This window comes from Noviherbaspirillum suwonense (assembly GCF_900182955.1).
Taxonomy (GTDB): domain Bacteria; phylum Pseudomonadota; class Gammaproteobacteria; order Burkholderiales; family Burkholderiaceae_D; genus Noviherbaspirillum_A; species Noviherbaspirillum_A suwonense.
In genome coordinates this window covers 169,729-284,046 of record NZ_FXUL01000001.1, presented here as the reverse complement: position 1 = coordinate 284,046, position 114,318 = coordinate 169,729, and the positions used below count along the sequence as shown (strand labels likewise).

The window sequence follows — 114,318 nt, the reverse complement described above, 5'->3', positions numbered from 1 at the left end:
TGATGGAAGAACTGTACAAGTTTACGTTGCTGACCCGCGATATCGCGCCGTTCCTGGTGGACCGCTACAGTGAACGCAAGGAAAGCGCAGAAGAGCTTTCAAAACGGGTGAATCAACGGTCCATCTGACAGTGCACCTAGGAATATACAAATCCGTCATGAGAGCCAACAAAATTGCGCCTGTGAAATTATAGGAAATTATAGTCCATTATAGTTTAATTATTGTTTTAGCAACTTCTTTGCAACGGTAGCGAAGAGCAAATGGCTGAGAAAATAGGTTTCAAGTAAGTCAACACGCTTTAGTGAAAGCCGGCGCTTATTAGCTGCCTATGAGCATGATTCATGCAAATCAGCAGCGCTCCCCATCATGTGGCATCCGGATTATTAACATCATGAAGGCTACAACGCAGACTTTCGGGAAGCGCCAGCCAGACCGTTAAGGCGGCAGGACATGCCTCGTATGCCTCGTCGGGTGCGAGTAGCGAGCTGTCATCGCCGAGGCTCCAACATTGAAATCCGAGCGTAGACGGCCGTACGACAAAATACATCTTGCCATGTTCGTCCTCTAGCCACCCTTTCGCCAGATAGTTGAATGCCCGCTCATCGGAAAGCTTTTCGTATTTAAAATGTACATCAAAGCGTACGGCATGGCTCAGCATGAGGTTTCGTTCATAACTGGCATTTAAAACGACTGTGCGACGCATCATTCTTTCCGAGTCCTCGAATAATCACGGGCCTCGTTTATTGTCAAAAGTGTTGCCTCAAGCACAGCTAACGTTTCTAAAATAAATTCGACGTTGCAAGTTGAATCAATCGTTAGTTTCTCTTTTAAATGACGAACATTGCTTTGCAGAACATGCTCCACAGAAGATATGCCTGACCGCATGCGAGTCCATTCATTCATAACATTACTGTATATATAAACAGTATTTGCAAGTTGGCGAGTATCAATCGTAGCTGTTATCGAATTTCCTGGTAAAAATATTCGTTCTGCATACTTGAAAACGAAGGTTCCAGTTCAATTTCGTAAACCGGAGAGTTGAACACTGGAAATTTTGTTGCAATTGCGTGGCAATTCAACTTTCATCCAGACAACATCCGTCAGGTGAGTCCGTTGACATTTCACAATATCAGAATGCCTCATACTGTATATATATACAGTATTAAAACTACCATTAATTGCCACTCATTTAACATCAGAGGCGACTAATTTACGTATTTTCGTAAATGTTCGTTCCCAAGGAGACATTCCCATGCGCGTCGAGATCCGTCCTATTTACTACTCTGGCAAGCCCCTGCCTAAGGCACAGCGCTTGAAGGAACCGGCACACCGCGGGAAGTTGTCCATTGTGGAAAACAGAATTCATGCCCATGGTCGAGTAGTGACCTGTGCCAAGCTGACCAGCGCAACGGATGGAATTGCGACGACGCTGCTACCAGAGTTGACTGACGTACATATCCTTTGGTTGGACGGCGATCAAATCCGCTTACGTGGAAATGAACAAATCGACGGCGTGGAATTTGCGCAAACTTGGGACATCAGGGTGATCTGATGCTTAGAGTTTTCATTCACGTTGGCGGCCTCCATACTGTGACCCGATACACGCAACGCGCCTGGATCGATATCGGATATGAAAAGTTGGCTCCAGTTGCCGACTACAAAACGGTGCTTTTCCAAGCTGGGTTCGGCGCGTCTATCCCTGCGCCGATCTTTCGCTACCCACGTTGGTCGGCTAGTTTGTGGGATTTGACTTCCCGTTCAATCGTTCTGGGCCTTCGCACGGACCTTGATTGTCTCGATGAAGTCGTGCCACCGATCGAACATCAAACAAAGCGATTTGCTTATGCCAAGCAAATGTGTGCGCTTATTGAGCATGCGGGTCCCAGAGCTCAGAGCCTTACTACGCTGGCGACTGTTCAAATCGATCAGGTTGGCCGTACACGCGGGCTGTACGTGGCGCGCTTTGACGAGCACACGATGGCGCGCCATGTGACTGGGCCTTTTGTTTTCCGTCCCGACTATCTGCGACCTGCAGAACTGCTTCTGCACGCCTGTCTTATACGATTGAATGGATGCGTGGAAATGCCAGCTCGGCCGGCGCTTTGCATCCCTGATCCAATTGAGAAAAACGGCCAACGATTTGTTCCAATCCATCGGTTAGTCGAGCCTGCAAGGACTGGTTTTGTAAGCTGGTTGCTTCGTCGCAATACAGCACCCGTTGAACATCCCGGCGCGCATCTTGGCATTGCGCACGAATCTCTGTACACCACCTTTTTAAACGAGGCAGTATGACTACTCAATCAGAAGGTGCGAAAAAAGAAAGCTCGACGCGCCACCCCCGGGCTCGGTCAGGTTCCGCCGCATGGCACATGTCACGCGAAGCCGTTTCAATATCAGTCCCAGACATTGTGAAGGCCACCGATAGGCAGTGCTTGGATGTTCTAGTACAGGTACGCTTCGGCTCGTGGGACACCGTTTCCTGCCCGCATTGCGGCACGGTTAGCAAGCATTATTGGCGACCACTGGAAAAACGCTGGAAATGCGCTGGTTGCGGTAGCACTTTCAGCGTCACCTCCGGAACTATATTCGCGCGACGGAAGAAGTCGTACCAGTACATCCTTTCGAGCGTTTTGATGTGGGTAAATTCTGCAGCAGGCCAGTCTGCCCTTGAGCTCAAAAGGCACATGGACACTACCTACAACACCGCGTTTACCTTACAGCACAAAATACGCGAAGCATTGGTCCGGGGCTATAACGTAGGACTGATGAACGGGGACGTTGAAATGGATGGCGCTCATCAGTCGGGCTGGCGTGCAGATGAGAAGCGGGGTAAACCGCAAGGATCGCGTCCGGTTCAATCAGATGCCGATCCATTTGCTCTGACTGAAATAATGTTGACGCAAACTGGCAAAAACGCGGCCCGAAAAAAAGCAAAAAACAGTGGACCTATCAATCCAGAATTCGGTAATCGATTTCCCAAAGATCGAAGAATCTTATTCGCAATTCGAAAACGCTCGGGGGTTCGGGGAAAGGGGGCATGTGCAACACGGGTAGCGATCGGACTAACCGAGACTTCGCCGGTGGTGAAAGCGGTTCTGAACGATTTTGTCGCAATGCCAGAAAGCTACCTGAACACGGATTCGTCACCTGCCTATACTGAGCTTGGCAAGGAATTTCGTATGCATCGGACAGTTGAGCACGCTAAAGAACTGAGTGGCCCAAACGGCGAAAATAACAACCAGGCGGAGGAGCTGAATGCCCGCTTCGACAGGGCAGAGAAAGGCATATACCTCAACATTGAGCCGAAATATATGCTGGACTATGCCGTTGAAACCTCGTTCCGTTCAGATACCCGTCGCCTGCCCAATGGTGAACAACTAAAGTTGGCGATGTGCGTAGCCTTGAACGTCGGGGAATCGGAGTTCTGGAAAGGGTTCACTCATGGGCATCATCGCAAGATTGAACTGCTACACCCGCACCCGCAGCCTGCGCATGCAAGTGGTCCAATGAAAGGACGGCATCCGATTTCCAGCGCCAACGGCCGACCTCCCCGGTAAGGCCGTATAACACATCGTGTACGCGCTCAACCTCGCCCTTCGCCAAAAGGGCCTTGATCGTGTTTCTAAGAGAATTATCCTGCCAGCGTTTCTTTTCTCGCCACGTCAGGAATGACATCTGGAAGTGTATTTGCACTCGCCATACAATTTCAGTTGTCGTGATTTCGTCTGGCCAAGCACTTTGAATAATCCGTCTTATTTCTTCCCCTAAAGCCCCGCGCTTTCCATATCGACCTTGCCATGCGTGTATTGGCTCGATCAAGCCAGGATCAAGGCGTTCATCAAACCGTTCAATTAAACGATCACAAGCCGCGAGATCGTGTTCGGCCCTCGCTAGCTTCTCTCCAATCTCCTCATGGAGTTTCTTGAAGCGTTGAGCATCACCCGCAGCGCGAGCCCGGGTTTCAGCAAGTCCTTTTAAATATGATGGTGTTTTGCGCATAACATATCATTCTATTTTTGGTCAATAGAACAATATAAAACACAAAATTCTGACGAAAACCCATTCTTGGATATCAATTTGATAACTAAAATGGGTTTTGGGTCATTTGCGTAGTAACACCCTGGCCGCGGCGGCTTATGACACGCGGCATGGATGTTTCTTTTCTGCACATTGCTTCATCCCACTAAGTGCCAGGCCAGTGCCAACATGCCGGAAACACTCGAACGTCGCGCCAGCAACGCGCCCTGGAGTTGCATGGCTGCCACACAAGCTCGCCTGGCGGGCATTCTTTACACCGACGGCCGCAAATCAAATTATTTCCTCATGTTATAAAATCCAGAACCCTCCCCATACCGGAATCGTCGCCTCCCATGCCGAACCCGCCATCCGTGCAGCCATGACCCAGGGCCGTCCGCGCGATGACGCCGGCGTTCTCATTCAGAGCCGCAATGCGCAGCTGATGCTGACCGGCGCCATGCTGCTATGGGGGCTGAACATTCCCGCCATCAGGCTTCTTGCAAGCAGGTTCGACCCGGTCATGCTGGCCGCGCTGCGCATGCTGTGCGCCTGCTGCGTGTTTGCGCTGATCGCGCTGCGCCGCAACGGGCAGCTGCCGCACATCGCCCGGGGACACTGGGGACTGGTGTTTGTCTGCAGCTTGCTGATGGTGTACGGGAACCAGATCTTTTTCACCGGCGGCATGGCGCTCACGACGGCAACCAATACCGCGCTGATTGTCGCGCTTGGGCCGCTGATATCGTCGCTGCTCGCGGCGCTGGTGTTCCGGGAACGGCTTGGCGCGGCCAGCATCATCGGCATCGCGCTGGGCCTGGTCGGGGTCGGGGTGGTGGTGTTGCAGCGGCCCGGGGCCGGGCTGGGACGGGCGGGCCTCGGCGACGCAATGATAGGGGCGTCGGTGTTCAGCTTCGCCATCGGCGGCGTGCTGGTGCAGCGCCTTGCCCGGCGGCTCGACGCGATCGCGATCAGCTGGGGCATCTACACGATGGGCACCGTGCTGCTGATCCTGCATGCGTGCGTTGCCGGCTTCGACACCCGCATCTTCGCATCCGGCGCGGGCACATGGAGCCTGCTGCTGTTTTCAGGCATTGCCGCGACCGCGATCGGCAATCTGATCTGGAACCGTTCCATCGGCTTGCTCGGCATCAGCCGGACCGCGCTTTATCTCAACTGGGTGCCGCTGTTCGCGATTGCATTCGCCGTGCTGTTTCTCGGCGAGCCGATGAGCTGGTGGCTGGTGCTGGGATTCGCCTGCGTCGTCTCCGGCACCTGGATAGGAACGATGCGGCGCAGACAGGCCGTTTGAACCTGCGTGGGCAAGCGCAAGGAGGAGCATGAGATGGACCGCAGCGTGAGCAACATACCGGCCCGCATCGACCGACTGCCGTGGTCGCGCTGGCATTGGCGAGTCGTCATGGCGCTGGGCATTGCCTGGGTGCTCGACGGGCTGGAAGTGACGTTGATCGGCTCGATCGGCGGCATCCTCGAACGCAGCGACACGCTGGCGCTCAGCGCGGCGCAGGTGGGCTGGACCGGCTCGGTCTACATCGCCGGGGCGGTGCTGGGTGCGCTGGTGTTCGGCCGGCTGACCGACAGGCTCGGCCGCAAGCGGCTGTTCATGATCACGCTGGCCGTCTACATGCTGGCGACGCTGGCGACCGCCTTTTCCACCGGCTTCGTCTTCCTGTCGATCTGCCGCTTCATCACCGGGCTGGGCATAGGCGGCGAATATGCGGCGATCAATTCCGCCATCGACGAACTGATCCCGGCGCGGGTGCGCGGCCGGGTCAACCTGCTGATCAATGGCAGTTTCTGGATAGGCGCCGCACTGGGCGCAGGCCTCAGCCTCGTCGTCCTCGACCCGCGTGTGCTGGGACCGGCGCTGGGCTGGCGCGCCTGCTTCATCGCCGGCGGCGTGATGGCGCTGGCGATCGTGCTGGTGCGGCGCCATGTGCCGGAAAGCCCGCGCTGGCTGCTGATGCACGGCAGGAAGGAGGAAGCCGAACGCATCGTCGCGCAGATCGAGGCGGAGGTCGAGCGGGAGCATGGCGCGCTGGAACCGGTGCACAGCGGCGGACATGCGCATGGCGAGGGCATGCCCGGCCTGCGCCAGGTCGCTGCCGTGCTGCTGCGGCACTACCGGATGCGCAGCGTGGTGGTGCTGTCGATGATGGTCGCGCAGGCGTTCGTCTACAACGCCATCTTCTTCACCTATGCGCTGGTGCTGACCCGTTTCTACCAGGTGCCGGACAACCGCGTCGCGCTGTACATCTTCCCGTTCGCGCTCGGCAACGTGCTGGGCCCGGTGCTGCTCGGCCCGCTGTTCGACAGCGTCGGCAGGCGGAGGATGATCTCGCTGACCTATATCCTGAGCGGGATCGGCCTGGCGCTGACCGGCTGGGCCTTCATGCAGGGCTGGCTGACGGCCTTCACGCAGGCGCTGTGCTGGAGCGTGGTGTTCTTCGTTGCCTCGGCCGCCGCGAGTTCGGCCTACCTGACCGCCAGCGAGGTATTCCCGATGCAGATGCGGGCGCTGGCCATCTCGATCTTCTATGCGATAGGCACGGGCACCGGCGGCTTCATCGCGCCGGTGCTGTTCGGCTGGCTGATTGCCAGCGGCGACCGCGCCAACGTGGCGATGGGTTATGCGGCAGGCGCTGTGCTCGCCATCCTGGCCGGGCTGCTGGTGCGCAGCCACGCGGTCGATGCCGAGCGCAGGCCGCTGGAGGAAATCGCGCCGCTGCCGCGCTGAACGGCAGCGGCCTCGTCCGACGCTTACAGCTTCTCGGTCTCCCCCGACTTCGGCTGCCACTTCATCAGCCGCTTTTCAGCGAGGCCGACCAGTCCGTCGAGCACCAGCGCAAACAGCGTCAGCACCACGATGCCGGCGAACACGGTATTGATGTCGAACGTGCCCTCGGCCTGCAGGATCAGGTAGCCGACGCCACGGGCCGAGCCCAGGTACTCGCCGACGATGGCGCCGACAAAGGCCAGGCCGACCGAGGTGTGCAGGCTGGAAAACACCCATGACGTGGCCGACGGCAGATAGACCGAGCGCAGCAGCTGGCGGGCATTGGCGCCCAGCATGCGGGCATTGGCCAGCACCACCGGGCTGACTTCCTTGACGCCCTGGTAGACGTTGAAGAAGACGATGAAGAACACCAGCGTCACTGCCAGCGCCACCTTGGACCAGATGCCCAGGCCGAACCACATTGCGAAGATGGGCGCGAGGATCACGCGCGGCATCGAGTTGGCGGCCTTGATGTAAGGGTCGAGGATGGCCGAGGCCAGCGGCGACAACGCAAGCCACAGGCCCACCACCAGCGCCAGCGCGGTGCCGATGACGAAGGCCAGCAGCGTCTCGGTCAGCGTCACCAGCAGGTGCGGATAGATCTCGGCGGGGAAGTTGATGGTGAACCAGGTGGTCTCGCCGGTGCCGACTTCAAGCGTGCCGGCGCCGACCGTGAACCATTGCCAGATCCGCACCGCGACCTTCAGCGGCTCGCCGAAGAAGAAGGCGGCCTGCGGATTGCGCGTGGCAAGATGCCATCCCAGCAGTACCACCACCAGCACCAGCGCCTGCCAGACGCGCATATTCCTGTGACTCGGTTTCAATGCTTTCCACATGCTCATGCCAGTTTCTTTTGTTGCTGGTAGCCCTTCAGCACTTCGTCGCGCAGCACGCCCCAGATCTGGCTGTGCAGTTCGACGAAGCGCGGATGCGCGCGTATCTCGGCCACGTCGCGCGGCCGTGGCAGGTCGATGATGAACTCGCCGATGGGATGGGTGGCCGGGCCGGCCGACAGCACCACGACCCGGTCGGACATTGCGATCGCCTCGTCGAGGTCATGCGTGATGAACAGCACCGCCTTCTTCTTCGCGCTCCACAGCTCCAGCACCTCGTTCTCCATCAGCTGCCGGGTCTGGATGTCGAGCGCGGAAAACGGCTCGTCCATCAGGATGATGTCCGGGTCCAGGATGAGGGTCTGCGCCAGCGCCACGCGCTTGCGCATGCCGCCCGACATCTGGTGTGGATACCGGTCGCCGAATCCCTGCAGCCCGACCCGCGCCAGCCATTCCTCGCCGAGCTGGCGTGCGGCGCCATCTTCCATGCCGCGAAACTGCAGCCCGGCAATCACATTCTGCAGCGCGCTGCGCCAGGGCATCAGCGCCTCGGACTGGAACATGTAGCCGGCGCGGCGGTTGACGCCTTCCAGCGGTTCGCCGAACACGCGCACGTTGCCGGTCGAGGGCGTCAGCAGGCCGGCGCCGACATTGAGCAGCGTCGATTTGCCGCAGCCCGTCGGCCCGACCACCGACACGAATTCGCCGGGCGCGATGGCGAGGGTGGTGTCGGCGACCGCGGTATAGCGCTGCGACCGGTCGTCCTTGGAAATGAAGGTACAGCTGATATTGTCCAGCCAAAGCGCCGGCGCGGCCTGGGCCTTACTTGAACTTTGCGTTTGCATTCTTCACCAGTTCGTTCGTGAAGGTCTTGCTGAGATCGATGGGCTTGCCGGCAAGGTCAGGCTCGAAGGCCTGCAGCGTCTTAAGCGCAGTCTGCGGGCCGGCCTCGGGGAAGCGGCCATCCGGCGACAGGGCCTCGCGCACCTTGGTGAAGGTCGCCAGGTAAAGCGCGCGGTCGCCCAGCTGGTAGCTTTCCGGCACCACCTTGATGATGTCGGACGGGCCGGCAGTCTGCAGCCATTTCAGCGCCCGCACCATCGCGTTGGTCAGCGCCTGCGAGGTGTTCGGGTTCTTTTTCAGGAACGCCTCGGTGGTGTACAGCGTCGCGGCAGGCATCGGGCCGCCGAACAGGTCGTTGGTGTCCTTCAGCGTGCGGGTGTCGGCGATGACCTTGATGTCCTTTTTCTCTTCCAGCATCGTCACCACCGGATCGAGGTTGGAGATGGCGTCGATCTGCCCGGAGCGCATCGCCGACAGCGCGCCGGCGGCGGTGCCGACACCGATGAACGAGACATCGGACGGCTTCAGCCCGCCCTTGGCCAGCACGAAGTTGGCGACGATGTTGGTCGACGAGCCGGGCGCGGTGACGCCGATCTTCTTGCCCTTCAGGTCGGCGATCGACTTGAAGTTGGGCATGGTCTTGGTCGATACGCCGAACACGATCTGCGGCGCCCTGCCCTGCAGCACGAAGGCGGTGATCATCTGGCCCTTGGACTGCATGTTGATCGTATGCTCATAGGCGCCCGACACCACGTCGGCGCTGCCGCCGACCAGCGCCTGCAACGCCTTGGCGCCGCCGGCGAAGTCGCTGATCTCGACCTGGAGGCCCTCGTCCTTGAAGTAGCCCTGCTGCTCGGCGATGGTCAGCGGCAGGTAATAGAACAGGTTCTTGCCGCCAACGGCGATCGACACCTTCTGTTTCTCAAGCGCCTGCGCCCAGGCGCTGCCGCTCATGGCCATCATGCCGAAGGTGGCAATGCCGACGAGCGCGGCGATTTTTTTCAATCCGGTTTTCATGCAGTCTCCTGAAGCACGCTGCGCTGGCCACGTCATTGCGCGGCAGGCAGGGTTTTTATGAATTGTTGAAGCGCCAAGGTTCGGCCACATGAAACCTTAACATAACTTTTTTGATGGCAAGACCCTTTGTGCAGTCGAGTTGCACGGTCATGCAGGGCGCATTGCCGGGCGCACCGGCGCTGCGTCGTCCGGCGGCGGGACCGCCTGGCAGCCGCCGCAATGCGCGCCATGCGCCCGAAGAACGGCGCATGGCTGAACGGGAACCGATCGCCCGCCTACTGCGGCAGCCCGCCGAACTTCCCGTCCATGTAGTCCCGCGCTGCCTGCTGTATCTCTTCCCGGGTGTTCATCACGAACGGCCCGTGCGACACGACCGGCTCGCCGATGGGCTGCGCATGCCCGAACAGCAGAACCGTGTCGGCATCGGCAGTGATGTCCACGCTGTCGCCAGCATCGCTCAGCTCGATCAGCCGGTGCTGCTGCGCGACGTCGCCGCCGACACGGACCGAACCGCTCACGACATACAGGAAGACATTGCGGCCTCCCACGCCGGGGAAGCTGACCGCGCCGCCGTCTCGCAGGTTCACGGTGCTCATGAAGACCCCGGTCAGCGATGCGAACGGCCCGGAGCGGCCGCCCCAGTCGCCGGCGATCAGGTTGACCGTGCCGCGCCCGTCGGGCGTGGGCAGCGCCGGTATCGCGTCCTTCTGCAGGCCGGTATAACGCGGCGCGGTCATCTTCAAACGCGACGGCAGGTTGACCCACAGCTGCAGTATCTCCAGCGGGCCGCCGCTCTCCAGGAAGGATGCGGGCGACACCTCGGCATGCACCAGGCCGCTGCCGGCGGTCATCCACTGCACGCCGCCCTCATTGATCACCGACTCGTGGCCGCCGCTGTCCCGATGCGCGAGCGAGCCTTGCAGGATGAAGGTCACCGTCTCGAAGCCGCGATGCGGATGCGGGCCGAAAGGCAGGCCGCGGTTACGCGGTCCATAGACTTGCGGGCCGTGATGGTTCAGGAACAGGAAAGGGTCGAGCTGGTCGATGCCAGGTCCCGGCAGGGGACGGCGGGTGACGAGGTCGCCGATGTCGTCGCGATAGGCGTCATGCTGCCGCCTGATGGTCTTGCTGCTCATGTGCTGTCCTTTATGCAGTGGTCTTCCATGCTGCAATGATGGGGACGAACATGCGTTCATGGAAGCCCGGATTCCGGAACACAGCATGCCGGCAGCGGCATAATCGGGGAGCCGCGATATCGAAGCGTCAGTCGGCCAGCCCGCACGAAGGCTCGCTGGCAAGCTGCTGCGCGGCCCGCTTGGCATTGCCGACGCTGACTTCCGCCGGCAGCGCCACGCCATTTTTCGCCGCCGTCAGTTCGGCCAGGATGGAAATGGCGATCTCGGCCGGCGTCTTGCTGCCGATGTAGAGGCCGACCGGGCCATGCAGCCGCGCCAGCTCGTCGTCGGTCACGTCGAACAGCTTGAGCCGCTCGCGCCGCTTCGCATTGTTGGCGCGCGAGCCGATCGCGCCGACATAGAAGGCCGGCGACTTCAGCGCTTCCATCAGCGCCAGGTCGTCCAGCTTGGGATCGTGGGTCAGCGCAACGACCGCACTGCGGGCGTCGAGCTGCATCGCGATGACCTGGTCGTCCGGCATCTCGTGAACGACCTCCACGCCGGGAACCTGCCAGCTGCCGCGGTACTCCTCGCGCGGGTCGCATACCGTCACCTGGTATTCCATGCCGATGGCGATCTGCGCGAGGAAGCCCGACAGCTGCCCGGCGCCGATGATCAGCAGCCGCCAGCGCGGGCCGTGTATGGTCGTCAGCGCCGCTTCCGACACCTGCATCGCCATGCCGGCGCCGGCCGGCCCCAGCGATACCTCGCCGCTGGCCAGGTCGAGCCGGCGCGCCACCAGCTGATGCTGCGACAGCAGGGTCAGCAGTTCGCCTATCCTGCTGCGCGCCGACAGCGGCTCGATGGCAAGCTGTATGGTTCCGCCGCATGGCAGGCCGAAGCGGTGCGCTTCATCGGCAGTGATGCCATAGGTGACGATCTCCGGATGGGTGTGGACGATGCCCTGTTCGCGGACCCGGGCAATCAGGTCGTCCTCGACGCAGCCGCCGGACACCGAGCCGATGACCTGTCCGTCTTCATTGACAGCCAGCGTCGCGCCCTCCGGCCTGGGGCTGGAACCCCAGGTGCGTATGACCGTGACCAGTTCGCACCGGCGTCCCTGGCTGATCCACTGTTCGCAGGTCTTGAGTACTTCGAGGTCTATGCTGTCCATGATCTGTCTATGCTATGCGTCAATCCGGATGACTATGCCACAGGTCGCGCCGTCGGGCATTGCGCCGGAGCCAAGCACGCTGCCGCTGCATATTATTTACAGGATGCATGCTCCTGCTTTCCTACAAGGGCATGGGGCGATGTCCGATAGTGCAAAAATTGACATTCTTGTAAGCTCCTCGCACGAATACCGTTGCAATGCGAGCCGGTTCTAGCAAGGGTCGGAGTTATTCCCACCCTTTCTCCTCGTGACCGCTCCCGCCTTAATGGAATGGCCTGTCATCCGACCGGCCTCCTGCGTCTGGCGCTTACCTGTCACTGCGTCCGCGATAAGCAACGACGCCTGGCGACGCATTGCCTTTTTGCAGCGCTGCACGTGCCAACCAGGAGATAGCATGCCGACTATATTAGTGTTTTCCCACCTACGCTGGGATTTTGTCTATCAACGGCCCCAGCATCTGCTTTCCCGCCTGGCTGAACATTACAAGATCTGTTTCTTCGAAGAGCCCAGTTTCCGCCCCGGCGAAGGCGCTCTCGAGAGCTACAGTCCTCATCCGAACATCACCGTCTGCAAGCCGCATACGCCAGTCGACATGCCGGGCTTCCATGACGACCACCTGCCCTATCTGAAGAAGATGGTGCGCGAACTGGTGCGCGACGGCGAGGAATACATCGTCTGGTTTTACACCCCGATGGCATTGCCGCTGCTGCAGGAACTGCCGGCCAGCCTGGTCGTGTACGACTGCATGGATGAACTGGCCGCGTTCAAGAACCCGCCGCGCCAGCTGCTGCAGCGGGAGAATTCCCTGCTCAAGCGCGCCGAGATCGTCTTTACCGGCGGCCCCAGCCTGTACAACGCGAAAAAAGATCGCCATCCGAATGTGCACTGCTTCCCGAGCAGCGTCGACGTGCAGCATTTCGCGCAGGCGCTGGACCGGGCCAATGCGCATCCGGCGCACCGCGATATTCCCGGTCCGCGCCTTGGCTTCTACGGCGTGATCGACGAACGTTTCGACACCGAACTGATAGGCAAGGTCGCGCAGGCGCATCCGCAATGGCAGATCGTGCTGGTGGGACCGGTGGTCAAGATCGACCCGGCGACGCTGCCGCGCCATGAAAATATCCATTACCTTGGCCAGCAATCCTATGAAGCGCTGCCGCAGCTGCTGGCAGGCTGGGATGTGTGCCTGATGCCGTTCGCGATGAACGAGTCGACGCGCTTCATCAGCCCGACCAAGTCGCTCGAATACATGGCGGCCGAACTGCCCATCGTCAGCACGCCGGTGCGCGACGTGGTGGACCTGCACAGCGACGTGGTCGCGATTGCGGACACGCCCGAAGCATTCATTGCCGCGTGCGAAGAGGCATTGCTGCTCTCGCCGGAAGAACGCGCGCAAAAAATCGGGCAGATGCGCGACAAGCTGACCCGCACCTCGTGGGATGCCACCGCGATCGCGATGCGCGACCTGATGAACGCGATGGAGCAGACCGTGCGCGAACGCGCCGCCGCCACGGCCAGCGCCGCGCCGGCAGCGGCCCGCAATGTCAACCAGCTTTACAGCCAGCAGCCTGCGCGCAGCTACAGCACGGTTGTGATCGGCGCCGGGCCGACCGGCCTGTCGGCCGCCTATCACCTGGACCAGGACACCCTGCTGCTGGAGCGCAATGCAACCGTCGGCGGATGGTGCCGCTCGATCGAAGACAAGGGCTTTACCTTCGACTATGCCGGCCACATCATGTTTTCCAACGACCCGTACGTGCTCGAGCTGTACCAGACGCTGCTCGGCGATAACCTGCACTGGCAGAACCGCGAAGCCTGGGTCTACAGCAAGGGCGTGCACACCCGCTATCCGTTCCAGGGCGCGCTCTATGGCCTGCCGCCCAAGGTCATCGCCGAATGCATCAGCGGCGCCGTTGAAGCCCGCTATGGCAGCAGCCGCCAGCCCGACACGACTTCCAGCGCGGCCAACTGCACTGTCGCCACCGGCGACGTGAAGGACCTGGAAGACTGCTGCGCGGATGGCGCTGCGCTTCCTTCCTCCACGACGGCTGCGGTCACCGCCGCTTCGTCGCCCGGCGCGGTTGCGCTGCAGGGACAGGCGCCGCGCAACTTCGAGGAATTCATCTACAAGGTGTGGGGCGCCGGTATCGCCAAGCATTTCGCGGTGCCTTACAACCGCAAGCTGTGGACCGTGCCCCTGACCGAGATGGAAACCTCGTGGCTGGGCGGACGCGTGCCCCTGCCCGACCTGAATGAAATCATCGAAGGCGCGCTCGAGCCGGTGGCCAAGCCCATGGGCCCGAACGCCCGCTTCGGCTATCCGCTGAAAGGCGGTTTCGAAGCGCTGATGAAGGGATTCCTGCCGCATATCAAGGGCGCGGTCGAGACCGGCGCCAAGGTGGTCGAACTGCTGCCGCAGGATAAGATGCTGGCGCTTGCCGACGGCCGTCGCTTCCAGTACGACCAGCTGGTCAGCACCATGCCGCTGCCGGAACTGGTAAAGCTGATCGGCGCCAACGCGCCGGCGGAAGTGCATGCGGCCGCGGCCGGCCTGCGCCATATCTCGATACGCTGCGTGAACCTGGGCATTGCCCGTGAAAACATCACGGACAAGCACTGGATCTACTATCCGGAAGACAGCATTTTCCACCGCATCTTCGTACAGGGCAACGCCAGCCCGCATTGCAATCCGCCCGGCGGCTTCGGCCTGACCTGCGAAATCTCGTACTCCGAGCACAAGCCGCTGCCGGCAGACGGCGACGCGCTGGTGGCGCGCTGCATGGCCGATCTGGTCAAGGTCGGGCTGCTGACGGCAGAGGACACGCTGCTGACGTCCAGTCTGGTCGATATGCCCTACGCGTATGTGCTGTACGACCATGCCCGCGCGAAGAATGTCGCGCTGATACGCGACTGGATGGCGCAGCATGACATCGTGCTGGCCGGCCGGTACAGCGAATGGGAGTACTACAACTCCGACCATGCCTTCCTGGCCGGGCGCAAGGCGGCCCAGGCAGTGCAGGCGCTGCGGCCGAAGAAAAGGGCACTGGGCCTGAGCGAGTGATGGCCCCATCGCTCGCGCCGCCGTCCTATGGAAAAGCGGCTTTAAGTCCGGGCCATGGTTTTGCCAGGCGCGAGCCCGGGATGGCGCCTGGCTCCGGCCTGCGGCTACCCGCGATGTTGAGGATGCACGTATGACGATGTCGAGCAATGCCCGGCGGCAGCCGGGGCCGCCCGAACTCTGGGGCGGCATTGAATGCACAGTTGCACGAGTGGGCGATGTGGTGCGCGACCAGGCCAGGGAAACCGGGCACTGGGAGCGCGAGCAGGACCTGGACCAGATCGCCGCCCTTGGCATCCGCACCCTGCGCTATCCGGTGCTGTGGGAAACCATCTCGCCCGACGCGCCCGACCGTTGCGACTGGAGCTGGCACGACCGGCGGCTGGCGAAGATGCGCGACCTCGGCATCAGCCCGATCGCCGGCCTCGTGCACCATGGCAGCGGCCCGCGCTACACCAACCTGGCCGACCTCGCTTTTCCCGAGCTGCTGGCGCAGCATGCGGCCCGCGTCGCCGAACGCTACCCCTGGATAGACAAGTACACCCCGGTCAACGAGCCGCTGACGACGGCACGCTTTTCGGGCCTGTACGGCCACTGGTACCCGCATGGCGCCGACGATGCCACGTTCCTGCGCACGCTGATCAACCAGTGCCGCGCAACCGTGCTCTCGATGCAGGCGATACGCCGGATCAACCCGGCCGCGCAACTGGTCCAGACCGAGGACATGGGCAAGGCCTTCAGTACGCCGCGGCTGCAATACCAGGCCGACCATGAGAACGAGCGGCGCTGGCTCAGCTTCGACCTGCTGTGCGGGCGCGTCGGGCCCGACCATCCGTGGCACGGCCGCTTCGTGAAGAACGGGATCGGCGCCGACGAACTGGCCTTCTTCGTCGAGCAGCCATGCCCGCCGGACATCATCGGCATCAACCATTACCTGACCAGCGAGCGCTACCTCGACGAGCGCGACGAGCTGTTCCCCGAACATCACCTGAGCGGCAACCAGCACGACCGCTATGCTGACGTCGAAGCGGTCCGGATCGACTTCGAAGGCCGGCCGACCGGACCGCTGGCGCGCCTGCGCGAGGTCTGGGAACGCTACGGGCTGCCGATGGCCGTGACGGAAGTCCACCATGGCAACACCCGCGATGAACAACTCCGATGGCTGAAGGAAGTCTGGGACGCCGCCTGCCTGCTGCGCGAGGAAGGCGTCGACCTGCGCGCCGTCACCATCTGGTCCCTGTTCGGCTGCGTCGACTGGAATACGCTGCTCACCCAGCGCAACGGCTTCTACGAGCCGGGGGTATTCGACGTCCGCTGCGACCCGCCGCGTGCGACCGCGCTGGCGATGGCGGCAGGCGCGCTGGCCCGCACCGGCGATTTCAGCCACCCGGTGCTGGACCAGGCCGGATGGTGGCACCGGCATGACCGCTATTACCAGCCGCCGCAGCGCGAGCCGCGCTCGCCGGCGCTGGTGCAGCGGCCGCGCGTGATCGCCATCACAGGCGCCACCGGCACGCTGGGACGCGCATTCGCCCGCGTCTGCACCCAGCGCGGCCTGCCGCACGTGCTGCTGTCCCGCAGCGACATGGACATCACCGACCCGCAGTCGGTCGATGCGGCGCTGGAGCGGGTGCGGCCGTGGGCCGTCATCAATGCCGCCGGCTATGTGCGCGTCGACCAGGCGGAAAAGGAGCAGGAACGCTGTTTCCTTGAAAACGCCCATGGCGCCGAGACGCTGGCCCGCGCCTGTGCCCGTTCCGGCACCCATTACGTCGCATTCTCGTCCGACCTGGTGTTCGACGGCACCCTGGGCCGTGCCTACGTCGAAAGCGACGAAGTCTGCCCGACCGGCGTCTACGGCCGCAGCAAGGCCAGCGCCGAACGGCTGGTGAAACAGGCATTCCCGGAGGCGCTGGTGGTGCGCACCAGCGCGTTCTTCGGCCCGTGGGACACTTATAATTTTGTCCACATGACCCTCAGGGCGCTGAAGGAAGGCCGGCGCGTCGAGGCGAGCGACGCGGTAATGGTCTCGCCGACCTATGTGCCCGACCTGGTGCATGCGGCGCTGGACCTGCTGATCGACCGCTCGGGCGGCGTCTGGCACCTGGCCAACCAGGGCGTCATTTCCTGGCATGAACTGGCGGCCCGCGCCGCCAGCGAAGCCGGCGTCGACAGCAGCAGGCTGGTGCGGGCCGACGGCGGCCAGGCCAGCGCCACCGCGCTGTCGTCCGAACGCGGCCTGCTCCTGCCCACCCTGGAAGGCGCGCTGCAGCGCTACATCAGGGATACGGCACGCGTGTGAGCCGGACGGTGTGATCCTGTGATCCTGTGATCCTGTGATCCTGTGACACGACTTTCCCGGCTTGCCGACGCATTCCCCGCCTGATCCCACGCCCGGCGCAAATAGTTTGCGCCGGGCGATTCTTTATTGAATCCTTTTCGACTCCCGCACTCAAACTGTTATCTAGGTAACTGGAGACAACATTGGAGCAAGACCAAGGCCCGCAACAGAATTCCACAGCACCGCAGTTCACGCTGGAACTGACCAAGCCCGACGGCCGCGCCATGACGCTGTATGGCTGCGGCGGCCCGGTGCGCGTCGACGGCCCGGTGCCCAGTCCGTTCGCCGACCCGCTGCATGCCAATCCGCACCTGCGCTGGCACCCATTGCGCGGCGAGTGGATTACCTATGCGGCCTACCGCCAGGGGCGCACCTTCCTGCCGCCCCCTGAATACAATCCACTGGCCATGTGCGTCGACCCGGCCAACCCGACCGAGCTGCCGGCCGGCGACTATGCGATCGCGGTGTTCGAGAACCGCTTCCCTTCGCTATCGGCCGAGGCTCACGACCCGCCTCCGGCGCTGGTCGAGACTGCGCCCGGCAACGGCCTCTGCGAGGTCGTCGTGTTCACCACCGATCCCAAGGCCTCGCTCGGCGCGCTGCCCCTGCCCCAGATCGAACTCCTGCTGCAGGTCTGGGGCGACCGCACGGTGCGCGCAGCCAGGCGCGGCGACCTCCAGTACGTGCTGCCGTTCGAGAACCGCGGCGCCGAGGTCGGGGTGACGCTGCACCATCCGCATGGCCAGATCTACGCGTATCCGTTCGTGCCGCCGGTGCCGGCGCGGATGCAGCAGACGCAGCAGGCCTTCTATGAGCAGCATCGAAAGTCGCTGCTGGGCGACATGGTGCAAAAGCACATGAAGGCCGGCGAGAACATGGTCTACCAGGGCCAGCATGCGGTTGCCTTCGTGCCGGCCTGCGCCCGTTATCCGTACGAGGTCTGGGTGTCGACCATCGAGCCGGTCGCCTATTTCCATGAGCTGTCCGATGCGCAGCGGGCCGACCTGGCGCGCGCGCTGAAAACCGTGCTGCTCAAGTACGACGGGCTGTGGCAGCGGCCCTTCCCCTACCTGATGGCCTGGTACCAGGCGCCGCTCGATGGCAAGCCGCATCCGGAAGCCTTCCTGCATGCCGAGTTCTCGCCGCCCTACCGGAGCCGCGACCGGCTCAAATACCTGGCCGGCACCGAGCTGGGCGCCGGCATGTTCGCGATGGACGTGCTGCCCGAGGAAAAGGCGCGCGAGCTGCAGCAGGTCCAGGTCACCCTGGATTAAAGACAAGGTTAAAGAGACAAGGCGGGAAACGATGCAAGAACGCAGTATGGAAATCGAAAAGAAACTGGGCATCATGCGCGACTGCCTGCGCAGCAGCGGCGCCTCGATGCTGCGGCTGCGCGGCACCGACTGGTTTGCCTGGGCCACCGCGGGCGGCTCCAACACCGTGCTGCTGGCGGCTGAAACCGGCGTCGCGGAAATCGCGGTGACGGCCACGCATGCGTATGTGCTGACCGACGAGATCGAGGCGCAGCGGCTGCAGGACGAGGAAGTGCCGACCGGTTACGAGTGGCAGGTCGCGCCCTGGGCCGACGCCGGCGTGCGCAGGCGCTTCACCAGCGATCTGGCCGCGGGCGGCGTCGTGCTGTCGGACCGTCCGGCAGGAGCCGAGCAGCCGCTGCCGGCGGAATTCATCCGGCAGCGCTACCGCCTGATGGACAGCGAGATCGTCCGCTACCGCGAAGTCGGCCTGCTGGCCGCGCAGGCGATGACGGAAGTGATGACAGCCGCGCGGCCCGGCTGGACCGAGTTCGAGCTGGCCGGCGCCGGCGCCGAGGCCCTGTGGGCCCGCGGCCTGCATCCGACGCTGACGCTGGTGGCCAACGAGCGCCGGCTGCCGATATACCGCCATGCGACGCCGACCAGGGAACGCCTCGGCAAGCGGGCGATGCTGGTGTTCTGCGCCCGCGGCTACGGCCTGTACGCCAACCTGACCCGCTTCGTGCATTTCGACGGCGCCGCGCCGCAGCCGGCGTCGCAGGCGCTGCTGGAAATCGAGGCCGCCGGCCTTGCCGCCTGCCGCCCCGGCGTGCCGCTGTCGGACGTCTATGCGACACTGGACCAGGCCTACCGCCAGCACGGCTTCGCCGATGGCATACGGCGCCACCACCAGGGCGGCATCTGCGGCTACCTGTCCCGCGAGATCGTGGCGACGCCTGCAACCGGCGAGCCGCTGGCGACGCGCATGGCGATCGCCTTCAATCCCAGCCTGCCCGGCATCAAGCTGGAAGACACCTTTCTGATCCGCGACGACGGGCTGGAGAACCTGACGTTCGACCCGGCCTGGCCGGCGATCACCCACGAAACGCGGCAGCGTGCGCTGCCGCTGGAACCGGAGGCAGCATGAGCGACGACACTTCCCGTTTCTTCGCCGGCGGCGGCATCCAGGTTTCCGCGCCGGGACGCGTCAACCTGCTGGGCGAACACACCGACTACAACGACGGCTTCGTGCTGCCGGTCGCCATCCCGCAGCGGACCCATGTGCAGGTGGCGCCGAGCATCGACAGCCGTTTCCACGTGTACTCCAGCAACCTCGACGAGAACGCCGAATTCGACGCCGACGGCGACCTGCCCGACGGTTACGCCCGCTATGTCGCCGGCTGTATCCGCGTGCTGCGCGACCATGGCATCGACGTGCCGCCGCTGAGCATGAAGGTGCATTCCGACGTGCCGATGGGCTCGGGCCTGTCCTCCAGCGCCGCGCTGGAAGTCGCGGTGCTGCGCGCATTGCGCCAAATGCTGCGCCTCGACCTCGATGACGTGCAGATCGCGCAATATGCGCAGGCCGCCGAGATCCGCTATGCCGGCGTGCAATGCGGCATCATGGACCAGATGGCGTCCAGCCTGGCCGACACCGGCCACATGCTGTTCCTCGATACCCGCACGCTGGAACGCCGCGTGCTGCCGATGCCGAAAGACACCGAGCTGATCGTGATCGACTCGGGCGTGGCCCGCACGCTCGCCACCAGCAAGTACAACGAACGCTTCGCCGAATGCCGCGAGGCGGCCCGCCTGCTGGGCGTGCCCATGCTGCGGGATGTCACCGACGTTGCCGCGCTGGACGTGCTGCCGGCCACACTGCAGAAACGCGCCCGCCACGTCGTCACCGAGAACGCGCGGGTGCTGGCGGCCATCGCCGACGGCGTCGACGGGGCCGCCTTCGGCAAGCTGATGAACGCGTCCCACGCCAGCCTGCGCGACGACTACGAAGTGTCGGTGCCGGCGCTCGACACCCTGTGCGACATGCTGCGCGCCGAAGCCGGCGTCTACGGCGCGCGCCTGACCGGAGCCGGCTTCGGCGGCGCCTGCGTGGCGCTGTGCGCGAAGTCGCGTGCGGCCGCCATCGCCACCGCGGTCACCCAGCGCTACAACCACGACCGCCTGCTGCAGCTGGCTGGCGTGCTGCTGCCCGCGCCCGATGCCGATGCGGACCAGCCGCAACCCTTATTCGATTGATTGAAAGGAAAGACATGGCCGACGCCTATCCGCGCCCGCAACTCGTACGCCCTGACTGGACCTCGCTTAACGGGCCGTGGAAATTCACGTTCGACAACGAGCAGCGCTTCGACATGACGACGCGCCCGGTCGAATGGACGCACCAGATCAACGTGCCCTTCCCACCCGAAGCGCCGCAGAGCGGCATCAACGACCGCGGCTTCCACCTGGCCTGCTGGTACCAGCGCGAATTCGATTGCCAGCCCGCCGGCGACCGCGTGATGCTGCACTTCGGCGCGGTGGACTACCGCGCGACGGTCTGGGTCAACGGCCACCGCGTGGCCATCCACGAAGGCGGCCACTCGCCGTTTTCCGCCGACATCACCAGCGCGCTCGACGCTTCGGGAAAGCAGACCGTGACGGTCTATGCGGAAGACGATCCGCACGACCTGGCCAAGCCGCGCGGCAAGCAGGACTGGCAGCTCGAGGCGCATTCGATCTGGTACCCGCGCACCACCGGCATCTGGCAGTCGGTCTGGATGGAACGGGTGCCGCGCACCTACATCCAGAAGCTGCAGTGGACGCCCTACTTCGAGAATTTCGAGATCGGCTGCTCGGTGTTCGTCGAAGGCGATCCCGAGGACAACCTGTCGGTGGAAGTCGAGATCACGCACGGCGAAAAAGTGCTGGCGTCCGACCTGTACAAGGTCATCGGCAATGAGGCGCATCGCAAGATCGGCCTGTCCGACCCCGGCATCGACGACTCGCGCAACGAGCTGCTGTGGTGCCCGGAGCGGCCGACGCTGCTCGACGCCAGGATCACGCTGCGGCGCGGCGACGTCGTGCTGGACGAGATCACGTCCTACACCGCGATGCGCTCGGTCGCCATCTCGCGCGACCGCTTCATGCTCAATGGCCGGCCGTACCACCTGCGGCTGGTGCTGGACCAGGGCTACTGGGAAGACAGCCTGATGACCGCGCCATCCGACGACGCCCTCCGGCGCGACGTCGAGCTGGCCAAGGAAATGGGCTTCAACGGCGTGCGCAAGCACCAGAAGATCGAGGACCCGCGCTACCTGTACTGGGCCGACCGGCTGGGCCTGATGGTATGGGAGGAAATGCCGTCGGCCTACCGCTTCACCAGCAAGGCCATCACCCGCATGGTGCGCGAATGGACCGAGGTAATCGACCGCGACTACAGCCATCCGTGCATCGTGGTCTGGGTCCCGTTCAACGAGTCATGGGGCGTGCCCAACCTGATGTCGACCCAGTCGCACCGCAACGCGGTCGAAGCGCTGTACCACCTGACCCGCACGCTCGACAGCACCCGCCCCGTCATCGGCAACGACGGCTGGGAAGCCGCTGCGACCGACATCATCGGCATCCACGACTACGACCCCAGCCCGGAAAAGATCCGCGCCCGCTATTCCGACAAGACCCAGGAACTGTTCGACCGCAGGCGTCCCGGCGGACGCATCCTGACGCTGGACGGCTACCCGCACCGCGGCCAGCCCATCATGCTGACCGAATTCGGGGGGATCGCGTGCGTTCGTCCGCAGCAGGAGGCCGGCACGACCTGGGGCTATTCCACGGCGAGCGAGTCGAGCGAATTCGCCGAGAAGTACCGCAAGCTGCTGGGGGTGGTGAACACTACCGTGATGTTCAGCGGTTTCTGCTATACCCAGTTTACGGATACCTTCCAGGAAGCCAACGGGTTGCTTTATGCGGACCGGACGCCCAAGTTTCCGATTGAGCAGATCGCTGCGGCGACCAAGGCGACACGTTATGGGTATGACGGGAATCCGGCTGAGGTAGAAGTCGGCGCCGACCAGGCGAAGGATGCGGGCAAGTCCTGATGCAGGGATAGATGGCGTTTCCGCGCGCAGCGACCGTTGTTGTCGACGTTCCGCGTAGCGACAGTTGCCGTTGCAGTTGACCTTCCGCGTAGCGACAGTTGCAGCTGCCGTTGCCGTTGCCGTTGCCGTTGCCGTTGCCGTTGCCGTTGCCGTTGCCGTTGCCGTTGCCGTTGCAGTGGGTCCCCGTTGATGACGCCACGTCGCTGGTGCCGAAATCGGATAAAGAAGCGTCCGCTGTCTGAGCGAAGCGAGTTTCGGACGCTTCCCGATTTCGGTGCCAGCGGCGTGGGCACCCCGCGCAGCGGGGCGGCATCTCCGGGGTCGCCTTTTCTTGGTTACTTCTTTTGGCGAAGCAAAAGAAGTGACCCGGCCGCCGGGACGGACTCCCGGCTAGGTCGTCCGGCAGGACACACGTATCGCTTCACCCGCCAGCCGGCGTACCGTCGCGAAGCCGCTTCTGCAGTTTGCGACGGCTGCACGTTACGAGAACGCGCCACAGCGCAAGACGCCGATGCTGCGTCTGCTGGCGGGTGAAACATTGAGGCTTCACTGCCGTGGGGAGTAGCCGGGTGTTCGGCCCGGCAGCCGACCCGCTTTTTTGCTTCGCCAAAAAAGTGGGGCAAAAAAGGCGACCCCTACGATGGCGGTCCGCTGCGCGGACTGCACGCGCCGCCAGCACCTGAAACGGGAAGCGTCCGAAACTCGCTTCGCTCAGACAGCGGACGCTTCTTTATCCGTTTCAGGCGCTGGCGACGCGTCGCCATCTAACGGGGATTCACTGCAACGGCAACGGCAAAAGCCATTTCAACGGCAACGGCAACGGCAACGGCAACGGTCGCTGCGCGGTCAACGTCAACCGCAACTGTCGCTACGCGGAACGTCAACAGCAACCGCCACGGCTACGGCCACTTCAAAGACAACAGCAACTGTCGCTGCGCGTAACGTCAACAGCAACAACATACAGCGGGCTGAACTGACGCTTTGCCAAGGCCCCTCGCAACGGTAAGCGCCTACCCCACCCCTAACTTATCCTTAAACACAGGCCACAAGTCGCCGGCCCGCTACTGGACCGCCTCCCGCGCCTGCTCGATAATCCGCTCCAGTTCATCCTGCCGCGGCTCCGCCGGCGCGACCTCCTCCGGCCCCGGATCCGCCGGATCCACCGGCACCGCCAACGGATGCTTATCCCTCCCCAACCACCCATCCATCCGCTCCAGCATCGGCGACACCACCGACCCGCCGCCGAAGCGCGCCCCCACATCCACCAGCCGCCCATTCTGCGCCTGCCGGAAAAAATCCCCCACCACGTACAGCGCGTTATGCGCCCCCTGCCCCCAATAACTGCTGCGCATCGTCACGCGGGCATCGTTGAAGCCGACCCAGGCGCCCGACACCAGGCCGGGATGCATCAGCATGAACCAGCCGTCGGTATTGTTTTGGGTGGTGCCGGTCTTGCCGGCGACATCGGCCTGTATGCCGAACTGCGACCGGATCGCAGCGCCGGTGCCCTGGGTTACTGCCGCGCGCAGGATGTCGACCAGGTCCTGCGCCACCACCGCCGGCAGCGCGCGCCGCTGCGTGCCTTCGAATTCGGCCAGCACCCGGCCGTTGCGGTCGGCGATGCGGGTGACCACGACCGGCTGCCGGTAGTCGCCGCCGTTGGCGATGGCGCTGTAGGCGGTGGCCATTTCCAGCATGGTCACCGGGCTTGTGCCCAGGGCCAGCGCCGGCACCGGGTCCAGCTTGCTCTGGTTGACGCCCATGCTGACGGCAAGGTCGACCACGCGCTTCGGACCGACTTCCTGCATCACCTGCGCAGTGATGGTGTTCTTCGAATACATCAGTCCCTGGCGCAGCGTCATGGACTGGTTGCTCGGCGGGCTGAGGTCGCTCGGCCGCCATACGGCGCCGCCGCCGAGCGGAATTTCCACTGCCTTGTCGATGAAGGTATTGTCCGGCAACATGCCCTGGACCAGCGCCGCCCCGTAGACGAAGGGCTTGAACGTCGAGCCGGGCTGGCGCTGGGCGCGGGCGACATGGTCGTACTGGTCGGTCTGGAAATCGCGGCTGCCGACCCAGGCGCGCACTTCGCCATTGGCCGGGTCCATGGCGATGAAGCCCGCCTGCAGCCGTGTCTTGTCGTCGCGCAGCTTGTTCATGAAAGCGCTGTCGGCGCGCAATTGCGCCAGCGCCGCCGCGGGCGCGGCGCCGCCGTCGACGGCCGCGCGATAGGCGCCGGACTCGCGGACGAACGCGTCGACCGTGTCGTCGCGGCTCTTCCAGAAATAGCTGAAGGGCTGGATGCGGCGGCGCATGCCGGCATAGGTCGACATCGACGACGACAGCAGCCTTGAGGACGCCATGCCCCATTCGACATCGGCGACAGCCTGCAGGCCGGCCAGTTGCCGCGCCACCGCCTGGTTGGCCGCGGCCTGCAGTCGCGAGTCCAGCGTGGTGGTGACCACCAGGCCGTCGAGGTAGATGTTGTAGTCGTTATTGTCGGCCCATTCGATCAGCCATTTCCGCACGAACTCGGCGAAGTGCGGCGCCGGGCCGGTGTCCTCGTCCTGGCGCTCGAAGTCCAGCCGTATCGGCCGCTTCTTCAGGCCGGCCAGCGCGCTGTCGGTCAGCAGCCCCGCCTTGTTCATCTGCGACAGCACGACGTTGCGGCGCTTCTGCGCGCGCTCGGGATTGCTCACCGGGTTGTAGTAGCTGGTGCCCTTCAGCATGCCGATCAGCGTGGCGCTTTCCAGCACGCTGAGTTTCGCGGCCGGCTTGTCGAAATAGGTGCGGGCCGCCATCTCGATGCCGAACGCGTTGTAGAGGAAGGGCACCGTGTTCAGGTAGGTTTCGAGGATTTCGTCCTTGGTATAGGCGCGCTCTATCTTCAGCGCGGTGATGACTTCCTTGATCTTGCGGGTCAGCGACCGGCTGCGGCCTATCTCGTCCGGATAGAGGTTGCGCGCAAGCTGCTGCGTCAGCGTCGAGCCGCCCTGCGTGTCGCCGGTCAGGGTGTGGGCGATGCTGGCCAGCGTGCGCCTGAAGTCGATGCCGCCATGCTCGTAGAAGCGCCGGTCCTCGGTGGAAATCAGCGCGTTGATGACGTTGGGGGAGATCTGCTGCAGCTTCACCCATTCCCGGTTGCTGCGCCGGAAGGTGGCGATGCGCTTGCCGTCGATGGACATCAGCACGCTGGGCTGGTCGGACTTGGCTTTGCGCAGGTCGGCCGTGCTGGGCGTGAACGGGATCAGCACGATGCTGTAGGCCGCCAGCAGCACGAAGCCGATCGCCGCGCTGGCGGCCAGCGCCTTCCCGGCCGACCTGGCCCGCGCCATGCGGCTGGCGCCGGGGGCGATCACGCCGGTGTAATAGCCGGCGATGCGACGTCCAAGCCGCCGCACCGCATCCGCCCTGCTTGCCGGTGATTGTTGCTGTTCCAAAGCTGCTCTCCTGACTGGTTTCGAGCGCCTGCCGGCAGGAAAGCGCGAAAGCGGCGATGATACCCGACTCGCCCGCCCGGTCCGCAGCATGCGGGAACCACCGCGGACGATGAGCTATCCAAGCAGCCTACCCGCTGCAAACCTACCCACACGGAGATTCCATGAAGATATTAATGGTGCTGACCTCGCACGACCGGCTTGGCGATACCGGCAAGAAAACCGGCTTCTGGCTGGAGGAGTTCGCCGCGCCCTATTATGTATTCAAGGATGCCGGCGCCGACATCACGCTTGCTTCGCCCAAGGGCGGCCAGCCGCCGCTGGACCCGAAGAGCGACGAGCCCGATGCCCAGACCGACGCTACCCGCCGCTTCAAGGGCGACGCCGATTCGCAGCGTGCGCTGGCGTCCACCGTGCCGCTGTCGGGCATACGGGCGGAAGACTATGACGCGGTGTTCTACCCGGGCGGCCATGGCCCGCTGTGGGACCTGGCGGAAGACGCCGACTCGATCCGCACGATCGAAACCATGTTCAAGGCCGGCAAGCAGGTCGCGCTGGTCTGCCATGCGCCTGGCGCGTTGCGCAACGTTAAGGGCGCCGACGGCAAGCCGCTGGTGAACGGCCGCAAGGTCACCGGCTTCACCAACACCGAGGAGGAAGCGGTGCAGCTGACCAAGGTCGTTCCCTTCCTGGTCGAGGACGCGATGAAAAGCAACGGCGGCAACTTCAGCCGCGGCCCGGACTGGCAGTCCTATGTCGTCAGCGACGACAACCTGATCACCGGCCAGAACCCGGCCTCGTCCGAGGAAGCCGCACGGATGCTTCTGGCGCGGCTCAATTCCTGAAACCCGACACAACGATCAAAGGCTGCAACATGCTGCAATCCAGAGGCTATGGCGCTACCCGCGCCGACGACCCGCTTCACCCGCTGGACTTCCAGCGGCGCGACCCCGGACCGCACGATGTCCAGATCGACATCCTCTACTGCGGGGTCTGCCATTCCGACCTGCACACGGTGCGCAATGAATGGGGCAACACGGTTTACCCGGTGGTGCCCGGCCATGAAATCATCGGCCGCGTCGCCGCGGTCGGCGACCATGTCACCCGCCACAAGCAGGGCGACATCGTCGGCGTCGGCTGCATGGTGGACTCGTGCCAGCGCTGCGACGCCTGCGGCATCGGGCTCGAGCAGTATTGCGAGAACGGCTTCGTCGGCACCTATAACGGCGAGGAAATGCATACCGGCGGCATGACCTACGGCGGTTATGCGGACAATATCGTGGTGCATGAGAAATTCGTGCTCAGGGTGCCGCCGTCGCTCGACCCGGCAGCCGCCGCGCCGCTGCTGTGCGCGGGCATCACCACCTATTCGCCGCTGCGGCACTGGAAGGTCGGGCCGGGCCAGAAGGTCGGCGTGGTCGGGCTGGGCGGACTGGGCCACATGGGCATCAAGATCGCGCATGCGATGGGCGCGCACGTGGTGCTGTTTACCACGTCGCCCGGCAAGCGCGAGGACGCGCTGCGCCTGGGCGCCGACGAAGTGGTGGTGTCGAAGAATGCCGAAGAAATGGCGGCCCATGAAAACAGCTTCGACTTCATCCTCAACACCGTCGCCGCGCCCCACAGCCTCGACGCCTTCCTGGTGCTGCTGCGGCGCGAGGGCACGATGACGCTGGTCGGCGCGCCGGCGACGCCACACCCGTCGCCGCAGGTGTTCAACCTGATCATGAAGCGCCGGCACCTGGCCGGCTCATTGATCGGCGGCATCGCGGAGACCCAGGAGATGCTGGACTTCTGCGCCGAGCACGGCATCGTCTCGGACATCGAGATGCTATCGATAGGCAACATCAACGAAGCCTATGAGCGCATGCTGAAAAGCGACGTGAAATACCGCTTCGTGATCGACATGGCGTCGCTGGGCAAGTAAGGCTGGCCCGCGGACCCGGCAGCCTTGCCGGGTCCGTACGCCGCCGCGACGGCCAGGCGTCTCCGTCCCTGGCAGGCGGCGCCCCGTGCGCCGGTCCTGCCGCCGGCCAGTCCCTGCGCCGGCCGGGCGGGCGCAGCATTCCCCTCCCCGATTGCCCGCCCTATACGTCCGCGCCCGGGCAAAACCGCTTTCGTCTCCCCTCGCCCGGCCCCGCTGTTTGCCGGGCAGCCAGTATAATGCCCGGTTCACATCCAACCAGCCATTCACCGAGCCGCAGCCGCCATGCAAGAAAAATACAATCACGCCGAGGTCGAAAATATTGCCCGCGACCACTGGCAAGCCATTGATGCCTACCGCGCCGTAGAACATGCGAAAGACCATAACGGCCAGGAAAAGCCCAAGTTCTACGCCTGTTCGATGCTGCCCTACCCATCGGGCAAGCTGCACATGGGCCATGTGCGCAACTACACCATCAATGACGTGATGTACCGCTACCTGCGGATGAACGGCTACAACGTGCTGATGCCGATGGGCTGGGATGCGTTCGGCATGCCGGCGGAAAACGCGGCGATGGCCAACAATGTGCCGCCGGCGCAATGGACTTACGCCAACATCGCGCACATGAAGCAACAGATGTCGGCCATGGGCCTGGCCATCGACTGGTCGCGCGAGATGACCGCCTGCAGTCCCGATTATTACAAATGGAACCAGTGGATGTTCCTGAAGATGCTGGAAAAAGGCATCGTCTACAAGAAGACCGGCACCGTGAACTGGGACCCGGTCGACCAGACCGTGCTGGCAAACGAGCAGGTGATCGACGGCCGCGGCTGGCGCTCCGGCGCGGTGATCGAGAAGCGCGAAATCCCGATGTACTACGCCCGCATCACCGACTATGCCGAGGAACTGCTGGAGCGGGTCGAGAACGGCCTGCCGGGCTGGCCCGAGCGCGTGCGCATCATGCAGTCGAACTGGATAGGCAAGTCCACCGGCGTGCGCTTCGCGTTCCCGTACGACCTGACCGAGGCCGGCAGCAGCACGCATCCGCTGCCGGCCGACGACGGCGGCTTCCCGCTGCAGGGCAAGCTGTGGGTGTTCACCACCCGCGCCGACACCATCAAGGGCGTCACGTTCTGTGCGATCGCGCCGGAACACCCGATGGCCACCTTCGCCGCCCGCAACAACCGGGAGCTGGCCGACTTCATCGCCGAATGCCGGCAGGGCAGCGTGATTGAAGCCGACATGGCGACGATGGAAAAGAAAGGCATGCCCACCGGGCTCTTCGTCACCCACCCGCTGACCGGCAAGCTGATCGAGGTCTGGGTCGGCAACTATGTGCTGATCACCTATGGCGACGGCGCGGTGATGGGCGTGCCGGCGCATGACGAGCGGGACTTTGCGTTCGCCAAGAAATACGTGCTGCCGATCGAGCAGGTCGTCGGCGTCGAAGGCAAGACCTTCTCCACCGAGACCTGGCACGACTGGTACGCCGACAAGGAAAACGGCCGCTGCATCAACTCCGGCAAGTACGACGGCATGAATTACCAGCAGGCGGTCGACGCGATCGCCGCCGACCTCGCCGAGCGCGGCCTGGGCGAGAAAAAAGTGACCTACCGGCTGCGCGACTGGGGCATCTCGCGCCAGCGCTACTGGGGCACGCCGATTCCCATCATCCACTGCGGCAGCTGCGGCGACGTGCCGGTTCCGGAAAAGGACCTGCCTGTCATCCTGCCGGAAGACTGCGTGCCGGACGGCAGCGGCAATCCGCTCAACAAGCATGAAGGCTTCCTCCATGTCGATTGCCCGCAATGCGGCAAGCCGGCGCGGCGCGAGACCGACACCATGGACACCTTCGTCGATTCGTCCTGGTACTTCATGCGCTACTGCTCGCCCGGCAGCAACGACGCGATGGTGGATGCACGCAACGACTACTGGATGCCGATGGACCAGTACATCGGCGGCATCGAGCATGCGGTGCTGCACCTGCTGTATGCGCGCTTCTGGACCAAGGTGATGCGCGACTTCGGACTGGTGAAATTCGACGAGCCCTTCACCAAGCTGCTGACCCAGGGCATGGTGCTCAACGAGACCTATTACCGCGAGGACGAGGCCGGCAAGAAGACCTGGTACAACCCGGCCGACGTGACGCTGACCACGGACGACCGCGGCCGCCCGGTCTCGGCCGTGCTCGCCAGCGACGGCGTCGCGGTGCAGATCGGCGGCACCGAGAAGATGTCGAAGTCGAAGAACAACGGCATCGACCCGCAGGCCCAGATCGACCAGTACGGCGCCGACACCGCGCGCCTGTTCACCATGTTCGCGTCGCCGCCGGAACAGACGCTCGAATGGTCGGGCACCGGGGTCGAGGGCGCGAACCGCTTCCTGCGGCGGGTCTGGGCGTTCGCCCATGCACAGGCGCCGCGCATCACGGCCGGCGCAGCCCTCGACGCGTCCGCGCTGACCGATGCGCACAAGACGCTGCGGCGCGAAGTCCACAAGGTGCTGCAGCAGGCCGACCACGACTATCGTCGCACCCAGTACAACACGGTGGTGTCGGCGGCGATGAAGCTGCTCAACACGCTGGAAGCCGCGCGTCTCGACGACGCGCCGGCCAGCAGCGCGGTGCTGGCCGAAGGACTGTCCATCTTCCTGCGCGTCCTGTACCCGGTGGCGCCGCACATCACCCACGTGCTGTGGCAGCAGCTGGGCTATGCGGCGGCGCTGGGCGACATCCTCGACGCGCCCTGGCCGCAGGTGGACGCGGCGGCGCTGGAGCAGGCCGAGATCGAGCTGATGATCCAGGTCAACGGCAAGCTGCGCGGCAGCATCCGCGTGCCCAAGGACGCCGACAAGGCTGCCATCGAGGCGGCGGCGCTGGCCAGCGAAGGCGTGCAGAAGTTCATCACCGGCACGCCCAAGAAGGTCATCGTGGTGCCGGGCAAGCTGGTCAACATCGTCGCCTGATCCGGGAAAGCCATGGAAAACCGCATGAAGCATTATGTCCGCCTACTTTCCGTCGCGCTGGCCGCGATGCTGGCGCTGTCGGCCTGCGGCTTCAAGCTGCGCGGCACCGGCCCGCAGCCGATCCTGCCGTTCAAGACGCTGTTCGTGAGCGTGGCCGAGACCTCGCCGCTGGGCGTGCAGCTGCGCCGCAATCTCGACGTGATGAGCAATATCGAAATCGTCAGCGACCGCAAGCTGGCCGACGCCGCCCTCGAAGTCCTGAACGAAGGCAGGGACAAGCAGGTGTTGTCGCTGAACAGCCAGGGCCGGGTACGCGAATACACGTTGCTGTACCGGGTCAACTTCCGGGTGGTGGACAAGGAAGGCCGGCAGCTGCTGGCGCCGACCGACCTGGTGATCCGCCGGATCCAGAGCTTCAACGAAAACCAGGTGCTGGCCAAGGAAGCGGAAGAAGCGACGCTGTTCCGCGAGATGCAGAGCGACCTGGTGCAGCAGGTGCTGCGCCGCGTCTCCGCCATCAAGCCGGTCCAGTAGGCGGGCATGCAGCTGCGCATCGACGCGCTGGACGCGCACCTGGCGAAGACGCTGGCGCCGCTGTACGTGATCGCCAGCGACGAGCACCTGCTGGCGCTGGAGGCGGCCGACAAGATCCGCCGGGCGGCGCGGGCGAAGGGCTACGACGAGCGCGAGGTGCTGAGCGTGGAGCGCAGCTTCAAGTGGGGCGCGCTGCTGGCCGCCAGCCAGTCGCAGTCGCTGTTCGGCGAGCGCAAGCTGATCGAGCTGCGCATACCGGGCGGCAAGCCGGGCAAGGACGGCGGCCAGGCCTTGCAGGCCTATGCGTCCAGCCTCAACCCGGACAATGTCACGCTGATCACCCTGCCCAAGCTGGACTGGGCGTCGCAGAAAGCCGCCTGGGTCGGGGCGCTGCAGCAGGCCGGCGTCTACATCGACATACCGATGGTCGAGCGCAGCCAGTTGCCGAACTGGATAGGCGTGCGCCTCGCCGCGCAGCAGCAGAGCGCCGACCGGGCGGGCATTGACTTCATCGTCGAACGGGTCGAAGGCAACCTGCTGGCGGCGCACCAGGAACTGCAGAAGCTGGCGCTGCTGCATCCGCCGGGCAAGCTCAGCTTCGAGGCGATCCACGATGCAGTGCTGAACGTGGCGCGCTATGATGTGTTCAAGCTCAACGAGGCGATGCTGGCCGGCGATGCGGCGCGCCTGGTGCGCATGCTCGAGGGCCTGAAAGGCGAAGGCGAGGCGCTGCCGCTGGTGCTGTGGGCGGTGGCGGAGGAAATCCGCACGCTGCTGAAGCTGCAGACCGGGCTGTCGCAGGGCCAGTCGCTGCCGGCGCTGCTGAAGCAGCACCGGGTCTGGGGCCCGCGCGAGAAGCTGGCCGAGGCGGCATTGCGGCGGCTGCCGATGGCGCTGCTGCGGCAGGCGCTGCAGGAAGCGGCCAGCATAGACCGGATGGTCAAGGGCCTGCGTTCGAGGAAGCATGCCGGCGACCCGTGGGACGCGCTGCTGCAGCTGGGTTTGACGCTGGCCCGGGGTCGCGCCCGCACGGCTGCATGACTGCGTGACCGCTTGCTGCCTGGCTGCGTGACCCCGGCATAATTATCAGAGGACATTATGGATATCCAGCATTACATGAATGACGTCGGCCAGCGTGCCCGCGCCGCTTCGCGCGCGATGGCCCGTGCCGACACTGCGGTGAAGAACCAGGCGCTGTCGCTGATCGCCGCCGCCATCCGGCGCGACGCCGCGCTGCTGAAGGACGCCAACCGGCGCGACCTCGAAGCGGCCCGCGCCGCCGGCCTGGCGCCGGCCATGCTGGACCGGCTGACGCTGTCGGACCAGGCGATCGCCACCATGGCCGAAGGCCTGGAGCAGATCGTCGCGCTGCCCGACCCGATCGGCGAAATCTCCAACATGAAGTTCCGCCCGACCGGCATACAGGTCGGCCAGATGCGGGTGCCGCTGGGCGTCATCGGCATCATCTACGAGGCGCGGCCCAATGTGACGGTGGACGCCGCGGGCCTGTGCATCAAGAGCGGCAATGCGACCATCCTGCGCGGCGGCTCGGAAGCGATCCACTGCAACCAGGCGCTGGCGAAGCTGGTGAAGGAAGGCATGGCCGGCGCCGGCCTGCCGGCCGACGGCGTGCAGATCGTCGAAACCACCGACCGCGCGGCCGTCGGCGCGCTGATCACGATGCCGCAGCATGTCGACGTGATCGTGCCGCGCGGCGGCAAGGGACTGATCGAGCGGCTGATGCGCGAGTCGACGGTGCCGATGATCAAGCACCTGGACGGCATCTGCCATGTGTACATCGACGACCAGGCCGACATCGAAAAGGCGCTGCCGGTGGCTTTCAATGCGAAATGCCACCGCTATGGCACCTGCAACACGATGGAGACGCTGCTGGTGGCCCGCGAGGTTGCGCCCGAGGTGCTGCTGCGCCTGGCCGAGCTGTACAAGACCAAGGAGGTCGAACTGCGGGCCGACGAGACCGCGCATGCGCTGCTGGCCGGCTACCCTTTCCTATCGCATGCGACCGAGGAAGACTGGCACACCGAATACCTGGGGCCTATCCTTGCAGTCAAGGTGGTCGACAATCTCGACCAGGCGATCGACCACATCAACACCTATTCATCGAAGCATACCGACGCCATCGTCACCGAGAACTACAGCCGCGCGCTGCGCTTCCTGCGCGAGGTCGACTCGGCGTCGGTGATGGTCAATGCGTCGACCCGCTTCGCCGACGGCTTCGAGTACGGGCTGGGCGCGGAGATCGGCATTTCCAACGACAAGCTGCATGCGCGCGGCCCGGTCGGGCTGGAAGGCCTGACCTCGCTGAAATATGTGGTGTTCGGCCACGGCGAAATCCGCCAATAACAAGTACAAATTCAACAAGGAATCGCATGCTCTGGGTCAAGTCGCTGCATATCGTCTTCGTCACTTCCTGGTTCGCCGGGCTGTTCTACCTGCCGCGCATCTTCGTCAACCTGGCGATGGTCGACCGCGCGGACACGGTCACCACCGAGCGCCTGCTGCTGATGGCCGGCAAGCTGTACCGCTTTTCCGGCATGCTGATGGTTGCCGCGCTGGTATTCGGCCTGTGGCTCTGGCTCGGTTATGGCATCGGCCGCGGCCCCGGCAATGGCTGGCTGCATGCGAAGCTGGCGCTGGTGGTGCTGCTGATCGGCTATCACCATGCGTGCGGCTCGCTGCTGCGCAAGTTCCGCAACGGCGCCAATGCCCGCAGCCACGCCTGGTATCGCTGGTTCAATGAAGTCCCCGTGATCGGCCTGCTGGCCATCGTGATCCTGGTCGTGGTCAAACCCTTCTGAATACGGAGCGCCTGATGACAAAATCCTGCACCTACTACCTGGCGCCGCAATCGCCTTACGTCTACCTCGGCCACCAGCGCTTCACCGCGATGACGCAGCAGCACGGGGTCGATATCGACATCAGGCCCTGCGATATCGGCCGGGTTTTCGGCACCTCCGGCGGCCTGCCTCTGCCCAAGCGCGCGCCGCAGCGCCAGGCGTACCGGCTGCTGGAACTGGAACGATGGAGCCGTTTCCTGGGCCTGCCGCTGAACCTGCATCCGGCCTTCTTCCCGGTCGACGGCGACCCGGCGGCGCGCCTGATCATCGCCGCCAAGCTGGCGGAGGGCAATGATGCCGCGATGCGGCTGACCGGCGCCGTCGGGCGCGCGGTCTGGGTCGAGGAACGCAACATCGCCGATGCCGGCACGCTGTCGGCCATCGCCGCGGAGACCGGCCTGGACGGCGCCGCGCTGGTCGACAGCGCCGACAGCGCGGCGGTGCGGGCCGAATATGACCGTTACACCGACGACGCGATCGCCGCCAACGTGTTCGGCGCGCCCTGGTATATCGTCGACGGCGTCGGCTACTGGGGCCAGGACAGGCTGGATTTCGTCGAACGGGCGCTGCAGCAGGCGTGACGCTGCCGCGGCGCCAGTACCAATCGAAGCAACTGTAACAACCGCAACAAGTGCATCACTACGGATAAAAGGTACCCCATGAATCACTCCTACTTCTGCCCATGCCCGCGCGGCATGGAAGCGGCGCTCGCCGACGAACTCAACGAGATCGCCGCCGACTATTCCCCCACGCTCAAGGTGCACAACCAGGTGCCCGGCGGCGTCCACTGCTCGGGCAGCATGGCGGACGCGATGCGGGTCAACCTGCATTCGCGGCTGGCGTCGCGGGTGCTGATGCGCATCGCGCATGCCGGCTACCTGAACGAGAACGATGTTTACGACCTGGCATTGGCCCAGACCTGGGAAGACTGGTTCCAGGTCGACCACACGATACGGATCGACGTCACCGCGATCAAGTCGCCGCTGAAAAGCCTGGAGTTCACCACGCTGAAGATCAAGGACGCGATCTGCGACCGCTTCCGCGACCTTTGCGGCAAGCGTCCTTCGGTGGACACCCGGACGCCCGACATGCGGGTCTTCGCCTTCATCGACGCCCGCAATGTCACGCTCTACCTGGACACCTCGGGCGAGGCGCTGTTCAAGCGCGGCTGGCGGCTCGACACCGGCGATGCGCCGCTGCGCGAGAACCTGGCGGCCGGCCTGCTGCGCGTGTCCGGCTGGAAGCCTGGCGACGTGCTGTTCGACCCGATGTGCGGCTCCGGCACCATCCTGGCCGAAGCCGCGCAGATGCTGGCCGGCATACCGCCCGGCGCGCGCCGCCGCTTCGCATTCGAGAAATTCAACGCCTTCAGCGGCGACGAATGGCGCGAAGTGAAGGGCAGCGTCAGGCCGCGCGCGCTTCCGGCGACGCCCACCATCTTCGGCAGCGACATCTCCGGCGACATGGTGGCGATGACGCGCGCCAACCTGCAGCGGGCCGGCATCCTGTTCGAGGTGCCGCTGAAGCAGATCGAGGCGCAGGAAATCAAGCCGCCGACCGAGACGCCGGGCTTCCTGGTCACCAACCCGCCCTATGGCGAGCGGATCGCGCTGCGCGGCGACAGCGCGGTGCCGGAGGACGACATGGCGATAGCGTTCTTCAGCGCCTTCGGCACCACGCTCAAGCAGCGCTTCGCCGGCTGGAAGGTCTTCCTGTTCACCGCCGACCTAGGCCTGCCCAGGCTGCTGCGGCTGAAGGAAGCCCGCAAGACGCCGTTCTTTAACGGCGCCATCGAATGCCGGCTGTTCCGCTTCGACATGGTTGCCGGCTTCAACCGGCGCGAGGAAGCCAAGCCCAAGAACTGAGGGCCCGGCATTGCGCCCGGCCTGCAACACGCCTCGGGCGAATGGTGCCGCGCGGTCAAGAGCATACGAAGCAGAAAATCCGTAGGGTGTAATGCGCTTCGCTCATTACACCCTACGAGCGACTGCAACCCGCATCGGTTGCAGGCTGCTGCGCTGTCAATGGCGTACAGCGCAGCGCGCCCCTACGGCGCATGCTCCTGCTGCGGCTGCTGCAGCGGCAGCCGCAGCACCGCGGTGCCTTCCCCCACCGCCGGATGCACCTCGAAGCCCAGGTGCCGGACCATTTCCAGCAGCGGCCGGTTGTTGATCAGCGCCTCGCCGACGATCTCCCTGGTGCCGCGGCTGCGGCAATAGTCGATGATCTTCTTCATCAGCATCACGCCCAGCCCGTGGCCCTTCATGTCGGACCGCACGATGATGGCGAACTCGGCCTTGATGTTGTCCGGGTCGGCGATGGCGCGCACCACGCCCAGCGTCTCGAATGCGCCGTCCGGTTTCCTGCGGCTGGCGATGAAGGCCATCTCGCGGTCGTAGTCGATCTGCGTGAGCCGCGCGACCTGCGACGGCTGCAGCTCGCGCATCCGTGAAAAGATGCGGAAGCGCACGTCCTCCGGGTCGAGCGCGTTGAAAAAGCGCAGGTGTTCCTCGCCGTCCTCGGGCCGTATGGGCCGAAGCAGCAGCTGTTCGCCCTCCCAGTCCACGGTTTCCTCCAGTTCCTTCGGATAGGGCCGGATCGCCAGCCGGTTGCGGCTCTCGCCCACCGTGCGCGGCGCCAGCTTCACCCGCGCGTCGAGCGCCAGCACGCCGTTGCCGTCGGCCAGCAGCGGGTTGATGTCGAGTTCGACGATCTCGGCGATGTCGGTCACCAGGTGGGACAGCTGGACCAGCGTGCGGCCGATCGCATCGACATCGGCCGGGCCTTCGTTGCGGTAGCCGCGCAGCAGCCGGTACACCCTGGTGCGCGCCATCATCGCCTTGGCCAGCGGCATGTTCAGCGGCGGCAGCTCCATCGCATGGTCGGCGGTCACCTCGACGGCGACGCCGCCCTTGCCGAATAGCAGCACCGGCCCGAATACCGGGTCGGTTGCGACGCCGACGATCAGCTCGTGCGCCTGCGGCCGCCTGGCCATCGCCTGCACGGTGAAACCGGTCAGCACCGCGTCAGGCAGCAGCGCGCGCAGCCTGCGGTGCATCGCGGTGGCCGCCGCCAGCACCGCCGGCGCATCCTCCAAATCCAGCACCACGCCGCCGACATCGGACTTGTGGCTGATCTGCGGCGACAGGATCTTCAGCGCCACCGGGAAGCCGATCGCGGCGGCGGCGGCGGCGGCATCCTCGGCGCTGATCGCGGTGTGGGTCGCCACCACCGGTATGCCGTACGCGGCCAGCAGGCGGTGCGACTCCGGCTCGGTCAGCATGCTGCGGCCGTCCGCCAGCGCCGCATTGACCAGCGCCTGGGCGGCGGCGCGGTCGGGACCGAAGTCCTCGGGCGTCGACGCCGGCACCTGCATCAGCAGGTTCTGGTTGCGCCGGTACTGCACGATCTGCATGAAGCCGCGCACCGCTTCCTCCGGCGTGTCGTAGGTCGGTATGCCCTGGCTGGAAAATACCTGGCGGGCCGCGGCCAGGCTGTCGCCGCCCAGCCAGCAGCCCAGCACGTTGCGCCCGGCCCCGGCCAGCAGCGGCGCGACGGCCTGCGCGATCTCGGCGCTGGGCACGATGGCGGTCGGCGCGTGGATGAACAGCAGGCCGTCCACCTCGGGCGCGGCCAGCAGGATTTCCGCGGCCTGCCGATAGCGCCCGGCCGGCGCGTCGCCGATGATGTCGACCGGGTTGCCATGCGACCAGTTCGCCGGCAGCACCTTGTCCAGCGCCTGCATGGTGGCGTCCGACAGCGACGCCAGCCGGCCGCCGGAGGCGATCAGCGCGTCGGTCGCCATCACCCCCGGCCCGCCGCCATTGGTCAGGATGCACAGCCGCTCGCCCACCAGCGGCCGCGAGCGGGCCAGCGTTTCGACCGCGCCGAACAGGTCTTCGGTCGAATACACCCGCAGCATGCCGGCGCGGCGTATTGCCGCGTCATACACATCGTCGGACCCGGCCAGCGCGCCGGTATGCGAGGCCGCCGCGCGCGCGCCTTCGGCCGCCCGGCCCGCCTTGATCACCAGCACCGGCTTGCTGCGGGCGGCGGCGCGGGCCGCCGACATGAATTTGCGGGCGTCGCGTATGTCTTCGATGTACAGCATGATCGCCCGGGTCGCGCCGTCGCTGGCGAGATAGTCGAGCAGGTCGCCGAAGTCGACGTCGGCGCTGTCGCCCAGCGACACGAAGCGCGAGAAGCCGATGCCGCGGCTGTTGGCCCAGTCCAGCACGCCGGTCACCAGCGCGCCGGACTGCGAGACGAAGGCCAGCTTGCCCGGCAATGCGCCGGCATGGGCGAAGCTGGCGTTGAGGCCGATGCCCGGCACGAGCAGCCCGACGCAGTTGGGTCCGAGTATGCGCAGCAGCGTAGGACGGGCGGCGTCCAGCATGCGCTGCCTGAGGCTGACCCCGTGGCTGTCGCGCAGCGCGCTCAGGCCCGCGGTCAGCACGATGGCGGCCCTGGTGCCGCGCGCGCCCAGTTCCGCGATCAAACCCGGCACCGTGTGCGGCGGCGTGCAGATGACGGCCAGGTCGGGCGTCTTCGGCAGCGCGCCGACGTCGGCATACACCGGCCTGCCGGCCAGTTCGCGGTGCTTGGGATTGACCGCGTAGATCTCTCCCTTGTAGCCGCCGGCCAGCATGTTGGCCAGCACCGTGGCCCCGACGCTGTGCGGCCGCTCCGACGCGCCGATGATGGCGACCGATGCGGGGTCGAACAGGAACTGCAGGTTGCGCGTACTCATGGGCCTCCCGGCGTGGACTGATGGCTCGATGGATTTTTGACATGTGTCAAATTCCGCAGAAACATGAAGCGTCGCGGCGCGCCGGCACTGGACTGCGCCGGCCAGTACTCCTACGCTTGAGACACTCTAGCGAAAGGATACTGCCATGTCGTATAAAACCATACTGGTGCATGTCGATCACTCGAAGCATACGCCGCAACGCATCCGCATCGCCGCTGAAATAGCGCTGCGGGAAAATGCGCACCTGACCGGCCTGGCCATGACCGGCGTGTCGCGCTACCTGCTCGACAGCATGCGGGTTCCGGATGACGGCGCGGTGCTGAAGACGCATATCGGCTACCTGAGGAAGCAGGCGGAAAAGGCCCTGGAGCAATACGAGGAAATCGTGCGGCAGATGGGCGTGCCGTCCTGGGAAAGGCGGATCGTGGACGACGAGCCGGCCGGCGGCGTCAGCCTCGAAGCACGGTACGCCGACCTGGTGGTGCTGGGCCAGACCGACACCAGCGAAGTCCTGCCGGCGATGATGGGCGATTTCCCTGAATACGTGGTCATGTATTCGGGCCGCCCGGTGCTGATCGTGCCCTATGCCGGCAACTTCACGCAGGTCGGCCGCAAGGTGATGGTGGCATGGGACGGCAGCCAGGAAGCCAGCCGCGCGCTCGACGGCGCGATGCCCTTCCTGAAGCAGGCCGACGAGGTCCGGGTCGTGGTGTTCAATGCCGGCGAGCAGGTCAACATGCACGGCGAGCAGCCCGGCGCGGACATCGCGCTTTACCTGACGCGGCACGGCGTGAAGGTGCAGGTGATGCAGGAAACCACCGAACAGGACAGCGGCAACGCGCTGCTGTCGCTGGCGGCGGACACGTTCGCCGACCTGCTGGTGATGGGCTGCTATGCGCATTCGCGCTTCCGCGAACTGCTTCTGGGCGGCGCGTCGCGCACGGTGCTGGAGTCGATGACGCTGCCCGTGCTGATGGCGCACTAGGCAGCGCAGGCGGCGGGCCATGCGGACCGCCGCCTTCTCCCTTCCCTCATTGCAGCGCCGGCCCCAGGCCCACCGGCGCGGGCGTGATGCTGACGATGACGGTGAACAGGCGTTCGAAGTCGTGCTTGAGGTCGGTCCCGGCGAGCGGGTCGATGTTGCTGGCAAAGGCGCGGTCCGCCTTCTCCCAGTCGCCGGCGGAAAGATGCTCGCGCAGCGCCGGGAAAATGACATCCTCCTCGGTGCGCATGTGACGGAAATAGAAATCGGCATAGCACTCGACCTGCCCGGCAAAGGGCGCGAATTCCGGTTCGCCGCCAAACTCGTAGCGCAACAGCAGGTGCTCCAGCCGGCGCACCATCGCCTCGCCGTTCGCATGCTGGGCTTCCAGCGCCGCCAGCGTTTCGTCATGCGCATGCGTGTGCGCGCGCAGCGGCGCGAACAGGTACAGGTCTTCCTTCGGATGGTGCAGCCGCTCCGGATATTCGCTGATATACAGCAGCATGGCGCGGAACACCCGGAGGTCGGGCTGCGCCGCCTTCTCGCCGATGGCCCGCGCCAGGTAGCGCATGCCGTGGACCACGGCCGCCAGCCGCTCATGCTCCTCGCGCACGATGCGCAGCGCCCCATGCTGGCTCGCCGGCGCCGCAGCGGCGCTTTCCTTCAGGTCTTCCATGATCGCCTCCTTCGGGTTCAGGTAATGGGTTGCCGCACGCCGGGGTTCATCAAGCGGCGGCGGGCTGCGGGTCCCGGACCGGGCCATCGGCAGCGTCATTCCGTCCGCCATTCAGAATGAGCCGGACCAGGTCGCGCGCCGGCCGGATCTCTTCGCCGAACGGCAGGGGTTCCGAGCCGCGGAAAAACAGCCCGCGCTGGACGTCGCCCTTCAACGCGTAGGCCAGGCGGGTGTCGATGCAGAACTGGCCGGCCTTCGGATTGCCGTCGCGCAGCCCGCACTGGTGCAGGCAGTCGAACGCGGCGACGCAGTCGCGCGCATGGGCCTTGCGCTGCAGCTTTTCTTCCTTCGCCAGGTAGCCGTCCAGCCAGGCCGTCCTGACCGCGCGCGCCGGCAGGCCGGCTGCGCTCATGAAGGTGACGATGTCTTCCGGCCCGGCGCCTGCCAGCACGCGTTTGAACGCCGGGTGCGCATCGCCTTCCTCGGTGACGGCGAATGGCGTGCCCAGCTGCACGGCGGATGCGCCCAGCGCAAACAGCCGGCGCGCCTGTTCATGGTCGTGGACGCCGCCGGCGACGATCAGCGGGATGCGTTCGCGCGCGATGCCCAGTTCGTCCAGCAGCGCCTGCGTGGCCTCGAGCACCGCGCCGAACGCATACTGCGGCGCATGCACCTCGTCCAGCCGCGGCGCGCCCAGGTGGCCGGCCGCGTAATGCGGGTTCTCGATGATGATCGCGTCCGGCAGGCGCTGGCGGCGCATCCATTTCTTCAGCAGCAGCGCAATGCCGCGCGCGTCCGACAGGATGGGGATCAGCGCGACGTCAGGAAAGTCGGCGGTCAGTTCCGGCAGGTCCAGCGGCAGGCCGGCGCCCACCACGATGGCTTCCGCGCCGCTCGCGCAGGACTGCCGCACATAGGCCGCATAGTCGGCCACAGCGCGCATCACGTTGACCGCCACCATGCCCCGGCCGCCGGCCAGCGCAAGCGCCGCGCGCACTTCCCGGTCCAGCGCCACCAGGTTGGCCGCATTGATCGCGGCCTTGTCGCGCGAGCGGCCGGTCTGGGCCATCAGGTCGGCATGATGGCGCCGCAGGTCGACGCTGGAAATCGTTCCCATCGCGCCGAGCGATGCGACCGCGCCGGCCAGCCGGTGCGCCGACACGCCCACGCCCATGCCGCCCTGGACGATGGGCAGCAGGGTCTTGTTTTTGATGGTGAGCGCGGGAAAGGGAGTGGAGAGCACGGTCGGTTTTCCTGGAAAAGCAGAGACGGCCGACTGTAGCGCCGGGCGGTTTTTGAAAAATTGACATGGGTCAAAATTTTCAGGGAGGGAATCGGGCAAGGAAGGCAGCGGCAGCGCATCGCCCGATCCGCCGGCCGCGGCAGGCGGCGGCGCGCCCTTCCTTGCCAGCAGCGAAAGGGACTGCATTCGCCGGCGGCCCCGGCTGCCGCCGTGCGCCGGATCATCGCGTGAACCGGGTGTTTTATGGGCAGGCCCGCATGCCTTATGCTGACGCCACTTTCAACCTGCCTGGAGCACTCAATGCGTATCGTCGAAATCCGCGAGAAAACCCTTCCCATCAGCTCGCCCATCCGCAATGCCTACATCGACTTCTCGAAAATGACGCTGTCGCTGGTGGCCGTGATCACCGACGTTATCCGGGACGGCAAGCCGGTGGTTGGCTACGGCTTCAACTCGAACGGCCGCTACGGCCAGGGCATGCTGATGCGCGAACGCTTCATCCCGCGGATCATGGAAGCCGACCCGGCCTCGCTGGTCGACGACACCGGCGCCAACCTCGATCCGCACAGGATCTGGAACTGCATGTTCACCAATGAAAAGCCGGGCGGCCACGGCGAGCGCTCGGTGGCCATGGGCACGATGGACATGGCGATCTGGGACGCGGTCGCCAAGATCGCCGAGAAGCCGCTGTACCAGCTGCTGGCCGAGCGCTACGGCGACGGCCAGGCCAAACGCGAAATCTTCGTCTACGCGGCCGGCGGCTATTACTATCCGGGCAAGGGCCTGGACAAGCTGCAGGACGAGATGCGTAGCTATATCGACCGCGGCTACAGCGTGGTCAAGATGAAGATCGGCGGCGACAGCCTGGCCGAGGACCAGCGCCGCATCGAGGGCGTGCTGTCGGTGCTGCAGGACGGCCAGCGGCTGTGCGTGGACGCCAACGGCCGCTTCGACATGGACACCGCCATCGCGTATGCGAAAGCGCTGGGCCAGTACGACCTGTTCTGGTACGAGGAAGCCGGCGATCCGCTCGACTACGAGCTGCAGTCCATCCTGCGCAGCTACTATCCGAACCCGATGGCGACCGGCGAGAACCTGTTCTCGATGCAGGATGCGCGCAACCTGATCCGCTACGGCGGCATGCGCGCCGACCGCGACTGGCTGCAGTTCGACTGCGCGCTCAGCTACGGCCTGGTCGAATACCTGCGCACGCTGGACATGCTGCGCGAGCACGGCTGGTCGCCTGCCCGCTGCATCCCGCACGGCGGCCACCAGATGTCGCTCAATATCGCGGCCGGCCTGGGCCTGGGCGGCAACGAGTCCTACCCGGACCTGTTCCAGCCCTTCGGCGGCTTCCCGGATGGCGTCGAAGTGAAGGACAGCCGCATCGTGATGCCGGAACTTGCCGGCATCGGCTTCGAAGGCAAGGCCAACCTGATCAGCGTAATGCGCGAACTGAGCGCCTGACCGCTATTCCCGGCCACCTTTTCCGCCCCGGACGCGTCATCGACGTGTCCGGGGCTTTTGCCTTGCTGGCGCAAAAACCACATTCCGCTATTTCTTCCCCATCGAATTTACTGCCGTAGAGCAATTTATGTGATGATTTAAACCTATTGCATCGGGGAAATTATCATGGATTCACGCTTCCGCTTCGGACGCAACAAGTGCCTGGCCCTGGGCGGTCTCGGTATCGTCACCGTATCCGCGCTGCTGTTGTTCAACATCCCGCCTGGCCAGTTCCAGTCTCCCTTCGATCCATCCGGCCGTCAGGCGGACAGCACGCTGAAACCGTCCGCGCCAGTCACGCGCAGGGCGGATAACGACCCGGCCTGCCGCGACCGGACCCGCATTCCCGGCGTGACATGCAGGTCGGGCAGGTCACTCAATACGGAATTCTTCGAACAATCCCGCATGCATTAACAAAGTTGCAATTCAGAATTTATTTTCGAGAATTGTCATTGCGGTATTGAGTTCAAGAAAGTTGATTCCTAGAATTAATTCCTGGTTTGCGTAATTGTTCAGGAGTGCCGCAATGTCTGCCCGCCTTGTCCGCATCGTTCACCTTTTCGCCCGGATCGCCGTAGCCGGCTGCCTCGCACTGTCCGGGCTGTCCTACACCCGGGCGCAGGAAACCACGCTGGACGCCAGGCTCAATGAACAGGTGGTCATGGTGCCCGGCGCGAACGGCAACCTGCTGGAAACGACGATATTCCGCCCGCCGGGCCAGGGTCCCTTCCCGCTCGTGGTGATGAACCACGGCAAGCAGCCCGGCGACCCCCGCCTGCAATCGCGCGACCGCTTCTATTACCTGAGCCGCGAGTTCGTTCGCCGCGGCTATGCCGTCATCGTGCCGATGCGCAGCGGCTTCGCCCGTTCCGGCGGCGACTATTCGGACTACGGCTGCAACATGGCGGGCAACGGCTACCTGCAGGCGGCCGACCTGCGCGCCGCCCTGCACTACGCGCGCTCGCAGCCCTGGGTGGATGGCAACCGCGTCATCGTCGCCGGCCAGTCCTACGGCGGCCTGGCGACGCTCGCCGCCGGCGCTGGCGACTTGCCCGGCGTGCGCGGCCTGCTGAACTTCGCCGGCGGCCTGCGCGCCGACGACGGCAGCTGCCAGTGGAAATCCGCGCTGGTCACCGCCTTCGCCGACTTCGGCCGCCACAACCGGCTGCCCAGCCTGTGGTTCTACGGCGCCAACGACAGCTATTTCAACCATGAACTGGTGAACCGGCTGCACCGGGCCTATGCCGGCGCCGGCGGCGACGCCCGCCTGGTTGCCTATGACGCGTTCAAGAACGACGCCCACGGCATGGTCGGCAGCCGCGATGGCTTCGCGATCTGGTGGCCGCATGCCGAGCGCTTCCTGAAGCAGCTCGGCATGCCGACCGCGGAAGTCGTCGCCATTGCCGAAGACCCGCCCATCCCGCGCACGGACTTCGCGGCGATCCAGGATATCGAATCGGTGCCCTTCCTGCGCGAGCGCGGACGGGAAGCCTACCGCGCCTTCCTGTCGAAGGCGACGCCGCGCGCATTCGCGGTGTCGCCCAGCGGCGCCTGGAGTTGGGCCGAGGAAGGCGAGGACCCGGTGACACGCGTGCTCAGCGCCTGCCAGGCCAACAGCCGCCAGCCATGCAGGCTGTATGCGGTCGACGATTACGTGGTGTGGAACGAGAGCCCGCAGGTGCCTGCCAACATGGCCAGCACGGGCGGCAATGCGGTCCTGGACGAGCGGCAGCCGGTTGTTTCACCCGACCTGACCGCGTCCCTGCGCGGACGCTGATCTGCCGCGCCTTAACCGGCGCGCCGCCAGGCCAGCAGCTTGTTGTTGGCGGGCAGCGGCAGGTCCGCCACCGGCGTCAGTTGCTGCGCGCGCGCCAGTGCGTCGACATCTTCCTGGTTGCGCAGGCCCATGTGCGGCGCCTGCGCCCTCAGGCTGGCGTCGAACTGCGCATTGCTGGCCGAGGTGAACTGGCCGTCGAAGTTGAAGGGTCCGTAGATGCACAGCATGCCGCCCGGCGCCAGCACCCGGCCGATACCATGAAACATGCGCTGCACTTCTGGCCACGACATGATGTGGCAGGTGTTGGCGGTATAGACCGCGTCGAACGGCCCCGGCGGCCAGTCGTCGCTGCCGGCGTCCAGCGCCAGAGGCGCTAGCACGTTGGGCAGCGCCGCCTCGTCCAGCCATGCGCGGATGCCTTCATGGTTGGCCGGCAGGTCGCTGGTCTGCCAGGTCAGGTCCGGCAGCGCGGCGCCGAAATGCACTGCATGCTGGCCGGTGCCGCTGCCGATTTCGAGCACGCTGCGGCAGTCCGCCAGCAGCGGGCGCAGGGCGGCAAGGATCGGTTCGCGGTTACGCGCGCTGGCCGGGGAAAATTGTTTTTTCATCATTTGGATGCATGCGCCGCGTGTTTGAGGTTCAGCAGTTTGTCATGGTTTGCGGTGTAGCAGATGCCCATGCTTCCTACATGAACTGGCGGCTTTTTCCTACGTCCATGAAACCGGGTAAATGATTTAATCATTTCGAGCGCGGCATCGTGATCCCGCCCCGCGCAACAGGACGCATCACTTGAGCGAGAATATCCATGAACAGCACTGACGAAGCCATCCTCACCTTTGCCGAGGCCTTTGCCCGGCTCGGCGACCGCAAGCACAGCGAACTGTATCTCGAAGCGCTGGCGACGATCGTGCGCATGGCGAAGGCCGAGGAACGGCATGCGGTCCAGCTCGGACGCATAGAGGACGACGGGATGGCGCTGCAGTCGATGCAGGCCATCCCGTCGCTGCGCATGCATTGAACATGTCCGTGGCGCCAGGCCACGGACCGTCACGGACGGGCTATATCAGGCGCCCGGACGCTTCATCTGGCACGAGCTTGGCTGCGCCGCGACATAGGTGTCGATCTTCTGGTCGGTGCGCCAGCCGTAGCCGGTGTTCTCCTGGTCGTACTTGACATCCTTGCCATTGGTTTTCACCCAGGTCGCGACAATTAGCGGCTGCTGCACCTGGTGATCGGACTTGCGCATCTCGGTCTCGCCGTTCAGGCTCTTGACCTTCATGCCTTCCATCGCGAACGCGACCTTGACCGGGTCGGCCGACTTGCTGTCCTTGATCGCCTTGGACAGCATGGACACGACCGTGTAGGTGTCCATCACGTAGAAGTCGTCATTGAACTTCTGCTTGAAGCCGTTGGCGATATCGCTGCCGACGAAGCCATCATTGTTGACGTTCCAGTAAGCGACCTGCTTGACGCGGTCGGCGCCGGCCGCGCCCATCGCGGTCGGCACGCCGGACGTCGCCGCGTAGTAGGTATAGAAGTTGGCCTTCAGGTCGGCGTCCTTGGCGGCCTTGATCAGCAGCGCCAGGTCGGCGCCCCAGTTGCCGGTCACGACCGTGTCGGCGCCCGATGCCTTGATCTTGGCGACGTAGGGCGAGAAGTCCTTCACCTGCGCGATCGGATGCAGATCGTCGCCGACGATCTGGATGTCCGGACGCTTGCGCTTCAGGTAGTCCTTGGCTGCGCGCGTGACCTGGTGGCCGAACGAGTAGTTCTGGCCGATGATGTAGACCTTCTTGATCGACTGGTCCTTGGCCATATAGCTGGTCAGGCCTTCCATCTTCATGTCCGAGTTGGCGTCGAAGCGGAAATGCCAGAAGCTGCACTTGCTGTTGGTGAGGTCGGGGTCGATCGCCGAATAGTTCAGGAACACGACTTCCTTGCCGGGGTTGCGCTCATTGTGCTTGTTGACTGCGTCGACCAGCGCCAGCGCCACTGCCGAGCCATTGCCCTGGGCGATATAGCGGTAGCCCTGGTCGATCGCGCTTTTCAACTGGGACAGCGATTCCTGCGGGCTCAGCTTGTTGTCGAAGGCGGTGAACTGCAGCGTGTTGTCGCCTGCCCATTTTTCCTTGTTGGCTTTTTCGGCGATGAACTGGAAGCTGTTCAGGATATTGCTGGAGATTGGCGACATCGGGCCGGAAAAGGCATCGATCACGGCAATCTTGACGGTTTCGGCGCTTGCGGCCTGGGGGGCGAAAGCGGCGGCGAGGGAAAGCGCGCACGCAAGCGGGCGGTACGGAAAAGCCATTGTTTCTGTCTCCTGAGGATGGTCGTCATGCGGGTGCATGCGGTTTTTTTATCAGCGCCGTGGCACGCCCGGCGCGGGTCCATCTTCCATGCCGCCTATCTGCTTGTCAAGACCGCCTGTCCAGGCTGGCCCTTGCCATGCTAGGCCGAGGCTTCGGCGGCCTCGGTAAAGAAGCGCTCGCCCAGCTCCTCGATGCCCAGCGACTGCAGCACCCCGCGCAGCCGTTCCGACGGCCGCTTGCGCGGCAGGTCGCGGTAGCTTGCGACGATCAGTTCGTTCTTCATCGAATGCTCCCATCCGACCAGTTCGGTCACGGTGACCTGGTAGCCATGGGCTTCGAGCTGCAGGCAGCGCAGCACGTTGGTCAGCTGGCTGCCGAATTCACGGGTATGGACCGGGTGCCGCCATATCTCGGTCAGCGGGTCGCGCGCCAGCGACTGCGCCTTGTTCTTCTTCAGCACCGACGCCACTTCAGCTTGGCAGCATGGCACCAGCACGATGAAGCGCGCCTGTTTTTTCAGCGCGAAGTGGATCGCGTCATCGGTCGCCGTATTGCAGGCATGGAGCGCGGTCACGACATCGACCCGCGCCGGCAGACGCGGCGACGTGATCGCGTCGGCCACCGACAGGTGTTCGAAGGCCATGCCGGGGAAGTCCAGCCGCTGCGCCAGTTCTTCCGATTTCCTGACGAGTTCCTCGCGGGTCTCGATGCCGTAGATGCGCGAACCCGGCGACTCGCTCTGGCGCGCCTTGAAAAACAGGTCGTACAGGATGAAACCCAGGTAGGACTTGCCGGCGCCATGGTCCACCAGCTGGACATCGGGCTTGTCGGCCAGCACCTGCTCCAGCAGCGGCTCGATGAACTGGACCAGGTGATAGACCTGCTTGAGCTTGCGCCGGCTGTCCTGGTTCAGCTTGCCGTCGCGGGTCAGGATATGCAATTCCTTCAACAGCTCGACCGACTGCCCCGGCCTGAGCTCGTCTGCCAGCGGGTTGGGCGCGGGCTGCCTGCCTTCGGCCGCCCTGTCGTGGACCGGCTTGCCTTCGACTGCTTTTTTCGCTTGCTTCTTCACTCTTGCATGTTCCAGTGTTCCGGTCCGCCTTCGCCATGGTGCTCTTCGAACTGCAGCAGCAGGTCCTCGCGCACATGGTCGGGCAGGTTCGGATATTTGTCGGCATTGGCGATGGCCTGGTACTCGCGGCTTGCGTCGCGCAGGTCCGCGGGAACCGGGTAATCGTCGAGGTAGTCTTCCAGCCAGGCGTCGCCCAGCTCGTTCTTCAGCTGCTCGCGCTGCTCGTCCGACAGCGACGCCAGGTCGCCGTCGCCGGTATTGATGTGCTGCATCAGCGCGTCCAGCGCTTCCGCGGTGGACGGCGGTTCAAACAGGTGCTTGTGGCTGCTCATGTGCAGTGCGCTCCTTAGTATCTGTGAAGACGATGGTAGACGATCCTGTCACGGCGCAGCGCGGGGCGCCGGGCCGGCTTGATTCCGCACAAGCGGATGGGCCGGCGGCGTCCCGCGGCTGTCGCCGTGGGACGCCGCCGGCGCGGGCGATCAAGAATTTTCGAACTTGATGCCCTGCTTCTGGACCACGGCCTTGGCCTTTTCCAGTTCATGCTTGATCTCGGCCGCATGCTGGGCCGGGGTGTTCGCGGCGGACTCCGAACCGCTCTGCTTGAGCTTGTCGCGCACGTCGGGCAGGCTCAGCACCTTGGCGGCCGCGGCATTGAGCCGGTTGACGATCGCCTCGGGCGTCTTGGCCGGCGCCACCAGGCCATACCACGCCGGGTCGTTCACCTGCGGCAGTCCGAGTTCGGCGAAGGTCGGCACATTCGGCAGGCCCTCGACCCGCTTCGGCGCCGCAACGGCGATCGCGCGGATCTTGCCGGTCTGGATATGGCCCATCGACGAAGGCAGGTTATCGAACATCATTTCGACCTGGCCGCCGAGCAGGTCGATCAGCGCCGGGCCGGAGCCGCGATAGGGCATGTGGGTGATGAAGGTGCCGGTCGACACCTTGAACTGCTCGCCCATCATGTGCAGCACGCTGCAGACGCCCGACGATGCGTAATTGAACTTGCCCGGATTCTTCTTGACGAGGTCGAGCAGCTGCTTGAAATCCTGCGCCGGAAACTTTTGCGCGGCGGTCAGCACGTTAGGCGTGCGCGCCAGATTGGTGATCGGCGTGAAGCTGGCGATCGGGTCGTACGGCAGCTGCGGATTGCAGGCGGCATTGACCGCGTGCGTCGAGATCGTGGAGATGCCCAGCGTATAGCCGTCCGGCGCGGCGCGGGCCACCGCATTGGCGCCCAGTGCGCCGCCGGCGCCGGCGCGGTTCTCGACGACGACGGTCTGTCCGAGCTCCTTGCCCATCTTGTCCGCCACCACGCGGGCGACGAGGTCGGTGGTGCCGCCGGGCGCGAACGGGACGATCAGGGTGATCGGCTTGCTCGGGTAGGTGTCGGCGTAGGCGGAGGCTGAAAAAGCGAGCGTGCAGGCAAGCAGTGTGGTCTTTAGCTTCATGGCGGTTTCTTCGGGTTGAATGAAAGTGGCCCCGATTTTACTGTAAAGACATCCGCCATCAATCCGGCGGCGGCGTCGCCGCTTTCGCCTGCGCAAGCCTGGGCCGGGCCGGCGCCAGGGTTCGACGCGCGCAAACGACGGCGATGCGGCGGCGCGGCGGCCGCATGAATTTCTTGACAAGCGCCATGTTGATGAGACATCTTGTGTATAAGAACTACGGTGCCGGCCTCAGGCAGGCCGCGAGCGCACGCGGTTCATATAAATAATTATAGAGCCTGACCCGGCAAGCAAACGCCGAAGGCCGATGGAGACAAGCATGTACAGACGTACCCACGCACCAGCCGGACCGGCTGCGGTGCAGCGCCGTGCGCGGCAGCACGGCCTGGCAGCCCGGGCCTCACCCATACCCGCCCTTCCCTTCGATTTCGACCCCAGCCCCGGGCATCAAGCTCCGGGTGCGGCCGCTGCATTCTTCATCCGCTAGCGCAGAGCCGCAGCACCGCCAGTCAGACCATTCGGCATTTCATCCATCAAGGAGAACACCATGTTTAAACGTATCGTGCGCATCGGGCTGGCCGGACTTGCCCTGACCCTGGGCCTGGCGACCGCCGCATCGGCCCAGAACCTGTCGATCGCCACCGGCGGCACCGGGGGCGTGTATTACCCGATGGGCGGCGGCATGGCCGCCGTGCTGTCCAAGCATGTGCCGGGCATGCAGGCGACGGCCGAAGTGACCGGCGGCTCGGTCGACAACCTCAAGCTGGTCGGTTCCGGCCAGCCTTACATCGGCTTCACGATGTCCGACGCCGCGCAGGATGCGTACAAGGGCGAGGACAAGTTCAAGTCCAAGAAAGTCCCGGTCCGCACCATCGCAGTGCTTTATCCGAACCGGATGCACCTGGTGACCGTGGAGGGACGCAACGTCACCAAGCTGTCCGACCTGAAGGGCAAGCACGTATCCACCGGCTCGCCCGGCAGCGCCACCGAGGTGATGGCATTCCGCATCCTTGAAGCGGCCGGGCTGGACAAGGACAAGGATGTCAAGCGCGAGCGGCTGTCGGTGGCCGAGTCGGTCAATGCGATCAAGGACAACAAGATCGACGCCTTCTTCTGGGTCGGCGGCCTGCCCACCGCGGCCGTGACCGACCTGGCCAACACGCCAGGCACCAAGATCAAGATGATCGACCATGCGGAAGTGGTGCCGGTCATGAACAAGAAATACGGCAACATCTACCTGGCCGACACCATCCCGAAAACCATGTACAGCGGCATGGCCGCCGACAACAAGCAGGCGACCGTGATGAACATCCTGGTCGCCAATGAAAACATGGACGACAAGACCGCCTACAACATCGCGAAGACGATCTTCGAGAAGCGCGACGAACTGATTGCCGTGCACAAGGAAGCGGAAAACTTCAAGCTCGAAAACCAGAAGACGGCGGCGACGCCGGTCCCGTTCCACCCGGGCGCGGCGAAGTACTACGCTGAAAAAGGCGTCAAGCTCGACTGAGCGCAGGCGTTCGCAATGCGCCGGCAGGAGGATCATGCATCGTCCCGCCGGCGCCCCCGTTTGGTCACGAACCCACGAAACCGGAATGAATGGCGCACATGAGTGAATCGAGCACACCGCCCGCCGCAGCGATACCCGCTGCCGTCAGCGAAGAGGCGTTGAAGAAGGCCGAAGCGTATATCGAGGAGGAAGAAGGCGCGGCGAACCGGATGACGGGACGGATCGCCGGCTTCCTGACCCTGGTCGCCGTGATCATGTCCCTGTTCCACCTCTACGCCGCCTATGCGATCGTGCCGACGCAGACCCTGCGGCCGGTGCATGTCGGCTTCGTGCTGTTCCTGTCCTTCCTGATATTTCCGGTATCGCGGCGCTTCCGCCACCGCATCATGTGGTGGGACTGGCTGGCCGCGCTGCTGTCGATCGCGGTCATCGTCTATGCGCTGATGGGCGGCGACGATTTCAGCGACCGCAACACGATGCCCGACCCGCTGGACATCGTCTGCGGCGCGCTGCTGATGCTGCTGGTGCTGGAAGCGATGCGCCGCACCGCCGGCTGGATCATGCCGGTCGTGACCGTCTGCTTCATCCTGTACGCGCTGTTCGGCGCCTACCTGCCGCAGCCATGGACGCACAAGGGCTACGCGCTCGGGCGCCTGGTCGGCCAGATGTACATGACGCTCGAAGGCATCTTCGGCGTGGCGGTCGACGTGTCGTCGTCGCTGATCATCCTGTTCACCATTTTCGGCGCCTTCCTGCAGTACTCGAACGCCGGCAAGTTCTATATCGACTTCTCCTTCTCCGCGATGGGCGGCAAGCCGACCGGCGCCGGCCGCACCGTCGTGCTGGCGTCCTTCCTTCTCGGCGGCCCGTCCGGCTCCGGCGTCGCGACCACGGTGACGCTGGGCTCGGTGGCCTGGCCGATGCTGGCCAAGGTGGGCTACGAACGCAACGCCGCCGGCGGCCTGCTGGCGGCCGGCGGGCTGGGCGCCATCATCTCGCCGCCGGTGCTGGGCGCGGCCGCCTTCCTGATTGCCGAATTCCTGAAGATTTCCTATCTCGACGTGCTGCTGATGGCCGCCATACCGACCATCCTGTTCTACCTGGCGCTGTTCCTGATGGTCGAGATCGACGCCCGCAAGTACGGCATGGGCAACACGGTCTTCGAGAAGGTGGACTCGGTGTGGAACCTGACCCGGCGCTACTGGTTCCACTTCGTGTCGCTGATCTCGATCGTGGTCTTCATGATGATGGGCTACTCGCCGGTGCTGTCGGTCTTCTGGGCGACCATCGTGACCTTCCTGGTCAGCTTCCTCGACCCCGAATGCTCGCTGCTGCCTTACAGCCTGTTCCGCGGGCGCGGGTCGGTGCTGGGCCAGATCGTCAATTCCAAGCTTGTGAAGGCGCTGGAAGCCGGCTCGGTCGGCGTGCTCAACGTCGCCGCGACCTGCGCCGGCGCCGGCATCATCGTCGGCGTCGTCACGCTGACCGGCCTGGGCCTGAAGTTCAGCTCGATCGTGATCGACTACGCGGGCGGCTCGCTGCTGCTCACCGCCGTCTACACCGCGCTGGTGGTCTGGATCGTCGGACTGGCCGTGCCGGTGACGGCGTCCTACATCATCTGCGCCGTGATCACCGCGCCGGCGCTGATCAAGCTGGGCGTGCCGGACTTCGCCGCCCACATGTTCATCTTCTATTACGCGGTGCTGTCGGAAGTCTCGCCGCCGACCGCGCTGTCGCCGTTCGCCGCGTCGGCCATCACCGGCGGCGACCCGTACAAGACCACGATGCAGTGCTGGAAATACACGGTGCCGGCCTTCCTGCTGCCCTTCATGTTCGTACTCGACCCGAGCGGCCAGGGACTGCTGCTGATGGGCTCGACCAAGGCGCTGGCCGCCGCCAACTGGTGGTCGATCGCCCAGGTCACCCTGACCGCCGCCGCCGGTATCACCGCGCTGGCCGCGGGCTTCCAGGGCTGGATGTTCCTGCGCACGACCGCGGTCGAACGCACGATGCTGCTGGTCTCCGGCTTTGCGCTGGTGTATCCGGGCACGCTGTCGGACCTGCTGGGTTTCGGCCTGCTGGTCGCCACGGTGGCGATGCAGCAGCTGCGCATGCGCCGCGTGCTGGCCTGATGCACGGCTGAGGGGCAGGCGGGACGCGGGGCGTTCCGCCTGCCCTGCCCCGCTTCCCAGTGCCTCATCGCTTCAGCTCATCACGCCGATCTGCCAGGGCACGAATTCATTGTCCCCCAGCCCGAGCAGCTCGCTCTTGCTGGCCTCGCCGGACGCGGTGCGCAGCAGGCAGTCGAAGATGCGTTTTCCCATCTCCTCGATCGAGACCGTGCCGTCGAGTATCTCGCCGCAGTTCAGGTCCATGTCTTCCTCCAGCCGCGTGAACATCGGCGTATTGGTGGCAAGCTTGATCGAGGGCACCGGCTTGGCGCCGAACATGGACCCGCGCCCGGTCGTGAACGCGATCAGGTTGGCGCCGCCGGCGATCTGCCCGGTGGCCGACACCGGGTCGTAGCCCGGCGTGTCCATGAAGACCAGTCCCTTCGCCGTCACCGGCTCGGCATAGCGGTAGACGTCCATCAGCGGCCCGGTGCCGCCCTTCATCGACGACCCCAGCGATTTCTCGAAGATGTTGGCCAGTCCCCCGACCTGGTTGCCGGGGCTGACCTGGCCGTTGATCTGGACGTCGCGGCCGACCGAATAGACGTCCTTCCACCAGCGGATCCGGTCGACCAGCTTTTCGCCGACCTCGCGGCTGGTCGCCCGCCTGGTCAGCGTGTGCTCGACGCCATAGATCTCCGGGGTCTCGGAAAGTATCGCGGTGCCGCCATGCCGCACCAGCAGGTCGACCGCGGCGCCGAGCGCCGGGTTCGCGGTGATCGACGAGAAGCCGTCCGAGCCGCCGCACTGGAGGCCGACGCAGAGATGGCTGGCCGGCACCGGCTGGCGCACTACCGCGTTGGCAGCCGGCAGCAGCTCGCGCACCGCGTTTATCCCGGCCTCGATGGACTTGCGCGTGCCGCCGGTCTCCTGCATCGTCATCGTGCGCAGCAGGCTGCCGGGCTGGAGCTGCTGGTCCGCCAGCAGCCCGTCGAGCTGGTTGCGTTCGCAGCCCAGGCCGACGATCAGGACCGCGGCAAGGTTGGGATGGCGCGCGTAGCCTGCCATGGTCCGCCGCAGCAGCGCCATCGGTTCGCCGCTCATTTCCATCCCGCAGCCGAGCGCGTGGCTGAACGCGACCACGCCATCGACGTTCGGGTATGCCGCCAGCCGTTCCCCGGTGAACCAGTCGGCGATCCTGCGCACCGCGGTCGCGGAGCAGTTCACGGTCGACAGGATGCCGATGTAGTTGCGTGTCGCCACCCGTCCGTCCGGCCGGACGATGCCCTGGAAATGGGCGCGCTCCCGTTCCGGCACCATCTCGACCGGGCTGAATTCCGACCCGTGCGCATAGTCCCGCTGGAATTCGCGGAATGCGGTGTTGTGGCCATGCACCAGCGTGCCGGCCGGTATGTCGAGCGTGGCAAAGCCGACCACGATGTTGTACTTGTAAATCGGCTCATCCTTTTTGATCAGCCGCGACGCGATCTTGTACCCGGCCGGCACCTGGCTGCGGCTGGTGAACCCTTCCTGGGGAACGTGGACGCCCATGCCCACGTCGGTGCGCGCGACCACGATGTTGTCGGACGGATGCAGGCGGATGACCGGGCCGAGGAAACGCTTGTGCGATGTCTCTATCATTTTTGATTTTTGTGCAGGATTTGATGGGGCGCCGTAACGGCAAGCGGCGCAGGCGTTGGAACGCTCCATTATTCGGCCATGCGCGCAAAAAGGAAATTATCTTTCCTGTTGCTTGCGTAAAAAGTTCGCTGGGCGCATCGGTGCGCGCAAGCACGCAAGGCCTGCCGGCGGCCATCGCCGCGCCGGACCAGGGACCACCATTAAGATTGCGCAAAACCGCTGCCGCCAGCCGTGCGATAAGAAAGTACAGACACATTCCAGCCATGGCTTCAAAAACTGTCGGCAAGCTCCTACACAAGAATCGGAGAAACACGGGTATTGAAAAATTTGCATTTCAGAGAAGATGAGGTACGCAAAATTTGCAAAACCGATTACGACGGGAGAATCCCATGAACAACGGACTGAACGTATGCGGTGCAGTGCTTGGCATGCCTGAAATAGAGAACAAGAACATCGCAGCGTTTCATGCGCAGAATGACGAGCCCGACCACGTACGCCAGGAGGCAGACTCCGGTGTCATGATGCGTTGCGGCGAGCTGTACGGCAGTTCGGATTCCATGCAGCACCTGTACAAGCTGATCACCAAGGTCGCGCCCACGCGCGCCAATGTGCTGATCTCCGGCGAGAGCGGCACCGGCAAGGAACTGGTCGCCAGCGAAATCCACAGGCTGAGCCGCGAAAGCGACAAGCCATTCATCGCGCTGAACTGCGGCGCCATCTCGCCCCAATTGATTGAAGCGGAACTATTCGGCCACGAGCGCGGCAGCTTTACCGGCGCGGTGCGCATGCACAAGGGCTGCTTCGAGCGCGCCGCCGGCGGCACGCTGTTCCTGGATGAACTGACGGAAATGTCGATGGAGATGCAGGTCAAGCTGCTGCGCGTGCTGGAAACAGGCCGCTTCTCCCGCGTCGGCGCCGACGAGGAAAGCCAGGTCAAGGTGCGCGTCATCGCCGCCACCAACCGCGACCCGCAGCAGGCAGTCGACAACGGCTTCCTGCGCAGCGACCTGTATTACCGGCTGTCGGTCTTCCCGATCGCGGTGCCGACGCTGCGCGAGCGCGAGCAGGACATCGAATTGCTGGCCAAGGTGTTCCTGGCCCGGCTCAACGAGGAGGAAGGCACGCGCAAGCAGTTCTCGAAATCGTCGCGCCGTTTCCTCAACGAATATCACTGGCCCGGCAATGTGCGCGAGCTGAAGAACATGGTGCACCGCGCCTTCATCCTCGCCGACCAGGACGTCGACCTTGCGACCGCCATCGGCGCTGCCAAGCCGGTGGTGACCGGCGTGGAAAGCGACTGCGTGACCTTCCCGCTCGGGAGCCGCCTGGCGGATGCGGAGCAGCGCCTGATTTTCGCGACGCTCGGCTATTGCGGCGGCAACAAGACGCAGACCGCCGAAGTGCTGGGCGTGAGCCTGAAGACGCTCTACAACCGCCTCAATGAATACCAGTCCAAGGTATTCAGCAACGACAGCGAGCTGATGAACCGGATGCAGGGCGTCAATGTCAATTCCGGCGCCTGAAAAGTTTTCACGCCTTGCAGTGTATTGTTTTCAAGCCAGCCTGAAACATTTACAAAATAATAAGAAGATTTACGTAAATCATTGATTTCTATAGGCATCGATCCCTGGCCCGATGATTGCTATATTGTTCATGACCAAGGTCGAATGCGGGGAAGCGGGAAGAGGTATCAATGCCGGCCCACCCGGATTTTTTAAGTCGTCGAAGGCTGCTGCTGGCCGGAGGCGTTTTTTTAGATGTACTTTTTGGAGATCAACATGAACTTTATCATCTGGATAGTGGTTGGCGGCCTGCTCGGCTGGGTAGCAAGCATGATCATGCGTACCGACGCACAGCAAGGCATGTTCCTGAACGTTGTCGTCGGCATCATCGGCGCACTGCTGGGTGGCTGGCTGCTGGCTCCCCTGTTTGGCACTGGCACCATCAACCAGAATGACTTTTCCATCAGCTCGCTGCTCGTCTCCCTGCTTGGCGCAGTGATCCTGCTGGCTATCGTCAACCTGTTCCGTCGCGGCAGCCCACGCTAAGCGCAGGAGATGGCTTGATCTTCGGAAGAATGCCCATCGGCAGCACCGCCTTGCCGATGGGCTCTCCGCCCCTTACTCTCCCGCTTCATTCCCCTCCAGGCCGTTCCCTTCCCTAGCGCGCATTGCGCTTCTGCTCTTCCTCCGCATACAGCTCCTTCTTCGACAGCTTGCCGACCGGCGTCTTCGGCAGTTCGGTGCGCAGCTCCAGGGCCTGCACCATTTCATGCTTGCCCAGACGGCTTTTCAGGAATTCCTGCAGCTCCGCGAGCGTGAATGCGCTGGCATCCTTCTTCAGCGTGACGAAGGCCTTGGGCGACTGGCCGCGGTAGTCGTCGGGCACGCCGATCACGCTGACCTCGGACACCGACGGATGCTCGTAGATTGCCTCCTCGACCACGCGCGGATACACGTTGTAGCCACTGCACAGGATCATGTCCTTGGTGCGGTCTACGATGTAGATATAGCCGTCCGCGTCCATGTAGCCGACGTCGCCGGTGCGGAAGAACCCATCCGCGGTCATCGAGTCGGCGGTCGCTTCCGGCTTGTTCCAGTAGCCCTTCATCACATTCGGGCCGCTGATGCACAGCTCGCCGCGCTCGCCGATGGCAACCTCGCGCCCCGGGTCATCCACGCTGACAAATTTGATCGTCACGCCGACGGTCGGCAGGCCGCATGACCCGGCCCGCTGCGGCGCGCCGGCCGGCGTGAACGTGCCGGTCGGCGATGTCTCCGTCATGCCCCAGCCCTCGAGCAGGCTGCAGCCGGTGGCCTTCTGGAAACGCTGGTTGACCTCGACCGGCAGCGGCGCGCCGCCCGAGCCGCAGAACTTCAGGGAGCTCAGGTCGTACTTGGCGATATCGGGATGGTTGAGGATGGCGGTGTACATGGTCGGCACCCCGGGGAAGACCGTGATCTTCTTCGCCGCCAGGTCCTTCAGCACCGCGTCGGCGTCGAAGCGGGTATGCAGCACGATCTCGGCGCCCAGGCGCAGCCCGAACAGCATGTTGACGGTCAGCGCATAGATATGGAACAGCGGCAGCACCGCCAGCACCTTCTCGCACCCTTCCTCCAGCACCCGCGGCTCGCCATTGACCACGGCCATGATCTGGCTGCAGGCCGACGTCAGGTTGGCATGGGTCAGCATCGCTCCCTTGGGCAGGCCGGTGGTGCCGCCGGTGTATTGCAGCACCGCGATCGCGTCATGCAGGTTCTGCGGCAGCGGATGCCGCTGGTACTGGCCGTCATTGGCCAGCAGGTCGGAAAACGCCAGGTGGAAGCCGTCAGCCTGCACCTCGGCCAGCATGCCCGCGCCCTGCAGGTGGGCGCGCACGCCGTCCGGATGCCCGCTCATTTCCGCCAGGCTGCCAGTCACCAGCTTCTGCAGCCGGCTCTGGCCCATCAGGCGGCGCATCTGCGGATACAGCATCGCGAGATCGAGCGTGACCATGATGTCGGTCTGGCTGTCCTCGACCTTGTGTTCCAGCACCCTGGCGGCGTCCAGCGGCGAGTAGTTGACGACCGTGCCGCCGGCCATCATCACGCCGAAGAAACTGATCACGTAATGCGGGGTGTTGGGCAGGAACAGGCCGACGTGGACGCCCGGCCCGACACCCAGCTTCTGGAAGCCGGCCGCGGCGCGGTGGCACTGGTCCAGCAGGTCGCGGTACGTGGTGGTCTTGCCCATGAATTCCAGGGCGGGGTTATCGGGCCAGCGTGCGGCGGCGTCTTCCAGTATCTGCTGGACGGGGCTTACGGGGAGGGGGGCGTCCCAGTGCACGCCGGGGGGATAGGATTTGATCCATGGATGATTCATGCTATGTCTCCGTTATGTTTTCTGTGTTTGTTTTTGCGCGCGGGTTGTGCGCGGCGGGTCGGGCCGGATGTGTGAGCTTACAGCAGGGGGAAGGGTTCGTGCTACGGGGTCATACAGGGTTTTGTTTTGCAATTTGCATTGCGGTCGCGGTACGCTTCAAGCGTTCTTCCATTTACCCGTTCGCCCTGAGTAGGTGGCGCAGCAGCCGTATCGGAAGGCTGGCTCAGGGTAAAGCATGTCGTTGCTGTTGACGTTGCGCGTAGCGACAGTTGCTGTTGCAGTTGGCTCCGCGCAGCGACGGTTGCCGTTGCCGTTGCCGTTGCCGTTGCCGTTGCCGTTGCCGTTGCCGTTGCCGTTGCCGTTGCCGTTGCAGTGGGTCCCCGTTGATGACGCCACGTCGCTGGTGCCGAAATCGGATAAAGAAGCGTCCGCTGTCTGAGCGAAGCGAGTTTCGGACGCTTCCCGATTTCGGTGCCAGCGGCGTGGGCACCCCGCGCAGCGGGGCGGCATCTTCGGGGTCGCCTTTTCTTGGTTACTTCTTTTGGCGAAGCAAAAGAAGTGACCCGGCCGCCGGGACGGACTCCCGGCTAGGTCGTCCGGCAGGACACACGTATCGCTTCACCCGCCAGCAGGCGTACCGTCGCGAAGCCGCTTCTGCAGTTTGCGACGGCTGCACGTTACGAGAACGCGCCACAGCGCAAGGCGCCGATGCTACGTTTGCTAACGGGTGAAACGTTGAGGCTTCACTGCCGTGGGGAGTAGCCGGGTGTTCGGCCCGGCAGCCGACCCGCTTTTTTGCTTCGCCAAAAAAGTGGGGCAAAAAAGGCGACCCCTACGATGGCGGTCCGCTGCGCGGACTGCACGCGCCGCCAGCACCTGAAACGGGAAGCGTCCGAAACTCGCTTCGCTCAGACAGCGGACGCTTCTTTATCCGTTTCAGGCGCTGGCGACGCGTCGCCATCTAACGGAGACTCACTGCAACGGCAACTGCAACTGCAACTGCAACGGCAACGGCAACCGCAACCGCAACCGCAACCGCAACTGTCGCTGCGCGGAGCCAACTGCAACAGCAACTGTCGCTGCGCGGAACGTCAACTGCAACGGTCGCTGCGCGGGCAAATGCTATCGCGCCGCGCGATACAACTTTCGCTTCCGAACGGGCGCAGGGTGCAATCAGCGGATAGCCAATCACACCCTGCGATCATCCAACCTCCCTGCCCGCTACGCCACCTTCACCTTGTGCCTGGCAAGCTCCAGCCTGCCAATCTGGTTACGATGCACCTCATCCGGCCCATCCGCAATCCGCAAGGCCCTCGCCCCCGCATACGCCGGCGCCAGGAACGGATCGGCCATCCCTCCGCCCCCCTGGGCCTGGATCGCCCAGTCGATCACCCTGCACGCCATGTTGGGCGCGGCAACCTTGATCATCGCGATCTCCTTGGCGGCAGCCTTGTTGCCCACCGTGTCCATCATCTGCGCGGCATTGAGCACCAGGAAACGTGCCTGATCGATGTCGATGCGCGCCTCGGCGATGCGTTCCAGGGTGACGCCCTGCTCCGCCACCGGGCGGCCGAAGGCCACGCGGGACAGGGTGCGCTTGCACATCTGGTCCAGCGCCCGTTCCGCCAGCCCGATCAAACGCATGCAGTGGTGGATGCGGCCCGGTCCCAGGCGGCCCTGGGCGATCTCGAAGCCGCGGCCTTCGCCGAGCAGGATGTTGGACACGGGGACGCGGACGTTCTCAAACAGCGTCTCGGCATGGCCGTGCGGCGCGTCGTCGAAACCGAAGACCGGCAGGTGGCGCACGATGGACACGCCCGGGGTGTCGCGCGGGACGATGATCATCGACTGCTGCTGGTGGCGGTTCGGGTTGTCCGGGTCGGTCTTGCCCATGAAGATGAACACCTTGCAGCGCGGGTCGTTCGCGCCCGACGACCACCACTTGCGGCCGTTGATCACGTAATGGTCGCCGTCGCGCTCGATGCGGGCCTCGATGTTGGTGGCGTCCGACGAGGCCACAGCCGGCTCGGTCATCGCGAAGCAGGAACGGATCTCGCCGGCCAGCAGCGGGACCAGCCATTGCTTCTGGTGTTCCTCGGTGCCGTAGCGCGCCAGCACTTCCATGTTGCCGGTGTCGGGCGCGCTGCAGTTGAAGACCTCGGGCGACCAGATGGCGCGGCCCATGATCTCGCACAGAGGCGCGTATTCCAGGTTGGTCAGGCCGGCGCCGTGGCGCGATTCCGGCAGGAACAGGTTCCACAGGCCAGCCGCACGGGCCTTCTGCTTCAGGTCCTCGATGACCCTGGTCGGCTGCCATGCATTGCCGTTCTTCCGGTTGGTCTCGACTTCATCGAAGTAGGCCGCTTCGCCCGGGAAGACATGCTCGTCCATGAAGGCAAGCAGGCGTGCCTGCAAATCCCTGACTTTGTCGCTGTACTGGAAATCCATCTGGTGCTCCTTGGTAGTTGCGCAGGCGTTAGCTGCAGAGATAGCCGCCGTCGACGTTGAGCGCCGCGCCGGTGGTGTAGCTGGCGGCGTCGGACGCCAGGTAGAGGACCGCGCCCGCCATCTCGGACGGCTCGGCGACGCGGCGCATCGGAATGCGGTTCAGCGCCTGCTCCAGGATGACCGGGTTATGGAACAGCGCCGACGCGAACTTGGTGTCGGTCGCGCCGGGCAGCAGCGCATTGACGCGCACCTTCTGCGGCGCGCATTCGCGGGCGAAGGCCTTCGTCATCGAGATGACGGCAGCCTTGGTGATCGAGTAGATGCCCTGCTGCGCGCCCGGCGTGACGCCGTTGACCGAGGCCACGTTGACGATGCTGCCGCCGCCGTTTTTCGCCATCAGCTTGGCGCCGGCGGAGGACATGAAGAAGTAGCCGCGGATATTCACATCCACGGTCTTCTGGAACGCGCCGACATCGGTCTCGGTGATGTGGCCGAAGTGCGGGTTGGTGGCCGCATTGTTGACCAGGATGTCGAGCCGGCCGTGTTTCGCTTCGAGGTCGGCGAAGAGCTTGTCGATCTGCGCCATTTCGCCGATATGGCAGGCATAGGCCTCGGCCTTGCCGCCGGCTTCGCGTATCGATGCGGCCACGCCTTCGCAGGCGTCAAGCTTGCGGCTGGACACGATCACGTGCGCGCCCTGCGCGGCCAGCAGCCGCGCGATGCCCTCGCCGATGCCGCGGCTCGCGCCGGTGACCAGGGCGATCTTGCCCGACAGGTCGAATGGATTGCTGATGTTCATGGCGTCTCCTTGTGTAAGGCTGTGTAGTGAAGGCTGCTCGATGAAGCAGCCTGATTGGTCTGCCTGCCGGGGCCGTGCAACGAAGCCGTCCTAGCGGTAGGTAATGGACTTCTTGTCGCCCAGCAGCTCGAGGTGGGCATAGCTGTTCATGGTGCTCAGGGTCACGTGGCCGGGCCGGAACAGCAGCCGGGTCACCGCCGCATTGACCAGCGTCCAGTTCAGCTTGGCCATGCGCTCGTCGGACAGGCCCAGCAGGTGCTGGCACAGCGTGGCGATGGTGCCGCCGGACGTGAAGACGACGATGCGCTGCGACTGCCCCGCGCCGTCCAGCACCCGCTGCAGCGCGCCGAGGCAGCGGGTGCGGAAGGCGGGCCATGGCTCGGCGTATTCATGGTCATGCTGGCCGTCCGTCCAGCGCGACATCGACTCCTCGAACAGCCGCTGGTAGACCGCCTTCGCATCGTCGGTCTCGAGGAAGAATTGCTTGACCGCGATCGGGTCGACGAAGTCCGGCCGGTGCCGCTGCAGCACTTCCTGGTGATCGTATTCGTTGAAGCCCGGATCGGTGACCCAGGCCGACGCCGGCGGCGCGCTTTCCGGCAGCTGCGACAGGCAGGCATGCGCGGTCTGCCGGTGGCGCTCCATGTCGCCGGTGACCACCGTATCGAATTTGATGCCGCAGTCGGCGAACCAGCGTCCGAGCAATTTGCTCTGCTCGACGCCCAGATCGGAAAGCTGGTCGTAATTGGCCTTGCCGAACGAGGCCTGACCATGACGTACCAGAAATAATTGTCCCATGCCCGTTATCCATGCTGTGTTGCGATGCAATGCATGGTACATAGTCGGATGTCATCGATCAAATGAATACGGATAATCAACTTCCATCAATATGATGCATATATCCCGGGTAGATCTGAACCTGTTCATCGTCTTCGAAGCGATCTATGCGGAAGGCAGCGTGACCCGCGCCAGCCTGAAGCTGAACCTGACCCAGCCGGCCATCAGCCATGCGCTGGGACGGCTGCGGGTGATGTTCGACGACCCGCTGTTCGTGCGGCAAGGGCACATGATGGTATCGACGCCGCTGGCGCGCAGCATCATCGAGCCGGTGCGGCATTCACTGCGCGGCTTCGAGGTGACACTCAACAAGCTCAACCGCTTCGACCCGGCGTCGACCGAAAAGGAATTCTCGCTGGCCCTGCGCGACGTGCTGGAATCGACCGTGCTGCCGCCGCTGATGGTGGCGCTGGAACGGGAAGCGCCGCATGCCAGGGTGGCCGCGGTGCAGGTGGACCGGCGCGAACTGGAAAGCGAGCTGCAGGCGGGAACGCTGGACTGCGCGATCGACGTGCTGCTGCCGCTGGCCGCCGACATCCGGCATACGCGGATCCTGGCCGACCGCACGCTGGTGGTGGCGCGGCGCGGGCATCCGCGGCTGCGGGACGGGATCACGCTGGACCAGTACCTGGCGGAGGAGCACATCCTCGCCAGTTCGCGGCGCAAGGGACCGGGCATCGAGGACTTCGAGCTGAGCCGGCTCGGCATGCAGCGAAAGATCCGGCTGCGCTGCCAGCATTATTTCGCCGCCTGCCGCGTGGTCAGCCAGACCGACCTGATCCTGACCATGCCCGAGCGCTATGCGCGGGTCGCCAACCAGCAGTTCGATAACCAACTGTTGCCGCTGCCGCTGGAGATGCCGGCCTGGGACGTCTACCTGTACTGGCATGCGAACGTCGAGGACGACCCGGCCAACCGCTGGCTGCGGGAAAGGCTGACGGCGGCGATGATGGGATGAGCCCGGCTGCGGAACGCGCAGCCGCGGCCCGGCCGACCGGGCGGGCCGCCGCCGGTCAGGCCCCGTCAGGCCGTATCATCTGCTCCGGCTTCACCCACTGCTCGAACTGTTCCTCGGTCACGTAGCCCAGCGCCAGCGCAGTGTCCTTCAGCGTGCCGCCTTCCTTGTGCGCCTGCTTCGCGATCTGCGCGGCGCGGTCGTAGCCGATGTGCGGCGCCAGCGCCGTCACCAGCATCAGCGAGCGGGCCATCAGGTCGGCGATGCGGTCCCGGTTGGCCTCGATCCCGCTGGCGCAATGGGCGTCGAAGCTCTGCATGCCGTCGGCCAGCAGCCGCACGCTCTGCAGGAAGTTATGCGCCAGCAGCGGCTTGAACACATTGAGCTCGAAGTTGCCGGAAGCGCCGCCGATATTGATCGCGACATCGTTGCCGAATACCTGGCAGCACAGCATGGTCATCGCCTCGCACTGGGTCGGGTTAACCTTGCCGGGCATGATGGAGCTGCCCGGCTCGTTTTCCGGGATCGTCAGCTCGCCCAGGCCGGAGCGCGGGCCGGACGCCAGCCAGCGCACGTCATTCGCAATCTTCATCATCGCCGCGGCCAGCGTCTTCAGCGCGCCATGCGCCGACACCAGCTCGTCATGCGCGGCCAGGGCGGCGAACTTGTTGGGCGCGCTGATGAACGCCAGCCCGGTGCGCTGGCTCAGCTGCGCGGCCAGCCGCTCGCCGAACTCGACATGGGTGTTCAGGCCGGTGCCGACCGCGGTGCCGCCGGCGGCCAGGCGCAGCAGCGGCGCCAGGGTCGCTTCCAGCATCTGCCGCGCATGGTCGAGCTGGGCCACGTAGCCGGAGAACTCCTGCCCGAGCGACAGCGGCGTCGCATCCTGCAGGTGGGTGCGGCCGATCTTGATAATGCCGGCAAACTCTTCGGACTTGCGCTGCAGCGTCGCGCGCAATTGGTCGAGCGCCGGCAGCAGGTGCTGCGCCACCGCCCGCGCCGCGGCCACGTGCATCGCGGTCGGGAAGATGTCGTTGGACGACTGGCCCATGTTCACGTCGTCGTTCGGGTGCACGCGGCGGGCCTGGCCGCGCTCGCCGCCCAGCAGTTCCGACGCCCGGTTGGCCAGCACTTCGTTCATGTTCATGTTGCTCTGGGTGCCGGAGCCGGTCTGCCAGACCGACAGCGGGAATTCTTCAGGGTGGCTGCCGGCGATCACCTCGTCGGCGGCGCGCACCAGCGCATCGGCCTTTTCCGGGGCCAGCAGCGACAGGTCGCGGTTGACCACCGCGGCCGCCCGCTTGACCTCGGCCAGCGCGTCGATCAGTTCCGGCGCCATGCGCTCGGACGAGATGCGGAAGAATTCGCGCGAACGCTGGGTCTGGGCGCCCCACAGGCGCTCCGCCGGGACATCGATCGGGCCAAAAGTATCGCGTTCAGTTCTACTGGTCATGCGGGGCTCCTTGGGGAAGATAGGAGTTGGACTGCGACGGCCGGGCAAGTTCCCGGCATCGTCCGGCGCGGCATGATGCCGGGACCGGGCGCTGACCCTACCCTGTCCCTGCGGCCCCGTCCTTGCATGCCCTAGTCGGCCAGCTCCCGCCAGTCCACCCGCCTGACCTTGCCCGACGACGCCGGCACGGCCGGATCGGCATAGCTGCCGACGCCGCCGGCGCTGTCGGCGGCCAGCGTGGTGGTGGCGCCGCTGGTGAGCCGGAGCGTACTGACGCCGGTCAGCATCGCCTGCGCCGACACCGGCCTGCCAGCCGCCGTGGCGCCGGGCAAGGTAGCGCCGCTGGCCAGGTCCAGCGCATACAGCCAGGCCGAGCCGCCCTGGCTGCATACCGCGTCGGAAGGCACGTTGCCCACGGCCTTGAGCACGCCCAGCGCCACCTCCATGTCGACATTGATCCGTTCGCCCGGCGTCGCGCCGGCCGGGTCGAGGTCGACATACCAGCCGGCGCCGCTCGCCCAGTCGACCGGGCTCGCGGTGATGCGGCGGCCGCCGTCCCGGGCCGTCAGCGCCTGCCGCACCAGCACGCCGTCGCGGCGGACCTGGCCCAAGCCCGCGCCGTCGGGCCGCAGGCTGTCCTTCATCACGTAGATGCTCTGCTGCGCGGTGCTGGCCGCGTCGCTGGCGCCGAGGTAGCTGCCGGTGCCGACGACCACCACCGGGTATTGCGCGCCGGCCTGGCGGATCATGGCCAGTTCGGGCCGGGTCGTGACCGGCTGCGCGCCGGCGCCGTTCCGGCCGCCAAGCTGCGCCAGCAGCGCCGCGCTGCCCCGGTCGATGTCGAAGCGCCATACGTTGCCGAGCAGGTCGCCGCCATAGATGCGGCTGGCGGTGTTGTCGGACGGGCTGTCGACCCAGGCGCTGATGCGCGCCAGGCCGGCCGGCGTGCCCGCCCCGCCCGCGCCGGTGCCGATCCTGTCCAGTCGGCGGCCGCTGGCGGCGTCGAGCACGGTGAGATAGGCGCGGCCGTCGCCCGGATGGACATTGTTGTAGCCGGAAGTCACGGCCACCACCCAGGCGCCGTCGGCGCGCTTGGCGATGACCGGGTTGCCGAAGCTCAGGCCGAGGTCGGCATCGTCGGTCACCGTGTACTGCCACAGCGCGCGCGGCGCAGCCGGGTCGGTGATGTCGAGCGCATAGTAGCCGCGCCCGCCGGCGCCGTAGCCGCCCACCAGGATGGTCCGCCATTCGCCGGCCGCACAGGTTGCGGGAGGCGATTTCGGGCAGATGTCGGCCGCCACCGGCGAGCCGTCGAGCAGGTAGCGATGCCGCGCCGCATAGTCGCGGTCGGCCAGCCGGTAGAGCGCGGGCAGCACCAGCGCCGGCACATAGGCCCAGGCTTCGCTGCCGGCATCGCCGCCGCTGGCGCGGAACGCATGCAGCATGCCATCGTTGGCGGCCGCGTAAATCATGGGCTGGCGCGACGCCTGCGCGGCCTTGTAGCCGAGGTAGCCGGGGTCCGCGTAATGAAACGGCGGCGCCGCCACGTAGAGCGGCTGGGCATTCACGATGTCGCCCAGCACCCGCTCGCGGTGGCGGAACAGGGACGATGCGCCGGCGGCGTCGCGGCTGCTGCCGCGCAGGTAGGCAAGCAGCTTCTCGCCATTAATTGTGGACAACTGGCCGGGATCGAAGTCCGCGCATTGGGACAGCTTCGGATCCGGTGCGCACAGATCACTGAACGGCGCCCTCTCGTCCGCATTCAGCGCATCCCAGGCGAAAGGCTTGAGCCGGCTTCCCTGCAGGCTGGCCGCATCGTCGGTCAGCACGGTGCGGCTGCCGCTGTCGGCTTGCGAACGCAGCCTGTCCTGGGCCGACCACAGCGGCGTCGACGACACCAGGCCGGTCGCCGGATCGACCGCGCGGGCTTCCAGCTCGCCGTCCCAGGCGACGCTGCGATAGCTGGCGAGAAAGACCTGGTTGTCGCCCGCCACCGGCTCGAGCCGGCTGGTCGCCACCGCGGCCGCGGCGCCAGGGCGGGAACGCGCGCTCGCCAGGGCGCTCGACAGCATCGACGCCAGCGCCGTGGAGTCGGCGGCGCTGAAGTAGTAACCGCCACCGTTGACCGCCGCATGCCACAGGTCGTCTACCCGGGCCGGGCCGAACGATACCGGCGGCGGCCAGTCGGCGGCGCCGTTGCGGATATCGGCGAAATCGCCGGACTGCGCGCCGGCATAGTCGGGGTCGTAGCGCAGCGTGCCGCTGACGCCCAGCCCCAGCGTGAAGGTGGTCATGTGCTGGTGGCTGGCGGGGTCGGCGCTGGAAGCGGGCACGTTGTTGCTGCAGACGTCCGCGCCGAGCGCGCCGCTGCAATTGCCCAGGTCGGGATGGCGCAGGTCTGTGCGGTAATAATAGGCGGCAACGTCGGCCAGCGTGTCGGCCGCGCCGCCCGGCGCGCCGGCAGCGGCCGGGGTGCCGTCGTATTGCGGGCGCGGCAGCAGCGCATCGGCATTGCCGACCGGGCTGCCGTCGAGGCCGAGCGGGCCATAGCCGCCGTCTTCCTCCACGCCCAGGCGGACGTTGCTGTTCCAGTAGCCGTCGGTCGACAAGATGGTGTAGTTGTGCTGGCAGGAATACTGCACCGGGTCGCTGCCGCCGGCTGCCGCCCGGCCTGCATACATGCGGCCGGCCTTGGACAGCGCGCCGCGCAGCGGCGTGCCGGACGCCGGCACGACCAGCGCCGACAGCTTGGCGTACAGCGCCGACTTCTGGGCCGCATCGAAATCGGCGATGGCGAGGTAGCCGACATCGGCCGTGTCGGCGCCGGTATAGCCGATGGTGCTGTAACCGATGCGGTAGCTGTCGCCGAGTTCGCGCACCGCCCTGATCAGCGAGGTTTTCATCAGCAGGATGCGGGTACGGTAAAAGCTGTACCAGTTGGCGAAATTCTGCCGCTCGTCGCTGCCGCCGACGCCCGAGTCCGGCCCCACGACCACTTTTTTCCAGTTGGCGTCGCCGCCCGGCGCGACGTCGAAGCGGCTGTCCCGGCAGTCGTCGAATGCCGAACCGTCGCCGAGCCGGCCGCGGCGCTGCCCCTGGTAGGCAAAATAGTAGGCGGCGCCGGGCTGGTTGCCGACGCCGGCGCCGTCAGCCGGGTCCCGGCAGTGGCCCGCCCCGTCCCAGCAATCCCACGACGCCGCGCCGGGGTCGCTCCAGTACGAGCGCCAGGCCCTGAAGGCCGTGCCGAGGTCGACCCGGGCGTCGCCGTCGGCGCGCCGGTAACCGTCCAGCCAGGCGGCGCCGAAGGTTGCGGAAGGGACCGCCGCGCCATCCGTCCCGACCGGAGGAAGGTAGGTGTTGGACGGGTTGTAGTACAGCTTGTTGCACAGTGCGCTGCGGTAGCCGACCGTGTTCGGATAGCCGTTGGACTTGACGCTGTCGCCGAGATAGCTCCACTGCATGCTGCCCGAATCGTCGAGCACCAGCATGATGTTGGGCTTGGGTCCGGCCGTCCTGAGCGGCGCGCTGGCGATGTCCGTGGGCGCTGCGTGGGCGGCGGCGAATGCGGCCAGCAGGCAAAATCCGCTTGCTGCGCGCCGCAGTAGTCGGGCAATCCGGCAATCGGGCATGGCATTCTCCGGTTATCGATGGATGGGACGACCGCGCGTCGCTGGCATGGGGCAAAACGGGCCTTCAGTAGCGCACCAGGACTTCGATCACGCTGACGGTGTTGCGCGGTCCGCTTGCGCGTACGGTGATCCGGTAATAGGCCGTCGGTGCGGCGACGAGCCGCTTGTTCCGGCCATAGCTGAGGCCGGTGCGGCTGCTGCTTTCGGCTTCGGCGGGCAGGTGGAACGCGCAGTCGCCGGCTGCCGTATGCGGTCCGGCGGCGGCGCACAGCCGCTGCACCAGGTAATGCACCGCGTTGCCTGCGGCGTCGCGGGCGGGCAAGGCGACCGGTTTCAGGCAACGCGCAACCGTGGCGCCCCCGCAGCCGTCGTCCTGCCAGTCCACCGTGGCCGACTGGCTGCCGCCGCGGTTGCCGCTGCCATCGAAATCGGCCGCGTCGCTGGCGTAATAACCCGCTTCGACCCGGTTTTCCGCCAGCGTGGCGGCGTCCTGCCGTCCCAGCCAGTCGATCGCGGCCTCGACGCCGGCCTCGGCGGCCAGCGTGGCCGCGCGCTTGAATGCGAGGTTGCCGGACAGCAGGTTCGCGCTGTCCACCATCCTCATCAGCGCGGCGGCGCCCAGCATCAGCGCAATCAGCATCACCAGCGCGGCCAGCAGCACGTTGCCGCGGCCATGCCGGCCAGGGTGGCCAGGCTGTCCAGGCTGTCCAATGCGGCTGAAGCGGTCCGGCGGCTCGCCGGTCAAGGCGCGCCCCAGACGACATTGCGTATCGGCACCGCCGTTTCCGCGACCCGGTAGCGGTAGCACTTCCAGTCGGGAAGGTGGGCGAGGCTGATCGGGCTCCTGCCCGTCGCGCCGTCGGCCTGCATGGCCTGCCAGCCCGGCGCATTGGCGGCGCCCTCGACGGTGGTGGCGCAGGCGCCGCCGACGCCTGGGGCCTGGCGGAACGGACTGCGGGCCACCACGGCCAGGCGCAGCCCGCCCATGCGCTGCCAGTCGCCGCGGTCGCCGCTGGCGCCGCTGCGGTCGGCATCCAGCATCGTCTCGCTCCAGGTGTCGACCTGGAGCCGGGCCTGCGCGCCCGGGCGCGTGTCGAAGCCGTACTGCAGCTTCAGGCTGACGATGTTCGATGCAATATTCTCGGTGGTCGGCGCGGCGCCGGGATAAACGGTGCGCGTGCGCTGGAGCAGCGTGCCGCTGATCGCATAGGTGACCCGTTCCAGCCGTCCCAGGTTGACGACGATGGCCTCGCTGGAATAAGCGCTGTCGCCCACCGCGTCGGCGTTGCCGGGCGCCGCCGCGCCATTCTCGGCAACCCGGCTTGCCTGCAGCGCGCTGGTCACGCCGCCCACGCGCAGCAGCGCGCATGGCCGGCCGGCCTGCTGCAGCGCGAGGAAGTCGCCGGGCCGCATGCCCAGCGTGCTGCCGACAGCGATCGTGGCGCTGCCGGGCGCTAGGCCGGCGGCCAGCCGGGCCGGCGCCGCCCGGCTGTCGCCGAGCAGCAGGTGCAGCGTGTCGGGGCCGCCCTGGCCGCCGGCGACGATCTGCGCCGGCGCCAGCAGCAGGCTGCCGCCGGCGTCGCGGCGGGCGTCGCAGCCCAGCAGGCGGCGGTCGGCCATGCCCTGCCCGGCCTGCAGCACGTCGCGCTCGATCGCATACAGCGCATTCATCGCGCTGGTCTGCGCGCCGATACCGCTGTCGGTATCCCGGTGCTGGAAGTGGAACGCGATATACGCCTGCGACATCGCCAGCAGCGTCAGCAGGCCCAGCGACAGGCCAACCATCAGTTCGGCCAGGCCGAAGCCGGCGCGCCTAGTCGGCAATCCGGGTCGCGGCGACATACTGGTGGGCTGTGGCATCTCCGGGCGCCTGCCAGCGCAGCCTGATGACGACATTGCCGTCGGCATCGATGGCAATCTCCGGCGGATGGCCCGCGACATTCGGCAGGACCAGTGCGGCGTCGGCGACGAAGCGGCTCGCGCCGGCGCCGTTCGCGCCGTACTGCGCGGCAAGCGCGCCGGCATCCCGCGGACCCAGGCGCATCCGGGCGGCCAGTTCGCCGACCAGTACACTGGCTGTGGCGCGGTAATGGGCGTCGGCGGCCTGGCGCTTCGCGCTGGCCGACAGCATCAGCACGGCCAGCGCGCCGACCGAGAACAGCGCCATCGCCATCACGCTCTGCAGCAGGAAGGTGCCGCGCTGCCAGCGCCGCTTCATGCGCAGTCCTGGGGCGGCCGGCAGACCCTGGCCAGCCCGGCGTCGATCCTGACGACCAGCCGCCGCGCGCCCGGCGTCGCGTGGCTGACCTCGATCCGGTCCGGCGCCGGGCCGGCCAGGCGGCCCAGCCCGTTGAAGGCGATGCTTACCGGGAGCCCGGCGCCGGCGGCCAGCGCCGCGCCGGCGCCGGCGTCGGTCGCCACGACTGCCACGTTCGCCACGGCGGCAGCGGCGGCCACCGCCGATGCCGCCATCCGGGTATTGAGCCCGCCTTCCCCGCGCTTGCGCTCCGCGATCAGGGCCGGGCAGGCTGCGTCGGCCGGGACGCAGCCGATGCGCCACTCGACCAGTCCGCCGGCATCGGCCAACGTCAGCTGCACCGGGCGGTTGCGCCGTATCGCCTCGCTGCGCGCCAGCAGCAGGCCGGACTGTATGGACTCGGCCGCGCCCCGGACCTGCAGGTCCCGTATCCAGCCGGTGAATGACGGCATGCCGACCAGCAGCAGGCAGGAGATGATGGTCACCCCTATCAGCAATTCGATCAGCGTCACGCCGCGCTGGCGACCCGTCAGCATGCGCCGCTCCTGCTGCCGACCCAGCAGTCGCGTGGCGTCGCGCCCCAGCCGGCCGGCAATCCCAGGGTGCGGCGCTGTCCGGCATGGTCGATGGAATAAATGAAGTCGCCCATGCCGCGCGTCCCGTCCCCGGTGGCCGTGGCCAGGAAGCCCTGGCCGTCGGCGGGCGTCTCGCAGCGATAGGAAAACTCGCGGGAGGACGGCGTCGCGCCGCCGCATGCGCCGTTCGCGCCGTAGCGGCGGTGATCCTGGTAATACTGTTCAAGGCCGACGCGCCAGCTTGCCAGGGCTGCGGCGGCGACGGCCGCATGGCCGCGGCGGACATGGTCGGTATAGGAGGGAAAGGCAACGGCGCTGAGGATGGCGATAATCGCGATGCTTATCAGGAGTTCGATCAGCGTAAAACCGGCTGATGAAGCACGATCCATGGTGATGTATTCCGCTGGCTTGGTGGGCGAGACGCCCGCGCCGCCGGCACGCTGGCAGGTCGGTACGAGGGGCGGGCACTGCAGGGAATGCAAGCGCTGGGCGGCGCAATTCCCGAAGCGCGGAGAATGCAGACTCGCGCCGGACGGCGCATGCATTATTAAGATGGATTAATTAAGCTGGCGCCGCATCGCGCCGCGCTGAAATAAGGCCGGCGGCGGCCTTCAGCTCACCAGCGCACAGCGCACCGGCTGCTCGATGCCGACCTGCACCGTGCTGTGCTTGATGCCGAAGCGTTCCGCCAGTTCGCCGGCGACCTCGTTGAAGAACGCGTCGTCGGGATGCCCGCCCGGCATCAGCAGGTGGGCGGTCAGCGCAGTCTCGGTTGTGCTCATCCCCCATACATGCAGGTCCTGCACCGCGATCACGCCGGGCAGCGCGGCCAGGTAGGCATGCACGTCGTCCAGCACGATGTGCGCCGGCACCGCATTGAGCGACAGCCGCAGCGCATCGCGCAGCAGGCCGAAGCTGCTGGCCAGGATCACGGCCACGATCGCCAGCGACAGCACCGGGTCGACCCAGTACCAGCCGGTGTAGAGCATGATCAGGCCGCCGGCCACCACCGCCAGCGACACCAGCGCGTCGGCGGCCATGTGCAGATAAGCGCCGCGCAGGTTCAGGTCGCCCTTGCTGCCGGCCATGAAAAGCCAGGCGGAGAACGCATTGACCGCGATGCCGACGCCGGCGACCACGGAGACCGTCAGGCCGCCCACCGGGGCCGGCGCGGTGAGCCGGAGCACCGCCTCCCAGGCAATGCCGCCGCAGGCCACCAGCAGCAGCATCGAATTGCCGAGCGCGGCCAGGATGGAGGTGCCGCGCAGGCCGTAGGTGTAGCGGCCCTCCGGGCGCTTCTTGGTCAGCACCGCGGCCACCCAGGCCAGCACCAGCCCGAGCACGTCGGACAGGTTGTGGCCGGCGTCGGCCATCAGCGCGGTGGAATGGGCGATCAGCCCGTAGGCGAACTCGACGCCGACAAAACCGACGTTGAGCAGGATGGCGATGAGGAAGGCGCGGCTATGGTCGCCCGGCGCGGGGGGCGCGTGATGATGATGGCCATGCGCATGGTCGTGATGATGATCGGTATGTGCATGGGCCATGGTTCTGGTGTCGCTTTCCGGCGCTAGGGCCTGGTGTCCTTGCTGTCGGCGTCCGGCAGCAGGCAGGCCTCTACCACCTGCAGGTCATTGTCGCGCGCGAAATCGATGACGAACTGGTAAGCCAGCGGCTCTATCTCGCGCAATTGTTCGTTGACCAGCACAGATTTAACGCCATTGAGCAGGGTCGGCCGAACGTAGGGAGAATACTTCAGGTGCGCATTGCGCCCACCGCTGCCTTCCGGACGAAAGTGCGACAGCACCCCGCACAGCCGCTCGGACCAGTCGCTCGGACGGAAAGTGCGGCCGTCGCTGGTGATCCCCTGGATGAAGAACTCGTTGGCTGGCGCTGCGCTGGTCTTGTCGGGATCTGCCATGGCGGATGCGATTTCGGTGGAAAGGCAACTTGGAAAGCCGTGCGCCATCGTGTAGCGTCAGGCCGGGAAATTCTTGTATCAAGATTGGTATTACATATTATATCTTATAGAAGAGTTTCCCTAAAACCCGCTACCACGATGTGAAATTTACGATTGCTGCCGGCTCATCCCAGCCAGACCGCGACCGACAGCAGCAGCAACAGCAGCATCCACAGCAGCAGCGCGCGCCATACCAGCCCGACCGTGCTCTGCAGCGCTCGTATCGTCGGCTCCTCGCCGGGAAGCGTCTCGGCCTCGACGCCCGCGGCGTCTATCGTCGCCTCGTCCATGGTCAGCAGCAGGCTGGTCGCATTCTCGTGCGGCGTGCCCAGCCGCACGCCCATCGCGCCGCCGCCAGCTGACAGGATAATGCCGGTCGTCTCGTTCTGCCAGCGCCGCGCAAAATTGCGCCATGCATAGATGGCATCCTCGAAATTGCCGACGATGGCGAACGCGGCCGCGGTCAGGCGCGCCGGCACCCAGTCTATCCAGTAGTAGATGCGGATCGCAAAGCGCCCGAATGCCTCGGTTTTCATATGGTCGGGCTCGCTCCAGGCGCGCGCCAGGTATTCGGCCACCCGGTACAGCACCGCGCCCGCCGGGCCGAACGGCATCAGGAACCAGAAAAAGACGCCGAATACATGCCGGTGCGTGGTGATGAGCGCCTTTTCCACCGCCAGCCGCGCCAGTTCCGGCGCATCCATGCCGCTGGTGTCCTGGCGCAGCCACTGGGCCAGCAGCTTGCGCGCGGTTTCCGTGTCGCCGGTATTCAGCGCGAACTGCACGGCGGTGAAGTAATGGCTGTAATGCCGGAAACCCAGCGTCAGGTAGAGGATCAGCACATTCCAGGCCAGCGCGAGGAAGGGGCTGACCCGCATGCACAGCCAGTAGATCAGCACGGTGGGCAGCGTCAGGCTGGCGATCACCACCAGCCAGCCCAGGCGGCCATGCTCGACATGGCCGGCGTTGAACCAGCCCTCGACCCGGATCGCGTAATTCTTGATGGCCCCATACACCGGGTTGTCGGCGCGCAGGGGCTTGAGTTGCTCGATCAGCAGTGCGAGAAGAATGGAGATAAAGGTCATCAGTCGCCCATGAGGTCAGCAGCCGCTACGATAACGTAGTGATAGTAAGTAATCAAACGACGACGCCAACGGCATGCGGGACCGAAATATCATGCTCGCAGGAAATGAAACAGGTTGCGCAGCATGCCGGCGGTGGCGCCCCAGATGAAGAATCGGTCATACGGCATCGTATAGAACGTGCGCCGCGCAATGCCGGGCGCCTCGATGCTGCGCCGCTGGTGGTTCATGCCATCCATCAGGAAAGCCAGCGGCACTTCGAAAATTTCCTCGACCTCGAACGGGTCGGCTTTCAGCTCGAACGGCGGATGGACCAGCCCGACGACCGGCGTGACCCGATAGCCGGTGCCGGTGAAATGGTCAGGCAGCGTGCCCAGCACTTCGATGTGCTGGCGCGCCAGCCCGATTTCTTCCTCGGTCTCGCGCAGCGCGGTGTCGATTGCGGTCGGGTCTTCCGGCTCGGCGCGGCCGCCCGGCAGGCTGACCTGGCCGGCATGGTCGGTCAGGTGCGCGGTGCGCTCGGTGAGCAGCATGGTCAGGCCCTGCTCGCGCTGCACCAGCGGCATCAGCACCGATGCCCGGGTCGGATTGCCGTCGCGCACGCGCAGCAGGCGCTCCTCGATGGTTTCCGGCTCCCAGCGCGGCGGGTTGGCGAAGCGCCTGCGCAGGCGCTCGACGCTCAGCTCCTCGGCCAGCACGGCGGCTTCGCCAGCCAGGGATTCGATCGGAAGTATTTTTGGGTCGAAATGCAGTTTGGTCAAAACAGGGGTTCCCGGCGCATCCCGGCGGCTGCAGGCGGGACAGGCACGAAGTCAGCGGAAAAAGCAGCCATGGCTGGGGATATGGGTACGGCCGGCCATGAAAAAAGGGCACCATCGTGGTGCCCTCGCATGATACGCCGCAGCGAATTATGCTGCTGGTGCGGCCTTGACGCGACGTGCCGGCAGTTTTTCCTTGATGCGCGCCGATTTGCCCGAGCGCTCACGCAGGTAGTACAGCTTGGCGCGACGGACATCGCCGCGACGCTTGACTTCGATCGACGCGATCAGCGGGGAATACAGCTGAAAGGTACGCTCGACGCCTTCGCCCGACGAAATCTTGCGGACGATGAAGTTCGAGTTCAGGCCACGGTTGCGGCGGGAAATCACGACGCCTTCGTACGCCTGGGCGCGCTTGCGGGTGCCTTCTACCACGTTGACGCTGACGATCACGGTGTCGCCTGGGGCGAAATCGGGAATGTTGGCGCCGAGACGCGAAATCTCTTCTTGCTCGAGTTGCTGGATCAGATCCATTTATTGCTCCTGGTGCCATCTTGCCGGCGCTTCATTGATGCAGCCCGGTAGAGGATGGGGTTCAACATAACCGCCTGGCCAACATGGCCAGGCGCTCTTTTTTCAGCCTGCTTACTGCAGGCTGCTCAAAAACTTTTCATCGGCTGCGCTCAGCAGCCCGGCCGCCCGCGCACTCGCGATCAGCGCCGGCCGCTTGGCCAGCGTGGCCCTGAGCGCCTGCTGCCGCCGCCACTTGACGATCTCGGCATGGTGGCCGCCCATCAGCACCGCCGGTACCGCTTCGCCCTCGTACACTTCCGGGCGGGTGTAATGCGGATAGTCGAGCAGCCCGTTGACGAAACTGTCCTCGACTGCCGACGCATCGTCATGCAGCACGCCCGGCAACTGCCGGATCACCGCATCCATCAGCGCCATCGCCGGCAACTCGCCGCCCGACAGCACGAAATCGCCGATGCTGATTTCCTCATCGACGCAGCGGTCCAGCAGGCGCTGGTCCACCGCCTCGTAACGTCCGCACAGCAGCACCAGCCCCGGCTCGGCCGCCAGCTGCATGACGCGCTGGTGGTCCAGCATCCGGCCTTGCGGCGACAGGTAGATCACCCGCGGCCTGGGCAGGCCCAGTTGCTGCTGGCGTTCGCCGGCGGCGTTCAGCGCGCTTTCCAGCGGCCTGGCCAGCATCACCATGCCGGGGCCGCCGCCATAGGGCCGGTCGTCCACGGTGCGATGATTGTCGCTGGTGAAATCGCGCGGATTCCACAGGCCCAGGCCACACCGCCCCTGCTCGAAAGCGCGGCGGGTGATGCCCGACTGGGTAATTGCCGAAAACATTTCCGGGAACAGGCTCACGACATCAAACTGCATACCGCCACCCTTCCCCGCGCACCGCTGCTGCCTGTGCCGTCACGAATAATCCGCTTCCCAGTCCACCGTGATCAGGCGCGCTGCCTGGTCCACGGTCTTGACGAACTGGTCGACGAAGGGAATCAGCAATTCCGGCGCGGGCTTCTGGCCCTCTGCCGCCGGCTGCTCGACCCGCAGTATCGGATGCGCGCCATTGTCCATCAGGTCGCCGACCACGCCGAGCGACTCGCCGCGTTCGTTGACCACTGCCAGGCCGATCAGGTCGATCCAGTAGAATTCATCGTTGTCCAGCGCCGGGAAATGGCTGCGACGCACATGCACGGCGGCGCCTCTCAGCGCCTCGGCGGCGTCGCGGCCGGCAACGCCCATCAGCCTTGCGACCACTTCGTCGTTGTGCAGCTTGGACTGCATCATTTCGACGTCGCGCATCTCGGGCTTGTCCAGCCACCAGGTCTTGGCGGCCAGCAGCGCATCGCCATCGGACGAATAGGGCTTGACGCGCACCCAGCCGTTGATGCCGTAAGCGCCGGACACGTAGCCGACCAGCACCAGGTCGTCAGGAACCGGGATTCCCGATGCGGTCATCTTTGCTGCCTGTAATTAAGCTGCGGCTTTCGTCGCAGCCTGGCTGACCAGACGGGCAGCGGTTGGCGACAGCTGCGCGCCAACGCCTTGCCAGTAGGTCAGGCGGTCCTGGGCGATACGGACCGACTCTTCGGCGCCGGAAGCGACCGGATTGTAGAAACCGATGCGCTCGATGAAGCGGCCGTCGCGGCGATTACGGGAATCGGTCACGACGATGTTGAAGAACGGGCGCTTCTTGGCGCCTCCACGGGCTAAACGAATGACGACCATAATATTTCCAAAAAGTGTACGGAGACGGGAAAAACCAGTGATTATAGCGGGTTTTCCCCGGAAACGGACAGGTTAATGAGTGTCCAGGCTGAGTGGCCGGCGCGGGAAGCGCGGCGAGGCGACAGTATAAGGCGGTTTTCAGGCGATGCGGCGATTGCCACGCCGGCAGTGCTGATGCACACTACGCCCGCGATTTCGCCCGCTTCCGCCTGACCCATGCGCACCCACAAGAACAAGACCCTCGCCACCCTGCTCGCGCTGCTGCTCGGCAGCGCCGGCCTGCACCGCTTCTACCTGTACGGGCGGCGCGACCTGTGGGGCTGGGTCCACCTGGCGACCTTGCCGCTGTCGGCGCTGCTGATGCTGGGGTACCCGGAGGCGCCAGCCATCTTCAGCGCCGGCCCGTTCGTGCTGTCGGTGCTGGCGGCCTTCCTGGAGACGCTGGTGATCGGCGTGACGCCGGATGAAAAGTGGGATGCGCGCCACAACCCGGAGTCGGGCCGCACGTCCGACACCGGCTGGCAGGTGCCGCTGATGCTGGTGCTGGCCCTCGCATGCGGCGCAACCGCGCTGATCGCGGCGATTGCGCGGACTTTCGACATCCTGCTGACCGGCGGCTCCTACGGCTGAACCGCCGGCCCGGCCGGCTCAGAACTGGTCTTCGGCCAGCGCCAGCACGCCGACGCTGCCGCCGACGATCGCCGCCCGGTAGCCCGACGCCTGCGACAGCAGGTGGTCGGCGAAGAAACGCGCGGTGGCGATCTTGGCCTGGTAGAAGCGCGCATCGCCCTCCCCGCTGTCGAGCTTGCGCTGCGCGATCAGCGCGGCGCGCGCCATCTGCCAGCCGCACAGCACGATGCCGGCCATCTTCAGGTAGGGAACGCTGCCTGAGAACACGCCCTTGATGTCCGACTTCATGTTGGCGACGATGTAGTCGACCACTTCCTCCAGCGCCTTCGATCCCGCCGCCAGCTGGTTGCGGATCGCCGCGAGGTCGCCGCCCGCGCTTTCGAGTTCGGCCTCGGTCGCGCGCACCTGGGCCAGGATGGCCTTGGCGGTCGCGCCGCCGTCGCGCACGGTCTTGCGGCCGACCAGGTCATTGGCCTGGATCGCGGTGGTGCCTTCGTAGATGGTCAGGATGCGGGCGTCGCGGTAGTACTGCGCCGCGCCGGTCTCCTCGATGAAGCCCATGCCGCCATGCACCTGCACGCCGGTCGACGCGACATCGATCGACATCTCGGTCGACCAGCCCTTCACCACCGGCACCATGAACTCGTAGAACGCCTGGTTCTGCTTGCGCACCGCGGCATCGTCCGAATGATGCGCGGCATCGTAGGCGGCGGCCGTCACATAGGCCAGCGCCCGTGCGCCCTCGGTCTGGGCCCGCATCGACATCAGCATGCGGCGCACGTCGGGGTGGTGGATGATGGCCACCGGGCCGGGCGAGCCGGCCAGGTCGCGCGACTGCACGCGGTCGCGCGCATAGCCCACGGCCTTCTGGTACGCGGTCTCCGCCACGCCGACACCCTGCATGCCGACCGCGAAGCGGGCCGCGTTCATCATGATGAACATGTATTCGAGCCCGCGGTTTTCCTCGCCGACCAGCGTGCCGATGGCGCCGCCGTGGTCGCCGAACTGCAGAACCGCGGTCGGGCTGGCCTTGATGCCCAGCTTGTGCTCGATCGACACGCAATGCACGTCGTTGCGCTCGCCCAGGCTGCCGTCGGCATTGACCAGGAACTTCGGCACGACGAACAGCGAGATGCCCTTCACGCCTTCCGGCGCGTCCGGCGTGCGCGCCAGCACCAGGTGGACGATGTTCTCGGCCATGTCATGCTCGCCGTAGGTGATGTAGATCTTGGTGCCGGACACCTTGAACGTGCCGTCGCCCTGCGGCACCGCGCGGGTGCGCACCAGCGCCAGGTCGGAGCCGGCCTGCGGCTCGGTCAGGTTCATGGTGCCGGTCCACTTGCCCGAGATCAGGTTGGACAGGTAAATCTTCTTCTGCTCGTCGCTACCGGCCACCAGCAGCGCCTCGATGGCGCCGTCGGTCAGCAGCGGGCACAGCGCGAACGACAGGTTGGCGGAGTTCAGCATCTCGATGCAGGGCGTCGCCACCAGCTTGGGCAAGCCCTGGCCGCCGAATTCGACCGGGTGCTGCACGCCCTGCCAGCCAGCCTGCCCAAACGCATGGAAGGCCTCCCTGAAACCGCGGGTAGTGGTCACCTCGCCGTTTTTCCAGGCGCTCGGCTCGCGGTCGCCGGCGACGTTCAGGGGCGCCACCACCTCGCCGCAAAATTTCGCATTTTCCTCGAGCACCGCTTCGACGGTCTCGGGCGTGGCGTCCTCGCAGCCCGGCAGGGCATGGACGGCGGACAGGTTGGCCAGTTCATTGACCACGAACAGCATGTCCTTCAGGGGGGCGGCATAGCTCATCTGATACTCCCAAAAAAATGGGCAGGTAGCGCCTGTGCGCATCCTGCCCGTGGCGGTTCAACCCGGATTAAATCAGCCCAGTTCCTTGACCAGTTCCGGCACCAGTTCGAACAGGTCGCCGGCGATGCCGTAATCAGCCACGCTGAAGATCGGCGCTTCCGGGTCCTTGTTGATGGCGACGATGGTCTTGGAATCCTTCATGCCTGCCAGATGCTGGATCGCGCCCGAGATGCCGACCGCGATGTAGAGCTGGGGAGCCACGATCTTGCCGGTCTGGCCGACCTGCCAGTCGTTGGGCACGTAGCCTGCGTCCACCGCGGCGCGCGATGCGCCCATGGCGGCGCCCAGCCTGTCGGCCAGCGGCTCGAGGATCTTGAACGCGTCGCCGGAACCCATGCCGCGGCCACCGGAAACGATGATCTTGGCGGCGGTCAGTTCCGGACGGTCGGACTTGGCCAGCTCGCGCGAGACGAAGGACGACTTGCCGGCGTCTCCGGCGGCTTCGACGTTTTCGACCGCAGCCGATCCGCCCTGCGCAGCGGCATCGAAGCCGGTGGTGCGCACGGTGATGACCTTGACCGGGTCGGCCGACTGCACGGTGGCAATCGCGTTGCCGGCATAGATCGGGCGCTCGAAGGTGTCGGGCGAAACCACCTTGGTGATCTCGGAAATCTGCGCGACGTCCAGGCGGGCGGCGACGCGCGGCAGGATGTTCTTGCCGTAGGCGGTGGCCGGCGCCAGGATGTGGCTGTAGTTCGAGGCCAGCGCCAGCACCTGCTCGGCAACGTTCTCGGCCAGGCCGTCGGCGAACTGCGCGCCGTCGGCGACCAGGACCTTGGTCACGCCGGCCAGCTGCGCGGCTGCTTCGGCAGCGGCGCCGCAGTTGGCGCCGGCAACCAGCACGTGGACTTCGCCGCCGCATTCGGACGCGGCGGTGACGGTGTTGAGGGTGCTGCCCTTGAGGGTAGCGTTATCGTGTTCTGCAATAACCAATGCGGCCATGATGTCTTTCCCGTGAAATTAGATGACTTTCGCTTCGTTCCGCAGCTTGGAAACGAGCTCGGCGATGTCCTTGACCATGATGCCGGCCGAACGCTTGGGCGGCTCGGACACTTTCAGCGTCTTCAGGCGCGGCGTGACATCGACACCGAGGTCGGCCGGCTTGACGTTTTCCAGCGGCTTTTTCTTGGCCTTCATGATGTTGGGCAGCGTGACATAGCGCGGCTCGTTCAGGCGCAGGTCGGTGGTGACGATGGCCGGCAGCGGCAATGCGATGGTTTCCAGGCCGCCGTCGACTTCACGGGTGACCGTGGCCTTGCCGTCTTCGATCACGACCTTGGACGCGAACGTCGCCTGGCCCCAGCCCAGCAGCGCGGCCAGCATCTGGCCGGTCTGGTTGCTGTCGTCGTCGATGGCCTGCTTGCCGAGGATGATCAGCTGCGGCTGCTCCTTGTCGGCCAGCGCCTTGAGCAGCTTGGCGACCGCCAGCGGCTGCAGTTCCTCGGTGGTCTCGACCAGGATGCCGCGGTCGGCGCCGATGGCCATCGCGGTACGCAGGGTTTCCTGGCACTGGGCGACGCCGCAGGACACGGCGACGACTTCCGTGACCTTGCCGCCTTCCTTCAGGCGCATTGCTTCCTCGACGGCGATCTCGTCGAAGGGATTCATGGACATCTTGACGTTGGCAATATCAACGCCGGAGCCGTCGGACTTGACCCGCACCTTGACGTTGTAGTCCACCACGCGCTTGACTGGAACCAGTACTTTCATAGCTCTGCCTTTGAAAAATCAGATTGACGTTAACGTAAACCAAACAACGATTATAAGAGTATTTCGCAAAACGTGCCGAAATTTAGCACGCTCGTGCTATTAGAGGATAGAGGAATGCCACTAAATATTGCGCAGCCCTACTTCCGACGCATATAAAAGGTGAATTCCTGGCCGCTTTCGGACTGCTCGAGCAACTGGTTGCCGGTTTGCTTCGCGAATGCCTGGAAGTCCCGCACCGATCCGGAATCGGTTGCCACCACCCGCAGGACTTCGCCGCTCATCATCTCGGCCAGCGCTTTCTTTGCCTTCAGGATAGGCAGCGGACAATTCAGGCCGCGCGCGTCGAGATCCTTGTCAAATTCCATTATTGCCTGCCTTCAGAAAAAGTTGCCAGATTCTAGCCCAATACCGGCAAGCGATGTCACATCCGCTAGGACGACAATCAGCCATCTGTGCGATGTACGACTACAAATAGGGAGAAAACCGCGCTTATCAAGTGCTGCGGCGGTCCAGCATCGCGCGCGCAATCGTGCCGGCGTCGACATATTCGAGTTCCCCGCCGACCGGCACGCCGCGCGCCAGGCGGCTGACCTTGAGGCCGCGGGCTTTCAGCGTCTCGCTGATGTAATGCGCGGTGGCTTCACCTTCGTTGGTGAAATTGGTCGCCAGCACCACCTCCTGCACCACGCCGTCGGTGGCGCGCCGCATCAGGCGTTCGAGGTGGATGTCGCGCGGGCCGATGCCGTCGAGCGGGGAAAGGCGGCCCATCAGCACGAAATACATGCCCTTGTAGGTCAGCGTCTGCTCGATCATCAACTGGTCGGCCGGCGTTTCGACGACGCACAGCAGCGCGGCGTCGCGCTCCGGGTCGAGGCAGGTTTCGCAGATCTCGTTTTCGGTAAACGTATTGCATGAAGCGCAATGGTGGATGCGCTCGACCGCCTCGGTCAGCGCGCGTCCCAGCATGGCCGCGCCGTCGCGGTCATGCTGCATCAGGTGGTAGGCGATGCGCTGGGCCGACTTGGGGCCGATGCCGGGCAGCCGGCGCAGCGCCTCGGCCAGGAAGTCGAGGCTGGATGGCGTCTTCACGTGGCGTCGGACGGATCAGAACGGCATCTTGAAGCCGGGCGGCAGCGGCATGCCGGCCGAAATGCCCGCCATCTTTTCCTGCGTGGTCGCCTCGGCCTTGCGCACCGCGTCGTTGAAGGCGGCGGCCACCAGGTCTTCCAGCATGTCGCGGTCCTCGCCCAGCAGCGACGGGTCGATCGACACCCGTTTCACGTCGTTCTTGCAGGTCATGGTCACCTTGACCATGCCGGCGCCGGACTGGCCCTCGACCTCGATGGTGGCGAGCTGGTCCTGCATCTTCTTCATGTTGTCCTGCATTGCCTGCGCCTGCTTCATCAGGCCTGCCAATTGGTTCTTCATCATTTTTGCGCTCCTGTGCTGATTGCTGATTATGCCGATTAAACTGGTTTGATGGATCCCGGCACGATGGTCGCGCCGAACTCGCGCATCAGCGTCTGGATGAATGGATCGCTGTGCATGGTCTGTTCCGCCTGCTGCTGGCGCGCTTCCCGCTCGGCCACCGCCCTGGCATTCGCGGTCTGGCGCGCCGCACCGATCTCGGTCTGCACCCGGGCCGGCCGGCCGAAGCGTTCCTGCAGCGCCGCGGTCAGCTTTTCCAGGCTGGCGGCGGAGCACAGGGTCTCGATCGGCACCCGCAGCTTGAACAGGAAGGTATTTCCTTCCTGTACGCAGTCGAGCAGTTCGCTCTGCTGCGCCAGCTGGTGCACCACGCCCCGCACCGGCAGCGCGGACGCCAGCGTCGGCCAGTCGCCGTCCCAGCCCAGTTCCGGCACCGCGACCGGCGGCCGTGCAGGTTCAGGTTCGGGCACAGGGGCCGGCGGCGGCGCTTCCGCCCTTACCGGTTCAGTTTTTTTTTGAGCCGGTTCCTGGTACTCGTCGAACACCGGTATGTCGTCCCAGGGGGGCGGCATGTCGGACGATGACGATGACGATGACGATGACGGCTGCGGCTGCGGCGCGGGCGCGGCCACTGGCGCGGGCACAGCCGCAGGCATGGCGGCTGCGGGCGCCGAACCGCGTTTCATGTTGCGCGCCGCTTCCAGCGCCGCGCGTGCCGGGCTGATCGCAGCGGGCCGCGGCGGCGCCTTGGCGGCCGCGACCGGCTCGGCCGGCACCGTCGTCCTTGCGGGCGCGGCGTCGAGCACCGCTGCCGCCTGGCGCACCGGCGGCGCTGCCGGCGCCATCGAAGCTGCCTGTGCGATCGGCGCTGCACGGGCCGGGGCGGCAGCGGCTGCGGCCGGTTTCTGCGGCGGCGCCTGCTCCTGCGGCATCGTGCCGGGCCGGAACGCGAGCATGCGCAGCAGCGTCATCGTGAAACCCGCGTACTCGTCCGGCGCCAGGCCAAGCTCGTTGCGGCCGTGCACGGCAATCTGGTAATACAGCTGCACTTCTTCCGGCTCGAACGCCTGCGCCAGCCGCAGGATGTGTTCCCGTTCCGGCAGGTCTTCCGGCAGCGCCGCCGGCACCGACTGCGCCAGCGCGACCCGGTGCAGCAACGAGCCCAGGTCCTGCAGCGCAGCGTTATAGGACAGGCTGCGCGCAGCCATGTCGTCGGCCACCGCCAGCAGCGCCGCGCCGTCGTCGGTCGCCAGCGCGTCGAGCAGGCGCACCAGGAAGGACTGGTCGAGCGCGCCCAGCATGCCCTGCACCGCGTCCAGCGTGACCCGGCCAGCGGCATAGGCGATTGCCTGGTCGGTCAGCGACAGCGCATCGCGCATCGAGCCATGCGCGCCCTGGGCCAGCAGGCGCAGGGCCGGCACTTCGAACTCGATATGCTCCTGCCCGAGGATGTTTTCGAGATGCCCGACGATCTGGCCGGGCGGCATCTGCTTCAGGTTGAACTGCAGGCAGCGCGACAGCACGGTCACCGGGATTTTCTGCGGGTCGGTGGTCGCCAGGATGAACTTCACATGCTCGGGCGGCTCCTCCAGCGTCTTCAGCATCGAGTTGAACGCCTGGTTGGACAGCATGTGGACTTCGTCGATCATGTAGACCTTGAAGCGCGCATTGGACGGCGCGTACACCGCCTGCTCCAGCAGCTGCGCCATGTCGTCGACGCCGCGGTTGGAGGCCGCATCCATTTCGATGTAGTCGACGAAGCGGCCGGCGTCGATTGCCACGCAGGCATCGCAGACGCCGCAGGGATGGGCGGTGATGTCGCCCTGCCCGTCCGGGCCGATGCAGTTCAGGCACTTGGCGAGGATGCGCGACAGCGTGGTCTTGCCGACGCCGCGGGTGCCGGTGAACAGGTAGGCATGATGCAGCCGCTTCTGCTCCAGCGCATGGGTCAGCGCCCGCACCACGTGCTCCTGCCCGACAAGCGTCTCAAAGCTTTTCGGTCGATACTTGCGGGCGAGGACTTGATAGGACATGGAGACGCGGAAATTTTGACTGGATGGACTGAAGCCGCATTTTACCCGACTGCCGGGAAGCACTTGTAGCAGAATGCCGGCGGCCCCAGAATCAGGGAAAACGCCCGATCCAAGGAGACGACATCATGCCATGGCCCACGCACGCGGTCACCAACCAGGCGCCGGAACTGCAGGACTACAACCTTTTCACGACGGATGCGGCGCTGGCCGATGCGCTCGCGCAGAACGGCGCCGGCTGGCACGCCGAGCGGCTGCAGGGCCTGGGCCAGGCGCTCGGCAGCGCCGCGATGCTGGAACTGGGCGCGCTCGCCAACCGCCATCCGCCGGAACTCCGTACCCATGACCGCGTCGGCAACCGCATCGATGCGGTCGAATTCCACCCGAGCTGGCACCAGCTGCTGGCGTCGCTGCGGCGCGAGGGACTGCATGCGCTGCCCTTCATCGCGCCGCGTCCGGGGGCGCAGGCGGCGCGCGCGGCCGGCTACTTCCTGCATGCGCAGGTCGAGTCCGGCTCGCTGTGCCCGACCACGATGACCTATGCGTCGATCCCGGTGCTGGCGGGCGAGCCGGCGCTGTTCGCCACGCTGCGCGACAAGCTGTTTTCGCTGGAGCACGATGCCCGCGACCTGCCGCTGGCGCAGAAGAAATCGATGCTGGTCGGCATGGGCATGACCGAGAAACAGGGCGGGTCCGATGTGCGCAGCAACACCACGACAGCCACGCCGCTCGATGGCGAAGGCCGCGGCGCCAGTTACGCGCTGACCGGGCACAAGTGGTTTTTCTCGGCGCCGATGTGCGACGCGCACCTGGTGCTGGCGCGCGCCGACGAAGGCCTGTCCTGCTTTTTCGTGCCGCGCTGGCGCAATGACGGCAGCAAGAATCCGATACTGATCCAGCGCCTGAAGGACAAGCTGGGCAACCAGTCCAATTCCAGCAGCGAGGTCGAGTTCCAGGGCGCGACGGGCGTGATGGTCGGCGAGCCGGGGCGCGGCATCCCGACCATCATCGAGATGGCGAACTACACCCGGCTCGACTGCGTGATCGGCAGCGCCGGGCTGATGCGCCAGGCTTTCGTGCAGGCCGCCCATCATGCGCGCCACCGGTCCGCCTTCGGCCGCCTGCTGGCCGGGCAGCCGCTGATGCGCAACGTGCTGGCCGACCTGGCGCTGGAAAGCGAGGCCGCGACCCGTCTGATGATGAAGCTGGCCGCCGCCTTCGACCAGGCGGACGACCCGCTGCAGCGCGCCTGGCGACGCATCGTCACGCCGGCCGCCAAGTTCTGGGTCTGCAAGCGCGCAATCGAATTCACCGGCGAATGCATGGAAGTCTGGGGCGGCAACGGCTACGTGGAAACCGGGCCGATGGCGCGGCTGTACCGGGAAGCGCCGGTCAACTCGATCTGGGAAGGCTCGGGCAACGTGATGTGCCTGGACGTGCTGCGCGCCATCGGCCGCGACCCGGAAGGCGCGATGCTGCTGCTGGGCGACCTGCGCGATGCGGCGGACGGACATGCCGGGCTGCTGGCCCTGCTGGGCGGCCTGCAGCGCGACCTGCGGGCCGCGCCCGACGAACAGGAGGCGCTGGCGCGGCGCATCGCGCAGCGGCTCGTGCTGGCGGCGCAGGCGGCGCTGATGCTGCGGCATGCGCCGCAGGATGTCGCGGAGGCTTTTGCGGCGAGCCGGCTGGATGGTGAAGGCGGACGGGTGTACGGGACGATGGCGGCGACCGCCCTGCAGCAGCGGATACTGGACCGGGCCTGGGCCGGGGTGTAGGCGGTTATCCGGCGAATGCCTGTGGGTTATCGGCGAATGGTGTAATGCGCTTGCGCTTATTACACCATTCACCAGTCACCAATCACGAAAGCCGATGCTGCGGCGCTGGCGCTGGCGCCGGCGCATCCAGCGTCACCGTCAGCGGCCCTGCCCCGCTATACCGGTCCAGGAACAAATAAATCACCGGCGTGATGAACAGCGTGATCACCTGCGACACCAGCAGGCCGCCGACGATGGCCACGCCCAGCGGCTGGCGTAGCTCGGCGCCGGCGCCCAGGCCCAGCGCGATCGGCAGCGCGCCCATCAGCGCGGCCAGCGTGGTCATCATGATGGGCCGGAAGCGCAACAGGCAGGCCGAACGGATCGCCTCGGCCGGGGCCATGCTCTGGTTGCGCTGGGCGTCGAGCGCGAAGTCGATCATCATGATCGCGTTCTTTTTCACGATGCCGATCAGCATCAGGATGCCGATGGTCGCAATCAGCGTCAGTTCGAAGTTGAACAGCCGCAGCGCCAGCAGCGCGCCCACCACCGCCGACGGCAGGCCGGCCAGGATGGTGATCGGGTGGATATAGCTTTCATACAGCACGCCCAGCAGGATATAGATCACCACCACCGCCAGCACCAGCAGCACGATCTGGCTGCCCTGCGACGACTGGAACACCGCGGCGTCGCCGGCATAGCTGGTGATGATGTCGGCCGGCAGCCGCAGCTCTTCCTTGAACTGGTCTATCTTGCGGGTGGCGTCGCCCAGCGGCACGTCGGGCGCGAGGTTGAATGACAGGGTGATCGCCTGCAGCTGCCCCTGGTGATTGACCGAGATCGCGCCGGCCGCCCGCTCCACCCGGGCGACGCTGAGCAGCGGCACCAGCGCGCCGGTCTTGCTGCGCACGAAGATATTGTTCAGGTCGCCCTCGTCCTGGCCGCCCCAGTTGGCGTCCTGCAGGATGACCTGGTAGCTGTTGCTGCTGGTGAAAATGGTGGACACCTGGCGGTCGCCGAAGGCGCTGTAGAGCGCGGTGCGGATGTCCTGCACCTGGACCCCGGCCGCATTCGCGCGGTCGCGGTCGATGTTCACCATCGCCTGCAGGCCCTTCAGCTGCGAGTCGCTGGTGACGTCGCGGAACACCGGGTCGGCGCGCATCCTGTTCTGCATCTTCTCGGCCCAGCCGTTGAGTTCCTCGGCCTTCACGCTCTGCAGCACATACTGGAAGCGGCTCTTGCTGATGCGCCCGCCCAGCCGCAGGTTCTGCACCGGCGTCAGGTAGACCGACAGGCCCGGCACGTCGCGCACCTTGCGCCGCAGCTGCTCCAGCACCGCGTCCATCGACTCCCTCTCCTTGCGCGGCTTGAGGCCGAGGAACATCCGCGAGCTGGTGCCGTCCGACAGGCGCGACGTCACGGTTTCGACGTTGGGATCGTTGGCGATGATCTCGGCGGCGGTCTTGGTCAGCGCTTCCATCGCCTGGTAGGACGCATCCTGCGGCCCTTCCAGCGTGACGCTGATCTGGCCGATGTCCTCGTTCGGGAAAAAGCCCTTGGGCATGCTGGCAAACATCAGCGCAGTCAGCGCGAAGGTGGCGATGGCAGCGGCCAGCACCAGCAGGTTGTGCTTCAGGCACCAGTCCAGGCTGCGGCGGTAGGTGTCGAGCACCGCATTGAAGCCGCGCTCGAAATGGCGGCCCAGCCAGTTGTCCTTCTGGTGGCTGTCATGCTTCAGGTAGCGGCTGCACAGCATCGGCACCAGCGTCAGCGACACCAGCGCCGAGACGATGATGGCCAGCGACACGACCGCGGCAAACTCGTGGAACATCAGGCCGATCACGCCCGGCATGAAGAAGATCGGGATGAAGACCGCGATCAGCGAGATCGAGATCGAAAGAATGGTGAAGCCGACCTCGCGCGAGCCCAGCAGCGCCGCCTGCATCGGCTCCATGCCGTCTTCTATATGGCGCACGATGTTTTCCAGCATGACGATGGCGTCGTCGACCACCAGGCCGACCGCGATCGTGATGCCCAGCAGCGAGATGTTGTCGAGGCTGTAGCCCAGCCAGTACATCAGCCCGCAGCAGCCGATCAGCGAGATCGGCAGCGACACCACCGGAATGGCGGTGGCCGACAGCCGCTTGAGGAACAGGAAGATCACCATCACCACCAGCACCACGGTCAGGGCCAGCGTGAAGTTGACGTCGTGGATCGCCTCGCGGATCGACACCGAGCGGTCGTTCAGCTCCGAGACCTCGATCGACGCCGGCATCTGTTCCCGAAACTGCGGCAGCCTGGCCTTGACCGCATCCACCACCGCCACCGTGTTCGCATTGGGCTGGCGCTGCACCGCCAGCACGATGGACGGCTCGCGGCCCAGCCAGCTGCCGCTGCGGGTGGACTCGACGCTGTCCTCGACCGTGGCCACGTCCCTGAGCCTGGTGACCACGCCGTCGCGGCTGCTGATGACCAGTTCGCTGAACGCGGCGGCATTGGGCAGCTGGCGGTTGGCCTGCAGCGTCAGGCTCTGGCGCGGGCCGTCGAGCACGCCCACCGGGCTGTTGGCATTGGCCGAGCGCACGGCGGCGGCCAGTTCATCCATGCTCATGTTGCGCGCGGCAAGCTGTTCGGGGCGCGCCTTGATCCGCACCGCGTAGCGGCGCTGGCCGTAGACGACCACCTGGGCGACGCCGTCGATGGTGGAGAGCGATGGCGAGATCAGGTTTTCCGCGTAGTCGTTCAGGTCCGACAGCGACAGCGACGGCGAGGTCAGCGCAATCGACAGCACCGGCGCGTCCGCCGGGTTGACCTTGCGGTAGGCCGGCAGCGCCGTCATTTCCACCGGCAGGCTGCGCTGCGCGCGCAGCAGCGCGGCCTGCACGTCGACCGCGGCGGCGTCGATGTCGCGGTCGCTGACGAACTCCAGCGTGATCGAGGTATTGCCCAGCGTGTTGGTGGAGCTGATGGTGGCAAGGCCGGCAATGGTGGAGAACTGTTTTTCCAGCGGCGTCGCCACCGACGCCGCCATGATTTCGGGGCTGGCGCCGGGCAGCACGCCGGTGACGTTGATGACCGGGGTGTTATAGCTGGGCAGCGCGGCGATCGGCAGCCGCGTGTAGGCAAATGCGCCGGCGACCACGATGGCGATGGCCAGCAGCACGGTCATGACCGGGCGGCGTATGCAGAGTTCGGAAATATTCACGTGGGGTCCGGGAGGAGATGGGCGTGGCGGGGCTCAGGCGTCGGCAGGCGTGCGGGGCTGGCTCTGCCCGGACTGCGTTTCCCTGACCCTGGCGCCGGGGCGCAGGTTCTGCGCGCCTTCGACCACGATGCGCTCCCCCGCTTTCAGGCCGCTGACCACTGCCTCGCCGCCGTCGATGTTCTCGACGGTTACCTTCTGCGCCGCCACCGTGTTGTCCGGCCTGACCAGGTAGACGAATTTTTCCGTGGGTCCGGTAATGACGGACTGCGCCGGGATCACCACCGCCTGCGGCAGCGTGCGCGACACCAGGCTCACGTTGACGAAGGTGCCCGGCCACATCTGCCGCTGCCCATTGGCGAAGCGCGCCTTCATCTTGATGGTGCCGCTCTGCGGGTCCGACGCGCTGTCGATGAAGATCAGTTCGCCCTGCACGCTGCGCTCGCCCGCCAGCACGGCCGTTACCGGCGCATTGCCTTTCGGGTAAGTGGCCAGCAGGATGGACAGCTCGCGCTCGGGCAGCGCGAAGCTGACGGTGATCGGGTCGAGCTGGGAAATGGTCAGCATCGGCGGACCGGCCGGCTGCGCCAGGCTGCCGGCATGCACGCTGATGGCGCCGATGCGGCCGTCCATGGTGGCGACGATGCGGTTGTTGCCCAGCGCGATGGCGCTGCTGCGGATCGTCGCCTCATCGGCCTGCAGCGTGCTGCGCAATGCCTCGACCTTGCTGCGCGCGGTGTCGACCACGGCAGCCGACACGAAATTCTTCGCCGCCAGTTCCTGGTTGCGGCGCAGCGCGTTTTCCGCCTCGACCAGGTCGGCGCGCCCGCGCGCCACCTGCGCCCGGGCGCGGTCGACGTTGGACGTGTCGCTGCGCTGGTCCAGCGTAAACAGCAGCTGGCCGGCGCGCACGTCCTGGCCCTCGACCACGTGCACCTGGCGCACGATGTTCTGGGTCTGCGGCCGGACGTCGACGGTATTGAGGGCGCTGACATAGCCGTTGGCCCTCACCACGATGGCGACGTCCTTCTGCTGCGCCACCCCGCTCTTGATGCTTTGCGCGGGCGCGGCCTTGGCCGCCGCCGGCGCCGGGCGGCCCTGGTAATAATAGTAGCCGCCGCCGGCGGCCAGCAGTAATACGGCGGCAATCAGGATCGAGGAGCGGGCAGAACGCATGGTGACGATGAATAGGGTTGAATGCGCGCCCGTCTGTCGCCAGGCATGTCGCAGAGAAATTAGGTAGCAATGCTAACGAATAGGATAGCATAGCAGGCTATGAATTTTGAAAGCGAGTTTGGCATGCGGAAAGACCTGGAAAACCTGCCCGACAAGGAAATGCTGCCCAAGCTGCTCGGGCGCGTCATCGGCGAGGCATCCCGCGCCTGGCGCTACGAGATGAACCGGGCGCTCAAGCCGCTCGGGCTGAATCTGTCGATGCGCCTGGTGCTGCTGCAGCTGCAACGCAATCCCGAAGGCCTGATGCAGGCCGACCTGGCCCGCAACCTCGGCATCGAGGGTCCGACGCTGGTCAGGCTGCTCGACAAGCTGGAGCAGAAAGGCTGGATCGCCCGCGTCGCGTCCGCGGAAGACCGGCGGCGCAAGTATACGGTGCTGACGCCGGCGGCGGCCGGCCAGGTGCGGATCATCGAACAGCTATCGGACAGGCTGCGGGAAAAAATGATGGCCGGACTGGACATCGAACAGCTGCAGCAGTGCGCGCAGGTGATGACGCGGATACGCAATAACCTGCAGGCCGAGCGCGACGGACGATAGAAAAACAGGGGGAAAAATGCGGAGAACGGCGGAAGACGAGCTGAAACGAAGGAGGCGAGCCTTGTCTGCGGCACTTATGGTGAACGGCTGTGGCTGCTTCGTTCCCGACCTGACCAGGTTGGCCGTGCCACAATGCGCAGGGGCCCGCCAGCCGGCATTTTAACAGCAAAGCAGGCGGCGTCCAGCGGATTCTTGGCGCCGCCCGCCTCCTGGCCGGCCGCCGCTGTCACGCCGCATGGCCAGGCATCGCTTCAGATGCCCAGGCTTTGCCAGAGCGCATCGACCCTCTGCTTCACCTCGCCGCTCATCTCGATCGGCACGCCCCACTCCCGGCTGGTTTCCCCTGGCCACTTGTTGGTCGCGTCGATTCCCATCTTGCTGCCGAGTCCGCTGACCGGCGACGCGAAGTCGAGATAGTCGATCGGCGTATTGTCAACCAGCGTCGTATCCCGTGTCGGATCGACGCGGGTGGTGATCGCCCAGATCACTTCCTTCCAGTCACGGATATTCACGTCCTCGTCCACCACCACGATGAACTTGGTATACATGAACTGGCGCAGGAAGCTCCAGACGCCGAACATCACCCGCTTCGCGTGGCCGGCGTAGGCTTTCTTCATCTGCACCACGGCCATCCGGTAGCTGCAGCCTTCCGGCGGCAGGTAGAAGTCGGTGATTTCCGGGAACTGCTTCTGCAGCAGCGGGATGAACACCTCGTTCAGCGCCACGCCCAGGATGGCCGGCTCGTCGGGCGGCTTGCCGGTATAGGTCGAATGGTAGATCGGGTCGCGCCGCATCGTGATCCGGTCGATCGTGAACACCGGGAACATGTCCTGCTCGTTGTAGTAGCCGGTATGGTCGCCATACGGCCCTTCCAGCGCATGCTCGTAGCCGCTCGGATGGTTCTGGTCCGGGTAGATATGGCCTTCCAGCACGATCTCGGCGGATGCCGGCACCCGCAGTTCGCTGCCGATGGCCTTGACCAGCTCCGTGCGGCTGCCGCGCAGCAGGCCGGCGAACTGGTATTCGGACAGGCTGTCGGGCACTGGCGTCACCGCGCCCAGGATGGTCGCCGGATCGGCTCCCAGCGCAACCGCCACCGGGTAAGGCTGGCCGCGGCTGACGATGCCATGCTCGCGGAAGTCGAGCGCCCCGCCCCGGTGCGCGAGCCAGCGCATGATGACCTTGTTGCGCCCGAGCACCTGCTGCCGGTAGATGCCGAGGTTCTGGCGCTTCTTGTGCGGCCCCTTCGTGATCACCAGGCCCCAGGTGATCAGCGGCGCGATGTCGCCCGGCCAGCAGTGCTGTATCGGGAGACGCGCCAGGTCCACATCGTTGCCTTCCCAGACGATCTCGTGGCAGCGCGCGCCGCGCAATTCCTTGGGCGCCATGTCCCAGACCGATTTCACCAGCGAACCCAGGCCCAGCACGTCGCGGAAGCCCTTGGGCGGCTCCGGCTCCTTCAGGGTCGCGAGCACGTGGCCGATCTTGCGCAGCTCGCTCACGTCGTCGGCGCCCATGCCCAGCGCGACCCGCCGCGGCGTGCCGAACAGGTTGGCCAGCACGGGAACGTCATGCCCGGTCGGATGGTCGAAGATCAGCGCGGGTCCGGCCGCGCGCAGCACCCGGTCGCAGACTTCGGTCATCTCAAGGTAGGGCGAAACCGGTGCAGCGACATGGCGAAGCTCGCCAATTGCATGCAATTGGGCAATAAAGTCGCGTAAATCAGCGTATTTCATGTTTGTTGATATTTTTCAAAGTAGTGGTACTCGTTGATAAGGCTGCCACAAGTTGCTGATTTTACTCAGGTTTACAGGTCAACGAGCAGACCTTTAGACATAAAAGTTATGGAAAATAACTTTTATATTATTGACTGGATATATCCCGGTTACTACAATGCGGCCAAATGCAGTCGCCGGGTTAGCAAAAAAACACTAACCTGACGAATGACAAGCTTACGGGGTTCGGGGCCCCACATGACATTTTAAGGAGTGTTTTCGCAAGGCGTCAGCCTTATCCCCCGACAACGTTGTCGACACGCTAGCCCGCCACCACATGGCCGCGGCTCGTGATCGATGACTCCGCCGTTTGCCCCCTGCTCCCAGCACAGGCAAACGATCATTCTGGTGCACGGCAAGTCAAGCAATCGTTTTTTTCCATGGACAGCGACTGTCCGGGGATGGCTTTGCCGCGCTGATAGAGGAGGAAAAATGTTGCCGAGTCTAATAGGGCCAACGGGCGAACAGGGTGCCGAACCGGCGCCCGGGGCGGCTTCAGGAGCGCGATTGCGCGCACTGTTTGCCGCGCCTGGCAGGACCAAGGTTTTACGCATGGCCGCGCACCGCGCGGTGATGGGCGCAGGCGTCTGCGCAATCGGCGCGATCGGCGTGATGTTCGTCAAGCCCGAACTGACCGACCACCTGAAGGCGATGTCGCCCTTCGCCGCAAAGACCACGATGCAGGCAAGCGCCCCGGCGGCGCCCGCGACTGTCCCCGCGCCGACTGGCATCGTCGTCGCGCAAAAGAAACCGGACGTCGCGGCGAAACCGGCCGTGGCCGAACCGGCGACTGCCCCGGTCGCGGCCGCGGCCGCTCACGCCGAGCATGTCGCCAAGTTATCTGTCGTTGACCAGAAGGACGCCGCCCCGCGCGAGCAGAAGTGGGTGACGAACTGGCTGTCCAAGCGCTACCGCGTCGCCGGCGATGCGACCAATATGCTGGTCAGCGCGACCTACAACACGGCCAGGGAAGTGAAGATCGATCCGCTGTTGGTGCTGGCGGTAATGGCGATCGAATCCGGCTTCAATCCGTTCGCGGAAAGCCCGGTCGGCGCGCAGGGCCTGATGCAGGTGATGTCCAAGGTGCACCATGACAAGTTCCAGCACCTGGGCGGCGTCAAGGCGGCGCTGAACCCGGTGGCCAATATCAAGGTCGGCGCGACCATCCTGAAGGAATACGTCAGCCGCGGCGGCTCCATCGAGTCCGGCCTCAAGATGTATGTCGGCGCCGCTGCGTTCGAGAACGATGCAGGCTACGGCTACAAGGTGCTGGCCGAATACAAGCGGCTGAAGGATGTCGCCAACGGCAAGAACGTGCCGGTGACCACGACGTCGGCGCCGCCTCCCGCGACGGTGGTCGCCAAGACGCCGCCCAAGCCCGTCGCGCCGGTGGCCGATGACAAGGTGGATGTGCTGACCCAGGCCGACCGGCATGACCTGCGCAACCAGGAAGCCGACCAGGAAGGCATCGTCGCCGCGCTCTGACCGGGCTGCGCCTTGCCTTGATGTCGTATCGACATGCCGCCCTCCCGGGCGGCATTTGCGTCAGGCGCGCCCGAAAAAGCGGCGCAGCCGCGCCACCGCTTCCTGCAGGTTCTCCATCGACGTCGCATAGGACACGCGGATGTACTGGCGCGCGGTGGACGGTCCGAAATCCAGGCCCGGCACCAGCACCACGCCCGCCTCGTTGAGCATGCGCACCGTCAGCGCATCGGCGTCGTCCGCCAGCGCGCTGCAGTCCGCATATACATAGAATGCGCCGTCCGGCGTCACCGGCACCCCGAAGCCCAGTTCCCGCAGCGCCGGCACGATGTAGTCGCGGCGGCGCCTGAATTCGGCCTTGCGCGCCTCGAAGATGGCGATGGCTTCCGGCGTGAAACAGGCCAGGCCCGCATGCTGCGCGATGCTGGATGCGCAGATGAACAGGTTCTGCGACAGCTTCTCGATCGCCCGCACCATGTCCGGGGGCACCACCAGCCAGCCCAGCCGCCAGCCGGTCATGTTGAAATACTTGGAAAAGCTGTTGATGACGATGATGTCCTCGCCCAGCGACAGCGCCGAGAACGGCGCTTCGTCATAGGTCAGGCCCTGGTAGATCTCGTCGACGATGGTGAAGCCGCCCTTCTCCCGCACCACGGCCGCGATGCGCGCCAGCTCGTCATGCGCGATCGAGGTGCCGGTCGGGTTGGACGGCGACGCCAGCAGCACGCCGCGCGTCGCCTCGTTCCAGTTTTCTCTGACCATCGCCTCGGACAGCTGGAAACGCTCCGCCGGGCCGCTCGGGATCATCCGCGCCCGTCCTTCGAAGGCGGCGACGAAATGCCGGTTGCACGGGTAGGACGGGTCCGGCATCAGCACTTCCGCGCCCGGCTCGACCAGCGCGGCGCAGGCCAGCAGCAGCGCGGCCGACGCGCCGGCGGTCACGACGATGCGTTCAGGCGCGATATCGAGCCCGTACACCGAGCGGTAATGTTCCGAGATCGCCCGCTGCAACGCTGGCAGGCCGGTCGCAGCCGTGTACTGCAGCTTGCCGTCGGCCATGGCCCGGGTCGCCGCCTCGATGACCGGCGCCGGCGCGGTGAAGTCGGGCTCGCCTATGCCCATGTGGATGATGCTGCGGCCATCCCGCTCCAGTTCGCTCGCCATCTTGGCCAGCTCCATCACGTGGAACGGCGCGATATGGTCGAGGCGGGACGCAAGACGATTCAGGTCCATCCGGGAAACTCCATGCAGGTCGGAAAAAAGGGGTCAGGCTGGAACGGGCCGCTGCGGCCCGTCCGGGGTTTCAGGCGCCGCGGGCCGCGCCGGTTTCCACCGTGCGTATCTGTGCCGCCAGCTTGTCGAGCACGCCGTTGACATACTTGTGGCCGTCGATGCCGCCGAAGGACTTGGTCAGCTCGACCGCCTCGTTGATGACGACCTTGTACGGGATCTCGAGATGGTGCTCGAGCTCGTAGGTGCCGATCAGCAGCGCCGCATGCTCGATCGGCGACAGCTGGTCCAGCGGCCGGTCGATTAGCGGGGATATCTTTTGGCGCAGCCTGGCCACGTCGCGGATCGCGCCATGCAGCAGCGCGTCGAAATGCGCGGCGTCAGCCTTGTCGAAGCCATGCGCCTGGCGGATATGGGCGTCGATGACGCCGGAGTCTTCATTGCTGAGCAGCCACTGGTAAAGGCCCTGCAGCGCGAACTCGCGCGCGCGGTGGCGCGGTGTGCGGTTCTTGCTGGGGTTGGCGTGCTGGGATTTCGTGTTCATGACAGCCTTGGTCCGCACGGGGCGGACATGATTAAATTTGAAACGATCGGAATGTGCCGGCCGGCGTGGCCTACTCTTCCTCGCTGACCTCGGCCAGTTCTTCCAGCGCCAGCGTCAGGTTGGCCATTTCAACCGCCACGCGGCCGGCGTCCGCACCCTTTTCCGCCATGCGGGCTTCGGCCTGCTCGTCGGTCTCCGTCGTCAGCACCGCATTCGCGATCGGGATGCCATAGTCCAGCCCGACGCGGGTGATGCCGGCGCCGGATTCGTTGGACACCAGCTCGAAATGGTAGGTCTCGCCGCGTATCACCGCGCCGAGCGCGATCAGCGCATCGAACTGGTGGGTTTCAGCCATTTTTTGCAGCGCCAGCGGGATTTCCAGCGCGCCAGGAACGGTGACATGCAGCACATCCTCGTCCGCCACGCCCAGGCGCTTCAGTTCGGCCAGGCAGGAAGACAGCAGGCCATGGCAGACGTCCTCGTTGAAACGCGCCTGGACGATCCCGATGCGCAGGCCCTGGCCATCCAGGTTGCGTTCATATGTGCCGACTGTCATGTTGTTCCTTCATGCGCGATTAGCGCCTTGTTCGTTGAGCGGACGACAGGCCATGCCTGCGTCCACGGAATTTTCAGTTGCCGGGACAGGCCTTGAAACCCATCACTTCCAGGTTGAAGCCTGTCATCGACGGCATCTTGCGCGGGCTGGCCAGCAGCGTCATGCGGCGCACGCCGAGGTCTTTCAGGATCTGGGCGCCGATGCCGTAGGTGCGCAGGTCCATGCGCGCGCTGCGCGACGGCGGCCGCTGTTCCTGCGGCGCGGCCAGCGCGTCGAAGCGGGCCAGCATCTCCTCGGCCGATTCCTCGCAGTTGAGCAGCACGACCACGCCGCGCTCGGATGCCTTGATCGCCTCCAGCGCCGACGCCATGTTCCATGAATGCGTGGTCAGGTCGGTGTCGAGCAGGTCGAGTATCGATACCGGCTGATGGACCCGCACCAGGGTTTCGAGTTCCGGCGCGAGTTCGCCGTTGACCAGCGCCAGGTGGGCGCCGCCGCTGGGCGTGTCGCGGTAGGCAATCGCGCGGAACGTGCCCTGCGCGGTGCGCATCGTGCGTTCGGCGACCCGCTCGACGATGCTTTCATGCTGGCTGCGGTAGTGGATCAGGTCGGCGATGGTGCCGATCTTCAGGCCGTGCTGCCGGCCGAATTCGACCAGGTCCGGCAGGCGGGCCATCGTGCCGTCATCGTTCATGATCTCGCAGATCACCGCGGCCGGCGTCAGCCCGGCGAGTTCGGCGAAGTCGCAGCCGGCCTCGGTATGGCCGGCGCGCATCAGCACCCCGCCCTTCTGCGCCTTGAGCGGGAAGATGTGGCCGGGCTGGACGATGTCGGCGGGCCGCGCGTTGCGCGCCACGGCGGTCTTGATGGTGGCGGCGCGGTCGGCCGCCGAAATGCCGGTGGTGACGCCCTCGGCGGCCTCGATCGACACGGTGAAATTGGTGCCGTACGAGGTGCCGTTGCGGCTGGTCATCATCGGCAGGTTGAGCTGCTCGCAGCGTTCCTCGGTCAGGGTCAGGCAGATCAGGCCGCGGCCGTACTTGGCCATGAAGTTGATCGCCTCGGGAGTGACGAACTCGGCGGCGAGCACCAGGTCGCCCTCGTTTTCGCGGTCTTCCTCGTCGACCAGGATGACCATGCGGCCGGCGCGGAGCTCGGCCACGATTTCTTGCGTTGTTGAAAGAGACATAAGACGGTTCCAGGGACAGGCCGCTATTTTAAAGGATTTGCCCGCGCGCCCGGCGCTTATTGCCGTGCCGCCTTTTCAGGCCCGGCAAGCCGGCTTTTCAGGCGCGGCGGGCCGCTTGGCCGCCTTTCCTTACTCCGGGCAGTTGCTGCGCGCGTCCGCCTGCGACACGTTGCTGCCCGGCGGCACGTCGCGCGTGAGCCAGACATTGCCGCCGATGGTCGAACCGCGGCCGATGGTGATGCGGCCCAGGATGGTGGCGCCGGCATAGATCACCACATCGTCCTCGACGATAGGGTGGCGCGCATTGCCCTTGATCAGCGCGCCGGTCTCGTCGGCCGGGAAGCGCCGCGCGCCCAGCGTCACGGCCTGGTAGAGCCGCACATGCTGGCCGATGACCGCGGTCTGGCCGATCACCACGCCGGTCCCGTGGTCGATGAAGAAGCTGCCGCCGATCTGCGCGCCCGGGTGGATGTCGATGCCGGTGTCGGAATGCGCGATGTCGGAGATCAGGCGCGCAACGAGTTGCGAGCCCAGCAGGTAGAGCGCATGCGCGAGCCGGTAGTAGATCACCGCCACGGTGCCCGGATAGCAGAGCAGGATTTCGGCGATGCTGGTGGCCGCCGGGTCGCCCTGGTAGGCGGCCTGCAGGTCGCTGACCAGCAGCGCGCGGATCGACGGCAGCTGGCTGGCGAACTCGCGGGTGATGCGCACCGCGCGCTCGCCGAGCTCGGCGCCGGGCAGGCCGCGGGCCTCCGCATTGAAGACCAGGCCGCGGCGCACCTGCTCGCTCAATAGCGACAGCGTCGTATTAAGCGTGTCGCCGACGAAGTAGTCGATGCTTTCATCGGTCAGTCCGGCACGCCCGTAGTGTGTCGGAAACAGCACCGCGCACAGCCCGTGCAGGATACCGACCAGCGCCGACTTCGACGGCAGCTCGCGTATCGTGCCCTGGTGCCGGATCTTGTGCGTGACTTCGCGCGACATGCGCAGTTGTTCGACGACCGGGTCGAGGTTCCAGTGAACCTGGGCCGGGGCGGCGCCGGGATGAGTATCAGCCATAGTATTTCCTGTAGGTCTGGCGGCCGGTTCGGCGCGCTTACGATGATTCAGGATTATAGAAGGGAGTTGGGAAACGCACAGGAAGGCCGCGCCGGACTGGCGGCATGGGGCGCCGCTATCGGCGGCCGGCGTCGCGGAGGCGCGGCGGGCCGGCCATGCGCCGCGGGCGTTGCTGCAGTTGCCCGGGACGGCGCGCGCTTCCCGCGCGTTGCGCGGCAGGAAGCGCCTGGTACGGAATTACGAGGCTTGCGACGTGTCGCCGTCCTTGGACGCTTCGTCCGACGTGCCGGCGTCGTTGTCCTTCGCATGCTCTTCCATGTGCGGCTTGCGGCCTGGCTGCGGCGTCTCGTCGGCGCCCGGAGCGATTTCCTCGCCGCGGTGCTTTTTCTCTTGCTGGACTTTCTTGTCGTGGGCGATATTGCGCGGATCGGTCATGTAATTCCCTGATAGGTATGTGAAAGGGCGATCCTACCCCCGCCGTCCCTGCCGCTGCTTGATTCAGAATGAGGAATCGCGTGCAAGGAAGGCGGGTTGCCGGCGCAGCGGAGGCCGCGCCGGCCCGGCGTCAGCGTGCGCGGCGCACCAGTCGCAGCAGGAGCAGCAGCACGATCGCGCCGACCGTGGCGACGATGATGCTGCCCAGCATGCCGCCGCCGGCGGAAAAGCCGAAGGTGCGGAACAGGTAGCCGCCGAGGAAAGCGCCGACGACGCCGATGACGATGTCGCCGATCAGCCCGAAGCCGCCGCCGACGATGGCGCTGGCCAGCCAGCCCGCGATGAGTCCAACAACCAGAAACCAGATCAGGTCCATTTTTATTCTCCCTTTTGTGCAGCGTATCGAGGAGCGGCAGCTTTCGGCTGCCGCCTTGTCCGGCTGGCGCTGACGATGGAACGCCGTGGCTGTTGCCGGACTTTCAATGTATATGCCGGGCAACAGAGTGTCTGTACGCTGACGTACCGAGCGCCTGCACCTGCGCCCGCCGGCGGCGATAATGCTGCCTGACCATGTGCCGCTACCGCATCGCACGATGCCTGGAGAAGACGATGAGCATTGCATTCGCGCCCTACCCGTTCGCCGCCGTGCAGTATCCGGCCCGCATCCCGCCGCTGAAAGACGGCGTGGACGCGCGCCGGCATCCGGTCGCCATCGTCGGCGGCGGCCCGGTGGGCCTGACCGCCGCGCTCGGCCTGGCGCGCCAGGGCATTGCGTCGGTGCTGATCGAGGCCGACGCCTCGGTGTGCAGCGGCAGCCGCGCCATCTGCATCTCGCGCCGCAGCCTGGAGATCATCGGGCGGCTGGGCGCAGCCGACGCCTTCCTGGAAAAGGGCCTGCCATGGACCGGCGGGCGCAGCTTCTACCGGGACGCCGAAGTCCTGCATTTCACGATGCCGCAGGACGAGAACCAGAAGCTGCCGCCCATGGTCAACCTGGCGCAATACCATATCGAGCAGTTCCTGCTGGACGCGGCGATGAAGCAGCCGGACCTGATCGACATCCGCTGGCAGACGCGGGCGCTTTCAGTCGCCGACAACGGCAGCGGCGTCACGCTGCAGCTCGACACGCCGGACGGCGGCTATGCGCTGGAGGCGGACTGGCTGCTGGCCTGCGACGGCGGCCGCAGCGGGATACGCGACGCGCTGGGCCTGCAGCTGCGGGGCGCCAGCTACGAAGGCCGCTATGTGATCGTCGATATCGCGCTGGAGAGCCGGCGGCCGACCGAACGCCTGGCCTATTTCGACCCGCCCTGCAATCCCGGCTCCACCGTGCTGGTGCACAAGCAGCCGGACAACGTCTGGCGCATCGACTACCAGGTGCGCGACGGCGAGGACCCGGAGGAAGCGGTGAAGCCGGAGAATGTGCTGCCGCGGGTGCAGAGCCTGCTCGACATGATGGGCGAGCGCGGTCCCTGGGCGCCGATCTGGATCACGATGTACAAGGCCAATGCGCTGACGCTGGAGCGCTATCGCCATGGCCGCGTGCTGTTTGCCGGCGACGCCGCCCACCTGGTGCCGATCTTCGGCGTTCGCGGCGCCAACTCGGGCATCGACGATGCCGACAATGCGGCCTGGAAGCTGGCCTATGTGATCAGGGGGCTGGCCGGCGAGGGCCTGATCGACAGCTATTCGAGCGAACGGGTCGCGGCGGCCCACGAGAACCTGAGCCATGGCACCAAGAGCACCGAGTTCATGGCCCCGCCCTCGTTCGCATTCGACCTGATGCGCACCGCGGTGCTGAGCCTGGCGGCCAGGCATGCAGGCGTGCGCGCGCTGATCAATCCGCGCCAGAGTTCGGCCATCACCTATGCGGGCTCGCCGCTGAATGCGCCGCAGGCGGAGGATGCAGGCTGGACTGCCGGCCCGCTGCCGGGCGCGGTGCTGCCGGAATGCCCGGTGACGGTACTGCGCGACGGGCGTGCATCGCAAGCGTACCTGACCGACCTGGTTGGGCCGGGATTCGGCGTGCTGCATTTCAGCGAGGACGGCAGGCTGGACGAGGCCATGGAAAGCTTCCTGCGCGCGATGCGGGAAAGGACGCTGCCGCTGCAACTGATACAGCTGACGCGCCTGGCCTGCGACCGTGCCGGCCCGGGGCCGGGCGTAGTGGCGCAGGACCATACCGGCCGATTGTTCGGCCTGTACGGCGCCCGTCCCGGAAGCGTCTACCTCGTCCGGCCCGACGGCCACGTGATCGGCCGCTGGCATGCGCCGGACGCGGCCACGCTGACGGCGGCCATCGGGCGCGTGCTGCATCCGCAAGCGCGGCACATCGAAAGGAAAACAGCATGAAGGACAATGAACTCGACGCGGTCTACACGCAGTTGTGCCGGACCATGACGGAACTCGGCCCGGACAAGACGGCGCTGTTCCTCGCCCGCTTCGCGCTGCTGGCGATCCAGCGCATCGACGACCCGGCGGCGGCGCTGCGCATCATCGGCGACGCCGCCGAGGACATGGCCGGCTAGCGCGGGTGCTGCCGGCCCGCCGACAGCAGCGGCATGACGCCCAGCCTGCAGCATCATGCCCAGGCATCATGCTAGTCCAGCTTGATGCCCTTGGCCTTGATGACCTTGCCCCACTTTTCCCGCTCCGCCTTCGCATAGGCGGCCATCTCCTGCGGGCTGCTCGGGATCGCTTCCAGGCCCAGCGTCTGGAAACGCTCTTTCGCCGCGTCGGTGCCGAGGGCCTTGACCAGCGCCTTGTTCAGGATCTCGATATTGGCGGCCGGCGTCTTCGCCGGCGCCACCATGCCCTGCCATGCATAGGCCTCGAAACCCTTCATCCCCTGCTCGTCCAGCGTCGGGATGGTCTCGAAGTTGGGCACCCGCTTCAGGCTGGCCACGCCGATGGCTTTCAGCTTGCCGGCCTTGATATGCGGCGCGCCGCTGGCCGTGTCGACGAACATGAACGGCACCTGCCCGCCCATCACGTCCTGCACCGCCGGCGCCGCGCCCTTGTACGGCGCATGGATCAGCTTGAGCCCGGCCATGTCGGCAAACAGCTCGGTGGCCAGGTGATGCGGACTGCCGGCGCCCGGCGTGCCGAAGGCCGGCGGATTGGGCTGCGCCTTGGCCCATGCGAGAAATTCCTTCAGGTCCTTGACCGGCACCTGCGGGTTCACCACCAGCAGCATCGGGAAACGGGCCATCAGGCCCACCGGCGCGAAATCCTTCTCGGCGTCGTAGCCGGGCTTGCTGTACAGGAAGGGGTTGGCGGCAAGCGTCGCGGTGTCTGCGGTCAGCACCACGTGGCCGTCCGCATTGGCCCTGGCCGCATAGGACGCGCCGATGTTGGTGCCGGCGCCCGGCTTGTTGTTGATGATGATGGACTGCCCCAGCGTCTTCGTCATCTCGGTTGCGACCACCCGGGCGACGACGTCGGAGCCGCCTCCCGCCGCGTAAGGCACCACCCATTCGACCGGCTGCGTGGGGAATGCGGCCGCGGCAAGCGGCAGCGCGAGGGCGGCGAGCATAGCGCAGCGCCGGACTGTCTTTTCAAAAAACATGCATATCTCCGTCAGGATTGTTATGGACCGGTTCCGCCGCCATCCGGCACGCGGAAACCGGCTGACATTATCGTTCAATCCGGCTCTGGGCCATGGGCATGCGATGACGGGAAGACATGGATCACAGGCGATCGGCCGGGCGGCGGGCCGCCCCGCCTTCAGCCGTGCGCGGCGGCCTGCGGCATGCGCAGCGACGGCGCGCAGCGCAGCATCTCGATCGCGGCGTCGACCATGCGGCCGGCATGGGCGTCGAAGTCGGCGCTGTCGGGCGTGAAAAGAGAGATATTGATCAAGCCGTCGATCTGGGCCTGCAGCATGATGCTGGCAAGCGCGGTGTCGAGGTCGGCCGGCAGCTGGTCGCGCCTGACCGCGTTGCAGAGGATGGTTTGCAGGTCGGCGCGGCCGCGCAGGAACACATCCTGCTGTCGCTCGATGATCGGCCCCGCCGCCTCGACGAACTCGCATTTGTGGAAGACGATGCCCAGCACCTTGCGCGAATGCGGGTTGTGCCGGACTTCGCTGAGCACGAACAGGATGGTCTTGCGCAGCTGCGCCAGCGGGTCGGCCTCGCGCGCGTCCTTGCCGGCGGCGGCCATGTCCTCCATCGGCAGCCTGACCCGTTCGCACATTGCGTCGAACAGGTCGCTCTTGTTCTTGAAGTGCCAGTAGATGGCGCCGCGGCTGACGCCGGCGGCTTCCGCGACATCGGCAAGCGACGTGCGCGAAACGCCGTTCGCATGGAATACATCCTCGGCCGCATCGAGGATGCGGTTGCGGGTTTCGAGCGCTTCTTCCTTGGTTGATCTGGCCATACAATCCCGGTCACCTGCCCCCTTGCCGGAACGGCAAATAGTTATCAGGCGACTTAAACATACATTCATGAATGTATATATAATACCAAACTTTCCCGCCGGCCTCGCCCGTTTTCATCACTCAGACGGCGCGAGCGCCCGTCGCTCCGTCTTTCGTTTACACCCTTGTTCCAGGCCAACCCGCCGTGCGCCACCACGGTTCTTTTTTGTGCGAGATATTCATGACAGTCTTCCGAACCTCTTCCTTGGCAGCCGCCACCCTTGCGCTGCTGGCGCTGGGCGCATGCGGCGACAAGAAACCCGACGCCCAGGCCAAGCCTGCCGCCATGCCGCCGCCCGAGGTCTCGGTAGTCACCGTGGCGCCGGAGCGCGTGGCCATCACCAACGAATTGCCAGGCCGGCTTGAAGCCACCCGCACCGCGCAGGTCCGGGCACGCGTGCCGGGCATCGTGCAGAAGCGGCTGTTTACCGAGGGCAGCGACGTGAAGGCCGGCACCGTGCTGTTCCGCATCGACCCGGCGTCGCTGCAGGCGGCGCTTTCCAACGTCCAGGCTGCGCGCTCGCGCGCCGAGGCCAACCTGGCGCAGGCCACGCTGAAGGTCAACCGCTACCGTCCGCTGGTGCAGACCAACGCGATCAGCCGCCAGGAATACGACGACGCGCTGGCTGCGCAGAAGCAGGCCCAGGCCGACCTCGAAGCCGCCCGCGCCAGCCAGCAGACGGCCAGCCTCAACCTCGGCTACGCGACCGTGACCGCGCCGATCTCGGGCCGCATCGGCCGCGCCCAGGTGACCGAGGGCGCGCTGGTCGGCCAGGGCGAAGCCACGCCGATGGCCACCATCCAGCAGCTCGACCCGATCTACGTCAACCTGACCCAGTCGTCCAGCGAACTGCTGAAGCTGCGCCAGGCCATGTCCGCCGGCAAGCTCAAGACCGTGGGCCGCGACCAGGCCAGCGTCTCGCTGGTGACCGAGGACGGCACGCCCTATCCGCAGACCGGCAAGCTGCTGTTCTCCGACCTGGCGGTGGACCAGAGTTCGGGCGCGGTCACGCTGCGCGCCGAATTCCCCAATCCCGACCGCTTCCTGCTGCCCGGCATGTACGTGCGGGCGCGGCTGGAGCAGGCGGTCAACGAGTCGGCCATCACGGTGCCGCAGCAGGCGGTGCAGCGCGATAACAATGGCGCGTCGGTAATGACGGTCGGCGCGGACGGCAAGGTCGCGCCGCGTCCGATCAAGACCGGCAGCGCCCAGGGCGACAAGTGGATCGTCACCGACGGCCTGAAGCAGGGCGACGTCGTCATCGTCGAAGGCCTGCAGAAAGTCCAGCCCGGCGCGCCGGTCAAGCCGGTGCCGTGGAAGCCCGCCGCCGGCAATGCGGCGACGCCGGTTGCCGCGGCAGCAGCGGCAGCTCCGCCTGCCAATACGAAATAAGGAAGCCGCACCATGGCAAAATTTTTCATCGATCGCCCGGTCTTCGCCTGGGTGATCGCACTCTTCATCGTGCTTGCCGGCCTGCTGTGCATGCGCACGCTGCCGATCTCGCAGTACCCGACCATCGCGCCGCCGTCCATCGTCATCAATGCGACCTACCCTGGCGCATCGGCCGCCATCCTCGACGACAGCGTGACCAGCCTGATCGAGCAGGAACTCAATGGCGCCGACGGCCTGCAGTACATCGAGTCGCAGAGCCAGTCCAACGGCACGACCGCGGTCACCGCCACCTTCCTGCCCGGCACCAACCCGGACCTGGCGGCGGTGGACGTGCAGAACCGCATGAAGCGGGTCGAACCGCGGCTGCCGGACTCGGTGCGGCAGCAGGGCGTGCAGGTCACCAAGTCGCGCGCCAACTTCCTGCTCTTCACCACGCTGTCGTCGACCGACGGCCGGCTCGACCCGGTGGCGCTGGGCGACTACCTGTCGCGCAACGTGCTCAATGAAATCCGGCGCGTGCCGGGCGTGGGCCAGGCGCAGCTGTTCGGCACCGAGCGCGCGATGCGGATCTGGATCGACCCGGCCAAGCTGGTCGGCTTCAAGCTCAGCACCGCCGACGTCTCGACCGCGATCCGCAACCAGAATGCGCAGGTCGCGTCCGGCACGCTGGGCGACCTGCCCAGCCCGGGCAACCAGCAGATCTCGGCCCAGGTCGTCGTCAGCGGCCAGCTGACGTCGGCCGAGCAGTTCGGCCAGATCGTGCTGCGCGCCAATCCGGACGGCTCGACCGTGCGCCTGTCCGACGTCGCCCGCATCGAGATCGGCGGCCAGGCCTATGCGACCGCCGCCCGGCTGGACGGCAAGCCCACCGCGGCCATCGGCGTGCAGCTGTCGCCGACCGCGAACGCGCTGCAGACCGCCGAGCTGGTGAAGGCCAAGATGGCCGAGCTGTCGAAGTTCTTCCCGCAGGGCGTGAAGTATGAAATCCCCTACGACACCTCGCAGTTCGTCAAGATCTCGATCGAGGAAGTGGTCAAGACGCTGGTCGAGGCCATCATCCTCGTCTTCCTGGTGATGTACCTGTTCCTGCAGAACTTCCGCTACACGCTCATTCCCACCATCGTGGTGCCGGTGGCGCTGCTGGGCACGTTCGCCACCATGGCCGCCTTCGGCTACTCGATCAACGTGCTGACCATGTTCGGCATGGTGCTGGCAATCGGCATCCTGGTCGACGACGCCATCGTGGTGGTGGAGAACGTCGAACGCATCATGAGCGAGGAAGGCCTGTCGCCGCGCGACGCGACCCGCAAGGCCATGGGCCAGATCACCGGCGCCATCATCGGCATCACGCTGGTGCTGGTGGCGGTGTTCATCCCTATGGCCTTCTTCGGCGGCGCGGTCGGCGCGATCTACCGCCAGTTCACGGTGTCGATGGTGTCGTCGATGATGTTCTCGGCGCTGCTGGCGCTGACGCTGACGCCGGCGCTGTGCGCGACCATCCTGAAGCCGGTGGAAAAGGGCCACCACGTCGAGAAGCGCGGCTTCTTCGGCTGGTTCAACCGCGGCTTCAGCCGCACCGCGACCAGCTACCAGGGCTTCGTCGCCCGCATGCTGCGCACGGCCGGCCGCTACATGCTGGTATATGGCCTGATCCTGGTGTGCGTCGGCCTGCTGTATGCGCGCCTGCCGACGTCCTTCCTGCCGGCCGAAGACCAGGGCTATGCGGTGACCAACATCCAGCTGCCGCCGGGCGCGTCCGCCAGCCGCACCGAGGGCGTGATCCAGCAGGTCGAGCAGTACTACATGAAGGAAAAGAATGTCGCCCACATCGTCGCGGTGCGCGGCTTCAGCTTCTCGGGCAGCGGCCAGAATGCCGGCCTGGCATTCACGCCCTTCATCCCGTGGGACGAGCGCAAGGACGCCGACCAGTCGGTAACCTCCATCGTCGGCCGCGCGTTCGGCGCGCTGTCGCAGATCAAGGACGCGATCATCTTCCCGGTCAACCCGCCGCCCATCCCCGAGCTGGGCAATGCAACCGGCTTCACCTTCCGGCTGCAGGACCGCGCCGGCCTCGGCCACGACGCGCTGCTGGCCGCGCGCAACCAGCTGCTGGGCATGGCGGGCAAGAGCCCGGTGCTGGCCGGCGTGCGTCCGGAAGGACTGGAAGACACGCCGCAGCTGCAGCTCAATGTCGACCGCGACAAGGCCAATGCGCTGGGCGTCGCATTCGCCGACATCAACGCCACGCTGTCGACCGCCTTCGGCTCGTCGTACATCAACGACTTCCCGAACGCCGGCCGCCTGCAGCGGGTGATCGTCCAGGCCGACGCCGAGGACAGGCTGCAGCCGGAAGACATCGGCAGGCTGTATGCGCGCAACGCCGCCGGCGACATGGTGCCGTTCTCGTCCTTCTCCAGCACCGCCTGGACCACCGGGCCGGTGCAGCTGACCCGCTACAACGGCTACCCGGCGATGAAAATCTCCGGCAATGCCGCGCCGGGTCGCAGCACCGGCGAGGCGCTGACCGAGATGGAAAAACTGGCGGGCCAGCTGCCGGCCGGCTTCGGCTACGAATGGACCGGCCAGTCGCTGGAGGAAAAGACCTCCGGCTCGCAGGCGCCGGCGCTGTTCGCGCTGTCGCTGCTGGCGGTGTTCCTGGTGCTGGCGGCGCTGTATGAAAGCACGACGATCCCGCTGGCCGTGATCCTGGTGGTGCCGCTGGGCCTGCTCGGCGCGCTGCTCGGCGCGACCATGCGCGAACTGCCCAACGACGTCTACTTCAAGGTCGGCCTGATCGCCATCATCGGCCTGTCGGCCAAGAACGCGATCCTGATCATCGAGTTCGCGAAGGACCTGCAGGCCGAGGGCATGAACCTGATCGACGCCACGCTGGAAGCGGTGCACCTGCGCTTCCGCCCCATCATCATGACCTCGCTGGCCTTCATCCTCGGCGTGCTGCCGCTGGTCGTGGCCACCGGCGCCGGCTCGGCAAGCCAGCGCGCCATCGGCACCGGCGTGATGGGCGGCATGATCACCGCGACCGTGCTGGCCGTTTTCCTGGTGCCGATATTCTTCGTGGTGGTGCGCAAGCTGTTCAAGGGCAGCGAGCGCCAGCGCAAGATGTACGCGTCCCACCGCCTTCATCCTGAAGAGGAACAAATATGATGACAACCCCTGCCCGCCTGCTGCTGGCGGCAGCCGCGGCGGCGATGATCGCCGGCTGCTCGCTGACGCCTGAACTGGTGCGCCCCGCCGCCCCGGTGGCGGCGGAATTCCCGCCGCATGCGTCCCCGTCCACCGGCGCCAACCGCGCCGCGGTCGACATCGGCTGGCGCGAGTTCTTCCCGGACGCCCGCCTGCAGGCGCTGATCGCCAGCGCGCTGGACAACAACCGCGACCTGCGCACCGCCGCGCTGCGCATCGAGGAAGCCCGCGCGCAGTACAACATCCAGTCGGCCGACCTGCTGCCCAATGTAAGCGCCGGCGCCAGCGGCAGCCGCAGCCGCACGCCGGGCGGCGTCTCGGCCACCGGCCGGCCGCTGCTGGCGAATGTCTACCAGGTCGGCCTCAACCTGTCCGCATTCGAGCTCGATTTCTTCGGCCGGGTGCGCAGCCTGAACGAAGCCGCGCTCGCCGCCTACCTGGCGACCGAGGAAGCGCAGCGCGCCGCGCAGATCAGCCTGGTCGCGGAAACCGCCAAGGCCTACCTGTCCGAGCTCGGCGCCGGCGAACAGCTGGTGCTGGCGCGCCGCACGCTGGAAGGCCGCGAGCAGGGCTACAAGCTGGCCAAGCAGCGTTTCGATGTGGGCGCCTCGTCGGCGCTGGACCTGCGGCTCAATGAAACCCTGGTGCAGTCGGCCCGGGTCTCGGTGCTGCAGCTGCAGCGGCAGCAGGCGCAGGCGCGCAATGCGCTGACGCTGCTGGCCGGCCGGCCGCTGGGCGACCTGCCGGAAGGCGGCGACCTGTCGTCGCAGAACGTGGTCACCGCGATCCCGGCCGGGCTGCCGTCGGACCTGCTGACCAACCGGCCCGACATCCGCGCCGCTGAGTCGCGGCTGGTGGCGGCCAATGCCAATATCGGCGCAGCCCGCGCGGCCTTTTTCCCGCGCATCTCGCTGACCGCTGCGCTGGGCACCGCCAGCACCGCGCTGTCCGGGCTGTTCGACGCCGGGTCGATGTCATGGTCGTTCACGCCGCAGATCGCATTGCCGATCTTTGACGCCGGCCGCAACCGCGGCAACCTCGACCTTGCGCTGGTGCGCCGCGACCTCGCCGTCACCGACTACGAGCGGACGATACAGACCGCATTCCGCGAAGCCGCCGACACGCTGGTGGCCCGAGGCACGCTGGATGAGCAGGTCGAGGCACAGCGCCTGGTGCGCGAAGCCCAGGCCGACCGCCTGAGCCTGGCCGACCAGCGTTTCCGCGCCGGCGTGGCCAGTTCGCTGGACGTGCTGGACGCGCAGCGCGAGCTGTTCACCGCGGAGCAGAGCCTGGTGCAGACCAGGCTGCTGCGTCTGACCAACGCGGTCGACGTCTACCGGACGTTGGGAGGCGGCCTGAAGGTCGAGTAGGCATCTTGCATTCGACGCGAGGAAGCCGCATGCCTGAACAGCATGCGGCTTTTTTTATTGGGCCGGCGACGTTCGGGGCGGCGATGCCACTCTATTAATGGCGCGCTGGAACAGCGCTTGCGCCCGGCGGCCATGCGCCTATCATCTTTCGCCGGCGATGCCGTTCCGGTGACGTCCAGCGGCCCGCACAGGCGCTGGATTTCCCCAGGCGCTTACTGCCAACCTCAAGGAGACCGCGTGACCCATCCCGGCAGCATTCCAGTCGCACCAGGCAACGATATCCTGGGCCACCCCAGGGGGCTGTTCGTGCTGTTCTTCACCGAGATGTGGGAGCGGTTTTCCTACTACGGCATGCGTTCGCTGCTGGTGCTGTACATGACCGGCTACCTGTTCGCCGAGATCGAAAAGGGCAAGGAGGTGGTTGGCTTCCCGCTGCTGCGCGCCGGCATCGAATCGGTGTTCGGCCCATTGACGAACCAGGCGCTGTCCAGCCAGATCTACGGGCTTTATACCGGCCTGGTGTATCTGACCCCGGTATTCGGCGGGCTGATCGCGGACCAGTACCTCGGCCAGAAACGTTCGGTCTACTGGGGCGCCCTGCTGATGGGCATCGGCCATTTCCTGATGGCGAGCGAACGCCTGTTCCTGCTGGCGCTGCTGTTCCTGATCGTCGGCAACGGTTTCTTCAAGCCGAATATCTCGACGCAGGTCGGCGGCCTGTACGCGCCAGCCGATCCGCGGCGGGACCGCGCCTACATGATCTTCTACATGGGCGTGAATCTCGGCGCCTTTCTCGCGCCGCTGGTGTGCGGAACGCTCGGGCAGAAAATCGGCTGGCACTACGGTTTCGGCGCCGCAGGCGTCGGCATGATCGTCGCGATCGCGGTATTCCATCTGGGCCAGAAACATCTCGGCCCGGAATTGCGCGCGACGATGAACGCCGCCAATGCCGCGCCGCGCAGCCGCGAACCGCTGAGTCGGGATGAATGGAAGCGGCTCATTGCGCTGATGACGGTATGCGCCGTCACCGTGCTGTTCTGGGGCATCTACGAACAGCAGGGCAATACGCTGCAGCTGCTGGCGGACCGGCAGGCCGACTGGCGTGTTTTCGGATGGACCATGCCGTCGAGCTGGTTCCAGTCATTCAACCCGCTGCTGATTTTCGTGCTGACGCCCTTCCTGAACCGCTACTGGCGATGGCAGTCCGCGCGCGGCGCGGAACCCGCGAGCATCACGAAGATGGGCCTGGGCTGCGTCATCATGGGCGCCGGTTTCGGGCTGCTGCTTTTCCTGCTCCACGGCCTGCCGGCTGGCCAGAAACTGCACTGGCTCTGGCTGTTCGCCTGCGTGTTTTTCTTCACCGTCGGCGAGATCTACCTGTCGCCGGTCGGCCTGTCTTTCGTGACGAAGATGGCGCCGGCAAGGATCGTCTCGATGATGATGGGCGTCTGGCTGCTGGCCAGCTTCTTCGGCAATTACCTGGCGGGCTACCTCGGCAGCTACTACCAGAAACTGGGGCCGGAAAACTTCTTCGGCATCATGATCGCGCTCTCGCTGGCGGCGACGGGCATGCTGTTGCTGCTGGCGAGAAGCTTGCGGCACACGGTGCGCGGGGTGTGATTCCGGTTGCCGGCGTGAGTCGATTCAGGGAGTTAATCGACTCATCGGATGAGTCGATTATTTGCTATGATTGCCTCATTCACTCACCGTTTCCGCCATCGTGTCTCTCAAGAACCCGATCTGGCAGCAGCCCGGCTGGCCGAACATGTACTACGACCGAGACCGCATCGCGGCCGAATCGGCGCTTGCCCGGCGCGCCCAGGGCGTAGTTGAAGGAAAGCTCGCCGCGCTCGGGCTGCTGCAGCGCCGGGAACTGGCGGCAGAGGCCTGGACGCAGGAAGCGGCCTCCACCGCCGCCATCGAGGGTGAGCGGCTGGACCTGCTGGCGGTGCGCTCATCGGTTGCCCGCAGGCTGGGCATTGCCGGCAATGGCGGTCCGGCAGCGCTCCGGCATGTCGACGGTCTGCTGGACACCATGGACGACGCGCTTGAGAACGCTGCCGCTCCGCTGAGCCACGAGCGGCTGCAGGCCTGGCAGGCTGCGCTGTTTCCTACCGGTTTTTCAGGCATGAGCCGGATACGGACCGGCGCCTACCGCGACCATGCGGAACCGATGCAGATCGTCAGCGGCAGGCCGGGCCGCGAGACAGTCCACTACGAGGCGCCGCCGTCGATGCAGGTACCCGCCGAGATGGACAGGCTGATCGCCTGGTTCAACCAGCCGGACGGCCCCGACAACCTGGCCCGCGCCGCCCTCGCCCACCTGTGGCTGGAAACCGTGCACCCATTCGAGGACGGCAACGGCCGGGTCGGCCGCGTGCTGATCGACCTGGCGCTGGCGCGCGACAGCGGCGAAGCCAGCCGGCTGATACGCATCTCGCAGCGCCTGCTGGAAAAGCGCGCCGACTACTACGGCGAACTCGAACGCGCCCAGCACGGCCCACTGGATGTGACCGGCTGGACTGCCTGGTTCATCGCCCAGGTCCGCGCTGCCTGCGAAGCGGCGTCGGCGGTGATGGATGCATCGCTGGAGAAAGCCCGGTTCTGGTACAGCCATCGCGACAGGGAACTGACGCCGCGCCAGCGCAAGGCGATCAATGCGCTTCTGGACGCGGGGCCGGACGGCTACGAAGGCGGCATGAGCACGCGGAAATACGAGCACCTGACCGGCGCCTCGCGCGCCACGTCATCGCGCGACCTGATCGAACTGGCGCATGCCGGGCTGCTGCGGCAGGATGGGGCCGGAAGGTCGACCCGGTATGTGATGAATATCGAGGGGTGGGGTTCGGCGTCAGCCGCGGAACAATAGAAAAGCATCCACTCGCCCGATCAATACCCGCCCCGGCTCCCAGGGTGCGATGAAAACCGGTACGGTGTAACAAGCGCCAGCGCATTGCACCGTACGGGAATCGGAACCATCGCTTTCATCCGGTTTGCCGCAGCTTGGAAAGGGTATGAGGGCAATGAACGCATGCGAACCCGCACCCTACCCCGCCTGCCGCGCTTCCCACTCCTTCAGTTTCAGCCGATATTCCTCCAGCTCCTGCTGGTACAGGTCGAAGATGCACG

General features: G+C 65.6%; 99 protein-coding genes, 1 other RNA gene and 1 pseudogene (2 of these 101 cut by a window edge). 44 read left to right on the top strand and 57 right to left on the bottom strand.

Features of this window, described 5'->3' with window-relative positions; translation table 11 throughout:
• Positions 1-128 carry the 3' end of an arsenical resistance protein ArsH gene (arsH, locus tag QOL82_RS01280; RefSeq protein ID WP_283440406.1) on the top strand. Its footprint begins 589 nt before the window's first position, so the window shows 128 of its 717 coding nt (coding positions 590-717); its start codon lies off the left edge, out of view; it ends in the stop codon at positions 126-128.
• Between the two features lie 236 nt (positions 129-364).
• Here the strand turns inward: arsH and QOL82_RS01275 are convergent, their stop codons facing one another.
• Positions 365-706 (bottom strand): hypothetical protein, encoded by a 342-nt coding sequence (locus QOL82_RS01275; protein ID WP_283440405.1) that lies wholly within the window; start codon positions 704-706, stop codon positions 365-367.
• A 546-nt stretch (positions 707-1,252) separates the two neighbouring features.
• Between QOL82_RS01275 and QOL82_RS01270 the strand changes: the two genes are divergently transcribed.
• The 6 genes and pseudogenes from QOL82_RS01270 (at position 1,253) to QOL82_RS01250 (ending at position 6,769) form a co-directional block, all read left to right on the top strand.
• Positions 1,253-1,552, top strand: coding sequence for a hypothetical protein (locus QOL82_RS01270; protein ID WP_283440404.1), 300 nt, complete (start codon positions 1,253-1,255; stop codon positions 1,550-1,552).
• Positions 1,552-2,292 carry a hypothetical protein gene (locus QOL82_RS01265; protein WP_283440403.1) on the top strand — a complete coding sequence of 247 codons (741 nt, stop codon included), beginning with the start codon at positions 1,552-1,554 and terminating at the stop codon, positions 2,290-2,292. Before QOL82_RS01270 ends, QOL82_RS01265 begins: the two co-directional genes overlap by 1 nt.
• Positions 2,289-2,546 (top strand): annotated as a pseudogene (locus QOL82_RS29225) (transposase); the annotation flags it as partial. The gene QOL82_RS01265 and the pseudogene QOL82_RS29225, both read left to right, overlap by 4 nt.
• 138 nt (positions 2,547-2,684) lie before the next feature.
• The gene (locus QOL82_RS01260) at positions 2,685-3,557 is read left to right on the top strand and encodes a transposase (RefSeq protein ID WP_283440402.1); all 873 of its coding nucleotides are present in this window, start codon (positions 2,685-2,687) and stop codon (positions 3,555-3,557) included.
• A gap of 839 nt (positions 3,558-4,396) precedes the next feature.
• Positions 4,397-5,323 carry a DMT family transporter gene (locus tag QOL82_RS01255; protein WP_283440401.1) on the top strand — a complete coding sequence of 309 codons (927 nt, stop codon included), beginning with the start codon at positions 4,397-4,399 and terminating at the stop codon, positions 5,321-5,323.
• A 33-nt stretch (positions 5,324-5,356) separates the two neighbouring features.
• The gene (locus QOL82_RS01250; RefSeq protein WP_283440400.1) at positions 5,357-6,769 is read left to right on the top strand and encodes an MFS transporter; all 1,413 of its coding nucleotides are present in this window, start codon (positions 5,357-5,359) and stop codon (positions 6,767-6,769) included.
• 23 nt (positions 6,770-6,792) lie between these two features.
• Here the strand turns inward: QOL82_RS01250 and QOL82_RS01245 are convergent, their stop codons facing one another.
• The 5 genes from QOL82_RS01245 to QOL82_RS01225 form a co-directional block, all read right to left on the bottom strand.
• The gene (locus tag QOL82_RS01245; RefSeq protein ID WP_283440798.1) at positions 6,793-7,644 is read right to left on the bottom strand and encodes an ABC transporter permease; all 852 of its coding nucleotides are present in this window, start codon (positions 7,642-7,644) and stop codon (positions 6,793-6,795) included.
• 2 nt (positions 7,645-7,646) lie between these two features.
• The gene (locus QOL82_RS01240; protein ID WP_283440399.1) at positions 7,647-8,486 is read right to left on the bottom strand and encodes an ABC transporter ATP-binding protein; all 840 of its coding nucleotides are present in this window, start codon (positions 8,484-8,486) and stop codon (positions 7,647-7,649) included.
• Positions 8,464-9,447: an ABC transporter substrate-binding protein gene (locus QOL82_RS01235; protein ID WP_283440797.1), complete on the bottom strand. Its 984-nt coding sequence runs from the start codon at positions 9,445-9,447 to the stop codon at positions 8,464-8,466. The genes QOL82_RS01240 and QOL82_RS01235 overlap by 23 nt, the downstream gene beginning before the upstream one ends.
• 329 nt (positions 9,448-9,776) lie before the next feature.
• Entirely contained in the window at positions 9,777-10,637 is an 861-nt protein-coding gene (locus tag QOL82_RS01230; RefSeq protein ID WP_283440398.1) for a pirin family protein, read from the bottom strand.
• Between the two features lie 127 nt (positions 10,638-10,764).
• Positions 10,765-11,790: an XdhC family protein gene (locus QOL82_RS01225; protein WP_283440397.1), complete on the bottom strand. Its 1,026-nt coding sequence runs from the start codon at positions 11,788-11,790 to the stop codon at positions 10,765-10,767.
• Between the two features lie 394 nt (positions 11,791-12,184).
• Between QOL82_RS01225 and QOL82_RS01220 the strand changes: the two genes are divergently transcribed.
• The 6 genes from QOL82_RS01220 to QOL82_RS01195 all read left to right on the top strand — a co-directional run bounded on the left by QOL82_RS01220 (position 12,185) and on the right by QOL82_RS01195 (position 22,533).
• Positions 12,185-14,851 (top strand): FAD-dependent oxidoreductase, encoded by a 2,667-nt coding sequence (locus QOL82_RS01220; RefSeq protein WP_283440396.1) that lies wholly within the window; start codon positions 12,185-12,187, stop codon positions 14,849-14,851.
• 130 nt (positions 14,852-14,981) lie between these two features.
• Positions 14,982-17,150 carry a family 1 glycosylhydrolase gene (locus QOL82_RS01215; RefSeq protein ID WP_283440395.1) on the top strand — a complete coding sequence of 723 codons (2,169 nt, stop codon included), beginning with the start codon at positions 14,982-14,984 and terminating at the stop codon, positions 17,148-17,150.
• 182 nt (positions 17,151-17,332) lie between these two features.
• Positions 17,333-18,463 carry a galactose-1-phosphate uridylyltransferase gene (gene galT / locus QOL82_RS01210; protein ID WP_283440394.1) on the top strand — a complete coding sequence of 377 codons (1,131 nt, stop codon included), beginning with the start codon at positions 17,333-17,335 and terminating at the stop codon, positions 18,461-18,463.
• Positions 18,464-18,494: 31 nt separating this feature from the next.
• Positions 18,495-19,589 (top strand): M24 family metallopeptidase, encoded by a 1,095-nt coding sequence (locus tag QOL82_RS01205; RefSeq protein ID WP_283440393.1) that lies wholly within the window; start codon positions 18,495-18,497, stop codon positions 19,587-19,589.
• Entirely contained in the window at positions 19,586-20,698 is a 1,113-nt protein-coding gene (gene galK / locus QOL82_RS01200) for a galactokinase (RefSeq protein ID WP_283440392.1), read from the top strand. Before QOL82_RS01205 ends, galK begins: the two co-directional genes overlap by 4 nt.
• Before the next feature lie 14 nt (positions 20,699-20,712).
• Positions 20,713-22,533, top strand: a complete 1,821-nt coding sequence (locus tag QOL82_RS01195) for a glycoside hydrolase family 2 protein (protein WP_283440391.1) — start codon at positions 20,713-20,715, stop codon at positions 22,531-22,533.
• 1,061 nt (positions 22,534-23,594) lie between these two features.
• Here QOL82_RS01195 and QOL82_RS01190 read toward each other — a convergent pair.
• On the bottom strand, positions 23,595-25,868 hold the full coding sequence (locus tag QOL82_RS01190; protein ID WP_283440796.1) for a penicillin-binding protein 1A: 2,274 nt from the start codon (positions 25,866-25,868) through the stop codon (positions 23,595-23,597).
• Positions 25,869-26,134: 266 nt separating this feature from the next.
• On the opposite strand from QOL82_RS01190, the gene QOL82_RS01185 reads away from it, so the two are divergent.
• The 9 genes from QOL82_RS01185 (at position 26,135) to QOL82_RS01145 (ending at position 36,115) form a co-directional block, all read left to right on the top strand.
• On the top strand, positions 26,135-26,815 hold the full coding sequence (locus tag QOL82_RS01185; RefSeq protein ID WP_283440390.1) for a type 1 glutamine amidotransferase domain-containing protein: 681 nt from the start codon (positions 26,135-26,137) through the stop codon (positions 26,813-26,815).
• Between the two features lie 29 nt (positions 26,816-26,844).
• Positions 26,845-27,897: an NAD(P)-dependent alcohol dehydrogenase gene (locus tag QOL82_RS01180; RefSeq protein ID WP_283440389.1), complete on the top strand. Its 1,053-nt coding sequence runs from the start codon at positions 26,845-26,847 to the stop codon at positions 27,895-27,897.
• A gap of 282 nt (positions 27,898-28,179) precedes the next feature.
• Complete coding sequence (gene leuS / locus QOL82_RS01175) at positions 28,180-30,858, top strand: leucine--tRNA ligase (RefSeq protein ID WP_283440388.1); 2,679 nt, start codon at positions 28,180-28,182, stop codon at positions 30,856-30,858.
• A gap of 24 nt (positions 30,859-30,882) precedes the next feature.
• Complete coding sequence (locus QOL82_RS01170; RefSeq protein ID WP_283440387.1) at positions 30,883-31,392, top strand: LPS-assembly lipoprotein LptE; 510 nt, start codon at positions 30,883-30,885, stop codon at positions 31,390-31,392.
• Positions 31,393-31,398: 6 nt separating this feature from the next.
• On the top strand, positions 31,399-32,433 hold the full coding sequence (gene holA, locus QOL82_RS01165) for a DNA polymerase III subunit delta (protein WP_283440386.1): 1,035 nt from the start codon (positions 31,399-31,401) through the stop codon (positions 32,431-32,433).
• Between the two features lie 57 nt (positions 32,434-32,490).
• Positions 32,491-33,756, top strand: coding sequence for a glutamate-5-semialdehyde dehydrogenase (locus QOL82_RS01160; RefSeq protein WP_283440385.1), 1,266 nt, complete (start codon positions 32,491-32,493; stop codon positions 33,754-33,756).
• Positions 33,757-33,782: 26 nt separating this feature from the next.
• On the top strand, positions 33,783-34,211 hold the full coding sequence (locus tag QOL82_RS01155) for a CopD family protein (RefSeq protein WP_283440384.1): 429 nt from the start codon (positions 33,783-33,785) through the stop codon (positions 34,209-34,211).
• Between the two features lie 14 nt (positions 34,212-34,225).
• Positions 34,226-34,831: a 2-hydroxychromene-2-carboxylate isomerase gene (locus tag QOL82_RS01150; protein WP_283440383.1), complete on the top strand. Its 606-nt coding sequence runs from the start codon at positions 34,226-34,228 to the stop codon at positions 34,829-34,831.
• Positions 34,832-34,909: 78 nt separating this feature from the next.
• The gene (locus tag QOL82_RS01145; RefSeq protein ID WP_283440382.1) at positions 34,910-36,115 is read left to right on the top strand and encodes a THUMP domain-containing class I SAM-dependent RNA methyltransferase; all 1,206 of its coding nucleotides are present in this window, start codon (positions 34,910-34,912) and stop codon (positions 36,113-36,115) included.
• A 182-nt stretch (positions 36,116-36,297) separates the two neighbouring features.
• Here QOL82_RS01145 and QOL82_RS01140 read toward each other — a convergent pair whose 3' ends face one another.
• Positions 36,298-39,000 carry a bifunctional acetate--CoA ligase family protein/GNAT family N-acetyltransferase gene (locus QOL82_RS01140; protein WP_283440381.1) on the bottom strand — a complete coding sequence of 901 codons (2,703 nt, stop codon included), beginning with the start codon at positions 38,998-39,000 and terminating at the stop codon, positions 36,298-36,300.
• Positions 39,001-39,145: 145 nt separating this feature from the next.
• On the opposite strand from QOL82_RS01140, the gene QOL82_RS01135 reads away from it, so the two are divergent.
• Positions 39,146-39,985: a universal stress protein gene (locus tag QOL82_RS01135; protein ID WP_283440380.1), complete on the top strand. Its 840-nt coding sequence runs from the start codon at positions 39,146-39,148 to the stop codon at positions 39,983-39,985.
• Between the two features lie 46 nt (positions 39,986-40,031).
• Here the strand turns inward: QOL82_RS01135 and QOL82_RS01130 are convergent, their stop codons facing one another.
• A complete protein-coding gene (locus QOL82_RS01130) occupies positions 40,032-40,757 on the bottom strand; it encodes a hemerythrin domain-containing protein (RefSeq protein ID WP_283440379.1) in 726 nt (241 codons plus the stop codon).
• A complete protein-coding gene (locus QOL82_RS01125) occupies positions 40,708-41,832 on the bottom strand; it encodes an NAD(P)H-dependent flavin oxidoreductase (RefSeq protein WP_430438429.1) in 1,125 nt (374 codons plus the stop codon). The genes QOL82_RS01130 and QOL82_RS01125 overlap by 50 nt, the downstream gene beginning before the upstream one ends.
• Before the next feature lie 369 nt (positions 41,833-42,201).
• Between QOL82_RS01125 and QOL82_RS01120 the strand changes: the two genes are divergently transcribed.
• The 3 genes from QOL82_RS01120 to QOL82_RS01110 all read left to right on the top strand — a co-directional run bounded on the left by QOL82_RS01120 (position 42,202) and on the right by QOL82_RS01110 (position 45,184).
• Positions 42,202-43,368 carry a mandelate racemase/muconate lactonizing enzyme family protein gene (locus QOL82_RS01120; RefSeq protein ID WP_283440377.1) on the top strand — a complete coding sequence of 389 codons (1,167 nt, stop codon included), beginning with the start codon at positions 42,202-42,204 and terminating at the stop codon, positions 43,366-43,368.
• Positions 43,369-43,533: 165 nt separating this feature from the next.
• On the top strand, positions 43,534-43,821 hold the full coding sequence (locus tag QOL82_RS01115; RefSeq protein ID WP_283440376.1) for a hypothetical protein: 288 nt from the start codon (positions 43,534-43,536) through the stop codon (positions 43,819-43,821).
• Positions 43,822-43,933: 112 nt separating this feature from the next.
• Positions 43,934-45,184, top strand: a complete 1,251-nt coding sequence (locus QOL82_RS01110) for a dienelactone hydrolase family protein (RefSeq protein WP_283440375.1) — start codon at positions 43,934-43,936, stop codon at positions 45,182-45,184.
• Between the two features lie 11 nt (positions 45,185-45,195).
• Here QOL82_RS01110 and QOL82_RS01105 read toward each other — a convergent pair whose 3' ends face one another.
• Positions 45,196-45,795 (bottom strand): DUF938 domain-containing protein, encoded by a 600-nt coding sequence (locus tag QOL82_RS01105; RefSeq protein WP_346772278.1) that lies wholly within the window; start codon positions 45,793-45,795, stop codon positions 45,196-45,198.
• Between the two features lie 194 nt (positions 45,796-45,989).
• On the opposite strand from QOL82_RS01105, the gene QOL82_RS01100 reads away from it, so the two are divergent.
• The gene (locus tag QOL82_RS01100; protein ID WP_283440374.1) at positions 45,990-46,202 is read left to right on the top strand and encodes a hypothetical protein; all 213 of its coding nucleotides are present in this window, start codon (positions 45,990-45,992) and stop codon (positions 46,200-46,202) included.
• 45 nt (positions 46,203-46,247) lie between these two features.
• Here the strand turns inward: QOL82_RS01100 and QOL82_RS01095 are convergent, their stop codons facing one another.
• The 4 genes from QOL82_RS01095 to QOL82_RS01080 all read right to left on the bottom strand — a co-directional run bounded on the left by QOL82_RS01095 (position 46,248) and on the right by QOL82_RS01080 (position 50,016).
• Positions 46,248-47,492 (bottom strand): branched-chain amino acid ABC transporter substrate-binding protein, encoded by a 1,245-nt coding sequence (locus tag QOL82_RS01095; protein WP_283440373.1) that lies wholly within the window; start codon positions 47,490-47,492, stop codon positions 46,248-46,250.
• 140 nt (positions 47,493-47,632) lie between these two features.
• Complete coding sequence (locus tag QOL82_RS01090; RefSeq protein WP_283440794.1) at positions 47,633-48,481, bottom strand: class I SAM-dependent methyltransferase; 849 nt, start codon at positions 48,479-48,481, stop codon at positions 47,633-47,635.
• Between the two features lie 80 nt (positions 48,482-48,561).
• Complete coding sequence (locus QOL82_RS01085; RefSeq protein WP_283440372.1) at positions 48,562-48,897, bottom strand: hypothetical protein; 336 nt, start codon at positions 48,895-48,897, stop codon at positions 48,562-48,564.
• Positions 48,898-49,047: 150 nt separating this feature from the next.
• The gene (locus QOL82_RS01080) at positions 49,048-50,016 is read right to left on the bottom strand and encodes a tripartite tricarboxylate transporter substrate binding protein BugE (protein WP_283440371.1); all 969 of its coding nucleotides are present in this window, start codon (positions 50,014-50,016) and stop codon (positions 49,048-49,050) included.
• 544 nt (positions 50,017-50,560) lie between these two features.
• Between QOL82_RS01080 and QOL82_RS01075 the strand changes: the two genes are divergently transcribed.
• Positions 50,561-51,526: a TAXI family TRAP transporter solute-binding subunit gene (locus tag QOL82_RS01075; RefSeq protein ID WP_283440370.1), complete on the top strand. Its 966-nt coding sequence runs from the start codon at positions 50,561-50,563 to the stop codon at positions 51,524-51,526.
• Between the two features lie 98 nt (positions 51,527-51,624).
• A complete protein-coding gene (locus QOL82_RS01070; protein ID WP_283440369.1) occupies positions 51,625-53,658 on the top strand; it encodes a TRAP transporter permease in 2,034 nt (677 codons plus the stop codon).
• 72 nt (positions 53,659-53,730) lie between these two features.
• On the opposite strand, the gene QOL82_RS01065 is transcribed toward QOL82_RS01070, so the two are convergent.
• The gene (locus QOL82_RS01065) at positions 53,731-55,278 is read right to left on the bottom strand and encodes a UxaA family hydrolase (RefSeq protein WP_283440368.1); all 1,548 of its coding nucleotides are present in this window, start codon (positions 55,276-55,278) and stop codon (positions 53,731-53,733) included.
• On the opposite strand from QOL82_RS01065, the gene QOL82_RS01060 reads away from it, so the two are divergent.
• The 3 genes from QOL82_RS01060 to QOL82_RS01050 all read left to right on the top strand — a co-directional run bounded on the left by QOL82_RS01060 (position 55,266) and on the right by QOL82_RS01050 (position 57,326).
• Positions 55,266-55,625, top strand: coding sequence for a hypothetical protein (locus QOL82_RS01060; protein WP_283440367.1), 360 nt, complete (start codon positions 55,266-55,268; stop codon positions 55,623-55,625). The genes QOL82_RS01065 and QOL82_RS01060 overlap by 13 nt on opposite strands.
• A gap of 42 nt (positions 55,626-55,667) precedes the next feature.
• On the top strand, positions 55,668-56,801 hold the full coding sequence (locus QOL82_RS01055; protein WP_283440366.1) for a sigma-54 interaction domain-containing protein: 1,134 nt from the start codon (positions 55,668-55,670) through the stop codon (positions 56,799-56,801).
• 255 nt (positions 56,802-57,056) lie between these two features.
• On the top strand, positions 57,057-57,326 hold the full coding sequence (locus QOL82_RS01050; RefSeq protein ID WP_194711649.1) for a GlsB/YeaQ/YmgE family stress response membrane protein: 270 nt from the start codon (positions 57,057-57,059) through the stop codon (positions 57,324-57,326).
• Positions 57,327-57,438: 112 nt separating this feature from the next.
• Here QOL82_RS01050 and QOL82_RS01045 read toward each other — a convergent pair whose 3' ends face one another.
• The 5 genes from QOL82_RS01045 to QOL82_RS01025 all read right to left on the bottom strand — a co-directional run bounded on the left by QOL82_RS01045 (position 57,439) and on the right by QOL82_RS01025 (position 63,184).
• Positions 57,439-59,139 carry a long-chain-fatty-acid--CoA ligase gene (locus tag QOL82_RS01045; protein ID WP_283440365.1) on the bottom strand — a complete coding sequence of 567 codons (1,701 nt, stop codon included), beginning with the start codon at positions 59,137-59,139 and terminating at the stop codon, positions 57,439-57,441.
• A 156-nt stretch (positions 59,140-59,295) separates the two neighbouring features.
• Positions 59,296-59,535: a hypothetical protein gene (locus tag QOL82_RS01040; RefSeq protein ID WP_283440364.1), complete on the bottom strand. Its 240-nt coding sequence runs from the start codon at positions 59,533-59,535 to the stop codon at positions 59,296-59,298.
• 825 nt (positions 59,536-60,360) lie between these two features.
• Positions 60,361-61,587: an acyl-CoA dehydrogenase family protein gene (locus QOL82_RS01035; protein WP_283440363.1), complete on the bottom strand. Its 1,227-nt coding sequence runs from the start codon at positions 61,585-61,587 to the stop codon at positions 60,361-60,363.
• A 28-nt stretch (positions 61,588-61,615) separates the two neighbouring features.
• A complete protein-coding gene (locus QOL82_RS01030) occupies positions 61,616-62,386 on the bottom strand; it encodes an SDR family oxidoreductase (protein WP_283440362.1) in 771 nt (256 codons plus the stop codon).
• Positions 62,387-62,476: 90 nt separating this feature from the next.
• Positions 62,477-63,184 carry a histidine phosphatase family protein gene (locus QOL82_RS01025; RefSeq protein WP_283440361.1) on the bottom strand — a complete coding sequence of 236 codons (708 nt, stop codon included), beginning with the start codon at positions 63,182-63,184 and terminating at the stop codon, positions 62,477-62,479.
• 94 nt (positions 63,185-63,278) lie between these two features.
• Between QOL82_RS01025 and QOL82_RS01020 the strand changes: the two genes are divergently transcribed.
• Complete coding sequence (locus tag QOL82_RS01020; protein WP_283440793.1) at positions 63,279-64,181, top strand: LysR family transcriptional regulator; 903 nt, start codon at positions 63,279-63,281, stop codon at positions 64,179-64,181.
• A 55-nt stretch (positions 64,182-64,236) separates the two neighbouring features.
• On the opposite strand, the gene fumC is transcribed toward QOL82_RS01020, so the two are convergent.
• From fumC to rpsP, 15 genes are all read right to left on the bottom strand, one after another.
• Complete coding sequence (gene fumC, locus QOL82_RS01015) at positions 64,237-65,631, bottom strand: class II fumarate hydratase (protein ID WP_283440360.1); 1,395 nt, start codon at positions 65,629-65,631, stop codon at positions 64,237-64,239.
• A 131-nt stretch (positions 65,632-65,762) separates the two neighbouring features.
• A complete protein-coding gene (locus tag QOL82_RS01010) occupies positions 65,763-69,260 on the bottom strand; it encodes a pilus assembly protein (protein ID WP_283440359.1) in 3,498 nt (1,165 codons plus the stop codon).
• A gap of 64 nt (positions 69,261-69,324) precedes the next feature.
• Positions 69,325-70,005 (bottom strand): pilus assembly PilX family protein, encoded by a 681-nt coding sequence (locus tag QOL82_RS01005; RefSeq protein ID WP_283440358.1) that lies wholly within the window; start codon positions 70,003-70,005, stop codon positions 69,325-69,327.
• Positions 70,002-71,084: a PilW family protein gene (locus QOL82_RS01000; RefSeq protein WP_283440357.1), complete on the bottom strand. Its 1,083-nt coding sequence runs from the start codon at positions 71,082-71,084 to the stop codon at positions 70,002-70,004. The genes QOL82_RS01005 and QOL82_RS01000 overlap by 4 nt, the downstream gene beginning before the upstream one ends.
• The gene (locus QOL82_RS00995) at positions 71,074-71,478 is read right to left on the bottom strand and encodes a type IV pilus modification PilV family protein (RefSeq protein WP_283440356.1); all 405 of its coding nucleotides are present in this window, start codon (positions 71,476-71,478) and stop codon (positions 71,074-71,076) included. Before QOL82_RS00995 ends, QOL82_RS01000 begins: the two co-directional genes overlap by 11 nt.
• Positions 71,475-72,053, bottom strand: a complete 579-nt coding sequence (locus QOL82_RS00990; protein ID WP_283440355.1) for a pilus assembly FimT family protein — start codon at positions 72,051-72,053, stop codon at positions 71,475-71,477. Before QOL82_RS00990 ends, QOL82_RS00995 begins: the two co-directional genes overlap by 4 nt.
• Entirely contained in the window at positions 72,047-72,481 is a 435-nt protein-coding gene (locus QOL82_RS00985) for a type IV pilin protein (protein WP_283440354.1), read from the bottom strand. The genes QOL82_RS00990 and QOL82_RS00985 overlap by 7 nt, the downstream gene beginning before the upstream one ends.
• 222 nt (positions 72,482-72,703) lie before the next feature.
• A complete protein-coding gene (locus QOL82_RS00980) occupies positions 72,704-73,636 on the bottom strand; it encodes a cation diffusion facilitator family transporter (RefSeq protein ID WP_283440353.1) in 933 nt (310 codons plus the stop codon).
• Between the two features lie 23 nt (positions 73,637-73,659).
• A complete protein-coding gene (locus tag QOL82_RS00975) occupies positions 73,660-74,010 on the bottom strand; it encodes a DUF3579 domain-containing protein (protein ID WP_283440352.1) in 351 nt (116 codons plus the stop codon).
• A gap of 164 nt (positions 74,011-74,174) precedes the next feature.
• Positions 74,175-75,134: a CobD/CbiB family protein gene (locus QOL82_RS00970; protein ID WP_283440351.1), complete on the bottom strand. Its 960-nt coding sequence runs from the start codon at positions 75,132-75,134 to the stop codon at positions 74,175-74,177.
• Positions 75,135-75,223: 89 nt separating this feature from the next.
• Positions 75,224-75,892 (bottom strand): CoA pyrophosphatase, encoded by a 669-nt coding sequence (locus QOL82_RS00965; protein ID WP_283440350.1) that lies wholly within the window; start codon positions 75,890-75,892, stop codon positions 75,224-75,226.
• A gap of 147 nt (positions 75,893-76,039) precedes the next feature.
• Complete coding sequence (rplS, locus tag QOL82_RS00960; protein WP_283440349.1) at positions 76,040-76,423, bottom strand: 50S ribosomal protein L19; 384 nt, start codon at positions 76,421-76,423, stop codon at positions 76,040-76,042.
• A 111-nt stretch (positions 76,424-76,534) separates the two neighbouring features.
• Positions 76,535-77,284 carry a tRNA (guanosine(37)-N1)-methyltransferase TrmD gene (trmD, locus tag QOL82_RS00955; RefSeq protein WP_283440348.1) on the bottom strand — a complete coding sequence of 250 codons (750 nt, stop codon included), beginning with the start codon at positions 77,282-77,284 and terminating at the stop codon, positions 76,535-76,537.
• A 39-nt stretch (positions 77,285-77,323) separates the two neighbouring features.
• Entirely contained in the window at positions 77,324-77,869 is a 546-nt protein-coding gene (rimM, locus tag QOL82_RS00950; protein ID WP_283440347.1) for a ribosome maturation factor RimM, read from the bottom strand.
• Between the two features lie 15 nt (positions 77,870-77,884).
• Positions 77,885-78,139, bottom strand: coding sequence for a 30S ribosomal protein S16 (rpsP, locus tag QOL82_RS00945; RefSeq protein ID WP_283440346.1), 255 nt, complete (start codon positions 78,137-78,139; stop codon positions 77,885-77,887).
• Between the two features lie 216 nt (positions 78,140-78,355).
• Between rpsP and QOL82_RS00940 the strand changes: the two genes are divergently transcribed.
• Positions 78,356-78,769 carry an NINE protein gene (locus tag QOL82_RS00940; RefSeq protein WP_283440345.1) on the top strand — a complete coding sequence of 138 codons (414 nt, stop codon included), beginning with the start codon at positions 78,356-78,358 and terminating at the stop codon, positions 78,767-78,769.
• A gap of 18 nt (positions 78,770-78,787) precedes the next feature.
• Here the strand turns inward: QOL82_RS00940 and QOL82_RS00935 are convergent, their stop codons facing one another.
• The 7 genes from QOL82_RS00935 to dnaX form a co-directional block, all read right to left on the bottom strand.
• Positions 78,788-80,575: an acyl-CoA dehydrogenase gene (locus QOL82_RS00935; RefSeq protein ID WP_283440344.1), complete on the bottom strand. Its 1,788-nt coding sequence runs from the start codon at positions 80,573-80,575 to the stop codon at positions 78,788-78,790.
• A 72-nt stretch (positions 80,576-80,647) separates the two neighbouring features.
• Entirely contained in the window at positions 80,648-81,577 is a 930-nt protein-coding gene (locus QOL82_RS00930) for an electron transfer flavoprotein subunit alpha/FixB family protein (RefSeq protein WP_283440343.1), read from the bottom strand.
• Between the two features lie 18 nt (positions 81,578-81,595).
• Positions 81,596-82,345, bottom strand: a complete 750-nt coding sequence (locus QOL82_RS00925; RefSeq protein WP_283440342.1) for an electron transfer flavoprotein subunit beta/FixA family protein — start codon at positions 82,343-82,345, stop codon at positions 81,596-81,598.
• A gap of 137 nt (positions 82,346-82,482) precedes the next feature.
• Positions 82,483-82,710, bottom strand: coding sequence for a sulfurtransferase TusA family protein (locus QOL82_RS00920; protein ID WP_283440341.1), 228 nt, complete (start codon positions 82,708-82,710; stop codon positions 82,483-82,485).
• 127 nt (positions 82,711-82,837) lie between these two features.
• Positions 82,838-83,434 (bottom strand): recombination mediator RecR, encoded by a 597-nt coding sequence (gene recR / locus QOL82_RS00915; protein ID WP_283440340.1) that lies wholly within the window; start codon positions 83,432-83,434, stop codon positions 82,838-82,840.
• Positions 83,435-83,449: 15 nt separating this feature from the next.
• Positions 83,450-83,776, bottom strand: coding sequence for a YbaB/EbfC family nucleoid-associated protein (locus QOL82_RS00910; protein ID WP_283440339.1), 327 nt, complete (start codon positions 83,774-83,776; stop codon positions 83,450-83,452).
• A 35-nt stretch (positions 83,777-83,811) separates the two neighbouring features.
• Complete coding sequence (dnaX, locus tag QOL82_RS00905) at positions 83,812-85,806, bottom strand: DNA polymerase III subunit gamma/tau (RefSeq protein WP_283440338.1); 1,995 nt, start codon at positions 85,804-85,806, stop codon at positions 83,812-83,814.
• Between the two features lie 125 nt (positions 85,807-85,931).
• Between dnaX and QOL82_RS00900 the strand changes: the two genes are divergently transcribed.
• On the top strand, positions 85,932-87,578 hold the full coding sequence (locus tag QOL82_RS00900) for an isovaleryl-CoA dehydrogenase (protein ID WP_283440337.1): 1,647 nt from the start codon (positions 85,932-85,934) through the stop codon (positions 87,576-87,578).
• A gap of 82 nt (positions 87,579-87,660) precedes the next feature.
• Here QOL82_RS00900 and QOL82_RS00895 read toward each other — a convergent pair whose 3' ends face one another.
• Both QOL82_RS00895 and QOL82_RS00890 read right to left on the bottom strand, forming a co-directional pair.
• Positions 87,661-90,762 (bottom strand): efflux RND transporter permease subunit, encoded by a 3,102-nt coding sequence (locus QOL82_RS00895; protein WP_283440336.1) that lies wholly within the window; start codon positions 90,760-90,762, stop codon positions 87,661-87,663.
• Positions 90,763-90,795: 33 nt separating this feature from the next.
• On the bottom strand, positions 90,796-91,935 hold the full coding sequence (locus tag QOL82_RS00890; RefSeq protein ID WP_283440335.1) for an efflux RND transporter periplasmic adaptor subunit: 1,140 nt from the start codon (positions 91,933-91,935) through the stop codon (positions 90,796-90,798).
• 99 nt (positions 91,936-92,034) lie between these two features.
• On the opposite strand from QOL82_RS00890, the gene QOL82_RS00885 reads away from it, so the two are divergent.
• Entirely contained in the window at positions 92,035-92,532 is a 498-nt protein-coding gene (locus QOL82_RS00885) for a MarR family winged helix-turn-helix transcriptional regulator (RefSeq protein ID WP_283440334.1), read from the top strand.
• Between the two features lie 50 nt (positions 92,533-92,582).
• Here QOL82_RS00885 and ffs read toward each other — a convergent pair.
• Together ffs and ubiD are read right to left on the bottom strand one after the other, a co-directional pair.
• Positions 92,583-92,681, bottom strand: an RNA gene (gene ffs / locus QOL82_RS00880) — signal recognition particle sRNA small type.
• Positions 92,682-92,783: 102 nt separating this feature from the next.
• On the bottom strand, positions 92,784-94,268 hold the full coding sequence (gene ubiD / locus QOL82_RS00875) for a 4-hydroxy-3-polyprenylbenzoate decarboxylase (protein WP_283440333.1): 1,485 nt from the start codon (positions 94,266-94,268) through the stop codon (positions 92,784-92,786).
• 546 nt (positions 94,269-94,814) lie between these two features.
• Between ubiD and QOL82_RS00870 the strand changes: the two genes are divergently transcribed.
• Entirely contained in the window at positions 94,815-95,792 is a 978-nt protein-coding gene (locus QOL82_RS00870) for a lytic transglycosylase domain-containing protein (RefSeq protein WP_283440332.1), read from the top strand.
• A gap of 60 nt (positions 95,793-95,852) precedes the next feature.
• On the opposite strand, the gene QOL82_RS00865 is transcribed toward QOL82_RS00870, so the two are convergent.
• The 7 genes from QOL82_RS00865 to QOL82_RS00835 all read right to left on the bottom strand — a co-directional run bounded on the left by QOL82_RS00865 (position 95,853) and on the right by QOL82_RS00835 (position 101,178).
• A complete protein-coding gene (locus QOL82_RS00865) occupies positions 95,853-97,022 on the bottom strand; it encodes a pyridoxal phosphate-dependent aminotransferase (RefSeq protein ID WP_283440331.1) in 1,170 nt (389 codons plus the stop codon).
• Between the two features lie 70 nt (positions 97,023-97,092).
• The gene (nusB, locus tag QOL82_RS00860; protein ID WP_283440330.1) at positions 97,093-97,563 is read right to left on the bottom strand and encodes a transcription antitermination factor NusB; all 471 of its coding nucleotides are present in this window, start codon (positions 97,561-97,563) and stop codon (positions 97,093-97,095) included.
• Between the two features lie 70 nt (positions 97,564-97,633).
• Complete coding sequence (gene ribH, locus QOL82_RS00855; protein ID WP_283440329.1) at positions 97,634-98,119, bottom strand: 6,7-dimethyl-8-ribityllumazine synthase; 486 nt, start codon at positions 98,117-98,119, stop codon at positions 97,634-97,636.
• Positions 98,120-98,192: 73 nt separating this feature from the next.
• Positions 98,193-99,308, bottom strand: a complete 1,116-nt coding sequence (ribBA, locus tag QOL82_RS00850; RefSeq protein ID WP_283440328.1) for a bifunctional 3,4-dihydroxy-2-butanone-4-phosphate synthase/GTP cyclohydrolase II — start codon at positions 99,306-99,308, stop codon at positions 98,193-98,195.
• A 129-nt stretch (positions 99,309-99,437) separates the two neighbouring features.
• The gene (epsC, locus tag QOL82_RS00845) at positions 99,438-100,367 is read right to left on the bottom strand and encodes a serine O-acetyltransferase EpsC (RefSeq protein WP_283440327.1); all 930 of its coding nucleotides are present in this window, start codon (positions 100,365-100,367) and stop codon (positions 99,438-99,440) included.
• A 237-nt stretch (positions 100,368-100,604) separates the two neighbouring features.
• The gene (locus tag QOL82_RS00840) at positions 100,605-100,802 is read right to left on the bottom strand and encodes a hypothetical protein (RefSeq protein ID WP_283440326.1); all 198 of its coding nucleotides are present in this window, start codon (positions 100,800-100,802) and stop codon (positions 100,605-100,607) included.
• A gap of 130 nt (positions 100,803-100,932) precedes the next feature.
• A complete protein-coding gene (locus QOL82_RS00835; RefSeq protein ID WP_283440325.1) occupies positions 100,933-101,178 on the bottom strand; it encodes a GlsB/YeaQ/YmgE family stress response membrane protein in 246 nt (81 codons plus the stop codon).
• Between the two features lie 233 nt (positions 101,179-101,411).
• Here QOL82_RS00835 and QOL82_RS00830 point away from each other — a divergent pair, with 233 nt between their 5' ends.
• Positions 101,412-103,154: an FAD-dependent oxidoreductase gene (locus tag QOL82_RS00830; protein WP_283440324.1), complete on the top strand. Its 1,743-nt coding sequence runs from the start codon at positions 101,412-101,414 to the stop codon at positions 103,152-103,154.
• On the top strand, positions 103,151-103,330 hold the full coding sequence (locus QOL82_RS00825) for a hypothetical protein (RefSeq protein ID WP_283440323.1): 180 nt from the start codon (positions 103,151-103,153) through the stop codon (positions 103,328-103,330). The genes QOL82_RS00830 and QOL82_RS00825 overlap by 4 nt, the downstream gene beginning before the upstream one ends.
• Before the next feature lie 71 nt (positions 103,331-103,401).
• Here the strand turns inward: QOL82_RS00825 and QOL82_RS00820 are convergent, their stop codons facing one another.
• Positions 103,402-104,337, bottom strand: a complete 936-nt coding sequence (locus QOL82_RS00820; protein WP_283440322.1) for a Bug family tripartite tricarboxylate transporter substrate binding protein — start codon at positions 104,335-104,337, stop codon at positions 103,402-103,404.
• A 191-nt stretch (positions 104,338-104,528) separates the two neighbouring features.
• Entirely contained in the window at positions 104,529-105,182 is a 654-nt protein-coding gene (locus tag QOL82_RS00815; protein ID WP_283440321.1) for a TetR family transcriptional regulator, read from the bottom strand.
• A 221-nt stretch (positions 105,183-105,403) separates the two neighbouring features.
• Here QOL82_RS00815 and QOL82_RS00810 point away from each other — a divergent pair, with 221 nt between their 5' ends.
• From QOL82_RS00810 to QOL82_RS00790, 5 genes are all read left to right on the top strand, one after another.
• Positions 105,404-106,615: an efflux RND transporter periplasmic adaptor subunit gene (locus QOL82_RS00810; RefSeq protein WP_283440320.1), complete on the top strand. Its 1,212-nt coding sequence runs from the start codon at positions 105,404-105,406 to the stop codon at positions 106,613-106,615.
• A gap of 12 nt (positions 106,616-106,627) precedes the next feature.
• A complete protein-coding gene (locus QOL82_RS00805) occupies positions 106,628-109,780 on the top strand; it encodes an efflux RND transporter permease subunit (RefSeq protein ID WP_283440319.1) in 3,153 nt (1,050 codons plus the stop codon).
• The gene (locus QOL82_RS00800) at positions 109,777-111,189 is read left to right on the top strand and encodes an efflux transporter outer membrane subunit (RefSeq protein WP_283440318.1); all 1,413 of its coding nucleotides are present in this window, start codon (positions 109,777-109,779) and stop codon (positions 111,187-111,189) included. Before QOL82_RS00805 ends, QOL82_RS00800 begins: the two co-directional genes overlap by 4 nt.
• 237 nt (positions 111,190-111,426) lie before the next feature.
• A complete protein-coding gene (locus QOL82_RS00795; protein ID WP_283440317.1) occupies positions 111,427-112,809 on the top strand; it encodes a peptide MFS transporter in 1,383 nt (460 codons plus the stop codon).
• Between the two features lie 70 nt (positions 112,810-112,879).
• Positions 112,880-114,058: a Fic family protein gene (locus QOL82_RS00790; protein ID WP_283440316.1), complete on the top strand. Its 1,179-nt coding sequence runs from the start codon at positions 112,880-112,882 to the stop codon at positions 114,056-114,058.
• A 177-nt stretch (positions 114,059-114,235) separates the two neighbouring features.
• Here the strand turns inward: QOL82_RS00790 and QOL82_RS00785 are convergent, their stop codons facing one another.
• Positions 114,236-114,318, bottom strand: the 3' portion of a protein-coding gene (locus QOL82_RS00785) for an oxidoreductase-like domain-containing protein (protein ID WP_283440315.1). It continues 79 nt past the right edge of the window; the window shows 83 of its 162 coding nt (coding positions 80-162); the start codon falls outside the window, past its right edge; its stop codon occupies positions 114,236-114,238.

What these genes read in the sequence shown, in the direction of transcription:
- QOL82_RS01275 (WP_283440405.1), bottom strand. Translation starts at nt 706, where the DNA reads ATGATGCGTCGCACAGTCGTTTTAAATGCCAGTTATGAACGAAACCTC.
- QOL82_RS01270 (WP_283440404.1), top strand. Translation starts at nt 1,253, where the DNA reads ATGCGCGTCGAGATCCGTCCTATTTACTACTCTGGCAAGCCCCTGCCT.
- QOL82_RS01265 (WP_283440403.1), top strand. Translation starts at nt 1,552, where the DNA reads ATGCTTAGAGTTTTCATTCACGTTGGCGGCCTCCATACTGTGACCCGA.
- QOL82_RS01260 (WP_283440402.1), top strand. Translation starts at nt 2,685, where the DNA reads ATGGACACTACCTACAACACCGCGTTTACCTTACAGCACAAAATACGC.
- QOL82_RS01255 (WP_283440401.1), top strand. Translation starts at nt 4,397, where the DNA reads ATGACCCAGGGCCGTCCGCGCGATGACGCCGGCGTTCTCATTCAGAGC.
- QOL82_RS01250 (WP_283440400.1), top strand. Translation starts at nt 5,357, where the DNA reads ATGGACCGCAGCGTGAGCAACATACCGGCCCGCATCGACCGACTGCCG.
- QOL82_RS01245 (WP_283440798.1), bottom strand. Translation starts at nt 7,644, where the DNA reads ATGTGGAAAGCATTGAAACCGAGTCACAGGAATATGCGCGTCTGGCAG.
- QOL82_RS01240 (WP_283440399.1), bottom strand. Translation starts at nt 8,486, where the DNA reads ATGCAAACGCAAAGTTCAAGTAAGGCCCAGGCCGCGCCGGCGCTTTGG.
- QOL82_RS01235 (WP_283440797.1), bottom strand. Translation starts at nt 9,447, where the DNA reads ATGATGGCCATGAGCGGCAGCGCCTGGGCGCAGGCGCTTGAGAAACAG.
- QOL82_RS01230 (WP_283440398.1), bottom strand. Translation starts at nt 10,637, where the DNA reads ATGAGCAGCAAGACCATCAGGCGGCAGCATGACGCCTATCGCGACGAC.
- QOL82_RS01225 (WP_283440397.1), bottom strand. Translation starts at nt 11,790, where the DNA reads ATGGACAGCATAGACCTCGAAGTACTCAAGACCTGCGAACAGTGGATC.
- QOL82_RS01220 (WP_283440396.1), top strand. Translation starts at nt 12,185, where the DNA reads ATGCCGACTATATTAGTGTTTTCCCACCTACGCTGGGATTTTGTCTAT.
- QOL82_RS01215 (WP_283440395.1), top strand. Translation starts at nt 14,982, where the DNA reads ATGACGATGTCGAGCAATGCCCGGCGGCAGCCGGGGCCGCCCGAACTC.
- QOL82_RS01205 (WP_283440393.1), top strand. Translation starts at nt 18,495, where the DNA reads ATGCAAGAACGCAGTATGGAAATCGAAAAGAAACTGGGCATCATGCGC.
- galK (WP_283440392.1), top strand. Translation starts at nt 19,586, where the DNA reads ATGAGCGACGACACTTCCCGTTTCTTCGCCGGCGGCGGCATCCAGGTT.
- QOL82_RS01195 (WP_283440391.1), top strand. Translation starts at nt 20,713, where the DNA reads ATGGCCGACGCCTATCCGCGCCCGCAACTCGTACGCCCTGACTGGACC.
- QOL82_RS01190 (WP_283440796.1), bottom strand. Translation starts at nt 25,868, where the DNA reads ATGGCGCGGGCCAGGTCGGCCGGGAAGGCGCTGGCCGCCAGCGCGGCG.
- QOL82_RS01185 (WP_283440390.1), top strand. Translation starts at nt 26,135, where the DNA reads ATGAAGATATTAATGGTGCTGACCTCGCACGACCGGCTTGGCGATACC.
- QOL82_RS01180 (WP_283440389.1), top strand. Translation starts at nt 26,845, where the DNA reads ATGCTGCAATCCAGAGGCTATGGCGCTACCCGCGCCGACGACCCGCTT.
- leuS (WP_283440388.1), top strand. Translation starts at nt 28,180, where the DNA reads ATGCAAGAAAAATACAATCACGCCGAGGTCGAAAATATTGCCCGCGAC.
- QOL82_RS01170 (WP_283440387.1), top strand. Translation starts at nt 30,883, where the DNA reads ATGAAGCATTATGTCCGCCTACTTTCCGTCGCGCTGGCCGCGATGCTG.
- holA (WP_283440386.1), top strand. Translation starts at nt 31,399, where the DNA reads ATGCAGCTGCGCATCGACGCGCTGGACGCGCACCTGGCGAAGACGCTG.
- QOL82_RS01160 (WP_283440385.1), top strand. Translation starts at nt 32,491, where the DNA reads ATGGATATCCAGCATTACATGAATGACGTCGGCCAGCGTGCCCGCGCC.
- QOL82_RS01155 (WP_283440384.1), top strand. Translation starts at nt 33,783, where the DNA reads ATGCTCTGGGTCAAGTCGCTGCATATCGTCTTCGTCACTTCCTGGTTC.
- QOL82_RS01150 (WP_283440383.1), top strand. Translation starts at nt 34,226, where the DNA reads ATGACAAAATCCTGCACCTACTACCTGGCGCCGCAATCGCCTTACGTC.
- QOL82_RS01145 (WP_283440382.1), top strand. Translation starts at nt 34,910, where the DNA reads ATGAATCACTCCTACTTCTGCCCATGCCCGCGCGGCATGGAAGCGGCG.
- QOL82_RS01140 (WP_283440381.1), bottom strand. Translation starts at nt 39,000, where the DNA reads ATGAGTACGCGCAACCTGCAGTTCCTGTTCGACCCCGCATCGGTCGCC.
- QOL82_RS01135 (WP_283440380.1), top strand. Translation starts at nt 39,146, where the DNA reads ATGTCGTATAAAACCATACTGGTGCATGTCGATCACTCGAAGCATACG.
- QOL82_RS01130 (WP_283440379.1), bottom strand. Translation starts at nt 40,757, where the DNA reads ATGACGCTGCCGATGGCCCGGTCCGGGACCCGCAGCCCGCCGCCGCTT.
- QOL82_RS01125 (WP_430438429.1), bottom strand. Translation starts at nt 41,832, where the DNA reads ATGGGCGTGGGCGTGTCGGCGCACCGGCTGGCCGGCGCGGTCGCATCG.
- QOL82_RS01120 (WP_283440377.1), top strand. Translation starts at nt 42,202, where the DNA reads ATGCGTATCGTCGAAATCCGCGAGAAAACCCTTCCCATCAGCTCGCCC.
- QOL82_RS01115 (WP_283440376.1), top strand. Translation starts at nt 43,534, where the DNA reads ATGGATTCACGCTTCCGCTTCGGACGCAACAAGTGCCTGGCCCTGGGC.
- QOL82_RS01110 (WP_283440375.1), top strand. Translation starts at nt 43,934, where the DNA reads ATGTCTGCCCGCCTTGTCCGCATCGTTCACCTTTTCGCCCGGATCGCC.
- QOL82_RS01105 (WP_346772278.1), bottom strand. Translation starts at nt 45,795, where the DNA reads ATGATGAAAAAACAATTTTCCCCGGCCAGCGCGCGTAACCGCGAACCG.
- QOL82_RS01100 (WP_283440374.1), top strand. Translation starts at nt 45,990, where the DNA reads ATGAACAGCACTGACGAAGCCATCCTCACCTTTGCCGAGGCCTTTGCC.
- QOL82_RS01095 (WP_283440373.1), bottom strand. Translation starts at nt 47,492, where the DNA reads ATGGCTTTTCCGTACCGCCCGCTTGCGTGCGCGCTTTCCCTCGCCGCC.
- QOL82_RS01085 (WP_283440372.1), bottom strand. Translation starts at nt 48,897, where the DNA reads ATGAGCAGCCACAAGCACCTGTTTGAACCGCCGTCCACCGCGGAAGCG.
- QOL82_RS01080 (WP_283440371.1), bottom strand. Translation starts at nt 50,016, where the DNA reads ATGAAGCTAAAGACCACACTGCTTGCCTGCACGCTCGCTTTTTCAGCC.
- QOL82_RS01075 (WP_283440370.1), top strand. Translation starts at nt 50,561, where the DNA reads ATGTTTAAACGTATCGTGCGCATCGGGCTGGCCGGACTTGCCCTGACC.
- QOL82_RS01070 (WP_283440369.1), top strand. Translation starts at nt 51,625, where the DNA reads ATGAGTGAATCGAGCACACCGCCCGCCGCAGCGATACCCGCTGCCGTC.
- QOL82_RS01060 (WP_283440367.1), top strand. Translation starts at nt 55,266, where the DNA reads ATGTCTCTATCATTTTTGATTTTTGTGCAGGATTTGATGGGGCGCCGT.
- QOL82_RS01065 (WP_283440368.1), bottom strand. Translation starts at nt 55,278, where the DNA reads ATGATAGAGACATCGCACAAGCGTTTCCTCGGCCCGGTCATCCGCCTG.
- QOL82_RS01055 (WP_283440366.1), top strand. Translation starts at nt 55,668, where the DNA reads ATGAACAACGGACTGAACGTATGCGGTGCAGTGCTTGGCATGCCTGAA.
- QOL82_RS01050 (WP_194711649.1), top strand. Translation starts at nt 57,057, where the DNA reads ATGAACTTTATCATCTGGATAGTGGTTGGCGGCCTGCTCGGCTGGGTA.
- QOL82_RS01045 (WP_283440365.1), bottom strand. Translation starts at nt 59,139, where the DNA reads ATGAATCATCCATGGATCAAATCCTATCCCCCCGGCGTGCACTGGGAC.
- QOL82_RS01035 (WP_283440363.1), bottom strand. Translation starts at nt 61,587, where the DNA reads ATGGATTTCCAGTACAGCGACAAAGTCAGGGATTTGCAGGCACGCCTG.
- QOL82_RS01030 (WP_283440362.1), bottom strand. Translation starts at nt 62,386, where the DNA reads ATGAACATCAGCAATCCATTCGACCTGTCGGGCAAGATCGCCCTGGTC.
- QOL82_RS01025 (WP_283440361.1), bottom strand. Translation starts at nt 63,184, where the DNA reads ATGGGACAATTATTTCTGGTACGTCATGGTCAGGCCTCGTTCGGCAAG.
- QOL82_RS01020 (WP_283440793.1), top strand. Translation starts at nt 63,279, where the DNA reads ATGCATATATCCCGGGTAGATCTGAACCTGTTCATCGTCTTCGAAGCG.
- fumC (WP_283440360.1), bottom strand. Translation starts at nt 65,631, where the DNA reads ATGACCAGTAGAACTGAACGCGATACTTTTGGCCCGATCGATGTCCCG.
- QOL82_RS01010 (WP_283440359.1), bottom strand. Translation starts at nt 69,260, where the DNA reads ATGCCCGATTGCCGGATTGCCCGACTACTGCGGCGCGCAGCAAGCGGA.
- QOL82_RS00995 (WP_283440356.1), bottom strand. Translation starts at nt 71,478, where the DNA reads ATGAAGCGGCGCTGGCAGCGCGGCACCTTCCTGCTGCAGAGCGTGATG.
- QOL82_RS00990 (WP_283440355.1), bottom strand. Translation starts at nt 72,053, where the DNA reads ATGCTGACGGGTCGCCAGCGCGGCGTGACGCTGATCGAATTGCTGATA.
- QOL82_RS00985 (WP_283440354.1), bottom strand. Translation starts at nt 72,481, where the DNA reads ATGGATCGTGCTTCATCAGCCGGTTTTACGCTGATCGAACTCCTGATA.
- QOL82_RS00980 (WP_283440353.1), bottom strand. Translation starts at nt 73,636, where the DNA reads ATGGCCCATGCACATACCGATCATCATCACGACCATGCGCATGGCCAT.
- QOL82_RS00975 (WP_283440352.1), bottom strand. Translation starts at nt 74,010, where the DNA reads ATGGCAGATCCCGACAAGACCAGCGCAGCGCCAGCCAACGAGTTCTTC.
- QOL82_RS00970 (WP_283440351.1), bottom strand. Translation starts at nt 75,134, where the DNA reads ATGACCTTTATCTCCATTCTTCTCGCACTGCTGATCGAGCAACTCAAG.
- rplS (WP_283440349.1), bottom strand. Translation starts at nt 76,423, where the DNA reads ATGGATCTGATCCAGCAACTCGAGCAAGAAGAGATTTCGCGTCTCGGC.
- trmD (WP_283440348.1), bottom strand. Translation starts at nt 77,284, where the DNA reads ATGCAGTTTGATGTCGTGAGCCTGTTCCCGGAAATGTTTTCGGCAATT.
- rimM (WP_283440347.1), bottom strand. Translation starts at nt 77,869, where the DNA reads ATGACCGCATCGGGAATCCCGGTTCCTGACGACCTGGTGCTGGTCGGC.
- rpsP (WP_283440346.1), bottom strand. Translation starts at nt 78,139, where the DNA reads ATGGTCGTCATTCGTTTAGCCCGTGGAGGCGCCAAGAAGCGCCCGTTC.
- QOL82_RS00940 (WP_283440345.1), top strand. Translation starts at nt 78,356, where the DNA reads ATGCGCACCCACAAGAACAAGACCCTCGCCACCCTGCTCGCGCTGCTG.
- QOL82_RS00935 (WP_283440344.1), bottom strand. Translation starts at nt 80,575, where the DNA reads ATGAGCTATGCCGCCCCCCTGAAGGACATGCTGTTCGTGGTCAATGAA.
- QOL82_RS00930 (WP_283440343.1), bottom strand. Translation starts at nt 81,577, where the DNA reads ATGGCCGCATTGGTTATTGCAGAACACGATAACGCTACCCTCAAGGGC.
- QOL82_RS00925 (WP_283440342.1), bottom strand. Translation starts at nt 82,345, where the DNA reads ATGAAAGTACTGGTTCCAGTCAAGCGCGTGGTGGACTACAACGTCAAG.
- QOL82_RS00920 (WP_283440341.1), bottom strand. Translation starts at nt 82,710, where the DNA reads ATGGAATTTGACAAGGATCTCGACGCGCGCGGCCTGAATTGTCCGCTG.
- QOL82_RS00910 (WP_283440339.1), bottom strand. Translation starts at nt 83,776, where the DNA reads ATGATGAAGAACCAATTGGCAGGCCTGATGAAGCAGGCGCAGGCAATG.
- dnaX (WP_283440338.1), bottom strand. Translation starts at nt 85,806, where the DNA reads ATGTCCTATCAAGTCCTCGCCCGCAAGTATCGACCGAAAAGCTTTGAG.
- QOL82_RS00900 (WP_283440337.1), top strand. Translation starts at nt 85,932, where the DNA reads ATGCCATGGCCCACGCACGCGGTCACCAACCAGGCGCCGGAACTGCAG.
- QOL82_RS00890 (WP_283440335.1), bottom strand. Translation starts at nt 91,935, where the DNA reads ATGCGTTCTGCCCGCTCCTCGATCCTGATTGCCGCCGTATTACTGCTG.
- QOL82_RS00885 (WP_283440334.1), top strand. Translation starts at nt 92,035, where the DNA reads ATGAATTTTGAAAGCGAGTTTGGCATGCGGAAAGACCTGGAAAACCTG.
- ubiD (WP_283440333.1), bottom strand. Translation starts at nt 94,268, where the DNA reads ATGAAATACGCTGATTTACGCGACTTTATTGCCCAATTGCATGCAATT.
- QOL82_RS00865 (WP_283440331.1), bottom strand. Translation starts at nt 97,022, where the DNA reads ATGGACCTGAATCGTCTTGCGTCCCGCCTCGACCATATCGCGCCGTTC.
- nusB (WP_283440330.1), bottom strand. Translation starts at nt 97,563, where the DNA reads ATGAACACGAAATCCCAGCACGCCAACCCCAGCAAGAACCGCACACCG.
- ribH (WP_283440329.1), bottom strand. Translation starts at nt 98,119, where the DNA reads ATGACAGTCGGCACATATGAACGCAACCTGGATGGCCAGGGCCTGCGC.
- ribBA (WP_283440328.1), bottom strand. Translation starts at nt 99,308, where the DNA reads ATGTCTCTTTCAACAACGCAAGAAATCGTGGCCGAGCTCCGCGCCGGC.
- epsC (WP_283440327.1), bottom strand. Translation starts at nt 100,367, where the DNA reads ATGGCTGATACTCATCCCGGCGCCGCCCCGGCCCAGGTTCACTGGAAC.
- QOL82_RS00840 (WP_283440326.1), bottom strand. Translation starts at nt 100,802, where the DNA reads ATGACCGATCCGCGCAATATCGCCCACGACAAGAAAGTCCAGCAAGAG.
- QOL82_RS00835 (WP_283440325.1), bottom strand. Translation starts at nt 101,178, where the DNA reads ATGGACCTGATCTGGTTTCTGGTTGTTGGACTCATCGCGGGCTGGCTG.
- QOL82_RS00830 (WP_283440324.1), top strand. Translation starts at nt 101,412, where the DNA reads ATGAGCATTGCATTCGCGCCCTACCCGTTCGCCGCCGTGCAGTATCCG.
- QOL82_RS00825 (WP_283440323.1), top strand. Translation starts at nt 103,151, where the DNA reads ATGAAGGACAATGAACTCGACGCGGTCTACACGCAGTTGTGCCGGACC.
- QOL82_RS00820 (WP_283440322.1), bottom strand. Translation starts at nt 104,337, where the DNA reads ATGCTCGCCGCCCTCGCGCTGCCGCTTGCCGCGGCCGCATTCCCCACG.
- QOL82_RS00815 (WP_283440321.1), bottom strand. Translation starts at nt 105,182, where the DNA reads ATGGCCAGATCAACCAAGGAAGAAGCGCTCGAAACCCGCAACCGCATC.
- QOL82_RS00810 (WP_283440320.1), top strand. Translation starts at nt 105,404, where the DNA reads ATGACAGTCTTCCGAACCTCTTCCTTGGCAGCCGCCACCCTTGCGCTG.
- QOL82_RS00805 (WP_283440319.1), top strand. Translation starts at nt 106,628, where the DNA reads ATGGCAAAATTTTTCATCGATCGCCCGGTCTTCGCCTGGGTGATCGCA.
- QOL82_RS00800 (WP_283440318.1), top strand. Translation starts at nt 109,777, where the DNA reads ATGATGACAACCCCTGCCCGCCTGCTGCTGGCGGCAGCCGCGGCGGCG.